This window comes from Sphingobium sp. LSP13-1-1.1 (assembly GCF_040676415.1).
GTDB lineage: Bacteria > Pseudomonadota > Alphaproteobacteria > Sphingomonadales > Sphingomonadaceae > Sphingobium.
Window position 1 is genome coordinate 281,484 of sequence record NZ_JBEGHU010000023.1, and the last position, 107,410, is coordinate 388,893.

123 protein-coding genes (2 of these 123 only partly in view) are annotated in these 107,410 nt (G+C 64.6%); 61 read left to right on the forward strand and 62 right to left on the reverse strand.

All coding sequences use genetic code 11. The features are described from left to right. Together MRBLSP13_RS13345 and MRBLSP13_RS13350 are read left to right on the forward strand one after the other, a co-directional pair. Positions 1–548: the end of a hybrid sensor histidine kinase/response regulator gene (locus MRBLSP13_RS13345; RefSeq protein ID WP_363754962.1), read on the forward strand. The gene continues 1,408 nt to the left of window position 1, outside the view; 548 of the gene's 1,956 nt are visible here — the last part of the coding sequence; the start codon falls outside the window, past its left edge; it ends in the stop codon at positions 546–548. 137 nt (positions 549–685) lie between these two features. Further along, on the forward strand, positions 686–1,558 hold the full coding sequence (locus tag MRBLSP13_RS13350) for an alpha/beta fold hydrolase (protein WP_363734554.1): 873 nt from the start codon (positions 686–688) through the stop codon (positions 1,556–1,558). A 71-nt stretch (positions 1,559–1,629) separates the two neighbouring features. Here the strand turns inward: MRBLSP13_RS13350 and MRBLSP13_RS13355 are convergent, their stop codons facing one another. From MRBLSP13_RS13355 to epsC, 3 genes are all read right to left on the reverse strand, one after another. After that, entirely contained in the window at positions 1,630–2,559 is a 930-nt protein-coding gene (locus MRBLSP13_RS13355) for an NAD(P)H-dependent flavin oxidoreductase (RefSeq protein WP_363754964.1), read from the reverse strand. 225 nt (positions 2,560–2,784) lie between these two features. Next, positions 2,785–3,144 (reverse strand): DUF2794 domain-containing protein, encoded by a 360-nt coding sequence (locus MRBLSP13_RS13360; RefSeq protein WP_363734552.1) that lies wholly within the window; start codon positions 3,142–3,144, stop codon positions 2,785–2,787. Next, positions 3,144–3,854 (reverse strand): serine O-acetyltransferase EpsC, encoded by a 711-nt coding sequence (gene epsC / locus MRBLSP13_RS13365; protein WP_363734551.1) that lies wholly within the window; start codon positions 3,852–3,854, stop codon positions 3,144–3,146. Before epsC ends, MRBLSP13_RS13360 begins: the two co-directional genes overlap by 1 nt. 160 nt (positions 3,855–4,014) lie before the next feature. Here epsC and MRBLSP13_RS13370 point away from each other — a divergent pair, with 160 nt between their 5' ends. Together MRBLSP13_RS13370 and MRBLSP13_RS13375 are read left to right on the forward strand one after the other, a co-directional pair. Continuing rightward, the gene (locus MRBLSP13_RS13370; RefSeq protein WP_363734550.1) at positions 4,015–4,788 is read left to right on the forward strand and encodes a sulfite exporter TauE/SafE family protein; all 774 of its coding nucleotides are present in this window, start codon (positions 4,015–4,017) and stop codon (positions 4,786–4,788) included. A gap of 39 nt (positions 4,789–4,827) precedes the next feature. After that, positions 4,828–5,754 (forward strand): hydrogen peroxide-inducible genes activator, encoded by a 927-nt coding sequence (locus tag MRBLSP13_RS13375; protein ID WP_133652258.1) that lies wholly within the window; start codon positions 4,828–4,830, stop codon positions 5,752–5,754. Between the two features lie 84 nt (positions 5,755–5,838). Here the strand turns inward: MRBLSP13_RS13375 and MRBLSP13_RS13380 are convergent, their stop codons facing one another. From MRBLSP13_RS13380 to pgsA, 3 genes are read right to left on the reverse strand one after another with little or no spacing between them, the layout of a single operon-like run. Beyond that, a complete protein-coding gene (locus MRBLSP13_RS13380) occupies positions 5,839–6,279 on the reverse strand; it encodes a molybdenum cofactor biosynthesis protein MoaE (RefSeq protein WP_363734549.1) in 441 nt (146 codons plus the stop codon). Continuing rightward, positions 6,276–6,536 carry a MoaD/ThiS family protein gene (locus tag MRBLSP13_RS13385; RefSeq protein WP_363754966.1) on the reverse strand — a complete coding sequence of 87 codons (261 nt, stop codon included), beginning with the start codon at positions 6,534–6,536 and terminating at the stop codon, positions 6,276–6,278. Before MRBLSP13_RS13385 ends, MRBLSP13_RS13380 begins: the two co-directional genes overlap by 4 nt. Positions 6,537–6,539: 3 nt before the next feature. Continuing rightward, on the reverse strand, positions 6,540–7,103 hold the full coding sequence (gene pgsA / locus MRBLSP13_RS13390; protein WP_133652261.1) for a CDP-diacylglycerol--glycerol-3-phosphate 3-phosphatidyltransferase: 564 nt from the start codon (positions 7,101–7,103) through the stop codon (positions 6,540–6,542). A 157-nt stretch (positions 7,104–7,260) separates the two neighbouring features. On the opposite strand from pgsA, the gene MRBLSP13_RS13395 reads away from it, so the two are divergent. Then, a complete protein-coding gene (locus tag MRBLSP13_RS13395; protein ID WP_363734547.1) occupies positions 7,261–8,556 on the forward strand; it encodes an MFS transporter in 1,296 nt (431 codons plus the stop codon). Positions 8,557–8,631: 75 nt separating this feature from the next. Here the strand turns inward: MRBLSP13_RS13395 and MRBLSP13_RS13400 are convergent, their stop codons facing one another. Beyond that, positions 8,632–8,826 carry a hypothetical protein gene (locus MRBLSP13_RS13400; RefSeq protein WP_363734546.1) on the reverse strand — a complete coding sequence of 65 codons (195 nt, stop codon included), beginning with the start codon at positions 8,824–8,826 and terminating at the stop codon, positions 8,632–8,634. Positions 8,827–8,935: 109 nt separating this feature from the next. Between MRBLSP13_RS13400 and MRBLSP13_RS13405 the strand changes: the two genes are divergently transcribed. The 8 genes from MRBLSP13_RS13405 to MRBLSP13_RS13440 all read left to right on the forward strand — a co-directional run bounded on the left by MRBLSP13_RS13405 (position 8,936) and on the right by MRBLSP13_RS13440 (position 17,041). Next, positions 8,936–11,014: a transglycosylase domain-containing protein gene (locus MRBLSP13_RS13405; protein ID WP_363754968.1), complete on the forward strand. Its 2,079-nt coding sequence runs from the start codon at positions 8,936–8,938 to the stop codon at positions 11,012–11,014. 121 nt (positions 11,015–11,135) lie between these two features. Beyond that, positions 11,136–11,558 carry an iron-sulfur cluster assembly scaffold protein gene (locus MRBLSP13_RS13410; RefSeq protein WP_363734544.1) on the forward strand — a complete coding sequence of 141 codons (423 nt, stop codon included), beginning with the start codon at positions 11,136–11,138 and terminating at the stop codon, positions 11,556–11,558. Beyond that, entirely contained in the window at positions 11,558–13,378 is a 1,821-nt protein-coding gene (locus MRBLSP13_RS13415; protein ID WP_363734543.1) for a monovalent cation:proton antiporter-2 (CPA2) family protein, read from the forward strand. Before MRBLSP13_RS13410 ends, MRBLSP13_RS13415 begins: the two co-directional genes overlap by 1 nt. Then, positions 13,375–13,701, forward strand: coding sequence for a DUF423 domain-containing protein (locus tag MRBLSP13_RS13420; protein WP_363734542.1), 327 nt, complete (start codon positions 13,375–13,377; stop codon positions 13,699–13,701). The genes MRBLSP13_RS13415 and MRBLSP13_RS13420 overlap by 4 nt, the downstream gene beginning before the upstream one ends. Positions 13,702–13,753: 52 nt before the next feature. Further along, a complete protein-coding gene (locus tag MRBLSP13_RS13425; RefSeq protein WP_363734541.1) occupies positions 13,754–14,224 on the forward strand; it encodes a Fur family transcriptional regulator in 471 nt (156 codons plus the stop codon). A gap of 46 nt (positions 14,225–14,270) precedes the next feature. Beyond that, positions 14,271–16,205 carry a 1-deoxy-D-xylulose-5-phosphate synthase gene (gene dxs / locus MRBLSP13_RS13430; protein WP_363734540.1) on the forward strand — a complete coding sequence of 645 codons (1,935 nt, stop codon included), beginning with the start codon at positions 14,271–14,273 and terminating at the stop codon, positions 16,203–16,205. Positions 16,206–16,269: 64 nt separating this feature from the next. Further along, a complete protein-coding gene (locus tag MRBLSP13_RS13435; RefSeq protein WP_363754970.1) occupies positions 16,270–16,725 on the forward strand; it encodes an SRPBCC family protein in 456 nt (151 codons plus the stop codon). Next, positions 16,712–17,041, forward strand: coding sequence for an ArsR/SmtB family transcription factor (locus MRBLSP13_RS13440; RefSeq protein WP_363754972.1), 330 nt, complete (start codon positions 16,712–16,714; stop codon positions 17,039–17,041). The genes MRBLSP13_RS13435 and MRBLSP13_RS13440 overlap by 14 nt, the downstream gene beginning before the upstream one ends. A gap of 14 nt (positions 17,042–17,055) precedes the next feature. On the opposite strand, the gene MRBLSP13_RS13445 is transcribed toward MRBLSP13_RS13440, so the two are convergent. The 8 genes from MRBLSP13_RS13445 to gpmA form a co-directional block, all read right to left on the reverse strand. Beyond that, positions 17,056–17,466, reverse strand: coding sequence for a DUF3035 domain-containing protein (locus tag MRBLSP13_RS13445; RefSeq protein ID WP_133652272.1), 411 nt, complete (start codon positions 17,464–17,466; stop codon positions 17,056–17,058). Then, positions 17,466–17,978 carry a signal peptidase II gene (gene lspA / locus MRBLSP13_RS13450; protein WP_363735363.1) on the reverse strand — a complete coding sequence of 171 codons (513 nt, stop codon included), beginning with the start codon at positions 17,976–17,978 and terminating at the stop codon, positions 17,466–17,468. The genes MRBLSP13_RS13445 and lspA overlap by 1 nt, the downstream gene beginning before the upstream one ends. Before the next feature lie 143 nt (positions 17,979–18,121). Then, a complete protein-coding gene (gene ileS, locus MRBLSP13_RS13455; RefSeq protein ID WP_363754974.1) occupies positions 18,122–21,073 on the reverse strand; it encodes an isoleucine--tRNA ligase in 2,952 nt (983 codons plus the stop codon). 34 nt (positions 21,074–21,107) lie between these two features. Next, on the reverse strand, positions 21,108–22,046 hold the full coding sequence (locus MRBLSP13_RS13460; protein ID WP_363754976.1) for a bifunctional riboflavin kinase/FAD synthetase: 939 nt from the start codon (positions 22,044–22,046) through the stop codon (positions 21,108–21,110). A gap of 8 nt (positions 22,047–22,054) precedes the next feature. Then, positions 22,055–22,588 carry a dihydrofolate reductase gene (locus MRBLSP13_RS13465; protein ID WP_363754978.1) on the reverse strand — a complete coding sequence of 178 codons (534 nt, stop codon included), beginning with the start codon at positions 22,586–22,588 and terminating at the stop codon, positions 22,055–22,057. 98 nt (positions 22,589–22,686) lie between these two features. Continuing rightward, positions 22,687–23,757: a 5-(carboxyamino)imidazole ribonucleotide synthase gene (locus MRBLSP13_RS13470; protein ID WP_363754980.1), complete on the reverse strand. Its 1,071-nt coding sequence runs from the start codon at positions 23,755–23,757 to the stop codon at positions 22,687–22,689. Position 23,758: 1 nt separating this feature from the next. After that, positions 23,759–24,253, reverse strand: coding sequence for a 5-(carboxyamino)imidazole ribonucleotide mutase (gene purE / locus MRBLSP13_RS13475; protein ID WP_363754982.1), 495 nt, complete (start codon positions 24,251–24,253; stop codon positions 23,759–23,761). A 125-nt stretch (positions 24,254–24,378) separates the two neighbouring features. Then, the gene (gene gpmA, locus MRBLSP13_RS13480) at positions 24,379–25,065 is read right to left on the reverse strand and encodes a 2,3-diphosphoglycerate-dependent phosphoglycerate mutase (protein WP_363734532.1); all 687 of its coding nucleotides are present in this window, start codon (positions 25,063–25,065) and stop codon (positions 24,379–24,381) included. 155 nt (positions 25,066–25,220) lie between these two features. On the opposite strand from gpmA, the gene sppA reads away from it, so the two are divergent. Both sppA and rnr read left to right on the forward strand, forming a co-directional pair. Continuing rightward, positions 25,221–27,119, forward strand: a complete 1,899-nt coding sequence (gene sppA / locus MRBLSP13_RS13485; protein WP_363754984.1) for a signal peptide peptidase SppA — start codon at positions 25,221–25,223, stop codon at positions 27,117–27,119. A gap of 274 nt (positions 27,120–27,393) precedes the next feature. Further along, entirely contained in the window at positions 27,394–29,703 is a 2,310-nt protein-coding gene (rnr, locus tag MRBLSP13_RS13490; protein ID WP_363755256.1) for a ribonuclease R, read from the forward strand. Between the two features lie 134 nt (positions 29,704–29,837). Here the strand turns inward: rnr and MRBLSP13_RS13495 are convergent, their stop codons facing one another. From MRBLSP13_RS13495 to MRBLSP13_RS13515, 5 genes are all read right to left on the reverse strand, one after another. Beyond that, positions 29,838–30,158, reverse strand: coding sequence for a hypothetical protein (locus MRBLSP13_RS13495; protein ID WP_133652280.1), 321 nt, complete (start codon positions 30,156–30,158; stop codon positions 29,838–29,840). 104 nt (positions 30,159–30,262) lie between these two features. Beyond that, the gene (locus MRBLSP13_RS13500) at positions 30,263–31,639 is read right to left on the reverse strand and encodes an MATE family efflux transporter (RefSeq protein WP_363734530.1); all 1,377 of its coding nucleotides are present in this window, start codon (positions 31,637–31,639) and stop codon (positions 30,263–30,265) included. Positions 31,640–31,642: 3 nt separating this feature from the next. After that, positions 31,643–32,572: a DUF808 domain-containing protein gene (locus MRBLSP13_RS13505; RefSeq protein WP_363734529.1), complete on the reverse strand. Its 930-nt coding sequence runs from the start codon at positions 32,570–32,572 to the stop codon at positions 31,643–31,645. Between the two features lie 144 nt (positions 32,573–32,716). Continuing rightward, positions 32,717–32,965, reverse strand: coding sequence for a hypothetical protein (locus MRBLSP13_RS13510; RefSeq protein WP_363734528.1), 249 nt, complete (start codon positions 32,963–32,965; stop codon positions 32,717–32,719). Next, positions 32,962–33,303 carry a hypothetical protein gene (locus MRBLSP13_RS13515; protein ID WP_363734527.1) on the reverse strand — a complete coding sequence of 114 codons (342 nt, stop codon included), beginning with the start codon at positions 33,301–33,303 and terminating at the stop codon, positions 32,962–32,964. Before MRBLSP13_RS13515 ends, MRBLSP13_RS13510 begins: the two co-directional genes overlap by 4 nt. Before the next feature lie 128 nt (positions 33,304–33,431). On the opposite strand from MRBLSP13_RS13515, the gene MRBLSP13_RS13520 reads away from it, so the two are divergent. After that, the gene (locus MRBLSP13_RS13520) at positions 33,432–33,737 is read left to right on the forward strand and encodes a plasmid stabilization protein (RefSeq protein ID WP_363754986.1); all 306 of its coding nucleotides are present in this window, start codon (positions 33,432–33,434) and stop codon (positions 33,735–33,737) included. 54 nt (positions 33,738–33,791) lie between these two features. Here MRBLSP13_RS13520 and MRBLSP13_RS13525 read toward each other — a convergent pair whose 3' ends face one another. The 4 genes from MRBLSP13_RS13525 to MRBLSP13_RS13540 form a co-directional block, all read right to left on the reverse strand. Further along, positions 33,792–34,424, reverse strand: a complete 633-nt coding sequence (locus tag MRBLSP13_RS13525; RefSeq protein ID WP_363734525.1) for a trimeric intracellular cation channel family protein — start codon at positions 34,422–34,424, stop codon at positions 33,792–33,794. A gap of 16 nt (positions 34,425–34,440) precedes the next feature. After that, positions 34,441–34,986 (reverse strand): glutathione peroxidase, encoded by a 546-nt coding sequence (locus MRBLSP13_RS13530; RefSeq protein WP_363734524.1) that lies wholly within the window; start codon positions 34,984–34,986, stop codon positions 34,441–34,443. 36 nt (positions 34,987–35,022) lie between these two features. Then, positions 35,023–35,748 (reverse strand): VIT1/CCC1 transporter family protein, encoded by a 726-nt coding sequence (locus MRBLSP13_RS13535; protein WP_363734523.1) that lies wholly within the window; start codon positions 35,746–35,748, stop codon positions 35,023–35,025. Between the two features lie 71 nt (positions 35,749–35,819). Continuing rightward, entirely contained in the window at positions 35,820–37,598 is a 1,779-nt protein-coding gene (locus tag MRBLSP13_RS13540) for an ABC-F family ATP-binding cassette domain-containing protein (protein ID WP_363754988.1), read from the reverse strand. Positions 37,599–37,736: 138 nt separating this feature from the next. Between MRBLSP13_RS13540 and MRBLSP13_RS13545 the strand changes: the two genes are divergently transcribed. The 5 genes from MRBLSP13_RS13545 to MRBLSP13_RS13565 all read left to right on the forward strand — a co-directional run bounded on the left by MRBLSP13_RS13545 (position 37,737) and on the right by MRBLSP13_RS13565 (position 41,493). After that, positions 37,737–38,477, forward strand: coding sequence for an SIMPL domain-containing protein (locus tag MRBLSP13_RS13545; protein WP_414714619.1), 741 nt, complete (start codon positions 37,737–37,739; stop codon positions 38,475–38,477). A 139-nt stretch (positions 38,478–38,616) separates the two neighbouring features. Beyond that, the gene (locus MRBLSP13_RS13550; protein ID WP_414714620.1) at positions 38,617–38,955 is read left to right on the forward strand and encodes a hypothetical protein; all 339 of its coding nucleotides are present in this window, start codon (positions 38,617–38,619) and stop codon (positions 38,953–38,955) included. Between the two features lie 51 nt (positions 38,956–39,006). Next, positions 39,007–39,672, forward strand: coding sequence for a response regulator transcription factor (locus MRBLSP13_RS13555; protein WP_044662519.1), 666 nt, complete (start codon positions 39,007–39,009; stop codon positions 39,670–39,672). A gap of 163 nt (positions 39,673–39,835) precedes the next feature. After that, positions 39,836–41,140, forward strand: coding sequence for a sensor histidine kinase (locus tag MRBLSP13_RS13560; protein ID WP_363755260.1), 1,305 nt, complete (start codon positions 39,836–39,838; stop codon positions 41,138–41,140). Next, the gene (locus MRBLSP13_RS13565; protein WP_363754990.1) at positions 41,140–41,493 is read left to right on the forward strand and encodes a YbaN family protein; all 354 of its coding nucleotides are present in this window, start codon (positions 41,140–41,142) and stop codon (positions 41,491–41,493) included. The genes MRBLSP13_RS13560 and MRBLSP13_RS13565 overlap by 1 nt, the downstream gene beginning before the upstream one ends. Positions 41,494–41,542: 49 nt before the next feature. Here the strand turns inward: MRBLSP13_RS13565 and MRBLSP13_RS13570 are convergent, their stop codons facing one another. Next, entirely contained in the window at positions 41,543–42,766 is a 1,224-nt protein-coding gene (locus MRBLSP13_RS13570) for a polyhydroxyalkanoate depolymerase (protein ID WP_363734520.1), read from the reverse strand. Between the two features lie 127 nt (positions 42,767–42,893). Between MRBLSP13_RS13570 and MRBLSP13_RS13575 the strand changes: the two genes are divergently transcribed. Beyond that, positions 42,894–43,550, forward strand: coding sequence for a glutathione S-transferase (locus MRBLSP13_RS13575; RefSeq protein ID WP_363734519.1), 657 nt, complete (start codon positions 42,894–42,896; stop codon positions 43,548–43,550). Between the two features lie 42 nt (positions 43,551–43,592). Here the strand turns inward: MRBLSP13_RS13575 and MRBLSP13_RS13580 are convergent, their stop codons facing one another. From MRBLSP13_RS13580 to acnA, 3 genes are all read right to left on the reverse strand, one after another. Then, positions 43,593–44,303 carry a glutamine amidotransferase gene (locus MRBLSP13_RS13580; protein ID WP_363734518.1) on the reverse strand — a complete coding sequence of 237 codons (711 nt, stop codon included), beginning with the start codon at positions 44,301–44,303 and terminating at the stop codon, positions 43,593–43,595. A gap of 173 nt (positions 44,304–44,476) precedes the next feature. Next, positions 44,477–44,728 (reverse strand): CBU_0592 family membrane protein, encoded by a 252-nt coding sequence (locus MRBLSP13_RS13585; RefSeq protein WP_363754992.1) that lies wholly within the window; start codon positions 44,726–44,728, stop codon positions 44,477–44,479. A gap of 114 nt (positions 44,729–44,842) precedes the next feature. Next, the gene (gene acnA / locus MRBLSP13_RS13590) at positions 44,843–47,512 is read right to left on the reverse strand and encodes an aconitate hydratase AcnA (RefSeq protein ID WP_363734516.1); all 2,670 of its coding nucleotides are present in this window, start codon (positions 47,510–47,512) and stop codon (positions 44,843–44,845) included. Positions 47,513–47,902: 390 nt separating this feature from the next. Between acnA and MRBLSP13_RS13595 the strand changes: the two genes are divergently transcribed. Next, complete coding sequence (locus MRBLSP13_RS13595) at positions 47,903–48,190, forward strand: hypothetical protein (protein WP_363754994.1); 288 nt, start codon at positions 47,903–47,905, stop codon at positions 48,188–48,190. 22 nt (positions 48,191–48,212) lie between these two features. On the opposite strand, the gene MRBLSP13_RS13600 is transcribed toward MRBLSP13_RS13595, so the two are convergent. From MRBLSP13_RS13600 to fabD, 13 genes are all read right to left on the reverse strand, one after another. Further along, the gene (locus MRBLSP13_RS13600; RefSeq protein ID WP_363754996.1) at positions 48,213–48,416 is read right to left on the reverse strand and encodes a DUF5818 domain-containing protein; all 204 of its coding nucleotides are present in this window, start codon (positions 48,414–48,416) and stop codon (positions 48,213–48,215) included. Positions 48,417–48,419: 3 nt separating this feature from the next. Next, positions 48,420–48,608: a DUF1328 domain-containing protein gene (locus MRBLSP13_RS13605; protein WP_007688211.1), complete on the reverse strand. Its 189-nt coding sequence runs from the start codon at positions 48,606–48,608 to the stop codon at positions 48,420–48,422. A gap of 81 nt (positions 48,609–48,689) precedes the next feature. Continuing rightward, the gene (locus tag MRBLSP13_RS13610; RefSeq protein WP_363754998.1) at positions 48,690–49,622 is read right to left on the reverse strand and encodes a copper resistance protein B; all 933 of its coding nucleotides are present in this window, start codon (positions 49,620–49,622) and stop codon (positions 48,690–48,692) included. Continuing rightward, positions 49,619–51,373: a copper resistance system multicopper oxidase gene (locus MRBLSP13_RS13615; protein WP_363755262.1), complete on the reverse strand. Its 1,755-nt coding sequence runs from the start codon at positions 51,371–51,373 to the stop codon at positions 49,619–49,621. Before MRBLSP13_RS13615 ends, MRBLSP13_RS13610 begins: the two co-directional genes overlap by 4 nt. Positions 51,374–51,404: 31 nt before the next feature. Next, positions 51,405–51,986: an RNA polymerase sigma factor gene (locus MRBLSP13_RS13620; RefSeq protein WP_363755000.1), complete on the reverse strand. Its 582-nt coding sequence runs from the start codon at positions 51,984–51,986 to the stop codon at positions 51,405–51,407. Next, positions 51,983–52,438, reverse strand: a complete 456-nt coding sequence (locus tag MRBLSP13_RS13625; RefSeq protein ID WP_363755002.1) for a periplasmic heavy metal sensor — start codon at positions 52,436–52,438, stop codon at positions 51,983–51,985. Before MRBLSP13_RS13625 ends, MRBLSP13_RS13620 begins: the two co-directional genes overlap by 4 nt. Positions 52,439–52,488: 50 nt before the next feature. Continuing rightward, a complete protein-coding gene (locus MRBLSP13_RS13630; RefSeq protein WP_363755004.1) occupies positions 52,489–52,767 on the reverse strand; it encodes a hypothetical protein in 279 nt (92 codons plus the stop codon). Positions 52,768–52,946: 179 nt separating this feature from the next. After that, positions 52,947–53,918: an endolytic transglycosylase MltG gene (gene mltG / locus MRBLSP13_RS13635; protein ID WP_363734510.1), complete on the reverse strand. Its 972-nt coding sequence runs from the start codon at positions 53,916–53,918 to the stop codon at positions 52,947–52,949. Positions 53,919–53,928: 10 nt separating this feature from the next. Next, positions 53,929–55,188, reverse strand: a complete 1,260-nt coding sequence (fabF, locus tag MRBLSP13_RS13640; RefSeq protein ID WP_363755006.1) for a beta-ketoacyl-ACP synthase II — start codon at positions 55,186–55,188, stop codon at positions 53,929–53,931. Positions 55,189–55,367: 179 nt separating this feature from the next. After that, positions 55,368–55,601, reverse strand: coding sequence for an acyl carrier protein (locus MRBLSP13_RS13645; RefSeq protein WP_007689016.1), 234 nt, complete (start codon positions 55,599–55,601; stop codon positions 55,368–55,370). 220 nt (positions 55,602–55,821) lie between these two features. Continuing rightward, positions 55,822–56,562, reverse strand: coding sequence for a 3-oxoacyl-[acyl-carrier-protein] reductase (gene fabG / locus MRBLSP13_RS13650; RefSeq protein WP_363734508.1), 741 nt, complete (start codon positions 56,560–56,562; stop codon positions 55,822–55,824). Between the two features lies 1 nt (position 56,563). Beyond that, positions 56,564–57,394: a crotonase/enoyl-CoA hydratase family protein gene (locus MRBLSP13_RS13655; protein WP_133652307.1), complete on the reverse strand. Its 831-nt coding sequence runs from the start codon at positions 57,392–57,394 to the stop codon at positions 56,564–56,566. Next, positions 57,391–58,326 (reverse strand): ACP S-malonyltransferase, encoded by a 936-nt coding sequence (fabD, locus tag MRBLSP13_RS13660; RefSeq protein ID WP_363755264.1) that lies wholly within the window; start codon positions 58,324–58,326, stop codon positions 57,391–57,393. Before fabD ends, MRBLSP13_RS13655 begins: the two co-directional genes overlap by 4 nt. A gap of 127 nt (positions 58,327–58,453) precedes the next feature. Between fabD and MRBLSP13_RS13665 the strand changes: the two genes are divergently transcribed. From MRBLSP13_RS13665 to MRBLSP13_RS13685, 5 genes are all read left to right on the forward strand, one after another. Continuing rightward, positions 58,454–59,923: an efflux transporter outer membrane subunit gene (locus tag MRBLSP13_RS13665; RefSeq protein ID WP_363755008.1), complete on the forward strand. Its 1,470-nt coding sequence runs from the start codon at positions 58,454–58,456 to the stop codon at positions 59,921–59,923. Then, the gene (locus MRBLSP13_RS13670; RefSeq protein ID WP_363755010.1) at positions 59,916–61,481 is read left to right on the forward strand and encodes an efflux RND transporter periplasmic adaptor subunit; all 1,566 of its coding nucleotides are present in this window, start codon (positions 59,916–59,918) and stop codon (positions 61,479–61,481) included. Before MRBLSP13_RS13665 ends, MRBLSP13_RS13670 begins: the two co-directional genes overlap by 8 nt. 5 nt (positions 61,482–61,486) lie before the next feature. Continuing rightward, on the forward strand, positions 61,487–62,188 hold the full coding sequence (locus tag MRBLSP13_RS13675) for an ABC transporter ATP-binding protein (protein WP_133652310.1): 702 nt from the start codon (positions 61,487–61,489) through the stop codon (positions 62,186–62,188). A gap of 64 nt (positions 62,189–62,252) precedes the next feature. Next, positions 62,253–63,458 (forward strand): ABC transporter permease, encoded by a 1,206-nt coding sequence (locus MRBLSP13_RS13680; RefSeq protein ID WP_363734504.1) that lies wholly within the window; start codon positions 62,253–62,255, stop codon positions 63,456–63,458. A 166-nt stretch (positions 63,459–63,624) separates the two neighbouring features. Further along, complete coding sequence (locus tag MRBLSP13_RS13685; RefSeq protein WP_363734503.1) at positions 63,625–63,984, forward strand: RcnB family protein; 360 nt, start codon at positions 63,625–63,627, stop codon at positions 63,982–63,984. Between the two features lie 73 nt (positions 63,985–64,057). On the opposite strand, the gene MRBLSP13_RS13690 is transcribed toward MRBLSP13_RS13685, so the two are convergent. Continuing rightward, a complete protein-coding gene (locus MRBLSP13_RS13690; protein ID WP_363734502.1) occupies positions 64,058–65,461 on the reverse strand; it encodes a GntP family permease in 1,404 nt (467 codons plus the stop codon). A gap of 326 nt (positions 65,462–65,787) precedes the next feature. Between MRBLSP13_RS13690 and rpsF the strand changes: the two genes are divergently transcribed. The 3 genes from rpsF to rplI are packed head-to-tail and all read left to right on the forward strand — an operon-like array spanning position 65,788 to position 67,046. After that, complete coding sequence (rpsF, locus tag MRBLSP13_RS13695; RefSeq protein ID WP_363734501.1) at positions 65,788–66,198, forward strand: 30S ribosomal protein S6; 411 nt, start codon at positions 65,788–65,790, stop codon at positions 66,196–66,198. 13 nt (positions 66,199–66,211) lie between these two features. Continuing rightward, positions 66,212–66,436 carry a 30S ribosomal protein S18 gene (gene rpsR, locus MRBLSP13_RS13700; protein WP_004212076.1) on the forward strand — a complete coding sequence of 75 codons (225 nt, stop codon included), beginning with the start codon at positions 66,212–66,214 and terminating at the stop codon, positions 66,434–66,436. A gap of 13 nt (positions 66,437–66,449) precedes the next feature. Beyond that, complete coding sequence (gene rplI, locus MRBLSP13_RS13705) at positions 66,450–67,046, forward strand: 50S ribosomal protein L9 (RefSeq protein ID WP_133652315.1); 597 nt, start codon at positions 66,450–66,452, stop codon at positions 67,044–67,046. 310 nt (positions 67,047–67,356) lie between these two features. Here the strand turns inward: rplI and MRBLSP13_RS13710 are convergent, their stop codons facing one another. The 5 genes from MRBLSP13_RS13710 to MRBLSP13_RS13730 all read right to left on the reverse strand — a co-directional run bounded on the left by MRBLSP13_RS13710 (position 67,357) and on the right by MRBLSP13_RS13730 (position 71,813). Next, positions 67,357–67,512, reverse strand: a complete 156-nt coding sequence (locus MRBLSP13_RS13710; RefSeq protein ID WP_166666310.1) for a hypothetical protein — start codon at positions 67,510–67,512, stop codon at positions 67,357–67,359. A gap of 554 nt (positions 67,513–68,066) precedes the next feature. Continuing rightward, positions 68,067–68,279 (reverse strand): DUF2093 domain-containing protein, encoded by a 213-nt coding sequence (locus MRBLSP13_RS13715; protein ID WP_133652316.1) that lies wholly within the window; start codon positions 68,277–68,279, stop codon positions 68,067–68,069. Next, the gene (locus tag MRBLSP13_RS13720; protein ID WP_363755266.1) at positions 68,279–69,682 is read right to left on the reverse strand and encodes an NAD(P)H-dependent flavin oxidoreductase; all 1,404 of its coding nucleotides are present in this window, start codon (positions 69,680–69,682) and stop codon (positions 68,279–68,281) included. The genes MRBLSP13_RS13715 and MRBLSP13_RS13720 overlap by 1 nt, the downstream gene beginning before the upstream one ends. 94 nt (positions 69,683–69,776) lie before the next feature. Beyond that, entirely contained in the window at positions 69,777–70,928 is a 1,152-nt protein-coding gene (locus tag MRBLSP13_RS13725) for a glycosyltransferase family 4 protein (RefSeq protein WP_363755012.1), read from the reverse strand. 15 nt (positions 70,929–70,943) lie between these two features. Beyond that, positions 70,944–71,813: an alpha/beta fold hydrolase gene (locus MRBLSP13_RS13730; RefSeq protein WP_363734499.1), complete on the reverse strand. Its 870-nt coding sequence runs from the start codon at positions 71,811–71,813 to the stop codon at positions 70,944–70,946. 40 nt (positions 71,814–71,853) lie between these two features. Here MRBLSP13_RS13730 and MRBLSP13_RS13735 point away from each other — a divergent pair, with 40 nt between their 5' ends. The 8 genes from MRBLSP13_RS13735 to MRBLSP13_RS13770 all read left to right on the forward strand — a co-directional run bounded on the left by MRBLSP13_RS13735 (position 71,854) and on the right by MRBLSP13_RS13770 (position 79,358). After that, entirely contained in the window at positions 71,854–73,248 is a 1,395-nt protein-coding gene (locus tag MRBLSP13_RS13735) for a protein adenylyltransferase SelO family protein (protein ID WP_363755014.1), read from the forward strand. 62 nt (positions 73,249–73,310) lie between these two features. Beyond that, entirely contained in the window at positions 73,311–74,744 is a 1,434-nt protein-coding gene (gene astD, locus MRBLSP13_RS13740; protein WP_133652320.1) for a succinylglutamate-semialdehyde dehydrogenase, read from the forward strand. A gap of 108 nt (positions 74,745–74,852) precedes the next feature. After that, positions 74,853–75,641, forward strand: a complete 789-nt coding sequence (gene cobA, locus MRBLSP13_RS13745; RefSeq protein WP_363755016.1) for a uroporphyrinogen-III C-methyltransferase — start codon at positions 74,853–74,855, stop codon at positions 75,639–75,641. Continuing rightward, entirely contained in the window at positions 75,638–75,934 is a 297-nt protein-coding gene (locus tag MRBLSP13_RS13750; RefSeq protein ID WP_133652322.1) for a DUF2849 domain-containing protein, read from the forward strand. Before cobA ends, MRBLSP13_RS13750 begins: the two co-directional genes overlap by 4 nt. Before the next feature lie 3 nt (positions 75,935–75,937). Beyond that, positions 75,938–77,569 carry a nitrite/sulfite reductase gene (locus tag MRBLSP13_RS13755; protein ID WP_363755018.1) on the forward strand — a complete coding sequence of 544 codons (1,632 nt, stop codon included), beginning with the start codon at positions 75,938–75,940 and terminating at the stop codon, positions 77,567–77,569. Further along, positions 77,562–78,002, forward strand: coding sequence for a DUF934 domain-containing protein (locus tag MRBLSP13_RS13760; RefSeq protein ID WP_363734494.1), 441 nt, complete (start codon positions 77,562–77,564; stop codon positions 78,000–78,002). The genes MRBLSP13_RS13755 and MRBLSP13_RS13760 overlap by 8 nt, the downstream gene beginning before the upstream one ends. After that, positions 77,995–78,786 (forward strand): phosphoadenylyl-sulfate reductase, encoded by a 792-nt coding sequence (locus MRBLSP13_RS13765; protein ID WP_133652325.1) that lies wholly within the window; start codon positions 77,995–77,997, stop codon positions 78,784–78,786. The genes MRBLSP13_RS13760 and MRBLSP13_RS13765 overlap by 8 nt, the downstream gene beginning before the upstream one ends. A gap of 176 nt (positions 78,787–78,962) precedes the next feature. After that, positions 78,963–79,358 (forward strand): MAPEG family protein, encoded by a 396-nt coding sequence (locus MRBLSP13_RS13770; RefSeq protein ID WP_133652326.1) that lies wholly within the window; start codon positions 78,963–78,965, stop codon positions 79,356–79,358. A gap of 38 nt (positions 79,359–79,396) precedes the next feature. Here the strand turns inward: MRBLSP13_RS13770 and MRBLSP13_RS13775 are convergent, their stop codons facing one another. Next, positions 79,397–80,878 carry a replicative DNA helicase gene (locus MRBLSP13_RS13775; RefSeq protein WP_363734492.1) on the reverse strand — a complete coding sequence of 494 codons (1,482 nt, stop codon included), beginning with the start codon at positions 80,876–80,878 and terminating at the stop codon, positions 79,397–79,399. A 135-nt stretch (positions 80,879–81,013) separates the two neighbouring features. Between MRBLSP13_RS13775 and MRBLSP13_RS13780 the strand changes: the two genes are divergently transcribed. The 5 genes from MRBLSP13_RS13780 to MRBLSP13_RS13800 are packed head-to-tail and all read left to right on the forward strand — an operon-like array spanning position 81,014 to position 84,018. After that, positions 81,014–81,496, forward strand: coding sequence for a UPF0262 family protein (locus MRBLSP13_RS13780; protein WP_025549400.1), 483 nt, complete (start codon positions 81,014–81,016; stop codon positions 81,494–81,496). A gap of 32 nt (positions 81,497–81,528) precedes the next feature. After that, a complete protein-coding gene (locus tag MRBLSP13_RS13785; protein WP_363755021.1) occupies positions 81,529–82,194 on the forward strand; it encodes a glycoside hydrolase family 25 protein in 666 nt (221 codons plus the stop codon). Further along, positions 82,191–82,649: a cytidine deaminase gene (locus MRBLSP13_RS13790; RefSeq protein ID WP_363755023.1), complete on the forward strand. Its 459-nt coding sequence runs from the start codon at positions 82,191–82,193 to the stop codon at positions 82,647–82,649. The genes MRBLSP13_RS13785 and MRBLSP13_RS13790 overlap by 4 nt, the downstream gene beginning before the upstream one ends. 6 nt (positions 82,650–82,655) lie before the next feature. Continuing rightward, positions 82,656–83,210 carry a dCTP deaminase gene (gene dcd, locus MRBLSP13_RS13795; RefSeq protein WP_133652330.1) on the forward strand — a complete coding sequence of 185 codons (555 nt, stop codon included), beginning with the start codon at positions 82,656–82,658 and terminating at the stop codon, positions 83,208–83,210. A gap of 43 nt (positions 83,211–83,253) precedes the next feature. After that, positions 83,254–84,018, forward strand: a complete 765-nt coding sequence (locus MRBLSP13_RS13800; RefSeq protein WP_363755025.1) for a metallophosphoesterase — start codon at positions 83,254–83,256, stop codon at positions 84,016–84,018. Between the two features lie 19 nt (positions 84,019–84,037). On the opposite strand, the gene MRBLSP13_RS13805 is transcribed toward MRBLSP13_RS13800, so the two are convergent. Continuing rightward, positions 84,038–84,736 carry an anti-sigma factor family protein gene (locus MRBLSP13_RS13805; protein ID WP_363755027.1) on the reverse strand — a complete coding sequence of 233 codons (699 nt, stop codon included), beginning with the start codon at positions 84,734–84,736 and terminating at the stop codon, positions 84,038–84,040. After that, positions 84,733–85,221, reverse strand: coding sequence for an RNA polymerase sigma factor (locus MRBLSP13_RS13810; RefSeq protein ID WP_363755029.1), 489 nt, complete (start codon positions 85,219–85,221; stop codon positions 84,733–84,735). The genes MRBLSP13_RS13805 and MRBLSP13_RS13810 overlap by 4 nt, the downstream gene beginning before the upstream one ends. Positions 85,222–85,384: 163 nt before the next feature. Here MRBLSP13_RS13810 and MRBLSP13_RS13815 point away from each other — a divergent pair, with 163 nt between their 5' ends. The 3 genes from MRBLSP13_RS13815 (at position 85,385) to MRBLSP13_RS13825 (ending at position 88,122) form a co-directional block, all read left to right on the forward strand. Continuing rightward, positions 85,385–86,635, forward strand: a complete 1,251-nt coding sequence (locus MRBLSP13_RS13815) for a S8 family serine peptidase (protein ID WP_363755031.1) — start codon at positions 85,385–85,387, stop codon at positions 86,633–86,635. A 100-nt stretch (positions 86,636–86,735) separates the two neighbouring features. Then, complete coding sequence (locus MRBLSP13_RS13820; protein WP_363755033.1) at positions 86,736–87,428, forward strand: hypothetical protein; 693 nt, start codon at positions 86,736–86,738, stop codon at positions 87,426–87,428. A 349-nt stretch (positions 87,429–87,777) separates the two neighbouring features. Beyond that, the gene (locus MRBLSP13_RS13825; RefSeq protein ID WP_363755035.1) at positions 87,778–88,122 is read left to right on the forward strand and encodes a hypothetical protein; all 345 of its coding nucleotides are present in this window, start codon (positions 87,778–87,780) and stop codon (positions 88,120–88,122) included. A 111-nt stretch (positions 88,123–88,233) separates the two neighbouring features. Here the strand turns inward: MRBLSP13_RS13825 and ctrA are convergent, their stop codons facing one another. Beyond that, complete coding sequence (gene ctrA / locus MRBLSP13_RS13830; protein ID WP_025549663.1) at positions 88,234–88,941, reverse strand: response regulator transcription factor CtrA; 708 nt, start codon at positions 88,939–88,941, stop codon at positions 88,234–88,236. Positions 88,942–89,150: 209 nt separating this feature from the next. Beyond that, the gene (locus MRBLSP13_RS13835) at positions 89,151–90,044 is read right to left on the reverse strand and encodes a LysR family transcriptional regulator (RefSeq protein ID WP_363755037.1); all 894 of its coding nucleotides are present in this window, start codon (positions 90,042–90,044) and stop codon (positions 89,151–89,153) included. Between the two features lie 108 nt (positions 90,045–90,152). Here MRBLSP13_RS13835 and MRBLSP13_RS13840 point away from each other — a divergent pair, with 108 nt between their 5' ends. From MRBLSP13_RS13840 to MRBLSP13_RS13855, 4 genes are all read left to right on the forward strand, one after another. Continuing rightward, entirely contained in the window at positions 90,153–90,872 is a 720-nt protein-coding gene (locus MRBLSP13_RS13840; protein WP_363755039.1) for a pirin family protein, read from the forward strand. Positions 90,873–90,997: 125 nt separating this feature from the next. After that, positions 90,998–91,597: an NAD(P)H:quinone oxidoreductase gene (gene wrbA / locus MRBLSP13_RS13845; RefSeq protein WP_363734482.1), complete on the forward strand. Its 600-nt coding sequence runs from the start codon at positions 90,998–91,000 to the stop codon at positions 91,595–91,597. Between the two features lie 228 nt (positions 91,598–91,825). Further along, positions 91,826–92,728: a prolipoprotein diacylglyceryl transferase gene (gene lgt, locus MRBLSP13_RS13850; RefSeq protein ID WP_363734481.1), complete on the forward strand. Its 903-nt coding sequence runs from the start codon at positions 91,826–91,828 to the stop codon at positions 92,726–92,728. Continuing rightward, a complete protein-coding gene (locus MRBLSP13_RS13855; RefSeq protein ID WP_363755041.1) occupies positions 92,718–93,785 on the forward strand; it encodes a class I SAM-dependent methyltransferase in 1,068 nt (355 codons plus the stop codon). Before lgt ends, MRBLSP13_RS13855 begins: the two co-directional genes overlap by 11 nt. Before the next feature lie 17 nt (positions 93,786–93,802). Here MRBLSP13_RS13855 and gmk read toward each other — a convergent pair whose 3' ends face one another. The 4 genes from gmk to MRBLSP13_RS13875 are packed head-to-tail and all read right to left on the reverse strand — an operon-like array spanning position 93,803 to position 96,842. Beyond that, entirely contained in the window at positions 93,803–94,468 is a 666-nt protein-coding gene (gene gmk, locus MRBLSP13_RS13860) for a guanylate kinase (RefSeq protein ID WP_363734479.1), read from the reverse strand. A gap of 53 nt (positions 94,469–94,521) precedes the next feature. Next, positions 94,522–94,863 (reverse strand): hypothetical protein, encoded by a 342-nt coding sequence (locus MRBLSP13_RS13865; protein ID WP_363734478.1) that lies wholly within the window; start codon positions 94,861–94,863, stop codon positions 94,522–94,524. A 49-nt stretch (positions 94,864–94,912) separates the two neighbouring features. Further along, positions 94,913–96,313 (reverse strand): class II fumarate hydratase, encoded by a 1,401-nt coding sequence (gene fumC, locus MRBLSP13_RS13870; RefSeq protein ID WP_414714715.1) that lies wholly within the window; start codon positions 96,311–96,313, stop codon positions 94,913–94,915. Between the two features lie 52 nt (positions 96,314–96,365). Then, positions 96,366–96,842, reverse strand: a complete 477-nt coding sequence (locus MRBLSP13_RS13875) for an SspB family protein (protein WP_133652345.1) — start codon at positions 96,840–96,842, stop codon at positions 96,366–96,368. Positions 96,843–96,941: 99 nt separating this feature from the next. Here MRBLSP13_RS13875 and hisB point away from each other — a divergent pair, with 99 nt between their 5' ends. The 7 genes from hisB (at position 96,942) to MRBLSP13_RS13910 (ending at position 101,073) form a co-directional block, all read left to right on the forward strand. Further along, a complete protein-coding gene (gene hisB / locus MRBLSP13_RS13880; protein ID WP_133652346.1) occupies positions 96,942–97,529 on the forward strand; it encodes an imidazoleglycerol-phosphate dehydratase HisB in 588 nt (195 codons plus the stop codon). Beyond that, on the forward strand, positions 97,526–98,143 hold the full coding sequence (hisH, locus tag MRBLSP13_RS13885) for an imidazole glycerol phosphate synthase subunit HisH (RefSeq protein ID WP_363755045.1): 618 nt from the start codon (positions 97,526–97,528) through the stop codon (positions 98,141–98,143). The genes hisB and hisH overlap by 4 nt, the downstream gene beginning before the upstream one ends. 16 nt (positions 98,144–98,159) lie before the next feature. Next, positions 98,160–98,897 (forward strand): 1-(5-phosphoribosyl)-5-[(5-phosphoribosylamino)methylideneamino]imidazole-4-carboxamide isomerase, encoded by a 738-nt coding sequence (gene hisA / locus MRBLSP13_RS13890; protein WP_363755047.1) that lies wholly within the window; start codon positions 98,160–98,162, stop codon positions 98,895–98,897. After that, positions 98,894–99,658: an imidazole glycerol phosphate synthase subunit HisF gene (gene hisF / locus MRBLSP13_RS13895; RefSeq protein WP_133652348.1), complete on the forward strand. Its 765-nt coding sequence runs from the start codon at positions 98,894–98,896 to the stop codon at positions 99,656–99,658. Before hisA ends, hisF begins: the two co-directional genes overlap by 4 nt. Positions 99,659–99,818: 160 nt before the next feature. Continuing rightward, positions 99,819–100,058 carry a PEP-CTERM sorting domain-containing protein gene (locus tag MRBLSP13_RS13900; protein WP_363735353.1) on the forward strand — a complete coding sequence of 80 codons (240 nt, stop codon included), beginning with the start codon at positions 99,819–99,821 and terminating at the stop codon, positions 100,056–100,058. Positions 100,059–100,100: 42 nt separating this feature from the next. Beyond that, the gene (locus MRBLSP13_RS13905) at positions 100,101–100,421 is read left to right on the forward strand and encodes a phosphoribosyl-ATP diphosphatase (protein ID WP_363755049.1); all 321 of its coding nucleotides are present in this window, start codon (positions 100,101–100,103) and stop codon (positions 100,419–100,421) included. Positions 100,422–100,497: 76 nt separating this feature from the next. Next, entirely contained in the window at positions 100,498–101,073 is a 576-nt protein-coding gene (locus MRBLSP13_RS13910; protein ID WP_363734475.1) for a hypothetical protein, read from the forward strand. Between the two features lie 98 nt (positions 101,074–101,171). On the opposite strand, the gene MRBLSP13_RS13915 is transcribed toward MRBLSP13_RS13910, so the two are convergent. After that, on the reverse strand, positions 101,172–102,095 hold the full coding sequence (locus MRBLSP13_RS13915; RefSeq protein ID WP_363735352.1) for a histone deacetylase family protein: 924 nt from the start codon (positions 102,093–102,095) through the stop codon (positions 101,172–101,174). A 58-nt stretch (positions 102,096–102,153) separates the two neighbouring features. Here MRBLSP13_RS13915 and MRBLSP13_RS13920 point away from each other — a divergent pair, with 58 nt between their 5' ends. The 3 genes from MRBLSP13_RS13920 to MRBLSP13_RS13930 all read left to right on the forward strand — a co-directional run bounded on the left by MRBLSP13_RS13920 (position 102,154) and on the right by MRBLSP13_RS13930 (position 104,733). Next, positions 102,154–103,623 carry a L,D-transpeptidase family protein gene (locus MRBLSP13_RS13920; protein ID WP_363734474.1) on the forward strand — a complete coding sequence of 490 codons (1,470 nt, stop codon included), beginning with the start codon at positions 102,154–102,156 and terminating at the stop codon, positions 103,621–103,623. Between the two features lie 5 nt (positions 103,624–103,628). After that, positions 103,629–103,913, forward strand: coding sequence for a hypothetical protein (locus MRBLSP13_RS13925; RefSeq protein ID WP_363734473.1), 285 nt, complete (start codon positions 103,629–103,631; stop codon positions 103,911–103,913). A 139-nt stretch (positions 103,914–104,052) separates the two neighbouring features. Then, complete coding sequence (locus MRBLSP13_RS13930; protein ID WP_363734472.1) at positions 104,053–104,733, forward strand: murein L,D-transpeptidase catalytic domain family protein; 681 nt, start codon at positions 104,053–104,055, stop codon at positions 104,731–104,733. A gap of 99 nt (positions 104,734–104,832) precedes the next feature. Here MRBLSP13_RS13930 and MRBLSP13_RS13935 read toward each other — a convergent pair whose 3' ends face one another. The 5 genes from MRBLSP13_RS13935 to MRBLSP13_RS13955 all read right to left on the reverse strand — a co-directional run. After that, the gene (locus MRBLSP13_RS13935; RefSeq protein ID WP_363755051.1) at positions 104,833–105,582 is read right to left on the reverse strand and encodes a hypothetical protein; all 750 of its coding nucleotides are present in this window, start codon (positions 105,580–105,582) and stop codon (positions 104,833–104,835) included. 73 nt (positions 105,583–105,655) lie between these two features. After that, on the reverse strand, positions 105,656–106,351 hold the full coding sequence (locus MRBLSP13_RS13940; RefSeq protein WP_363755053.1) for an ATP12 family chaperone protein: 696 nt from the start codon (positions 106,349–106,351) through the stop codon (positions 105,656–105,658). Beyond that, positions 106,348–106,614, reverse strand: coding sequence for a hypothetical protein (locus MRBLSP13_RS13945; RefSeq protein WP_363734469.1), 267 nt, complete (start codon positions 106,612–106,614; stop codon positions 106,348–106,350). The genes MRBLSP13_RS13940 and MRBLSP13_RS13945 overlap by 4 nt, the downstream gene beginning before the upstream one ends. After that, entirely contained in the window at positions 106,611–107,285 is a 675-nt protein-coding gene (locus MRBLSP13_RS13950) for an HAD-IA family hydrolase (protein WP_363734468.1), read from the reverse strand. The genes MRBLSP13_RS13945 and MRBLSP13_RS13950 overlap by 4 nt, the downstream gene beginning before the upstream one ends. Next, on the reverse strand, positions 107,282–107,410 hold the 3' end of the coding sequence (locus MRBLSP13_RS13955; protein WP_363755055.1) for an RluA family pseudouridine synthase. Its footprint extends 1,194 nt past the window's final position; the window shows 129 of its 1,323 coding nt (coding positions 1,195–1,323); its start codon lies beyond the right edge, outside the window; its stop codon occupies positions 107,282–107,284. The genes MRBLSP13_RS13950 and MRBLSP13_RS13955 overlap by 4 nt, the downstream gene beginning before the upstream one ends.

The following is a 107,410-nucleotide window of genomic DNA, read 5'->3' on the forward strand; positions in this document are numbered from 1 at the left end:
TGTCGATGGTGCATGGCTTTGCCGAACAATGCGGCGGTTTGCTGACCATCGCCAGCGAGCCGGGCAAGGGGACCACGGTATCGCTGTGGCTGCCCTGGGCGCCGGCCGACGAGGTCAGGGAGGATGTCGCGGACATACCCGACATGCTGGCGCTGGCCGAGCCGCTGGTGATCCTCGCGGTCGACGACGATGACCTGGTGCTGACGAACACCGCCGGCATGCTGGAGGAACTGGGGCATACCGTATTCCAGGCGACGTCGGGACGGGACGCGCTGCGCGTGCTGGAAAAAGGCAGCGTCGACCTGGTCATCACCGACTATGCCATGCCGGGCATGACGGGAACCCAGCTTGCCGATCAGATCGACGAACGATTCTCCGGCCTGCCCGTGGTGATCATCACCGGCTTTGCCGAATTGCCGCCCAACATGACGCGACGGCCCCGGCTGGACAAACCGTTCAAGCAGGCGGAGCTGGCGCGCATCGTGACAGCGGTGACGCAGGGCGGCCAGAAGCTCGTGCGGTTGGCCCCGCCGTCCGACAACCTGTAGGCGGCGATCTTTACCAAAGCTTGACGAAACAGGCGTAAAGCAAGGATTTCCTTGCCCTAGCCCCTTGCATGCGTCGGGAAGTTCGCCAAAGAGACATGAACGTCGTCCCTCCCCCGTACCCTCTTCCGCAGGATCGCATGAACAGGCAAGCCGCGCCGACTTCCCATTTCTACACGTCGCTGCGCATGCGCCTCCACTATCTGGATTGGGGCAACAGTGCAGCCCCGACGCTGATCCTGGTGCATGGCGGGTTCGACCACGCCCGCAGCTGGGACTGGACGGCGCGGGCGCTGGCGAAGGATTATCATGTCATCGCACCGGACCTGCGTGGCCATGGCGACAGCGCCTGGTCGGCCGAGGGTTCCTATATGACGGCGAACTATGTCTACGATCTGGCGCAATTGATCGAGCAACTGGGCCGGGAGCCGGTGATATTGGTCGGCCATTCGCTGGGCGGCTCGATCGCGCTCCGCTATGCCGGGCTTTTCCCGGAAAGGGTCGCCAAGGTCGTCGCCATTGAAGGGCTGGGCCTGTCGCCGGGCCGGATCGAGGAGCAGGCGCAAAAGGCCGAACCGGACCAGTGGCTGCAGTGGATCGAGAAGCGGCGAGGGCGCGCGCGCCAGACGCGGCGGCATTACCCGACCATCGAGGCCGCGGTCGCGCGCATGCGGGAACGCAACGACCATCTGTCGGTCGAGCAGGCGATGCATCTCACCATCCATGGCGTCAATCGCAACGAGGATGGCAGCTATCGCTGGAAATTCGACCCCTATCTCCATGACCCCGCGCCGCAGGCCTGGTCCGACATCAGCCTGCCGCAGTTCTGGGAACGGATCGCATGCCCCACGCTCCTGTGCCTGGGGCTGGATAGCTGGGCGTCCAATCCGGTGAAGGACGGACGCGCCGCGCATTTCCAGGATGCGCGGCTGGTCGAATTCGCGGATGCCGGCCATTGGCTGCATCATGACCAGTTCGACCGCTTCATCGCGGAACTGCGGGACTTCCTCTGATCCGGCCATAAGGCAGAAGGCTGGGTGGGACGTCCTGGGGCCTAGTTTTTCCTGCGAAGGGCCTGGCCCCGCTATGCTTTGAAGGCGGCGATGGCGGCCTGATATTCGGACCGGAGCTGGGCGATGAAGTCGGCGGCAGGCTGGACTCCGCGGATTGCGCCAATCCCCTGGCCCGCGCCCCAGACATCGCGCCACGCCTTTGCGCCACCTGAAGCGCTGGAAAAATCCATTTGCGAAGCCTTGGGCAGATTGTCGGCGTCCAGCCCGGCAGCGGTGATGCTGGGGCGCAGATAATTGCCGAGCACGCCAGTGAAATAGTCGGAATAGACAATGTCGGCCGACCCGCTGTCGACGATCATCTGCTTGTAGGCAAGTTCAGCATTGGCTTCCTCGGTCGCGATGAAGGATGACCCCATATAGGCGAAGTCCGCCCCCATCATCCGCGCCGCCGCGATCGAGCGGCCGGTCGCGATCGCGCCTGAGAGAGCGAGCGGCCCGTCGAACCAGGCGCGGATTTCCTCGACCAGCGCAAAGGGCGAGAGGGTGCCGGCATGGCCGCCTGCCCCCGCAGCCACGGCGATCAGGCCATCCGCGCCCTTTTCGATCGCCTTGCGCGCGAAGACATTGTTGATGACGTCATGAAGGACGATGCCGCCGTAGCTGTGTACGGCCTCGTTCACATCCTCCCGCGCGCCCAGCGAAGTGATCACGATCGGCACGCGATATTTGACGCAGAGAGCGAGATCCTCCTCCAGCCGGCTGTTGGTCTTGTGCACGATCAGGTTGACCGCGAAGGGCGCGTCCCTGTCCGTCAAGGCTTCCCCCAATTGCTGGAGCCATTGTTCGAACACGCCCGACGGACGGGCGTTGAGCGAAGGAAAGGCGCCCACGATCCCGGCGCGGCACTGGGCGATGACGAGCGCCGGCTGCGAGATGATGAACATCGGCGAGCCGATCAGCGGCAGGGACAAACGGCCCTCCAAAAATGCCGGCAAACTCATGGGCCAGGCCCCTCCTTCATGATTTACGGAAACGCGCTATCACCTCGCACAGCGCGACAAAAGATCGAATTTGGCGACCTTGCGGCGGCGGGCGCATGGCCGTCGAACGCCGTAGCGTCAACGATGCGCATGTTTCGATAAAGATGAAGGGGTCTGAGAGACGGGCCAGGGAAAAGCCGCATTTTTATAGGGAACGATCCATCCGCGCCTTCACGAGGCAGCGGATCAATCCCCCACGATCTTGAGCAGCCGGCGTTCCACGGGCGCGAGTATGCCCTGAAGCTCGGCGCCGCGCTTCAACACATGGCCTGCCTCCCCGATCAAGGCCCACATGCCCTGGCGATGACGCAGCGAGGGCCGCTTTTCGATGCGGAATTCCGGTCGCTCGGCGGACCGGCGGAATGCGGAGAAGATCGCCGCCTCTCGCCCCATGTCAATGGCGTAATCGCGCCAATGCCCGGCTGCGACCATGCGGCCGTAAAGATCCATGATACGCTGAAGTTCGAGGCGATCGAACCCGGTCTGACCGGCCGGGCCAGCCGCGCCCCGGGCCGCTTGCGACGGAAACGGCGTCACATTGCTCATCAGGCGCGGCCACGCTCCCTGAGCTCGGCAAGATGATCCGCAGGCGCATTGCTCCGTTCAGCCAGCAGGTCGGCGAGGCGCTTCTGCAACTGGTCGATTTCAAGCTGGAGCATTTCCAGCTTCTGCTTGTCCGGGTCGACGCAGTCGGAGCAAGGCGTGCCATAGGGCAGGAATTCCCGCTGATAGGCCGTCACGTCGACCAGCATGGGACGCGCGGGAATGCCGACCATGGTCGCGCCCTCCTTCACATCCTTGGTCACGACGGCGTTGGCGCCGACGCGGGCGCGGGCGCCCACGCGCACCGGACCCAGCACCTGGGCACCGGAACCGACGATCACGCCGTCTTCCAGCGTCGGATGGCGCTTCCCGGCGATGCCATTGGCGGGGTCCGTCCCCCCCAATGTCACATTCTGGTAGAGGGTGACGTCATTTCCGATCTCGGCCGTCTCCCCGATCACGGTGAAGCCATGATCGATGAAGAAGCGCTTGCCGATGCGGGCGCCGGGGTGAATGTCGTTGCCGGTCAGGAACCGGGAAAAATGGTTCACCGCGCGGGCCAGGAAATAGAGCCGCGCCCGGTAAAGCCGATGCGCGACCCGATGAAAGGCCAGCGACCAGACACCCGGATAGAGCAGAATTTCGGCGCGCGAACGCGGAGCAGGATCGCGAGCTTTGACCGAATCCAGATAGGCAATAAGATTGCGCAGCATGAAGCGCCCCTGATGAAAACCGACCAGGCGGTACATAAGCGCAAAAGGATGAATTTTCCAGATGGTGGGCTATTTCGGCTTCGTCCGATAAAACAGAAAGTTTCTTGGCGGCCCGTGATATACCAATCAAAGCGGTAGACAATGTAACAGGGACCAGTGAATGATCGACATATTGATCGCCCGTTTCGGCGAAGTCCTGCCCTTCATTCTCATCGGTTTCGGCGCCCAGATGATCGACGGCGCCCTAGGCATGGCCTATGGCGTCATTTCCAGCACGCTCCTCCTGGCGCTGGGCGTGCCGCCCAGCAGGGCGTCGGCGAGCGTCCATGCGGCCGAAACCTTCACGACGGGCGTGTCGGCCATCAGCCACATCCTTCACAGAAATGTCGACTGGCGCCTGTTCGCGCGCCTCATCATTCCGGGCGTGGTCGGGGGCGTGGCCGGGGCCTATCTGCTGTCCAATGTGGACGGGGCGGTGATCAAACCCTTTGTGCAGGCCTATCTGACGGCGATCGGCGTCTACCTGATATGGCGCGGTTTCCATTATCCGCCCCAGGCGCGCAATCCCAAATGGGTGGCACCGCTCGGCCTGGTCGGGGGCTTCATGGATGCCACGGGCGGCGGCGGATGGGGGCCTGTGGTGACGTCGAACCTGCTGATCCAGGGATCCAGCCCGCGCCATACCATCGGCACGGTGAACAGCGTCGAATTCATCCTGACGACCGCCATCAGCCTGACCTTCCTGCTGCATCTGGGCTGGGAAACCTTCACCACCTACACGGTCGGCCTTTTGATCGGTGGCGTGATCGCCGCACCTTTCGGCGCGATGCTGGCCCGGCATGTCGCGCCCAGAACCCTCTTCATCGCCGTGGGATCGATCCTGACCCTCACATCGCTGTTCGGCGTGGCCAAATGGCTTGGATATATTGGTTGAGTTAATTATATTGGGCTTTCCAATCGAGGAAAGCGATCAATGTCCAGTTACATGCCCACCCTCAAGCAGCTTCAATATCTTGTCGCGCTGAAGGAGCATGGCCATTTCGGCAAGGCCGCGGATAGCTGCTTCGTCACCCAGTCGACGCTGTCCGCCGGTATTCGCGAGCTGGAATCGCTGATCGGCATCACGCTGGTCGAGCGGACGCGGCGGGTCGTCCGCTTCACCGCTCTGGGCGATCGTATCGTTGAAAAGGCGCATCGGGTGCTACGCGAGGCCGAAGAACTGGCCGCCATCGCCGAGGCGTCGGGCAAGCCGTTGACGGGCGAACTGCGGATGAGCGTCATTCCCACCATCGCCCCCTTCCTGCTCCCCCGGCTGCTACCCCGGCTGCGTGGCGAGCGACCGGAACTGAAACTCTATCTGCGCGAGGAAACGACGCAGGCGGCCATCGAGTCCCTGCGGCACGGCAATGTGGATTGCGTGCTGCTCGCCCTGCCCTTTCCGACTGGGGAACTGGACAGCGAATTTCTGTTCCAGGACCGGCTTTATGTCGCCTTTCCCCGCGACGACCCGCGCGATCCGCCCGAATGGATCTCACCCGAGATGATCGACGAGACCAAGCTGTTGCTGCTGGAGGACGGGCACTGCCTGAAGGACCATGCGTTGGCGGCGTGCAACCGGCCGGAAATTCGCGCGAGCGCGATGATGATGGGAACGTCCCTGCATACGCTGGTCCAGATGGTCGACAACGGTCTGGGGATGACCATCATGCCCGAAATGGCGATAGCCAGCGGTTTGCTCAACCACACGCAGATTACCGCTCGCCCGCTTCGTTCGGAACGCGCGCATCGGGACATCGCGCTGGTTTGGCGGAAGAACAGCCCGCGCGACAAGGAGTTTCGGCTGTTGGCGGAACTGCTGCGCGACGCAGCGGACCTGCAGGAGATCAGCGCGGCTGCCTAGGACGGATCCCGGAGCGACTTCCAGGGGATCGGAACCGATCGCTGGTCGAGAAATAGCGGAAAACAAGACAGGTGCATGACAGGCTCAACGCTGCCAGCTCTCCGCCTTCTCATCATCCTCGGCGCGGGCATCCACCCAGGCGGTGCGCTCGGCAAAATGTTCCTTCTTCCAGAAGGGCGCACGGGATTTCAGCCAGTCGATGAGGAAGGCGCAAGCCTCCAGCGCCGCTGTTCGGTGACGGGATGCCGTGCCCACGAACACGATCCTCTCGCCCGGAACCAGCCGTCCGAAACGGTGGATCACTCGCACGCCAAGCAAAGGCCAGCGCTCGCATGCCTCCGCCACGATGCGTTCGACCTGCACCGTCGTCATCGCAGGATAATGTTCAAGTTCGAGCGCGACCAGATCGCCATCCCCCCGGACGATGCCGGTGAAGCTGGCCACGCCGCCACCACCAAAAGCCTCCAGCGCGGCGAGTTCCGCGCCGGGATCGAAATCGCCAAGCTGGATGGAGATGCGGCTCATCCGCCCGTTACCGGGGGGAAGATGGCCAGTTCCTCTGCTTCGCCAATCACGCTGTCCAGCGGCACGAAATGCTGGTCCAGCGCCGCGCGCAGCTTTTCCGGACGGGCAAAGGCTTCGGCATAGCCTGCCCCCCGCGTGGCCAGCGTAGCGATGAGCGCACCGATGGTGACATCGGCGGCAGGCCGTTCGACCTGTTCCTCATCGCGGCCAATGGCCTCACGAACCCAGGCGAAATAGACGAGCGTCAGGTCGGACACGGTTCAATCCATATGCTTGATGCCGACGCGCAGATAGTCCCAACCCGTAACGAGGGTCAAGATCGCCGCCGCCCAGAGCGTGGCGATGCCGACCAGTTGAACAAAGGGGAATTGCGGCACTGCGCCGGCTAGAATCAGGGCACCCAGCGCGATGAGCTGGCAGGTCGTCTTCCATTTGGCGAGGCGCGACACCGGCACGGAAACCTGGAGTCCGGCAAGAAACTCGCGCAGGCCCGACACCGCGATCTCCCGCAGCAGGATGATCATCGCCGCAGCGATATGGATGCCGGAAATATCGCGGGTGGCGGCCAGCATCAGGATCACCGCGCCGACCATGATCTTGTCCGCTATGGGATCAAGAAAAATGCCCAGTTTCGATACGGCGCCCTGCGCCCTTGCCAGATAGCCGTCGAAATAATCGGTAATCCCCATCAGGCAGTAAAGCGCGAAGGCCAGCATGTAGCCGGTCGTCCAGCGCGCACCGACCTCCGCCGGCCACAGCAGCGCGACCAGCAGCGGCACCGTCAATATGCGCGAAAGCGTCAGCAGATTGGGCAGCGTCAGCATGGCGGCGAACTGCCACAGTCGGGGCCGCCGCACAAGCAGGCGTGCAACATGGCGGGATGATTGGGCGTCGACATTCGGCGCGGAGGGCTTGTGCTTACCCGTCTTCTGTCGCTAGACCCCGCCACGCTCATCCACAGCGAAGAAGACCCCCTCGCCCATGCAAGCCTCTCTAAGGCTCCTCAACAAGCGACGTTTTCTGCCGCTTTTCATCACTCAGCTCCTCGGCGCGTTCAACGACAACCTGTTCAAGAATGCGATGGTGCTGTTCGTCGTCTATTCCGTCTACAATGACGAGAAGTCGGAAACCTGGTTCAGCGCGCTGGCGACCGGCGTGTTCATCCTCCCCTTCTTCCTGATGTCCGCCCTGTCCGGCCAGCTTGCCGACCAACGCGACAAGGCCGCGATCATCCGCATCGTCAAGGCGGCCGAAATCGTCATCATGACGGTCGGCGCGGTCGGGCTGGCGCTCATCTGGAGCGGGGTGGCCGTGCATCTGCTCGCCATCCCTCTCCTTCTGCTCGCGCTGTTCGCCATGGGGGTGCATTCGACCTTCTTCGGCCCGATCAAATATGCGATCCTTCCCCAGCATCTGCATGACGAGGAAGTGCTGGGCGGAACCGGACTGGTCGAGGCCGGAACTTACATCGCCATCCTTGCCGGGACGATATTGGCAGGGATCATCCCGGTGCAGGCGGCAGCGGCCTGCATCATCCTGACGGCCATTATCGGCTGGCTGACAGGGCGCAACGTGCCCGCGGCACCATCCCTGCTGGAGCGGCAGCCGATCGACTTCCACATCATCCGATCCTCGATCACGCTGGTGCGGGGAACGATGCACATCCGGCGGCTCTATCTCGCCATCATGGCTATCAGCTTCTTCTGGGCGGTAGGCACCGTGCTGTTCATCCAGTTTCCGCCGCTGGTCAAGAATGTGCTGAGCGCCGACAAATCGGTGGCCAGCCTGTTCCTGGGCATTTTTTCGATCGGCATCGCCATTGGATCGGTGGCGATCAATCGCTTGCTGAGCGGCCATGTCTCGGCCCGATATGCGCCTGCGTCCGTCATCGGCATGGGCATCAGCATCATCGCCTTCCACATCATATGCGACCTATGGATGGCCGGGTCGGACGGCAGGATGCTCAGCCTGTCCGGTTTCCTCCATCATCCGCTGGCGATCCCCTTGTCGCTCTGCCTGCTTTGCGTGGCGACGTTCGGCGGGATGTTCGTGGTGCCGCTCTACGCCTTCCTCACCACGACCGTCGAGAAGTGCGAGGCGGCACGGACCGTCGCGGCCAACAACATCGTCAATTCAGGGGCGATGGTGCTGGGGTCGCTGCTGACGATCAGCCTCAGCATCGCCGGCCTGTCGGTGGTGAACCAATTGCTGCTGGTGGCGGCGCTGTGCCTGCCCTGCGCGTGGATCGCATGGACATTGCACAAGGCGTGCGATTGAGACGGCGATACCGGCGAATCTCCTGCCTTCGGGCGGAAGCGCGGACGCTCTTCCCGGTGGCAGGTCGCCGAAAAACTAGAAAATGAAGCTGTAGAAAGCCGTGAAGAAGGCGCCGAAGCTCAGCATGAACAGCTTCCAGTCATTGTCGTCGGACGGCGGCGCGCGATCGCGGCTCGCCTCTGCAACGGCTGGGCGCAGCACATGGCGCGGCAACCGTTGGCGGAACGGGTGGCGGGTCGACTCGCTCGTCAGGACCAGAGTTCTTCTCATGGGCAGCAGGTTAACGGATTCTTTACCATCGGAAAGACCGCTGTTTACGGTTAATCCATGCCTGTCCCGCCACGGGACATGCTTGACCGTATCAAGCAAATAACACAGCATGGCCGAAGCAATGAACGACCCCCTGACGACTCCCGACCCGGATGCCCTGCCAGAGCGCGCCTTCGGCGTCGGCCCGCCCAGCGCCTTCGCGCCGCCCCGGCCGTGGAAGCGCCGGGTGCAGATAGCCGGGTGGGTCGTCGCGGCGCTGCTGGCGCTGCTGATGATCCTTGTCGCCTGGCTTGCGGTCACCGCGCCCATGTCGCGATCGCTCAAGCCGATCGCGCCGCCCAGCATCAGCCTGATGTCGGCGGACAGCCATCTGATTGCGCGGCGCGGCGCGATCATCGACAAGCCGGTTACCATCGCTGCCCTGCCCAAGCATGTGCCGCAGGCCTTCATGGCGATCGAGGACCGACGATTCTATAACCATTGGGGCGTCGACCCTCGCGGCATAGCGCGCGCGGCCTGGCACAATCTCTGGTCCAGCGGTTCCTCCCAGGGCGGCAGCACGATCACGCAGCAGCTTGCCAAGGGGGTGTTCCTTTCCAGCGACCGCACCTTCGGACGCAAGGCGCGCGAAGCGCTGATCGCCTTCTGGCTGGAGGCATGGCTGACCAAGGACCAGATATTGGAGCGATACCTGTCCAACGTCTATTTCGGGGACAATGTCTATGGCCTGCGCGCGGCATCGCTGCACTATTTCAACCGCCAGCCGGAACGGTTGACGATCCCCCAGGCCGCGATGCTGGCGGGATTGCTGAAGGCGCCGTCCCGGCTTGCCCCGACCACCAACCTGAAGGGCGCGCGCGATCGTGCCGCCCTGGTGACGCAGGCCATGGTCGAGGCGGGCTATATCAGCAAGGCGGAACGCGACGCCCTGCCCCCGGCGCGGCTCAATGTGCAAGATGCGCCCGATCCGACCAGCGGTACCTATTTCGCGGACTGGGTGCTGCCGCAGGCGCGGGACCGGGCCGGCGCGGTCTATGGTGCGCAGAATGTGACGACTACGCTGGACTGGCGCATACAGAGGCTGGCGGAGGCCGCGATCCGCCGCGCGCCGCTGGGCAAGGCGCAGGCCGCGTTGGTGGCGATGAAGCCGGACGGCAGCGTGGTGGCGATGGTCGGCGGCAGGAACTATGGCGAAAGCGCCTTCAACCGCGCCGTTCAGGCCAGGAGGCAGCCGGGTTCGACCTTCAAGCTGTTCGTTTATCTGGCCGCCTTCCGCGCCGGCATGACGCCCGATGACTTCATCGAGGACACGCCAATCACCACGGGCAGCTATCGCCCGGCCAATCATGGCGGCAAATATCGCGGGCGCATCACATTGCGGCAGGCCTTCGCCGCATCGAGCAATGTCGCGGCGGTCAGGCTGACGCAGAAGGTGGGCGTCGACAATGTCATCAAAGTGGCGCGCGATCTGGGCGTGACCGCTCCCTTGACGGAGGATCTGAGCCTGGCGCTCGGCACGTCGGAAATACCGCTCGTCGAATTGACGGAAGCCTATGCGGCGGTGGCGGCGGGCGCATATCCGGTGCCGGCCCATGGCCTGCCTCCGGAAGAACAGGGCTGGTTCGACCGGCTGCTGAGCCGCCAGAAGCATTTCAGCGACGACCAGCTGGAAATGATCCGCGACCTCCTGTCTTCCGCCGCCAATCGCGGCACCGGCAGCGCGGCCGCCCTTCGCACCAGCACTTTCGGCAAGACCGGCACGACCCAGGACAGCCGCGATGCGATCTTCGTCGGCTATGCAGGCGGGCTGGTGACGGCGGTGTGGATCGGCAATGACGATAACAGCCCCCTGCCCGGCGGCGCGGCGGGAGGCGGCGTGCCGGCCCGCATCTGGCGCAACTTCATGGCGGGAGCGATCAACGAGCCGGTCGAGGATGCGCCGGAGGAAAGCAAGGACAGCGACCTGGTCAACGCCATCGCCAATGTCGCTACGGAGGCGGGGCTGGGCAATATGAGCGTGGGCCTGGACACGCAGGGGGTGACGGTGAATGTCGGGAACGGCCAGATCCGCCTTCCGATCGACCAGCCGCAAGGGCCGCAGCCGACAACTCCCGGACCGCAGCCGAGCACGCCCCCGCCGCGCATCATCGTTCCGACCGCGCCCGCCGCCGCCGATCAACAACCTTGATGGCGGCGGGCGATGATGCGCTTCTGCCTGCGCCGGCGCGCGACACTATTTTCACCGTCCGCGCCATTCGCGGCCCCATCCGCCCTTTCTCCGGCGCGCTTCCTGCCCTACATGGATCGGCATGAGCGCCCCTCTCTACAACAAGGACATTTTGCGGCTGGCCGCGAACATACCCCATCACAGGCGGCTGCCCGACGCGCAGGCGAGCGTCGAGAAGCGGTCGCCCACCTGCGGGTCGCGGGTGACCGCTGACGTCAGGATGGAAAATGGCCGGATCGCCGACATCGGGCTGGACGTGAAGGCCTGCGCCCTGGGGCAGGCATCCGCGGCACTGATGGCTGCGCAGGCGATCGGCCTTACCGCCGATGAACTGGCGGACGCGCGCGACCGGCTCACCGCCTATCTGGCGGGGGAGAGCGATGAACTGGATTTCTGGCCGGGGCTGGCTGTCCTTGCCCCTGCCCGCGACTATCCGGCTCGCCACGCCTCCATCCGGCTGGGCTTCGAAGCCATTGCCGAAGCGGCGCGCATGGCCGACGCCTGATGCAGGATCAGCTTGCGTCGACCGCCGTGGTTCCCGTGTCCGCTACCGACATATTATTGTCCGAGGGCGTTATCCTGCTCGGCGCGGCGGTCCTGTTCGTCATCCTGTTCCGCCGCCTGGGATTGGGCGCCGTGCTCGGTTATCTGGTCGCGGGCGCGCTGGTGGGGCCGCAGGGACTGAGGCTCGTCGGCGGAGCGGAATCGAAGCTCGCCATAGCCGAGATCGGCATCGTGCTGCTGTTGTTCCTCGTCGGGCTCGAATTGCATCCGGCCCGCCTATGGCGGCTGAAGCGCGACATCTTTGCCCTGGGCGCGGCACAGGTGGTGCTGTGCGGCTGCGCGCTGACGGCGATCATCTTCTACACCACGGGCTTCACCTGGGGCGCGGCCATCGCGCTGGGACTGCCCCTGGCGCTGTCCTCCACGGCGCAGGTGCTGCCGGGCCTCAAAAGCAGCGGGCGGATCAATTCGCCCTTTGGTGAAAAGGTGTTCTCGATCCTGCTGTTCCAGGATCTCTCGATCGTCCCGCTGATCACGATCGTGGCGGCCCTGTCCCGCAATCCGGCCGATGTGGGCGGTCCGCCGGGATGGATGATGGCCGGCTATACAGTGGCCGCCATTGCCGGGCTGGTGCTGGCCGGCCGGTTCATCCTGCGTCCGCTGCTCCGCCTGGTGGGGCGCCTGGGCGAGCGGGAACTGTTCGTCGTGGTCGGCCTGTTCACCGTGCTGGCAGCGGCGGCGCTGATGCACGCGCTGCACCTTTCCACCGCGCTCGGCGCTTTCGTGGCCGGCGTGATGCTGGCGGATTCGCCCTACCGGCACGAGATAGAGGCGGATGTCGAACCCTTCCGTTCCATCCTGCTCGGCCTGTTCTTCCTGGCAGTCGGCATGGTGCTGGACCTGCATGCGGTGGCGGCCAATCCCCTGTTCGTCATCGGCATGGCGGTGATATTGGTGCTGACCAAGGCCGCGTTGATCACCGGCCTTGCCCGATTGTTCGGCATGGAATGGAACCAGGCCATCGGCTCGGGCCTGCTGTTGAGCCAGGGCGGCGAATTCGGCTTCGTGCTGTTCGCACAGGCGCAGGGCGCCCTGCTGATCGCGCCCCAGGCCGCCAGCCTGTTCAGTGCGATCGTCACCTTCTCCATGGCGACGACGCCCTTCCTGATGCTGTTCGCGCGCAAGCTGGAATTCGCCAAACCCAAGGTGAAGGGGGACTTTTCCGTTCCCGAAGACGCGCCGCGCGGCACCGCGATCATCGTGGGCTATGGCCGGTTCGGGCAGACGGTCGCCCAGATGCTGATGGGCCATGGCTTCGGCGTCGTGTTGATCGACAAGAAGCCGTCCCAGATCGAGGTGTCCAGCCGCTTCGACATGAAGGTCTATTATGGCGACGGCACGCGCATCGACCTGCTGCGCCGTTCGGGCGGGGAAGAGGCGCGACTGATCGCCTTCTGCATCGATGATCCTTCGCTCGACGCGCGGGTGCTGGAACCCATAGCCGAGGCCTTTCCCCAGGCGGCCTTGCTGGTACGCGCCTTCGACCGCCGGCAATTGCTGGCGCTCAGGGACATGGATCTGGCCGGGGTCGTGCGCGAGGTGTTCGAATCGGCTATCTGCATGGGCGTGCAGGCGATGGAAGCGCTCGGCGTTCCGGCCGGTGAGGTGGAGGAGGTGGAGCGGCAGTATCGCCGCAATGACGAGCAGCGCATGGAACTGCAGATCGAGCATGGCACTCTGATGGCTGCGAAGGAATTAATGTATCGACCAGGCAGGCGAATGCGCCTGCTGGCGCGCGGCGACGGGGAGGAAGAAGCATGATCGGTGTTCTGGCGGCATTGTCGGCAGCCGTGGCGATAGCGGCAGGCGCCTTTGGCGCGCATGGCGCGGCCAATCCGCAGGCAGCGGAATGGTTGCGCACCGGCGGGCTGTATCAACTGATCCATGCGGTCGGCGCGCTTGCCATCATGGGGGTGGCGCGGGGTCCGGCGGCGCTGCAACTGGGCGGAGCGGCGATCTTCGCGTTCTCTCTCTATGCCATGGCACTCGGCGCGCCGAAATGGCTGGGCGCGGTCACGCCCATCGGCGGAACGCTGATGATCGCAGGCTGGATATGGACTGCCTGGATCTACTGGCGGGGATGACAGATCCAGGCCGCCACTTGCCCCCGCACCAACCCAGGCTTAGATTGAACCCATGGCCGATCATCATCATCATGACCATCTTGAACCGTCAGGCGACAGCCTGGCGGATGCAGCCCGCGCCACGCTGGAGGCGAGCCAGGAGCAATGGACGCCGATGCGCGCAGCCATTTTCGACGCTCTGGCAGCGCAAAATACCCCGGCATCAGCCTATGACATCGCCGACAGCGTATCCAAGGCGCGTGGCAAGCGGGTCGCCCCCAACAGCGTCTATCGCATCCTCGACCTGTTCGTGAACAACAACATCGCGATGCGGGTGGAAAGCGCCAATGCCTATATCGCCAATGCGCATCCGGGCTGTCACCATGACTGCATCTTCCTCGTCTGCACCCGCTGCAAGCAGGCGGCGCATGTCGACGACGACAAGGTGACGGACAAGGTCCGCGCCGTCGCCCGCGGCGAGGGTTTTCACCCGGATCGACCCGTCATCGAGATATTGGGCCTCTGCGCCAGATGCGCCGCGTGATGGCGTTGCGCTTCGAATCGGAACGGCTTAGCGCGGCCGGGAGTCTATGTCTTATATGAACGATCGTCCTTCCACCCCGCTGCTCGACCAGGTCGTCTGGCCCGCGGACCTGCGAAAGCTGCAATCGGGTCAGCTTCGGCAACTGGCCGATGAATTGCGGCAGGAGATGATTTCCGCCGTCGGCGTGACGGGCGGTCATCTGGGCTCCGGCCTTGGCGTGGTGGAACTGACCACGGCGATTCATTATGTGTTCGACACGCCGAACGACAGGCTGGTGTGGGACGTCGGCCATCAATGCTATCCGCACAAGATCCTGACCGGGCGGCGCGACCGCATCCGCACGCTGCGGCAGGGCGGCGGCCTCAGCGGCTTCACCAAGCGGGCGGAGAGCGAGTTCGATCCGTTCGGCGCGGCGCACAGCTCCACCTCGATCAGCGCGGCCCTCGGCTTTGCGGTGGCGAACAGGATGAAGGGCCAGCCCGGCAAGGCGATCGCCGTCATTGGCGACGGCTCCATGTCGGCGGGCATGGCCTATGAGGCGATGAACAACGCCCGGGAGGCCGGCAACCGGCTGATCGTGATCCTCAACGACAATGACATGTCGATCGCACCGCCGGTCGGCGGCCTTTCCGCCTATCTGGCGCGGCTGGTGTCCAGCCGGGAGTTTCTGGGCCTGCGCGACCTTGCCAAGCGGCTCGCGCGGCGCCTTCCGCGCCCGCTTCACAACGCGGCGCGCAAGACCGACGAATTTGCGCGCGGCATGGCGATGGGCGGCACGCTGTTCGAGGAACTGGGATTCTATTATGTCGGGCCGATCGACGGGCATAATCTCGACCAGTTGATCCCGGTGCTGGAAAATGTCCGCGACGCGGCGGAGGGGCCGTGCCTCGTCCATGTCGTGACGCAGAAGGGCAAGGGCTATGCCCCGGCCGAAGCAGCGGCGGACAAATATCATGGCGTTCAGAAGTTCGACGTCGTCACCGGCACGCAGGACAAGGCTCCCCCCGGCCCGCCGAGCTATACCGGCGTCTTCGCCCAGGCGCTGATCGCTGAGGCACAACGCGACCCGACGATATGCGCGATCACGGCGGCCATGCCTTCGGGAACCGGGCTGGACAAGTTCGGCGCCGCCTTTCCCGACCGGACCTTCGACGTCGGCATTGCCGAACAGCATGCCGTAACCTTCGCAGCCGGGCTTGCCGCGCAGGGCATGCGGCCCTTCTGCGCCATTTATTCGACCTTCCTGCAGCGCGCCTATGATCAGGTCGTGCATGACGTGGCGATCCAGAATCTGCCGGTGCGCTTCGCCATCGACCGCGCCGGCCTGGTCGGCGCCGACGGATCGACCCATGCCGGCAGCTTTGACGTGACCTATCTCGCCAGCCTGCCCAATTTCGTCGTGATGGCGGCAGCGGACGAGGCGGAACTGGTCCATATGGTGCATAGCTGCGCTCTGTACGACGAGGGGCCGATTGCGGTGCGCTATCCGCGCGGCAACGGCACGGGCGTCGCCCTGCCCGCCACGCCGGAAAGGCTGGAAATCGGCAAGGGCAGGATCGTGCGGGAGGGGCGACAGGTGGCGATCCTGTCGCTCGGTACCCGGCTGGAGGAAGCGCTGAAGGCCGCGGAAACGCTGGAGGCCAAGGGGCTGTCGGCCACCGTTGCGGATCTGCGCTTTGCCAAGCCGCTGGACGAAGCGCTGATCCGCAGATTGTTGACCACGCATGAGGTCGCCGTGACCATCGAGGAAGGGTCTGTTGGCGGCCTTGGCGCCCATGTGCTGACGCTGGCCAGCGACCAGGGACTGATCGACAACGGCCTCAAATTGCGGACCATGCGGCTGCCTGACGTCTTCCAGGACCAGGACAAGCCGGAAAAGCAATATGCCGACGCGCGGCTGGACGCGAGTGCCATTGTCGACACCGTGCTGACCGCGCTGCGTCACAACAGCGCTGGCATAGGGAGCGAAGTTCGGGCGTAATAAGCAACCATAAAGTTGCATGATCTGCTTGAAAGTCTATATAGGCAATCTGGAGGTTGCCTATATGCCTGATTCCATCATCAAGACGATAGAGATCGCTGCGCCCGTCGAGAGGGTGTGGGATGCGCTGATCGATCATAAAAAGTTCGGGAGCTGGTTCCGGGTTGCGCTGGACCAGCCCTTTGTCGTGGGTCAGGCATCGACCGGGCACATGACCTATCCGGGATATGAGGATTATCGCTGGGAAGCGCGGGTCGTGGCGATCAAGCCGATGACGCGATTCGCCTATGAATGGCCGGCGACCGGAGGCGACAAGCAATTGATGGAAAGCGGCGTAGCCGTGGCCGAATGGACGCTGGTCGAGTTCATATTGGAGCCGGCCGCGGCGGGCACGCGGCTGACCGTCAGGGAAAGCGGGTTCGACGGGGTACCCGAACCACGCCGGAGCAATGTCATGCGGGACAATGACGGCGGCTGGGCCGAGCAGGTGAAGAATATTCGCGATTATGCCGAACGTTGACGCTGCGTCGGCCCGGCTGTTTGCGGCCCTGGGCGATGCGACGCGGCTGGACCTGATCGGCCGCCTTTCCGATGGGGGAGAGCGTTCGATCGGTCAGTTGGGCCACGGATTGCCGATCAGCCGTCAGGCGGTGGCAAAGCATCTGGACGTCCTGCTCGGCGCCGGGCTGGTCAACCGGACCAGGTCGGGACGGGAGGCGCTGTTCCGTTTGCGGCCCGAGGGCGTTGCAGAGGCCAGGGATTGGCTCGCGAAGGTCGAAAGCCAGTGGGACGGGACTTTGGGCCGGTTCAAGGATTTCGTCGAGAACCAGCCCTGAATCCCGCTGACCGATTATTGCGGCGTGGCCGCGCGCGCGTCCTGGCCGTCACCTTCGGGAGCGGCGATGATGTCGCGGGTAGTGGCGCCCTTGTCGACCACTTCGGTTGCAGGATCACCGACGGAAGAACGGATGCCGGCAGCCGCGTTGGCGCGCCCGGCGGCGTTCAACGTGGCGCTTTCGCCCGGGCTGCGGGCGGCGGGACCACCGAACATCGCCTCCATCGCAGCCTTGCTCGAATCGACGGAGGCCGCGGCAGGCGTGCCGGGCGCGGGCGGAACCAGCGCGAAGTCAGGCGGGATCACCAGCGGAGCCTGACGCGAAACGGCGAATTCGTCGGGACGTGAACGGTTGAAGAGGCCGCCGCCACCGCCGCAAGCGGACAGCATCGAAATAAGGCCAGCGGCGAGGATCAGTTTACGCATCAGTTCATTGACTCCGTCTTTGCGCCCTTCTCGCGCAGCAGAAGCGCCCGCGCAAGCAGGATCAGCACGCCGAAAGTGATGGCCGCGTCGGCCAGGTTGAAAATCAGGAAAGGTCGCCACTCGCCGAAATGCAGGTCGGCATAATCGACCACATAGCCAAGGCGCATGCGATCGACGATATTGCCGATGGCGCCGCCCAGCACCAGCCCAAGCGCGACAACGTCCTGACGCGCCTTTTCGCGCCACATCCACACGGCCACGAAGCCCGCGATCAGCATGGTCATGCCGACGAGTATCCAGCGCATCAGGTTGGTGTCGGCGTGGAAGAAGCCCATGGAAACGCCGCGATTTTCCAGCCAGCGCAGGCGGAAGATCGGCAGGATCTCTATGCCCTCGTCCATCCGGCTTTTCAGCGCCAGCGGATAGGTGACCGTATATTTGACCAACTGGTCCAGCACCAGCGTGACGATCGCGACGGCCAGGCCCAGGGGGCGGTGGTTGACGGCGGCCATCAGCGCTGAACCGGCACGGATTTGAGCGACATAGGTGACACGATAGAACCCCAGAAAAACGCCATTATTGTCTTGTTCACTCGCCACAGCCTGCGTCGTCAGGGCTATAGCCGAGGAATCCGGCTGTAGGACAGAAGGAAGTTTTATCCGGCGAGCACCTCGTCACAACGCTGACAAAGCGTGCCGTCTTCCTGGACTTCAGGCAGCAGGCGCCAGCAGCGGCCGCATTTGTGCCATTCGCTCGGCTGGACGATGATGCCGTCTCCCTTGCCCGTTTCGATACGGGCAACGATGGCGATTTCGGCGAAGTTCACACCGTCACTGGGAACCAGTTGGCCCATGGTGACATCGGCCTCCAAGCTGGAGCGGATGATCTTTTCGCGGCGCAGCGGCTCTATGGCTTCGTTGACCTGATCGCGCTGGTTGCGGATTTCGGCCCATTTGTCATCCAGACCCTGGTCGAGCCAGGCGGCATCGACCTCCGGCCATTCAAGGAAATGGACGCTTTCTTCGGGGTTTGGATAGCGACTTTGCCACACTTCCTCAGCCGTGAAGGGGATGATCGGCGCGGCGTAGCGGACCAGTGCGTGGAACAGCGTGTCGAGCACGGTGCGGTAGGCGCGGCGCTTCGGGTCCGCCTTCGCGTCGCAATAGAGGCAGTCCTTGCGGATATCGAAGAAGAAGGCCGAGAGGTCGCTGTTCGCGAAATCCATCAGCGCGCGGGTGTAGCGGCTGAATTCCAGCCAGTTCTCGCTGTCGGCCGCCTTGTCGACCACGCTGCGGAGATCGGCGTCGAGCTTTGCCAGCAGATGGAGCATGTAGCGCTCCAGTTCCGGCATCTGAGCGACGGGCAACCTCTCCTCTTCGGAGAAATCGGAAAGAGCGCCGAGCAGGTACCGGAAAGTATTGCGTAATTTCCGATAGGCGTCGGAGGAGCCGGCCAGCACTTCCTTGCCGATGCGGACGTCGTCGAAATAGTCGGTGCTGGCGACCCAGACGCGGAGAATGTCGGAGCCGCTTTCGGCGATGATCTTCAGCGGGTCGACCACATTGCCGAGGCTCTTCGACATCTTGCGGCCCTGCCCGTCAAGCGCGAAGCCGTGGGTGAGGACGGCGTCATAGGGCGCGCGGCCGCGGGTGCCGCTGCTCTCCAGCAGGGACGACTGGAACCAGCCGCGATGCTGGTCGGAGCCTTCGAGATAGAGGTCGGCGCGGGCATCGGGGCCATAGCGGCCTTCCACCACGAAGCTGTGGGTCGAGCCGCTGTCGAACCAGACGTCGAGAATGTCGTTCACCACCTCATAGTCGTTGAGGTCGTAATCGGGGCCGAGCAGTGCCTGATGGTCGGCGCCGAACCAGGCGTCGGCACCTGCGCCCTTGAATGCCTCTATGATGCGGGCATTGACCGCCTTATCAACAAGATATTCGCCGGTCTTGCGATGAACATAGAGCGCGATGGGCACGCCCCAGGCGCGCTGGCGGCTGATGACCCAGTCGGGGCGGCCCTCCACCATCGAGCGGATGCGGTTGGTCGAGCGTTCCGGCACCCAGCGGGTGTGTTCGATCGCGTCGAGCGCCAGTTCGCGCAGGGTCGGGTCGTTGGTGACGATCGGGGTGGGCAGGATGCCCTCGCCCGCTTCGACCACCGCGCCCGCCTGCCGCTGGTCCATCGGGATGAACCATTGGGGGGTGCAGCGGAAGATGATCTTCGCCTTGGAGCGCCAGCTATGGGGATAGCTGTGCTTGAAATCGTCGGACGCGGCCAGCAGCCCGCCGGCTTCGCGCAGGTCGGTGCAGATCGGGCCGTCCTTGCTGACGAATTTGGGGTTGATGACGGAGCCCTGGCCGCCGAGCCAGAGCCAGTCCTCGCGATATTTGCCGTCATTCTCGACGGCGAAGACCGGGTTGATGCCGTTCGCCTTGCAGAGCGCGAAGTCGTCCTCGCCATGGTCGGGCGCCATGTGGACTAGGCCAGTGCCCGCATCGGTGGTGACGAAATCGCCTGCGAGGAACGGGCGGGGCTTGGCGAAGAAGCCGCCTAGGGCGTGCATCGGGTGGCGGGCGACGGCTCCGGCGAGTTGGGAGCCTTTGCCCTTCCAAGTCGTGTTCGATACGTGAACGCTAACTTCGTGCGGTTGGTTTTCGTGAGAAAGCGCTTTGCCGACACGCTTGAGGAATTCGGCAATAAGTGCGGGGTCGTTGGCAACCACAAACTTCCGCATCGCCCATTTTTCGATCTTCGACAGATCATAGGCGTGCTCAGTCTTGAGGTGGTTTACTGTCGCCAACTCGAGCGCCACATACTCAACCTCCGGCCCATAGGCCAAGGCCTGATTGACCGGGATCGTCCATGGCGTCGTCGTCCAGATCACCGCATGGGCGCCGACCAGTTCCGGCGCGTTGGGCGCCTCGACAATCTCGAACGCCACGTCGATCTGGGTCGAGACGATGTCCTCATATTCGACCTCCGCCTCGGCCAGCGCGGTCTTTTCGACCGGGGACCACATGACGGGCTTGGCGCCGCGATAGAGCTGGCCGCTTTCCGCGAATTTCAGCAGTTCGCCGACGATCGTGGCTTCGGCGTCGAACTTCATGGTGAGATAGGGATCGTCCCAATCGCCCATGACGCCAAGACGCTTGAACTGTTCCTTCTGCACGCCCACCCACTTGTCCGCATAGGCGCGGCACTGGGCGCGGAATTCCTGTGCGGGAACCTCGTCCTTGTTCTGCTTCTTCTTGCGATATTCCTCCTCGATCTTCCATTCGATAGGAAGGCCGTGGCAGTCCCAGCCGGGGACATAGGGCGCGTCCTTGCCGAGCAAGGACTGGCTGCGGACGATGATGTCCTTGAGCACCTTGTTCATCGCATGGCCCATATGAATGTCGCCATTGGCATAGGGCGGGCCGTCGTGGAGGATGAAGCGCGTCCGGCCCTTCCGCCGATCGCGCAGCTTGCCGTAAAGGTCCATTTCCTCCCAGCGCGCGAGAATGGCCGGTTCCTTCTGCGCGAGACCCGCTTTCATCGGAAAGTCGGTGACGGGCAGGAAAACGGTGCTCTTATAATCTTTGGTTTCTTGGCTAGGCTGGTCGGTCATTTGGGTCCGCGCGCGTTAATTCAACCGCGCGGCATTAGGCGAGGTGTGGCGTTCCCGCAAGGATTTGCCGTGCGTCCTCGCAATCCTTCGCGATCGCCGCCATCAGCGGGTCGAGGCCGTCATATCTGGCTTCGGGTCGGAGGAAGTGGATGAGCTGGACCTCGATGACCTGATCATAGAGGTTTTCGGCGAAGTCGAAGAAATGCGGCTCCAGCAGTTCCTTGGGCGGATCGAAGCTGGGGCGGATGCCCAGATTGGCCGCGCCGTCCAGCACCCTGCCGTCGGGGAGAAGCCCGCGCACCGCGTAGATGCCGTAGCGGGGCCGCAGATAATGGCCGAGGTCAATATTGGCGGTGGGAAAGCCGATGGTGCGCCCGAGCTTGTCGCCATGCTGGACCATGCCTTCAATCGCGAAGGGGCGCGTCAGCAGGCGAGTGGCGGTCGCGCAGTCGCCGGACTGGAGCGCCTTGCGGATGCCGGTGGAGGAGATGATCCCGCCGTCCGTGCCGGTGACGGGCGGCACGGCCTGGGCGACGAGGCCAAGGGGGCCGCCCAGTTCCGCCAGTGTCTGGGTGGAACCGGCGCGATCCTTGCCGAAGGTGAAATCCTCCCCGGTGACGACGCCGGCCACGCCCCATTCGACCAGCAAGCGGACGAAGGACAGCGGGTCCAGCGCGGCCAGTTCGCGGGTAAAGTCGAACACCAGCATGGCGTCGGCGCCGGCCCGGGCGAAGAGGCGTTCGCGCTGGTTCAGGCTGGTCAGGCGGAACCAGGGTGTTTCCGGGCGAAAGAGCCGCATCGGATGCGGATCGAAGGTGGCGATGATCGCCGGGCGGCCCTGCGCGCGGGCAAGCTCCATGGCGCGGCGGGCCACGGCCTGGTGCCCAGCGTGAAATCCGTCGAAATTCCCCAGCGCCATGATGCTGCCCCGCAGATGGGCGGGCATCGGGGCGCTGCTGTGCAGCCGCTCCATGGGGGGCGCTATAGGGGCGCGTCCGGCCGCTGGCAATGCGCGGCGGTCCCTGCCCTACGATGGAAAGTGACGAAGCTGTAGGCGGGACGGCCATTTTCGGCCGGATGGTCCTGCCGCGCGCTTTCCCGCCATTCAGCGGGGTCGGGATAGGCGATGCGGGTGTCGCCGTCCGCATCGACATGAACCTCGGTAAGTTCGATGCGGTGCGCGAGCGGGAGGAAGAGACCGTAGATATCCGCGCCGCCGATGACGGCGGCGGTGGAGGCGCCGGCCATGGCGATGGCTTCGTGCGGGCCATGGGCGGTTTCCGCCCCCTCCCCCGTCCAGCTTTGGTCGCGGGTGAGAACGATATGGCGGCGGCCGGGAAGGAGGCCAGGCAGGCTGTCGAAGGTCTTGCGCCCCATGATCATCGGGTGACCGAGGGTGAGCGCCTTGAAATGCCGGAGGTCGGCGGGCAGACGCCAGGGCAGGTCGCCATCCTTGCCGATCACGCCATTGTCGGCGCGGGCAAGGATGAGGACGATTTCGGATGAGCTGGTCATGGGCCTTACCTAACGCCCTTCAGGAAGAAGAGAAGGGCCCTGACGGGGGACGGGACCGGGTATTTGCCCGCCAGACACGGGCGAGAGCGGCTGGTCGATCAGAGGGTCAGGCGCGTGACATGGCCCATTTTGCGGCCAGGGCGTGCCTCATGCTTGCCATAGAGGTGCAGGTGGTTGGCCGGGTCGGACAGGATCTGAAGCCAGTCATTGGCCTCGACCCCGATCAGGTTGCGCATCTCGACCCTTGCCGCGGCAAGGCCGGTGGCGCCCAGCGGCAGACCGCAGATCGCGCGGACGTGGTTTTCGAACTGGCTGGTCACCGCGCCTTCGATGGTCCAGTGGCCGCTATTGTGGACGCGCGGGGCCATTTCGTTGAAGACCGGGCCGTCGGCGCTGGCGAAGAATTCCAGCGTCAGGACGCCGACATAGTCGAGCGCTTCGGCGACCTTCGACGCCAGGGAGCGGGCTTCGGCAAGCTGTCCCTCGATCAGCGTACCGGCAGGAACCGTGGAGCTGTCCAAAATGCCGTCCTTGTGGACATTGGCGGCGCTGTCCCAGAAGCGGATGTCGCCATGGGCGCTGCGGACGAGGATGACGGAGAATTCCTCGGCAAAGGTGACGAAGCCCTCCAATATGGCGCTCTGGCGGCCGATGGCGTTCCATGCGCCGACCGCGTCGCCGGGATCGGAGAGGCGCGCCTGCCCCTTGCCGTCATAGCCCATGCGGTTGGTCTTGAGGATCGCGCGGCTGCCGATCTGGTCGAGCGCCTCTTCAAGGTCGTCGAGGCTGTCGACCGGGGCGAAGGGCGCCGTCAGGCCGCCCAGGCCGCAGACGAAGCGCTTTTCCGCCACGCGGTCCTGCGCGACGCGCAGCGCATGGGCGCCGGGGCGGACGAGGCCGTGGGTGGCGAGGACTTCGACCGCCGAGGGATCGATATTCTCGAACTCATAGGTGACGACGTCGACGCTGTCGGCGAAGGCCGCCAGCGCGGCGGCATCCTCATAGGCGCCCTGGGTCCAGCGCGGCGAGACATCGGCGGCCGGGCCGCTGCCTTCCGGCGCATAGATGTGCGTGCGATAGCCAAGCTGCGCGGCGGCGATGGCGATCATGCGGCCCAACTGGCCGCCGCCGAGGATGCCGATGGTGGAGCCGGGCGGGATGGTGGTCATCTTATTCGGGCGTGTCCGCTACGTCGTTGGTCTGCTTTTCGCGCCAGGCGTCGAGACGCTGCGCCAGCGCCGCATCCGTCGTGGCGAGGATGGAGGCGGCGAACAGCGCGGCGTTGATCGCGCCCGGCTTGCCGATGGCGAGCGTGCCGACGGGAACGCCGCCCGGCATCTGGACAATGGACAGCAGGCTGTCCATGCCCTTCAACGCCTTGGACTCCACGGGCACGCCCAGCACGGGCAGGCGCGTCATCGAGGCGGTCATGCCGGGGAGATGCGCCGCCCCGCCCGCGCCGGCGATGATGACCCTCAGCCCCCGGTCGACCGCGCCCGTGGCATAATCGTAGAGACGCTGGGGCGTGCGGTGGGCGGAGACGACCTTGCATTCATGGGTTACGCCGAGCGCATCGAGCGTTTCCGACGCGTGCCGCATCGTTTCCCAATCGGATCGGCTGCCCATGATGATACCGACTTGCACGGCTTCGACTGCCCCGGTCATTCGCTTCGCACTTCCCTGCCAATGCGGAAAGCAAAGCCCCTTAGCGGGACGACTGGCGGGGGGCAATGCGGGATTTTGGTTCGTTCCACCCCATCAGCCGCCCCGCGCGGAAGCAGGTCGGATTTTTACCGCTCCGAAAGATAATAGCGGTCCCTGGCCGCCAGGTCGTCGTCGAGGTCGTAGACGATGGGCTGGCCGGTGGGGATTTCCAGTTCGGTGATCTCATCGTCCGGAATGTTGGAGAGGTGCTTCACCAGAGCGCGGAGCGAATTGCCATGGGCAGAGATGACGACGCGCTTGCCGGCCTTGAGGTCGGGGGCGATGCGCTCCTCCCAATAGGGCAGGACGCGGGCGATGGTGTCCTTCAGCGATTCCGTGGACGGAATGGCGATGCCGGCATAGCGGCGGTCCTTCGACAGGTCGAATTCGCTGCCCGCCTCCAGCGGCGGCGGCGGCGTGTCGAAGCTGCGGCGCCAGATCTTCACCTGATCGTCACCATGCCTGGCCGCCGTCTCCGCCTTGTTGAGGCCGGTGAGGCCGCCATAATGACGCTCGTTGAGGCGCCAGTCCTTCTCGACCGGCAGCCACAGGCGGCCCATTTCCTCCAGCACCAGGTTCAGCGTCTTGATCGCGCGGGTCTGGACGGAGGTGTAGCACTGGTCGAAATCCAGCCCCTTTTCCCTGAGCAGGCGGCCCGCGGCGCGGGCTTCCTCCGCGCCCTTTTCGGTCACGTCCACGTCCCACCAGCCGGTGAAGCGGTTTTCAAGGTTCCAGGCCGACTGGCCATGACGGATGAGGACGAGCGTGGGCATGAAGCGTGTCTCCTGCACGAGAAGCGAAGAATTGCGCCCTCCCATAGCGCCGGAAATATCCGACGCAAGCTTGCGCGGCCCCCGCACGCCCCCACATTGCAGTCGGTCCGTCGATGGGATAGCCCAGGCAGGAGCTGAAGGAAGGAACCGGCAACTTGGCATTTGTGAAGGGCATGTGGCGCATATTGGTCGCCATCAAGGACGGGTTGGTGCTGCTGTTCCTGCTGATGTTCTTCGGGGCGCTCTATGCCGCCCTGTCCTGGTCGCCCAAGCCTGCGCAGAGCGTGGGCAGCGGCGCGCTGCTGCTGAAACTGGACGGGACCATCGTCGAGCAGCCGTCGGAAGTCGATCCGATGGCGCTGCTGACCGGCCGGAACGACCGGGCGAAGGAATATGGGCTGGCCGATATCGTCGCCGCGCTGGATGCGGCGCGGGACGACCGGAAGGTGAAGGCCGTCGTGCTGAACCTGGACGGCTTCATGGGCGGCGGCCAGGTCGCACTGGCGCGGGTCGGCAAGGCGCTGGACGCGGTGCGCGCGGCGAAGAAGCCGGTCTTCGCCTATGCGACCATCTACAGCGACGACAGCTATCAGCTGGCCGCGCATGCGAGCGAAAGCTGGGTGGACCCGCTGGGCGGCGTCGCCATCGTCGGGCGCGGCGGTTCCGGGCTCTATTACAAGGGGCTGATCGACAAGCTGGGCGTCAACACCCATGTCTATCGCGTCGGCACCTACAAGAGCTTCGTCGAGCCTTTCACGCGGACCGACCAGTCCCCCGAAGCGAAACAAGCCAACCAGGCGCTGGCGGACGCGCTTTGGGAAGATTGGCAACAGGAAGTCGCAAAGGTCCGGCCCAAGGCCAGGCTGGCGGCCTATGTGCGTAATCCTGCGAGCCTGGCCGAGGCCGCTGGCGGCAATCTGGCGAAGGCGGCGATGGGCGCCGGGCTGGTCGACAGGATGGGTGATGAAGCGGCGTTCGGCGCGCGGGTGGCCGAGATCGTGGGCGATGCACCGGACGACAAGGCGGGCGACTTCGCGGCCATCGACCTTGGCAACTACATGAAGGCGCACAAGCCCGCCAATGGCGGGGATATCGGCGTGCTGACCATTGCCGGCGACATCGTCGATGGCGAGGCCGGGCCGGGCACGGCGGCGGGCGACACGATTTCGGCGCTGCTGCGCAAGACGCTGGCGGAAAAGGATCTGAAGGCGCTGGTGGTCCGGGTCGATTCGCCCGGCGGATCGGTCATGGCGTCGGAGAAGATCCGCAGCGCCATCATGGAAGCGAAATCCGAGGGGCTGCCCGTCGTGGTATCGATGGGCAATGTGGCGGCGAGCGGCGGCTATTGGGTGTCGACGCCTGCCGATGTGATCTTTGCGGAGCCCGATACGATCACCGGATCGATCGGCGTGTTCGGCATCATACCCAGTTTCGAGGGAACGCTGGCGAAGATGGGCGTCACCACGGACGGGGTGAAAACAACGCCGCTGTCGGGCCAGCCGGACATTGCCGGCGGCACGACGCCGGAATTCGACCGGATCATGCAGATGGGGGTCGAGGATATTTACGGCCGCTTCGTCGGGCTGGTCGCGCAATCGCGGCGCAAGACCCCCCAGCAGATCGACGCCATCGCGCAGGGTCGCGTCTGGGACGGCGGCACGGCGCGGCAGATCGGGCTGGTGGATCGCTTCGGCGGGCTGGAGGAGGCGATTGCCGAGGCGGCGAAGCTGGCAAAGGTCGATCCGGCCAAGGCCAAGCCCTATCGCATCGCCAAGGAACCCGACAAGTTCGCCGAATTCGTCCAGTCGATCATCGATCGGGAGGATGAGGATGATGCTGGGACGTCGTCTGCCATGGTCGGAAGCGACCTGCTGGGGCGGCAGGCGATCGTGCAGCGGAACTGGGCATTGCAGGCCATTGCCGATGTGCGCGCGCTGGTGAGCGGCGCGGGCGTGCGGGCCGATTGCCTGGAGTGCCGGGGCTATGGCGCGCCGCGGGTCGCAAAACCCGACGAGCACGGACTGGCGGCGCTGTTGCTGGGGTTTTGGCGGTGATGGGCGTTATTGGCCATTGAGCGTCCTGTGCTCCTGCGCAGGCAGGAGTCCAGTTCAACTGTTGCGATGATTCACCAAGGGCAGGACTGGGCTCCTGCCTGCGCAGGAACACGGTGCGCGCTTGAGAGAAGGCAGCCCTTCAGGCCTTCCCTGTCCACCCGGTCGGATACTCCACGAAATCCGCTTCCCGATCTTGCCGCCCCGATTTGAAGCGGTCCACACTTTGAAGCGGTCCGCACTGGCGCGGCGGAACCGCTCTCCCTATAGCTGGTCCATGGCATCCACCGAAAAGAAGAAGAAATCCGACCCCGCCCGGACCAAGGTCCGGCCCGCCGGTTTCCCGACGCGCGAGCAGGTGATGGATTTCATCGCCACGTCCGACCAGCCGGCCGGAAAGCGGGAGATCGCAAAGGCGTTCGGTCTCAAGGGGCAGGAGAAGATCGCGCTCAAGGCGCTGCTGAAGGACATGGCGGACGAAGGGCTGATCGACATCGGTCCGGCGCGGGCCTTCCACAAAATGGGCGGCGTGCCGAAGGTCACCGTGCTGCGCATCGTCGATGTCGACGACACCACCCTGATCGCCACGCCGGAACGCTGGGAGGCGGAGGGGCAGCCCGCGCCCCGGCTGCGCATCGTGGAGCGGGGCAAGAGGGGCGCACTGACGATCGGCGACCGGATCCTGGCGCGAACCGAGGAAGCGGGGCGCGGCTGGGTCGCGCATCCGATGAAGAAGCTTGCCAAGGCGAGCGAGGAATTGCTGGGCGTGGTCGAGGAGGCGGACGGCGGCAAGCTGTGGCTGCGCCCGGTCGACAAGCGCATTCGGAGGGACACGCCGATATCGGACCCCGGCACGGCGAAGAAGGGCGATCTGGTGCTCGCCGAGCCGATGGGGCGCCCGCCCCGGATCACGGCGCGGGTGACGGACATATTGGGCGATCCCTTCGCGCCGCGCAGCTTCAGCCTGATCGCCATCCACAAGCACGGCATTCCCCACGTCTTTTCCGAGCGGGTCGAGGAAGAGGCGGTGGCGGCTTCCAGACTCCCCCTGCATGAGGAGAAGCGGGAGGATCTGCGGCACCTGCCCATCGTCGCCATAGACCCGGTCGACGCGCGGGACCATGATGATGCGGTCTGGGCCGCGCCGGACGATGATCCGGCCAATGAGGGCGGCTACAAGGCGATCGTCGCGATCGCGGACGTCAGCTATTATGTGCGGCCGGGCAGCGCGCTGGACCGGGAGGCGCGGAAGCGCGGCAACAGCGTCTATTTCCCCGATCTGGTGGTGCCCATGCTGCCGCACCAGCTTTCCTCCGACATGTGTTCGCTGCGCGCGGGAGAGGACCGGGCGGCGCTGGCCTGTCATTTTGTGCTGGATGCCGCGGGCAAGATGAAGAGCTGGCGCTTTTCCCGCGCGGTGATCCAGGTGGCGGCGGTGCTGGCCTATGAGGACGCGCAGGCGGCGATGGACGGCACGCGGGAGGAGCCGCTGCTGGAAACGGCGCTGAAGCCGCTCTGGGCCTGCTGGGCGCTGCTGCGCAAGGCGCGGGACAAGCGCGAGCCGCTGGCGCTGGACCTGCCGGAGCGGCGGGTGGTGCTGGACGAATATGGCAAGATCGTCAGCGTCGCGGTGCGCGAGCGGCTCGACGCGCATATGCTGATCGAGGATTATATGGTCGCCGCCAATGTCGCGGCGGCAAAGGCGCTGGAGGCGAAGAAGGCGCCGGTCATGTACCGCGTCCATGAACCGCCGAGCCGGGACAAGCTGGTGGCGCTGAAGGACTATCTTACGACCTTCGACATCGAATTCGCCCTGGGCCAGGTGGTGAAGCCCGCCACCTTCAACCGGCTGATCGCCCGGGTCGGCGAAGCGGAGGAGAAGCCCCAGATCATGGAGCAGATCCTGCGCACCCAGACGCAGGCCTATTATGCACCCGCCAATCAGGGGCATTTCGGGCTGGCGCTGGGGTCCTATGCGCATTTCACCTCGCCGATCCGGCGCTATGCGGACCTGCTGGTGCATCGGGCGCTGGTGGGCGCCTATGGGCTGGAGCTGCCCGCGCCCAAGGGGGATATACCCGACCGATCCTCGCTGAGCGGGGAGGATATGGAGAATATGGCCCGCGTCGGCGAGATGATCAGCCAGCATGAGCGCCGCGCCATGGAGGCGGAACGCGAGACGATCGACCGCTATGTCGCGGCATTCCTGGCGGCGCATGTCGGCGACCTGGTGGAGGCGCGGATCACCGGAGTGCAGAGCTTCGGCTTCTTCGCCACGGTCGAGGGGCTGGGCGGCGACGGGCTGGTGCCGGTATCGACCCTGGGCGACGAGCGCTTCTTCTTTGACGAGGCGGGGCGGGCGCTGGAGGGCGTGGAGAGCGGGGACCGATATACGATCGGCCAGCGGCTGCAATTGCGGCTGGCCGAAGCGGACCCGATCAACGGGGCCTTGCGCTTCGAACTGCCCGATGCCCTGCCCCAGCGTCCGAGCTTCAAGAAGGATCGCGTCCGGCCCGGCAGCGTCCGGCGCGGGCGGCCGGCCAACATACGGCACATGGGGGCGAAGCGGGGCAAGCACCGGCGGTGAAGGCCCCTATGCGCTGTAAACCTGTTACCGCATGCCAGTGAACGAAAATGGCCTGAACGAAAATGGGCCCGAACGGAAATGGGGCAGTCCCGCAGGACCGCCCCATTTTCCGTTTTCATGCCCGCGTCGCGGCTTCAGGCCGCTGCGCTCTCCGGCTCGACAGCGAACAGGGTCACGCCCTTATATTTGCTGTCGCCCTGATCATAGAGGCCGTGCATCGCCTCGAACTTTTCGTCGATCAGGCTGACGTCGTTCAATCCGGCGAGCTTGAACGTGCCCAGCTTCAGTTCCCTGGGGGGGCGGCCGTCACGCTCGATCGTGACCGCGTCGATGAACATCTCGTCATGGCGCGTGTAGAGGATATGCGGGGCCAGCTTCACGACCATCTTGTTGTAGGTCGCCATCAGACATTTCTGAAGCGCAATCGCCTCGAAGAACATGGTAGGAGCGGTCATAATCTGCTTTTCATTACCGATTTGACGCGCCGGTTCAATTGCTTTGTGCGTCGCACCATCACCTCGCCGTGCAACTTGCCATACAACTTGCACGCCAGGCGGGATCAGGCGTTTCGCCTGTGCGACACAAGGTGCAGCCTCTCCCGCAAGACCCAGCGCGCCACCAGCAACAGCGCGACCACGCCCAGCCCGCTTGCAAGGCCCAGCCAGATGCCAAGGCCCTGCAACCCCAGCGGAAAGGCCAGGACGACGCCGACTCCGATGCCGATCACCCAATAGCCGATCAGGGCAAAGATCATCGGCACGCGCGTATCCCGAATGCCCCTTAGCACCCCTGCCCCCACGGCCTGGGCCGCGTCCACCAGCTGGAACAGCGCCGCGACGCCCAGGAAGCTGACCGCAAGCGTCGCGGTCCGCCGGTTGGCGGGATCGGCAAGGTCCAGGAAAGCGGATATCAGAAGGCGCGGAAAGGCGATGAGCATCGCCGCCGCGATCAGGGCGAACCCCGTCCCGATCGCCAGCGCCAGCCAGCCCGCACGACCGACCCCCGCCAGGTCGCCCTTCCCATAAGCGAGGCCCACGCGCACGGTCGCCGCCTGGCCAATGCCCATGGGCACCATGAAGACCAGCGCGGCGATCTGGATCGCGACGGCATGCGCCGCCAGCGAGTCGCGGTCGATCAATCCCATCAGGAAGGCGGAGGCGTTGAACACCGTCGTCTCCAGCCCCAGGGTGATCGCGATCGGCAGGCCCAGCGCCCAGACGGCCCGGTGCCGTTCCCGGTCACGGGTCCAGAATCGCCCTAGCAGGCGGTAGCGACGGAACCGCCGGTCGATCAGTATGACCGCAAGCAGCCCGATGAACAGGAAGGAGGAGGACAGACTGCTGGCGATTCCCGCGCCGAAGATCCCTAGCGCGGGGAAACCGAAATGGCCGAAGATCAGCGTCCAGCCCACCAGCACATTGAACGGGATCGCGCAGACCATGATGATCAGGCCCCAGACGGGCCGTTCGAGCGCGGAGATGAAGTTGCGCAGCGTGGTGAATCCCAGAAAGGGCAGCAGCGCCCATTGCAGGCCGCGCATCAGTTCGCCCGCCTGGGCCGCCAGTTCCGCATCCTGCCCCATCAGCAGCAGGATGGATCGGCTTTCCCACAGCAGCGCCCAGGCGGGCAGCACGAACAGGGTGGCCGCGCGCAGCGTCTGATGCACGGTCCGCCGGACGTCCCGCACCGAATGCCGCCGACGCCCCCGCTCCGTGGCGATCAACGGCGCGGCGGCGGTCACCAGCCCCATGCCGAAGATCAGCAACGCATTGAACAGGTTGATCGCCAGCGCGCCAGACGCCACCGCGCCCGCACCCAGCCGGCCCAGCAGCAGCAGGTCGGTCGCGGCGATGCCGGCCCAGGCGATGTTGCCCGCGATCATCGGCAGTGCGAGCGCCGTCAGCGCCCCGGCCTCCAGGCGCCAGGGTGAACGCATCGGTCAGTGCTTTTTGAAGAGGTGCAACAGGGCGACGACGATGCCGCCAACGATCAGCCCGACAATGCCGGCGCCCACAGCGTTCACCACCCATTCCACCACCGGAGCGATGGCGGGCAGGCCGTGGGCCGCGCCTTGCGCGACATGGTGGATGGCGCCGGGAACGAGATCCCAATGAAATTCGTGAAGCCCATGGACGATCAGCCCGCCGCCGACCCAGAGCATGGCCGCGGTGCCGACAACGCCCAACATCCGCATCAGCACCGGCATGGCCTTCACCATCGCCCGCCCCAGCACCCGCGCGCCAGCCGAACGCCGCTCCGCCAGATGCAGGCCGATATCGTCCATCTTCACGATGAAGCCGACAACGCCATAGACGCCCGCGGTGATCAGGAAGGCGACGACGATCAGGATGATCGCCTGTTCCCAGATCGGTTCCGCCGCGACGGTGCCGAGGGCGATCGCCATGATTTCGCCCGACAGAATGAAGTCGGTGCGGATCGCGCCGGAAACCTTCTGCTCCTCCAGTTCGCTGGAGCTGTGCGTTTCCAGCGCTTCTTCGACCAGGTCATGACCGCCCTGCACCGCTTCGAGCAGCTTTTCCGCCGCTTCGAAACAGAGAAAGGCACCGCCCAGCATCAGCAGGGGAGGCAGCAACCAGGGCGCGAAGGCGCTCAGCACCAGGGCGGCGGGAAGCAGGAACAGCAGCTTGTTGCGCAGCGAACCCTTGGCGATCTTCCAGATGATGGGGAGTTCGCGGTCCGCCGTCAGGCCCATGACATAGCGCGGCGTGACTGCCGTATCGTCGATCACCACGCCCGCCGCCTTCGACCCGGCCTTGCCCGCGGCAGCGGCAACATCATCCAGCGAACTGGCCGCAAGCTTGGCAATCCCCGCTACGTCATCGAGCAGCGCGATCAGACCCGAAGGCATTGATGTTATTCCCCTGTTGGCCCCGGCGTGGGACCGGCAGCCGCCTCAATAGAGGCGGGGCATGCCTGGCGCAATGGATTGGCAAAGGGTCGGATCGATATAGGCGGACCGAACAGGGCGGCGGCCCTGCGCCTCAATCGCGCCTCAATGCAGCCCGCGATAATTGCCCGGCGGGTCGCTGGCAGGGAAGCTTTCATCCACCTGCTCGTCCACCATGTCCCAATCGCGCGCGTCGATATGCTGTTCGTGCGGGCCGGCGTCGCGCACCGGGCCGGAAGAGAAGCCCGTCCCGCGATGGTCATATGCGTTGCGGCCAGCCTGCCATTCCTTCCAACCCCGCCAGGCCACGGTGCCCAGCCCGGTGAGAAATGCCAGTTTCAACAACCCCTTCATTTCGGCTTCTCCTGTGGTTCATGCAGATGGACCCATTCGGCCCGATTGCCGCTGACGATGTCGGGCGTCAGCGGGATGTCGCCCTCCTCATCGGTGCCGCCCGGCGGCTCCGCGGCCGGGGCGGATGCGATCGCCCAGCGCTGCCGCAGTGCCGCATCGATCATCGCCCGCCAGACGTGGTCGTCGCCCGCCTGCAACATGACATCGTCGGGATCCTTGATGATGGCGAGCAGACCAGCGGCGGCCTCCACCTGCTCCTGCCAGTGATCGGGGCCGAGAGCGGGATTGGCGGCCGCCAGATGCCGCGCCAGCCGTTCCAGAAGATTGCGCTGCTCCATGTGCTGATGAACGCCGGCCGAACCGCTCTGTTCCCTTATCGTGACGCCTGTGCAGCGAAGTGAACGTCGCGCCGCATCGATCGTTGACGCCGCATGCAAGGAACAGTTGCAAGGAGAAGGAGAAGATCATGCCCCAGGGTGACAAGAGCAGCTATACCGGCAAGCAGAAGCGCAAGGCGGAGCATATCGAACAGGGTTATGAGGATCGCGGCGTATCCCGCAAGGAAGCGGAACGGCGCGCCTGGGCCACCGTCAACAAGGAATCGGGCGGCGGCAACAAATCCGGATCCGGCCGGGGGAAGCCCGACAGCCATGTCTCTTCGCGCAAGGGCGGGAAGAAGGGCGGCGCGGCATCGGCGCGGCGACCGGCGGCCGATCGCTCCGCAGCCGCCAGAAAGGGTTGGGAAACCCGGCGCAGGAAGGCGCATGGCTGACCTGGCCGGAGGATGGCTGTCCGGCGCGCGGCGGATGAACCCGCCGGCGCCGGTTCAGTCCTGAGACCGATAGTGCGGCAGCGCCAACCCCCTGCGCATCGCAACGGCCCGCAACAGGAAACCAAGGCAGGCGGCGATCAAACCGGCCACGGGAATGTCGAGTCCCAGCCAGCGCAGGAAGACGAACAGCCCCGATGCAAGCGCCGCGGCCGTCACATAAAGTTCCGGACGCAGCACTATGGACGGCTCCCCCGCCAGCAGGTCGCGCATGATGCCGCCGACGCAGCCGGTAACGACGCCCATCATCGCCGCCACCAGCGGCGGCACGCCGTAGCTCATCGCCTTGGCCGCGCCATAGACGGCGAAGGCGGCGAGCCCCACCGCGTCCAGCCAGTCGAGCGCGCTGTCGCTCCACCAGCGGCGCGGCGTGCACCAGACGAGCAGCGCGGCCAACATGCATGCGATCGCGGGCACGGCGTCGCGGACCCAGAAGACCGGCGCGCCGATCAACAGGTCGCGAACCGTTCCGCCCCCTACCCCCGTCACCAGTGCGAAGAAGGCGAAGGTGACCAGCGTCTGCCGCAGGCGCGCCGCCGCCAGCGCGCCGGATGCCGCGAAGACGAAAGTACCGACGATGCTGAGCGTCTCAAGCACCGGGCCGATCTGCGGCAGCAGCGTCTGGTTCATGAGGCGGCGCTGGGCGTTATTTCGCGAGTTCGGCCTCTACCGCCGCCACCAGATCCGCATCATCGGGCGCGGTCGTGGGTGCGAAACGGGCCGCCACGCTGCCGTCCTTCGCGATCAGGAATTTCTCGAAATTCCAGAGCACTTCAGGTTCGGGATTGGGCGTGATGCCATAGCCGACCAGCTTTTCGCGAAACTGGGCGCCTTCCCCCCGCGCCGCGGGCTGCGCGCCGGTCAGCGCCGCGTAGAGCGGGTGCTTTTCCGGTCCGGTGACGACGATCTTTTCGAACATCGGGAAATCGACGCCGAAATTGGTGGTGCAGAAGGTCGCGATCTCTTCGTTGCTGCCCGGTTCCTGGGCGCCGAAATCATTGGCGGGGAATCCGGCGACGACCAGCCCCTTGTCCTTATAGTCGCGATAAAGCTGTTCCAGCCCTTCATATTGCGGGGTCAGGCCGCATTTGGAGGCGACGTTGACCACCAGAACCACCTTCCCCGCATAGTCGGCCAGGCTGGCGTCGGCGCCCTTGATGGTCTTGAGCGGAATCTGCTGGATATCTGTCATGTCATATTCTCCTTCGGACCGGATGGCTTGCCCCCATCATATGGCCGCGCCGAAAAGCTTGCCTACCCCGGATGTCGCAAGCATCGCGAAAACACCCCAGAAGACGACGCGCGCCACTGCCCGCGCTATTCCGCCGCCGCCCAGGCGCGCGCCGACATAGCCCAGCACCGCCAGGCACAGCAGCGATACGAGGGCGACAGCGGCGATCGCGTGCCCCGGACTGGCGACGGCGGCCAGCACGGGGGCGATCGCGCCGACGGAGAAAGTCGCGGCAGAGGTCAGCGCCGCCTGAACCGGGCGCGCTGTGCTGATGTCGGAAATGCCCAGTTCGTCCCGCGCATGGGCGGCGAGCGCGTCGACATTCATCAACTGCGTCGCCACCTGGCCTGCAAGCTCCGCAGTCAGGCCGCGATCGACATAGATGTCGCGCAATTCCTGCCATTCCACATGGGGCTGCTGGGCCAGCGCCTTCTTCTCCTTGGCCAGGTCGGCGCGCTCCGTATCGGACTGGGCGCTGACGGACACATATTCGCCCGCCGCCATCGACATGGCGCCCGCAACCAGCGCGGCAATGCCCGACAGAAGGATGGTGTCCCGCGCCGCCCCCGACGCCGCGATGCCGGTGAGCAGGCTGGCGGTAGAGACGATGCCGTCATTGGCCCCCAGAACGGCGGCGCGCAGCCAGCCGACGCGATTGACATAATGGACCGCATGATGGCCGTCGATCACATCCTCGTCCTGCATCGTCGCGGATTGTTCCATGCGCCTTTCCCCTCTGGCTGCCCTTGGCTAACAGATGAGGCGATCGGCGCAAGGGCTTCCTGGAAATCGCTTCAGGCGCCCAGCCCTTCAGCCTTTTCCGCCAGTTCCAACCAGCGTTCCTCCGCCGCTTCCTTTTCGGCGCGGGCCTTTTCGATCGCCCTGGTGAGCAGGTCGAACCTGCCGGGGTCGCGGCCGTAGAGATTGGGATCGGCCAGCGCTTCCTCGTCCCGCGCAATGGCCGCCTCTATCTCCTCGATCCGCTTTGGCAGCAGGTCCAAGTCGCGCTGGTCCTTGTAGCTGAGCTTGGTCGATGCGCTTTTCGGCGGGGGGGGCGCGGCACTCTTCTTCTCCGTCCTCGGCGCGTTCTTCGGCTGGCGCTTGGCGACCCAGTCCGCATAACCGCCGACGATCACGTCGATGGTGCCGGAACCGTCCAGCCCGAGTGTGACCGTCACGGTGCGGTCGAGAAAGTCGCGATCGTGGCTGACGATCAGCACGGTGCCTTCATAATCGGCAATGACCTCCTGAAGCAGGTCGAGCGTCTCGAGGTCGAGGTCGTTGGTCGGCTCGTCCAGCACAAGCAGGTTCGATTCGCGGGCGAATTCGCGCGCGAACAGCAGGCGCGAGCGTTCGCCGCCCGACAAGGTGCCGACCCGCGCCTCCGCCAGGGAGGGGTCGAAGAGGAATTCCTTGAGATAGCCGTGGACATGCTTGCGCGTGCCGCGCACGTCGATCCAGTCGCCGCCTTCGGCCAGGACGTCGCGGACCCGCCGGTCGGGCTGCATCAGGCTGCGCTGCTGGTCGATGAAGATCATGTCGAGCGACCTGGCCTGGCGAATCTCGCCGCTGTCGGGCGCGAGTTCGCCGGTCAGCAGTTTCAGGAGCGTGGTCTTGCCCGCGCCGTTGCCGCCAACGATGCCGATGCGGTCGCCGCGCTGGATGCGCAGCGAGAAGTCCTTGATGACTGTGCGATCCCCGAATTGCTTGGTGACATGTTCGGCGGTGATGACGCTTTTCGTCTTGTTGTCGTCGCTGGCGACGGCAATTTTCGCGACGCCCTGCGGACCCACCATGGCGGCGCGCTGGGCGCGCATTTCCCATAATTTGGCGAGGCGGCCCTGGTTGCGCTTGCGCCGGGCGGTGACGCCGCGTTCCAGCCAGTGCGCCTCGATCTTCAGCTTGGCGTCCAGCTTTTCGGCGGCGCGGGCTTCCTCGGCATAGACGGCCTCCATCCACTCATCGAAACCGCCAAAGCCGATTTCATTGCGGCGGATGCCGCCCCTGTCGAGCCAGAGCGTCTGGCGCGTCAGGCGGGTGAGGAAGGCGCGGTCATGGCTGATGACGATGAAGGCGCCGTTATAGCGGCCGAGCCACCCTTCCAGCCAGTCGATGGCGTCGATGTCGAGATGGTTGGTCGGTTCGTCGAGCAGCAGCAGGTCCGGCTCGCTCGCCAGGGCGCGGGCAATGGCGGCGCGGCGGCGTTCGCCCCCCGATGCGGTGGCGGCTTCACGGTTGAGATCGGTGCCGAGCTGGCTGGCGATGGCGTCGACCTCATGGGCGGGCGGGGCGAACTGGCCGGCCAGCGCGAAGTCCCGCAGCGTGGCGAAGCCGGAAACATCCGGATCCTGCTCCAGCATGATGACGCGGGCGCCGGGCCGGAAGGATCGGGTGCCCTCGTCCGGTTCGATCTGACCGGCGATCAGCTTGAGCAGCGTGGTCTTTCCCGCGCCGTTGCGGCCGATCAGCGCCAGCCGATCCCGTTCCCCGACGAAAATGTCGAGATTGCGGAAAAGCCAATGGGTGCCCTGTGAGAGGCCAAGATTTTCGAAGGAGAGAATGGGAGCCGCCATGGCCGTGCAGCTAGGCGTTCTGGAAAGCTGGGGCAAGAGGGGGAACCGGAAGCTGTCTGACGGCTTTCAGCGCATGTCAGCGTCCATTCATCGCAGCCGTCACAATGTCGCTGCATCGCTTTTTGAGGAGAAGGCCCTGTGAAATCCATGTTCGCCCTGATGGCCTCTGCTGTCGTTGCCGCCGCTGCCCTGCCCGTCGCGGCCGCTGCGCAGACCAGCGTGACCATTGCAGAAACCGCGCCGGTGGTGACGTTGAACGTCACCGAAACCGTGGAGGCGGCGCCCGACATGGCGACGGTGGGCACCGGGGTCCAGACCCGCGCCCAGACCGCGGCGCAGGCGATGCGCGACAATGCGGCGCAGATGGACAAGCTGATCGCGGCGCTGGTGAAGGCGGGCATTCCGAAGAAGGACATCCAGACCAGCGGGATCAATCTGAGCGCCCAATATGACTATAGCAACCGCGACGGTCAGGCTTCCGCGCCGCGCTTCATCGGATATGAGGCGTCGAACCAGCTATCGGTGAAACTGCGCGACATCCGGAAGGTGGGCGGGCTGCTCGATACCATGGTCGATGCGGGCGCGACCAATGTGAGCGGGCCCAGCTTCTCGATCAGCGATCCGGCGCCGATGCTGGCGCAGGCACGCTCGGCCGCACTCAAGACCGCCAGGGCGCAGGCGGATTTCTACGCGCAGGCGGCCGGATACCGCTCGGCACGGCTGGTTTCGCTGACGGAGAGCAACAGCGGCGGGCAGCCGCCCGTGCCGATGATGGCGGCGGCGCGGTTCAAGGCGGATTCAGCGCCTGCCACGCCCGTGGAACCGGGACAGGTCGGGTCATCGGTGACGCTGACCGTGCAATATGCACTGGAGAAATAAGCGCGGGATAGCCTCATCGCCGAAGATCATCCTGGAAGATCATCGCTGATGTAGCGCCCGCCCCCTGCCCCCTCCCACCCTGCGGGAGGGGGCATATACCGGAACCCGACCCCCCTCATCGTCATTCACCACCTGTTCAATGGCTGCCCGCTATGCCAAGGTCATGGAAATGAAGCGGTTAAGACTGATAGCAGCCATGGGGGTCATGGCGGCGCTTTTCGCCGCCAATCCGCCTGCCCAGGCCAGCAGCCAGCGCGACGAGCAGGATGCCGCGCGCCGCGCGATGCTGGACGGGCAGGTCATGCCGTTTTCCGTCATCAAGCGCCGGGTGGATGCCGCCATGGGCGGCGCTACCTATCTGGGCAGCGAATTCAACCCGTCCACCAATCGATACCGCCTCAAATATGTGAAGGACGGTAAGGTGGTATGGGTTGATGCGGACGGTCGCACGGGCGATATAATCGGCTGGGCGCGCTGACAGGCGCGTGCCGCCTTGTCCTTTGGACATAAACAACAGAAACGGGGCCATATGCGTCTGCTGATCGTCGAAGATGAACCTAGCCTGGGGCAACAGCTCCGGAACACGCTGGAGGGCGCGGGCTATGCCGTGGATCTGGCCGACGATGGCGAGGACGGGCATTTCCTGGGCGCGACCGAAAGCTATGATGCGGTCGTCCTGGACCTGGGCCTGCCCACCATCGACGGCCTTACCGTGCTGGACCGCTGGCGCAAGGAAGGGCGCAGCTTTCCGGTACTGGTGCTGACGGCGCGGGACAGCTGGTCCGACAAGGTGGCCGGACTGGACGCAGGCGCCGACGATTATCTGGCCAAGCCGTTCCAGAGCGAGGAACTGATCGCCCGGCTGCGCGCGCTGATCCGTCGCGCATCGGGCAATGCGTCGAGCGAGCTGACGGCGGGCGACGTGCGGCTGGACACGCGATCGGGCAAGGTGACGCTGAAGGGCGAGCCGGTGAAGCTCACCGCGCAGGAATATAAGCTGCTGTCCTACCTCCTCCACCACAAGGGCAAGGTCGTGAGCCGCACCGAACTGATCGAGCATATCTACGACCAGGATTTCGACCGCGATTCCAACACGATCGAGGTATTCGTGACCCGCATCCGCAAGAAGCTGGGCGCGGATGTCATCACGACCATCCGGGGCCTGGGCTACAGCCTGGACGAGCCGGGACGATAAACCCCGCCCTTCCGTTTCGGCTGAGCTTGTCGAAGCCTGGTTCTTCAAGGAAAATGAAGCCCTTCGACAAGCGCGGGGCGAACGGAAACAAAGGTTTCGGCTTTTTTTGACCGATCCCCCCTCCCCTCCGCAGGTCCGTTCCACCGGATCGCTCAGCCGCCGCATGATCGGCATCGCGGCGCTGTGGATCAGCCTGCTGCTGCTGGGCGGCGGACTGGCGCTCGACCGCGTGCTGTCCGATGCGATCACGCGCAATTTCGACGACGGGATGAACTATGTCCTGACCGCCATGATCGCATCGGCGGAGATCGGGCCGGACGGCGAGGTGCTGTTCAACCGCGAGCCCGCCGATCAGCGGTTCCTGGAGCCCAATAGCGGCATTTACTACCAGATCAGCGGCAAGGGGCATGAGGACTGGCGGTCGCGTTCGCTGTGGGACCGGGCGCTGAAGGTCAATCCGGAGCATCATGACGACGCGCCGCATATCTATGACAGCAACCAGTTTCCGGGCGAAGACCTGCGCGTCATGGAACGCAGCATCATCCTGCCCGGGTCAAACACGCGATGGATGTTCATGGTGGCGCAGGCGCGCGAGGGGCTGGACGCGCAGATAAAGACGCTGCGTTCGACCCTGTTCGAGAGCTTTGCCCTGCTGGCGCTGGGGCTGATCGTGCTGGCGACCCTGCAGACGATCTACGGGCTGCGCCCGCTGCGCAAGGTTCGCCACGAGATCGTGCGGATGCGCGCGGGTGAGAAGAACCGCGTGACCGAGCCGATGCCCGCCGAGGTGCTGCCGATGGTGGAGGAGCTCAACGCGCTGCTCGCCCATAATGAACGGCAGGCGGAGGAAGCGCGGACCCATGCGGGCAACCTTGCCCATGCGCTGAAGACGCCATTGACCGTAATCATGAACGCGGCGACCGCGCAATCGCCCGACCTGGGCGACACCGTGATCCGGGAAGCGACGACGATGCGCCGCCAGGTCGACCATCATCTGGCGCGGGCGCGAGCGGTCGGCCGGCGCGGCGCGGCGCATAGCCGGGCGGAAGTATGGGCCAGCCTGGACGCGGTAGAACGCGCCGTCCAGCGGCTTTATCCCGAAGTGCGCATCGACATGGACGGCGACAAGGAGGCCGCCGTGCGGGTCGAAAGGCAGGATCTGGACGAAATGCTGGGCAATCTGATCGAGAATGCCGCAAAATATGGCGGTGGCAGCGTGTTTGCGACGGTCGGACGCAAGGGATCCATGGTCGAAATCCTGGTCGAGGATGACGGCACGGGCATTCCCCAGGCAGACCGCACGCGCATTTTCGACCGGGGCGTCAGGCTGGATTCGGGGAAGCCGGGGACGGGCCTTGGCCTTGCCATCGTGCGGGACGTCGCGGAAATCTATGACGGGTCGGTCGCGCTGGAGGAGAGCGAGGATCTGGGCGGCCTGCTGGTCCGGCTGCGGCTGCCCGCTGCCTGATGCGGCGGCACTTCTACCTTGCCTGCGGTTTCCTGTCCCTGGGGCTGGGCGCGATCGGCGCCTTCCTGCCTCTCCTGCCGACCGTGCCGTTCATGATCCTGGCGGCATTCTGCTTTGCGCGATCCAGCCCGGCGCTGGAGGCCCGATTGCTGGAGCATCGCCATTTTGGCCCGCATATCCGGCGCTGGCGGGAAAAGGGAGCGATCAGCCGGCGGGGAAAGAAGGCGGCATTGGCCGCCTTTGCGTTCAGCACGGTGCTGGCGCTGCTGCTATCGCCCTTTCCCTGGTTTCTGATCCCGCTGGCCGCGGCCCTGATGGGCGGCACATGGATCTGGACCCGGCCCGAGGGCTGAGGCCCTTGATGCTCCCTCAAAAGGGGACGCAGACGGCGTCCGACAGCCCTCAGTTCATGGCCAGGATCATGTTCCGCACCTGAGGATAAACCTGCTTTTCCCATTTGCTGCCGGAAAAGACGCCATAATGGCCGACGCCGGGTTGAAGATGATGGCGTTTCATATGCGGGCGCAGGCCGGTGCAGAGCACATGGGCGGCAGCGGTCTGGCCCACGGCGCAGACATCATCCTTTTCACCCTCGACCGTCAGCAGCGCGGTCTTGTGGATCGCGCCGGGATTGACCTTCCGCCCGCGATAGGTGAGTTCACCCTTGGCCAGCAATGTCCGCTGGAACACCTTGTCGACCGTTTCCAGATAGAATTCCGCCGTCATGTCGAGCACGGCGAAATATTCCTCGTAAAAGGTCTTGATCTTGTTCGCTTCGACCTGCTTGCCATCGGCCAGCAGTTGGTAAAGTTCCCGATGGGCCGAGCCATGCCGGTCCATGTTCATCGACATGAAGGCCGAAAGCTGAAGGAAACCGGGGTAGACGCGCCGGCCGCGTCCGGCATAGCGCATCGGCACCAGACTGATCAGATTATCCTCGAACCATTCGATCGACTGTTCATTGGCTAGTTCGTTGACCACGGTCGGAGCGGCGCGGGTATCGATCGGCCCGCCCATCAGTGTCATGGATCGCGGCGTCGCCGCATCCTTGTCCTCCGACATGATCGACACCGCCACCATGGCCGGCACGCAGGGCTGGCAGACCGAAACCAGATGCGATCCCGGCCCGATTTCCCGCATGAACATCATTATGTAGTCGACATAGTCGTCGAAGCCGAACCTTCCGGCGCTGAGCGGTACGTCGCGGGCGTTCTTCCAATCGGTGATGTACACGTCATGATCACGCAGAAGCGTCTGCACCGTGTTGCGCAGCAGGGTCGCGAAGTGGCCCGACATGGGCGCGACCACCAGCACCTTGGGCTGGGGCGCCTCCACATCGTCCTTCACGAAATGCAGCAGGTTCCCGAAAGGCAGGTCCAGCGCCACCTCTTCCCTCACGGCCACGACGGCATTGCCGCTGTGCACCTGCGTTATGCCATAGGCAGGCCGATGATGGGTCAGCTTCGCACCCTGGAACACGTCCATCAACGCGAACATGCGGCGCGGCATGGCCCAATCTGCCACCGGACCCATCTTGTCCCTGAAGGAAAGTGCGATCTGAGCACCCAAGCGCGCAGGGGCCATCATGTCGTTCCAGGCCTGATAGCCGCTATATAGCATCATCATCTTGCTCAAACGCGTCCTAAGCTCTTCCGGTGCCGATTCGGTCCCATGCAAAAACCGTTATACAGGTTTTCCATATTGCACCGCATCATGATTGATGGGAACATAGGGATGAAGCGGGAGGAATGCCATGGCCGACGCCGAACTGACCATTTCCAGCAAGACTTATTCATCCTGGTCCCTGCGCGGATGGTTGTTGTGCCGCATGGCGGGCCTGAAAGTCGTCGAGAAGACGATCGCGCTCGATGATCCTGAAAACCGGGCGGAATTGCTGCTTTTGTCGCCGTCGGTTCTGGTTCCCCGCCTGACCCATGAAGGGGCGAGTGTCTGGGACACGCTCGCAATTGCGGAATATCTGCATGAACTTTACCCGCATGCCGGGCTTTATCCCGAAGAGCGGATCGCGCGGGCGCATTGCCGATCGGTTTCGGGCGAGATTCACTCCGGCTTCATCAACCTGCGATCGGCGCTGCCGATGAACCTCAAGGTACGGCACGACAAATTTCCGGTCTTTTCAGGGGCCAAGCAGGACATCGAACGGATCGAGGAAATCTGGACCGAATGCCTGAACACCTATGGCGGCCCCTGGCTGTTCGGGGAAAGGGCGAGCGTGGCCGACGCGATGTTCGCGCCGGTGGCGCAGCGCTTCCTGACCTACGCGGTGGCGCTGTCGGCGCAATCGGCGGCCTATTGCAACTGGAGCAACGATTGGGAACTGATGCGCGAATGGATCGACGCCGCCCGCCGGGAGAAGGATGAGGTCGAGGAACTGGAGGTCGAGTTTTAGGACGATTTCCCAGGCGATCAAAGCCGATCGCTGGTCAGGAAATCACGACGTCCGGCTCTCGATCCCGCTCAGCCATTCGGCGATCATTGCGCGACCGGCTGCGACGGCCGCCGGGCCATGGTCGGCATGGTCCTGCCGCAGGGCGATGCCGCATTGCTTCGCTATGTCGAGATCAGCCCAGAAATGGGTGAGCCAATCCTCGAAACGCGGATCTTCGCCCATTTCCGCGTGGAATTGCAGCGCCAGCAGCTTGGATCCGCGGCGAAAGGCCTGATGCGCGTAATTTTCGGTGGAGGCCAGCAGTTCGACGCCGGCCGGCAGGTCGAACGTGTCGCTATGCCAATGAAGAACGGGAACCCCGTCCAGATGGCGCAGCGGCGATTCGGCTCCCGCCCGGTTCAACATGACCGGCGCGAAACCCAGTTCCATCCGCCCGCCGGAATAGACGGACGCGCCGAGCGCCGCGGCGATCATCTGGCTGCCCAGGCACACGCCCAGGGTCGGCAGATCCTGTTCCAGCCGGGCGGCGAGCTTTGCGATCTGGAGCGGAATCCAGGGGTGCAGATCATGTTCGTAAACGCCCATCGGGCCGCCCATCATGATGAGCAGGTCAGGGGTGCAGAGATCGACATCGGCAAAGTCGGCGCTGGCGACGTCGATCCGCTCGATCCGATAGCCGGCAGCTTCGATCGGCTGGAGATAGCCTGCCGCACCCTCTCGCGGCACATGTCGGACAATCAGCGCTGTTTTCATTTCCGCCATGCTGCCAGAGCGGATTTCGATCTGATTGAAGCAGATCGCCGCTCTGGTTTCCTTGTTTTCCGCGATTTCTTGACCAGCGATCGGTTCCGATCGCTTGGAAATCGCTCTAGCCAAAGACGGCATGGCCGGCCACCCCAGCCTTTCTTGGGTTTTTGAAATGAAGGCTATCGGCGGGCGATGCGGACCAATGTGCTGGTCCCGATCGCGAACCAGATGATGTTGACGACCGTCGACGGGATGGCGCCGTGCCACCAGGTGTTGATGACGAACAGCCCGGAACCCAGCGTGTTCATCCCCTGGAAGAGGGTGGACCTGCCCGAGGCATGGCCGCTCGATACGAGCAGATAGGCGCCCAGGATCAACAGCGCACCCGCCCAGCCGGCGATTTCAATCAGGATCGGCAATCCATCCCCCATGGATAATGATGGTCTGGCTCGGTCGCTTGGAAACCGCTCCAGGCCCCTCTCCCAAGGAAAGAGGCTCCCCCCTTGCGGAGAGAGCCTCTTTTCCTTCAATCATGCGTGCGCCGGTCAGGCGGCCAGCTTGCGCAGCACATATTGCAGGATGCCGCCGTTCAGGAAATAATCCAGTTCGTTGACGGTATCGATGCGGCACAGCGCGGTGAAGGTGAAGGTGGAACCGTCGGCGCGCTTCACGATCACTTCCACATCCTGGCGCGGCTTCAGGCCGGCGACATTCTGGATGGTGAAGGTTTCGTCGCCGGTGAGGCCGAACGTGTCCTTGTTCTGACCGTCCTTGAACTGGAGCGGCAGGACGCCCATGCCGACCAGGTTCGAACGGTGGATGCGCTCGAAGCTTTCCACGATGACCGCGCGCACGCCCAGCAGGTTGGTGCCCTTCGCCGCCCAGTCGCGCGACGACCCGGTGCCATATTCCTTGCCGCCGATGACGACCAGCGGAGTGCCGTCGGCCTTGTGCTTCATCGCCGCGTCGTAGATCGGCATGACTTCGCCTTCATAACGGGTCATGCCGCCCTCGACGCCGTCCAGCATCAGGTTCTTGATGCGGATATTGGCGAAGGTGCCGCGCATCATGACTTCGTGATGGCCGCGGCGGGCGCCGTAGCTGTTGAAGTCGGCCTGCGCCACCTGACGCTCCTGCAGCCACTTGCCCGCGGGGCTGGTCGCCTTGATCGAGCCGGCCGGCGAAATATGATCGGTGGTGATCGAGTCCCCGAAAATGGCCAGCGGCTTGGCCTCGACAATGTCGGTGACCGGCTTCGGGGTCATGGTCAGACCCTCGAAATAGGGCGGGTTGGCGACATAGGTCGAACCAGCGCGCCAGCTATAGGTAGCCGAACCCGTGACGTTGATCGCCTGCCAGTGGGCGTCGCCCTTGTACACATTGGCGTAGCGCGCCTGGAACATCTGGCGGTCCATGCAGCCCGCCATGGTCGAGGCGACTTCGTCATTGGTCGGCCAGATGTCCTTCAGGAACACCTGCTGGCCGTCCTTGCCCGTGCCGATCGGCGTGGTGATGAAGTCTTCGACCACCGTACCCTTCAGCGCATAGGCGACGACCAGCGGCGGCGAGGCCAGGAAGTTGGCGCGCACGTCGGGAGACACGCGGCCTTCGAAATTGCGGTTACCGGAGATGACGGCGGCGGCGACCAGGCCGTTTTCGTTGATCGCCTTGCTGATCGGCTCGGCCAGCGGACCGGAGTTGCCGATGCAGGTGGTGCAGCCATAGCCGACCAGGTTGAAGCCTATGGCGTCGAGATGCGACTGAAGCCCGGCCTTTTCCAGATAGTCGGTAACCACCTGCGATCCCGGCGCCAGCGAGGTCTTTACCCAGGGCTTGGGCTTCAGGCCCAGTTCGTTCGCCTTCTTGGCAACGAGGCCGGCCGCGACGAGGACGCCGGGGTTCGAGGTGTTGGTGCAGCTGGTGATCGCGGCGATGGTGACGTCGCCGTCGCCAATGTCGAAATCCTTGCCTTCCACCGGAACGCGAGCCTGGGCCTTCTTGTACACCTTTTCCATGTCGGCGTTGAAGACATCGTCCACGTCCGGCAGCGCAACGCGATCCTGCGGGCGCTTCGGCCCTGCAAGGCTGGGAACGACGGTCGAGAGGTCCAGCTCCAGCGTGTCGGTGAAAACCGGTTCGACCGCCGGATCGATCCAGAAGCCCTGCTCCTTCGCATAGGCTTCGACCAGCGCGATATTCTCTTCGGTGCGACCGGTGAGACGCATATAGTCCAGCGTCTTGTCGTCAATGCCGAAGAAGCCGCAGGTCGCGCCATATTCCGGCGCCATATTGGCCAGCGTCGCGCGATCGGCGAGCGACAGGGTGGCAAGGCCGGGGCCGAAATATTCGACGAAGCGGCCGACCACGCCACGGGCACGCAGCATCTGGGTGCAGGTGAGGACGAGGTCCGTGGCGGTGACGCCTTCCTTCAATTCACCGGTGAAGCGGAAGCCGACCACTTCGGGAATGAGCATGGAGACGGGCTGGCCCAGCATCGCGGCCTCAGCCTCGATACCGCCGACGCCCCAGCCCAGCACGCCCAGGCCGTTGATCATGGTGGTGTGGCTGTCCGTGCCGACGCAGGTGTCGGGATAGGCGACGGTGACGCCGTCAGGGCCTTCGCTCGACCAGACGGCCTGCGCGATATTTTCCAGGTTCACCTGATGGCAGATGCCGGTGCCCGGGGGCACGGCATAGAAATTGGCGAGCGACTTGGAACCCCATTTCAGGAAGTCATAGCGCTCCATATTGCGCTGATATTCGATTTCCACATTCTGCTCGAACGCCTTGGGCGTACCGAATTCGTCGACCATGACCGAGTGGTCGATGACGAGGTGGACCGGCACCTGCGGGTTGATCTTGCTGGCGTCGGCGCCCAGCGCGGTCATCGCATCGCGCATCGCGGCGAGGTCGACGACGCAGGGAACGCCGGTAAAGTCCTGCATCAGCACGCGGGCGGGGCGATACTGAATCTCCCGTTCGGCCTTGCCCTTGTCATTCTGCCAGTCGACGATCGCCTGGATGTCGGCGGTGGTGACGGTGACGCCGTCCTCGAAGCGGAGCAGGTTTTCCAGCAGCACCTTCATCGAGAAGGGCAGGCGCGAGACGTCGCCCAGCTTGGCCGCGGCCTTCTTCAGCGAATAATAGGCAATGTCCTTGCCGCCCACCTTCAAGGTGTCGCGCGTGCCAAGTGTATCCTGTCCGATGGCGGTCATGAGTCGTGCGTCTCCTCGCAGTTGCCGGGCCAGGAGCAGGCAGGATGACGCTATTCCACCAGAAGCTCGCCGGACGGCGAAAATACCGGACGGCAAGGTGGCGGGATGCGCCCCCACTCATGGCCGAAGCGAATATGTCCCGATGCGCGCCGCCATAGCGCCTGCGCGCCTCAAGTCAAATGCGAAGGCGCGAAATGGCACAGGCCGGGCGAATCTTTCTTGTAGACGGCGCGATCAAGCGCGGGATACATTGGGCTGCGGTCGCGTTCTGGTGCAAGGAGCGGGCCTGGCAGAGATGATAAAGGGTCGCTCGCTCTGACGTTCGTCGTTGCATCAATGCTGGTGTGAAGCTCGGGGGCAATTCCGGATTTCATATCGATGCCGAGATATATGTCTGAGGAGGAAGAGACGATGCGCCCAGTTTCCACCCTCGCCACCGGCAGGTCTTTCGACCCGGCCTTAAGGGGTTACATCATTCATTATCATCCGGGGGAAGCCAATCACTGCCCCAGTTGCGGTCGCAGCCAGTGGATGGTCGGACGCCTGATGGCGGAGTGCGCCTATTGCGAAACCGCACTGCCGCTGGAGAATAACCGAGGTGTCGGGGCGTGCGCCCGTTTCGTCAGCACGCATGACGTCATGACGTCGCCCGACCCCCGCGAGTCGTTTACTCCGTAAACGGATGGAGGGCTGCGCGCCGTCAGGCCGCAGCCACTCCCTCCACCTCCACTATGCCGTCGCCGGCATAATAGCCCTGCACCCGCACGCGTTTTTCCACATGGTCGACGGGGACGCGCAGCAGGACAAGGCGGAAGCTGCCGCCCAGATCGCGCTGGAGCAGAAACCCTGCCTCGTCGCGGATCAACCGCCCGGTTTCGTCCACTCCAGCACCGATCTGCGTCATGGGTTATCGATCTATCGCATTCTTGATGCCCTTGCCAGCCATCAGGCCAAGGACAAGGAAGATGACGAACAGCGCGATCGCCAGCACGAACAGGAACTTCGCGATACCCACGAACGTGCCCGCCGCGCCGCCAAAGCCCAATATGGCGAGCACGGCGGCGATCACGAGCGAAATGATGGCCAGACGGATCATGCGGCACTCCTTTCCGTTGAAAGACCTGCCCTTTCCAACGGATGGCGAGACCGCCGGTTCCTGTTGTCGATCAGGGAGCGATCAGAACCAGAATCGCACGCCCATCACGAGGCTGGTGGCCGAAGCCCGCTCTCCATCAGCACGGGCAAAGCGGGCGGTGTCGCCCAGCTTTCGTTCCCAGTTGACGCCGACATAGGGCGCGAATTCGCGGGCGAATTCATAGCGCAGCCGCAGTCCCAGCTCGACATCGGACACGCCCGAGCCGATGCCGAGTTCGGGCACGTCCTGGGCCGCGACGTTGATCTCCGCGGCGGGTTGCAGGATCAGCCGCTGGCTAATGCGCTGGTCATAGCTGCCCTCCAGCCGCAGATGGGCGTCGCCCCTGTTCGACAGGAAGGCCTGGGCCGACACCTCGAACCAATAGGGGGCAAGGCCCTCGATCCCAACCACCGCATAGGTTCGCCGGGGATCGGGGCGGATATCGTGGCGGACGCCTGCTTCCAGGTTGAACCAGGGGTCGATGGCGCGGCTGTAGAGCGCCTGCACTTCCGCGCGTTCCAGCGGACCGCCGAACGCGCCCTCCCCCTCCGTCTTGAAGGCGAAGCGGTTGATGTCGCCGCCGATCCAGCCTTCCCCCTCCCAATGATAGCCGTCCGCGCCCTTGCCCATCCGATATTCCAGCCGGTCGAGCATGATCTGGGAAAAGGCCATGCCGCCGCTTTCCTTCAGCATGGCGGCGCGGGCACGTGCCATTTCGGCGGAGTTGTAAAAGGCATCGGCGGCATGATCAGCCGGGACGGAGGGCACAGTACCGGTGGGAATGTCGCCACCGGACGCGGGCCCGTCATGACCGGCATGGGCGTCCGCAGCCGGCGCCTGATGGGCCGAATGATCCTCCTGCTCCATCGCGCCATGGTCCATCTGCCCATGATCCATCTGACCGTGGTCCTGTGCCCGGGCGGGAAAGGCGGCGGCGGCAAGCAGCAGCGCCGTGGCAGCAAGCAGCGGCTTCATGCTGCTTCCTCCGCATGCCGGACGGTCACGACCCGCATCATCCCTGCGTGCATGTGCATCAACATGTGGCAGTGAAAGGCCCAATCCCCAAGCGCGTCCGCCGTAAGATCGAAACTCACCTTTCCTCCCGGCAGCACATTCACCGTATGCTTGAGCGGATCATGGTCGCCCGCCCCGGTCACCAGCTGGAAGAAATGGCCGTGCAGATGGATCGGGTGCGGCATCATCGTGTCGTTGATGAGGTTGACCCGCACCCGTTCCATGTGACGGAAGGGAATGGGGGCTGCCCCGTCGGACAGTTTCACCCCGTCGAAGGACCACATATAGCGTTCCATGTTCGCGGTCAGGTGGATGTCCAGCGTTCGCGTCGGCGGGCGCGTGTCCGCATGGGGCGTCAGCGATTTCAGATCAGCATAGGTCAGCACCCGATGATCGACGCTCTCCAGCCCGGTAGGACGATCGGCGGTCCGGTCCGCAGGCATGGGCGAGAGCGTCGCGACGCCAGGCCCCATCTTCACCTGCGGCGCCACCGATTTGTCGCGCATCTTCATCGAATGGCCGGCCATGCTCTCATTGGCGGGCTGGCTGAGGTCGATGACGCCGCCCTGCCCCATGTCCATTCCCGACATGTCCATGCCCATGTCCTTCATGCCCAGCAGCGGCCGGTCGCGCAGCGGCGGCACATCCGCCGCAAGGCCCATGCGGGGCGCCAGCGTCGCCCGCACCAGGCCCGAACGGTCTATCGCCTCCGCAACGAGGGCATAGGGTTTCGCTTCCGGGGGCTGCACCACCACGTCATAGGTTTCGGCAATGCCGATCTGCAGCTCGTCGGTTTCGACCGGCTGCACATGCTGGCCGTCGCACTGCACGACCGTCATTGGCAGGCCCGGCAGGCGCAGGTTGAAATTGGTCATCGCCGCCGCGTTGATGATGCGAAGCCGCACTCGCTCGCCCGGCGTGAACAGGCCCGTCCAGTTCTCCGCCGTGCCATGGCCGTTCACCAGAAAGCTGTAGGTCGATCCGGTGACGTCGGATATGTCGGTCGGGTCCATGCGCATGGCACCCCATTCAAGGCGATCCTTGGTGCCCTGGTCCTTTCCGGCGAGCAGTCCCGACAATGTCTGCTTCTGCATGTTGAAATAGCCGCCCGCCTGTTTGAGGCGCTTCAACAGGACATGCGGGTGGATCGGGCTCCAGTCGGACAGGACGATGACATGCTCGCGCGTGAATTCCACCGGGTCGGCCCCGGCCGGATCGATCACGATCGGACCATAGTGACCGACCGCCTCCTGCATGCCGGAATGGCTGTGATACCAATAGGTGCCTGACTGACGGACCGGAAATTCATAGGTGAAGGTCTCGCCGGGGCGAATGCCGGGGAAGCTGACCCCCGGCACTCCGTCCATCTGAAAGGGCACGATCAGGCCGTGCCAGTGGATCGAGGTATCCTCCCGCAGCCGGTTGGTGACCGAGAGCCGGACATTCTGCCCTTCCCGAAGGCGGATGAGGGGAGCAGGCAGCGTGCCGTTGATCAGCACGGCATGGGTCGAACGGCCGCCAACCGAAAAATGCCCCTCCGCCACGGTGAGGGCGATCGTCTCGCCCTGCAACATGCCCGGCGCCGGGGACAGGCCCGCCGTTCCGCTCTGCGCCCAGGCGGGGAAAACCCGGCCCAGGGCGAGCGCGCCACCCAGGCCCGAGAGGCTGCGGACAAGGGTGCGGCGATCGACGTCGGGAAGAGAGAAGGACATGGAAAGCTCTGCAATAAGGGCGGTTTCCCCCTTATACGCGGTCAGCCGCTCCATCCCTCAACCCTTCGGCCAATTTGTTGCGTGCGCGGTAGAGGCGCGTTTCGACCGCCTTCTCGCTGATGCCCAATATCTGCGCGGCCTCCGCCTGGCTCACCCCCTCTAATGTGCGCAGCACCAGCACATCCTTGAGATTGCCTGGGAGGGCGGCGATGGCTGCATGGATATGCGCCAGTTCCGCTTGCGATCCGACCGCCTCCTCGGGCGTCGGCAGGTTGTCCGCGACGGCGGTCGCTTCCTCGATCGGCCGCGCGAAGGTGAAGAAGCGCCGCACCGCCCTGCGCCGCGCCCAATCACGGCATTTGTTGACGGCAATCCGCGCTATCCACAGTCGAAAGGGTCGCGTGCCGTCATAGCGGGCAAGGGCGGTGAAGGCGGAGATGAACGTCTCCTGCGTGATGTCGAGCGCCTCTGTCGCATCACCGACATGCCCCCGCGCCACCCGGAACACAGCTTCCCGATGGCGGCGCATCAATTCGCCATAGGCGCTTTGCTGCCCGGCGAGCGCCAGCGCGGCCAGTTCCGCATCGCTGCATCGGGCCAGCGAAGCGTTCACCGATCCGGCGGAACCGCGGCTGGCCGGGTCAGCGCATTGACGACAGCGGCATCAAACTGCGCCGCCTGATCCGGTCGCAGCAAAGCACGCATGGCGAAGATATGCTTCAGCGTCTCCTTCTGCAGCATTCCCATGACATGGTGCGAGCGATCGACGGCTTCCGCCACCTTCGGGCCATAGCCATGTTCGGCCGCGATCGCCTGCGCCAGTCGCGCATTGTCGGCGCGCATCTCCGCCTCCAACGACGCGCGGCGTTGGGCAAAATCGCTCTCCAACGCGTGAATGCGCTGCTCCTGCGCCGGATCGAGCCTGAGCTTTTCGTGGATCAGGGCGTGGACCTCGCTCTCCACGCGCGGTTCCGGTGCTATCCAGACCCTTGCCACCAGCACCGCCGCCAGCGCCGCTGCAAAGGCGACAAGCGCCACCAGCCCGTAGCGGGCGATTCCCTTCATGCCCCAACCCCTCTTATGGCCCACCCCCTCATGTGCCGCCCGCGCATGGCTCACTGCCCCAGCAGGCGCGATGGCGCGTAATCCGACATACCGATGATCGCGGGCCGTGATGCGGCCTGCGCGGGACTGCCCGGTACCAGGCTGCCCGCCCATCCGATGCCGATCGCGACTATCCCGGCCAGGGCGAGGCTGCGGCGCGCCACGGCCCGTTCGCGGCGCCGGGCGACACCGGCCATCACCGCATCCTCCAGCGCTTCCAGACGGGGGTCGGCGGGGATATGCCGCATGCGGGCGGCCACCTGGCCCAGCAGCTGATCGAGGTCGCTCATCACTTGCACTCCACAGGGCGATTTCCGGCCGGCCTCATCCGGCAGTGGGGAAAATCTCGATGCACAACAAAATAGTCTCGCCGACAATACGCAGGCCGGGCAAAGACCCCTCATGCAAATTCGCATGCGGCGGCCCGCAATTTAATGAAGGAGGACGCCGGAACATCAGGCGACCCGTCCTAGAGTTCCCCCCTCGCCCGGCGGATCTCAAACCATTTGCGGACATTCTCATTATGCTCCTGCAGCGTATCCGCGAAGATATGTCCGCCCTTCCCATCCGCGACGAAGTAGAGCGCCTTCGTCTCCGCCGGGTGCAGGACCGCCAGGATGGACAGGCGTCCGGGATTGGCGATCGGTCCCTTGGGCAGGCCGATCATCGCATATGTATTATAATCGTTGACCGCCGCGATTTCCGACTTTCTGATCCGCCGGCCAAGCGGCTTGCCCCTGGTGATCGGATAGATGATCGTCGGATCGGCCTGCAACATCATGCGCGCCTTCAGCCGATTGCCGTATACACCGGCGACGGTCGGCCGCTCCGCGGGCACCGCCGTTTCCTTCTCGACGATGCTGGCCAGGACAATGGCTTCCTTCGGTGTCCTGGCGGCGGTGTTCGGCGCCCTTTCGGCCCACATTTTGGCCAGGGTCCTGTTCATCGCATCCTGCATCCGCTTCAGAACCACCGCCCGGCTTTCGCCCTTGTCGAAGGCATAGCTGTCAGGCAGCACACTGCCTTCCGCCGGCACGGATATGTCGCCGGTCAGTTCCTCATTCGCCATCAGCCGTTCGTGCACCAATATGGAGGGCATCCCCTCCGGTATGGTCACGAGCCGGGTCAGCGTCTTGCCGCCGCCCAGGATACGGAAGATGTCGGAGTTGCTGGCACCCTGGGGGATCAGGAATTCCCCGGCCTTGATCGACTTGCCCCGACCGAAGACCTTGGCCCGCGTCAGGAACGCGTCGGCCGAGCGCACCGCGCCCTTCTGTTTCAGGAGAATGGCCGCGTCCGCGATGGTCGCACCTTCGGGCACGACGATGGTGATGTCCTTCGTCGCCGGCCCTGCCTCGGTCCAGCCATAGACAAATCGGAAAGCGATGAAAGCGGCGACGGCCAGGCCGATCAGCACCATGCCAAAGCCAAGCCGCCGCATCCCGGGTGCCTCAGACCGCCTTCATGATGAGCGAGGCATTGGTGCCGCCGAAGCCGAACGAATTGTTCAGCACCGCGCGCACCTTGCGCTCCTTGGCGACATGCGGAACCAGGTCGACGCCCTTGCAGCTTTCGCTCGGCTCGTCGAGGTTCAGCGTCGGCGGGACGATCTGGTCACGGAGCGCCAGGATGCAGAAGATGCTCTCCACCGCGCCCGCGCCGCCCAGCAGGTGGCCGATCGCCGACTTGGTCGAACTCATCGACATGGTGCCCAGATGTTCGCCGAACAGCCGCTTCACCGCGCCCAGTTCCAGCTCGTCGCCCAGCGGGGTCGAGGTGCCGTGCGCGTTTACATAGTCGATGTCGGCAAGGCTGAGGCCCGACTTTTTGAGGGCCATTTCCATCGAGCGATAGCCGCCACTGCCTTCGGGATGGGGCGCCGTGACGTGATAGGCGTCGCCCGACAGGCCATAACCGATCACCTCCGCATAGATTTTCGCGCCGCGCGCCTTGGCCCGCTCATATTCTTCCAGAACGACGACGCCGGCGCCCTCGCCCATGACAAAGCCGTCGCGGTTGACGTCATAGGGCCGCGAGGCCTTTTCCGGCGCGTCGTTGAAGGCGGTCGACAGCGCGCGGGCCTGCGCGAAGCCGGCGATGCCGATCGGGCAGATCGCGCTTTCCGCGCCGCCCGCCAGCATCACGTCGGCATCATCCATCGCGATCATGCGCGCGGCATCGCCAATGGAATGGGCGCCGGTGGAGCAGGCCGTCACGACGGCATGATTGGGGCCCATCAGGCCATATTTGATCGACACCTGCCCAGAGATCAGGTTGATGAGCCGTCCATGGACGAAATGCGGGCTGACCCTGCCCGGTCCCTTGTTCGCCAGCACCAGCGATTCGCTTTCAATGCCCGGCAGGCCTCCAATGCCAGAACCGATGGAGCAGCCGGCGCGCAGCCGCTCCTCCTCGCTCATATTGTCAAGGCCGGCGTCGCGCAGCGCCTGGCTGGCGGCGGAAATGCCGAAGACGATGAACGGGTCGACCTGCCGCTGGATCTTGTGATCGACATCAAGGCCGGCGTCATAGCCATATTCATGATCGGCCGGCTTCACCTCACAGGCGATGCGGCACTTATATTCGCTGGCGTCGAAGCGGGTGATCGTCGCCGCGCCGGATTTGGAAGCGATGATATTCTTCCAGGTCGTTTCCACATCCCCGCCAAGCGGGCTGACCATGCCAAGGCCGGTGACGACAACACGACGCATATGCTTGCTCCGAAAATTCTTCTTTGGCTCAACGCCGTTCATCTAGCCATTCAAGACGGTCTTGTGAACGGGGAGCAGATACGAAAAGGCTCCCCAAGACCCGGTTTTGCCGGACAGGAGGAGCCATTTCCTTTTAAAACGCTGCGCCCGCCCGATGTCGGGCAGGCCGCCAGACGTTCTTACTGCTTGCTGTCGATATAATCGATGGCGTCCTTGACGGTGGCGATCTTCTCCGCCGCATCGTCAGGGATTTCGACGCCGAACTCTTCCTCGAACGCCATCACCAGCTCAACGATGTCCAGGCTGTCAGCGCCCAGATCGTCGATGAAGCTTGCATCCTCGGTCACCTTTTCGGCTTCGACGCCCAGATGCTCGACGACGATTTTCTTTACGCGATCCGCGGTCTCACTCATGAGTGGTCCTTCTTACTGGGTATCGTTGATGGTTCTGAATATTTGTTAAGGCATGCCCTAGAGGCAAGCCCAACGAGAGGCAAGAGGCAAGAAACAATCGGATGGCATCGCCCCACCTGCATTCGACTCGCCGGTCCCGATGGCACAAGGCCGCCATTTTGCAAATGCCGAAAATTTCCGGGCGATGGACATGAGCCCGCGTCTTGCGCTTCCGTGCCCTTCAGATCATCGCCATGCCGCCGTTCACGTGCAGCGTCTGGCCGGTGACATAGCCCGCTTCCTTGCTGGCGAGATAGACGACGGCCGCGCCGATATCCTCGCCCGTGCCCAGATCGCCGGCCGGGATCCTGGCCAGGATCGCGCCCTTCTGCGCATCGTTCAGCGCGTCGGTCATGGCGGATCGGATGAAGCCGGGCGCGACGCAGTTCACGGTGATCCCGCGGCTCGCCAGTTCCTGGCCCAGCGACTTGGACATGCCGATGATGCCCGCCTTGGACGCGGCATAGTTGGCCTGCCCCGGATTGCCGGTGACCCCCACGACCGAAGTGATCGAGATGATGCGGCCGAAACGCGCCTTCATCATCGGCTTGGCGGCGGCGCGGGCCAGACGGAAGGCAGCCTCCAGATTGACGGCGATCACGTCGGACCATTCATCGTCCTTCATGCGCAGGATCAGGTTGTCGCGGGTGATGCCGGCATTGTTGACGAGAATGTCGATCTTGCCGCCCAGCGCCTCCACTGCCTGGCCGACCAGTCCGTCGACCGCCGCGGGATCGCCGAGGTTGCAGACCAGCGTCCTGTGATCGCCGCCCAGTTCCGCGGCAAAGGCCTTCAGCTTCTCCTCATTGCTGCCCGAAAGGGCGAGCGTGGCGCCCTGCGCCGCGAGGGCCCTTGCAATGGCGGAGCCGATGCCCCCCGAAGCGCCAGTCACCAGCGCGGTCATGCCTGTCAGATCGAACATGTCAGTCTCCCTTGAAGTTCGGCGCCCGGCGTTCGAAAAAGGCGTCGATCGCCTCATCATGATCCGCCGTCGCATGGGCCAGCGCCTGCATCGCGCCCGCCATTTCCATGATCTGGTTCAATTCCGCCGTCTGCGCCGCGCGCAGCAGCCGCTTGGTCATCCGCGTCGCATGGGGCGGATTGGCCGCGATCCTGTCGGCGACCTTGCGGGCGGCGGCGAGCAGATCGCCATCCGGCACCACCTCGCTCACCAACCCGATCCGCAGCGCCTCTTCGGCATCGATGGTCTCGCCGGTCAGCGCCAGTTCCGAAGCCTTGGAAAAGCCGATGATGCGCGGCAGCAGCCACGCGCCGCCATCGCCGGAGATTATGCCCAGCTTGACGAAGGACTCGGCGAATCTGGCCGACTGCGCCGCGATCCTGACATCGCACATCAGGGCCAGGTCGCAGCCCGCGCCCATGGCCGGGCCGTTGACCGCCGCGATCACCGGCAGTTCGAGCGCCTGGAACAGCAGCGGCAGCCGCTGGATTCCCGCCCGGTAATTGCGCCGCGTCTGCGCCGGCAGTGATGCGCGCAGGCCGCCGGCGTCGGGGCGCATCGCATTGAGGTCCCCGCCCGAGGAAAAGGCGCTTCCCGCGCCTGTCAGTATCGCCACATGCACCGACAGGTCGCGCTCCGCCTCCTCGAACAAGGCGCAAAGGGCATCGACCATCGCCGGATCGGAGATCGGATTGCGCCGATCGGGCATGTTCAGCGTGACCGTCAACACGGCCCCATCGCGGCTGGTCAGGATGGGAGCGGCGTTCGCATCGCTTCCCTTGTCGTTGCTCACAATGCCCCCAATGCCGCCTCTACATCGTCCATCGTCACGATGCTGCGGACCGTGGCGTCGGGCGCTATCCGCTTGACCATCGGACCCAGCACCTTGCCGCCCAGCTCGACGAATTCGGTGACGCCCGCATCCCACATGGCGGCGACGGATTCGCGCCAGCGCACGCGGCCCGTCACCTGCTCGACAAGGCGCAGCTTGATTTCCTCCGGATCGGCGATCGCGCTTGCGAGCACATTGGCATAGACCGGCAGCAGCGGCGTGTTGATCGGGGCATTGCCCAGCGCCTGCGCCATCACATCGGCGGCCGGCTGCATCAGCGGGCAGTGGAAGGGCGCCGACACGGGCAGCAGCACGCCGCGCTTGATGCCATGCTCCTTCACCAGGGCGACGGCGCGCTCGATCGCGCCGCGATGGCCGGAAATCACCACCTGCGTCGGATCATTGTCATTAGCGACGGTGCAGACCTCGCCCTCGGCGGCGGCCTCCGCCAGCGCCTGCGCCTTTTCGATGTCGGCGCCCAGCAGCGCCGCCATGGCGCCCTCGCCAACCGGCACAGCGGCCTGCATCGCCTGCCCGCGCAGCTTCAGCAGCCTGGCAGTGGTGCCGATATCGAACGCTTCGGCGGCACAGAGGGCGCTATATTCGCCCAGCGAGTGGCCGGCGACGAAATCGCCCTTTTCGGCCAGGGAGAAACCGCCTTCCTTCTGCATCACCCGCAGCGTCGCCAATGCATTGGCCATGATCGCGGGCTGCGCATTTTCCGTGAGCGTCAGGTCGCTTTCCGGACCTTCCACCATGATGCGGAACAAATGCTGCGACAGAGCGTCGTCGACCTCCTGAAACAGCTCCTTCGCGGCCGGGCTCGCGTCTGCCAGCGCCTTGCCCATGCCGACCGACTGACTGCCCTGCCCCGGAAAAAGAAATGCCCTCATCATCCACCTTCTACATGCGCGCGCCTGCAAAAGCGCAATTTTTCAAAGTCGTTACACTTTGAGACACAAACACCGTTGAGGCACCCGGCCCAATTCGGCAGTTCTATTTGGTGGACCGCCTTTAACGATGACGGAGTTTAAGGAAAAGGTGCGATATCGCATTGCATGGATCGCGGGAACCGCGCTGGTCCTGTCGGGCTGCGCGGCCGGTCCCGATTATCGCGCCCCCGCTCCCGCGTCGCTTGGCGTGCCGGCCACCTATATGGAGGGCGCCGCCGCTCCGGTCGACGAGGCGGAGCTTGCCACCTGGTGGAGGCGCCTCGACGATCCGGCGCTCAGTGCCCTTATCGACCAGGCGATCGCCGGCAACCTGGATATCGTGCAGGCGCAGGCGCGCCTTCGCCAGGCGCGGGAGTCGTTGCGGCAGGCGCGCGCCGCCTTCCTGCCGCAGGTGAACGGTTCGGCCAGCGGCGGACGCAATTACAGCAGCCGCGACGCGGGCGGGCGGCTGGACCCCAGCGGCAATCCCATCGGCGGCGGCGGGTCAAACTGGTCGAGCAGCTATTCGGTCAGCGCCAGTGCAAGCTGGCAGGTCGACCTGTTCGGCGAGCTTTCCCGGTCGGCCGAAGCGGCGCGGGCCGATCTCGCCGCCTCCGGCTACGACCTCGCCAATGTGCGGGCGACGATCATTTCCGAACTCGTCACCAACTATGTGCAGGCGCGCCTGGCGCAGGCGCAGTTGCGCGTCGCGCGCGAGACGCAGGCGATCCAGCGCGACAATTACGACATCGCCAACTGGCGGCTCCAGGCAGGCCTCGTCTCCTCGCTCGACGCGGAGCAGGCGCGGGCGCAACTGGCGCAGACCAACGCGACCGTGCCCCAGCTTGAGGCCAGCCTCCGAGGCAGCCTCAACCGCATTGCCGTGCTCACGGGCCAGGCTCCTGGCGAGGCGACCCGGAGCCTTGAAACCCCCGCCCCGATCCCCGCTGCCTCCACGCAGATCACAACCGGCATTCCAGCGGACACGCTGCGCCAGCGCCCCGACGTGCGTTCCGCCGAGCGGGCGCTGGCAGCCGCGACCGCGCGCATCGGCGTGGCGCAGGCGCGGCTTTACCCTTCGCTGGGGTTGAGCGGCAATATCGGCACCACTTCGAACAGTTTCAAAGACCTGTTCAGCCTGATCACCGGCGGCGTCTTTGCCAATGTGGCGCAGGTCATCTTCGATGGCGGCCGCCTGGCGTCGCAGGTGCGTTCGCAGCGGGCCGCCACCGACGCTGCCTTCGCCGCCTACAAGCAGACGGTGCTGACCGCGCTGGAGGATGTGGAGAATGCCATGGCATCGCTGTCGAGCGCCCGCGCCCGCAAGGCGGAGTTCTCGACCGCCTATGAAGCGTCGAACAACGCCGCGATCCTGGCGCGCAGCCAGTATCAGGCGGGCCTGATCGACTTCCAGACGCTGTCCCAGAGCGAGAACAGCCTTTTGAACGCGCGCAACAGCCTTGCCAGCGCGCAATCCGACGAGGTCCTTGGCCTTGCCCAGCTCTACAATGCGCTGGGCGGCGGCTGGCAGAACATGGAAAATCGCCCCAATGAGTAACGATGTGACCAGCGATCAGGACCTCAACGACTTTCTGGGGGCGCGCCCCCAGAAGCCGTGGCGCAAATGGGCGGTGCGCGGCGCCGTCGGCGTCGCCCTGCTGATCCTCGTCCTGCTGCTTGCGCGATGCTTTTCGGGGGACGACAAGCCGAGCTATGCGACGCGCGAGGTGCGGAAGGGCGACCTTACCGTCTCCGTTTCCGCAACCGGCAATCTGAAGCCCATCAACCAGGTCGATGTCGGTTCCGAACAATCGGGCAAGATCACGGCGGTCTATGTCGACGTGAACGATCGCGTGACCAAGGGACAGAAGCTGGCCGAACTTGACACCCGGCGGCTGGTCGACGCGATCAACCAGAACCGCGCGCAGCTTTCTTCCTCGCAGGCCAGCGTGGCGCAGGCGGAAGCGCAGGCGGCGCTGGCCAAGGCGACGCTGGACCGCCAGCTCAACGTCTTCAGGCTCTCGGGCGGACGCGTTCCCGCCAAGACGGAACTGGACGCCGCCCGCGCGGACTACAGTTCCGCGCTCGCCAATCTGCGCTCGGCGCAGGCGCAGGTGCACGTTTCGCAGGCCCAGCTTTCCACGGCCCAGACCAATCTTTCCATCGCGCAGATCGTATCGCCGGTGACCGGCGTCGTGCTGTCCCGCGATATAGAGCCGGGCCAGACCGTCGCCGCCTCGCTCAACGCGCCGGTGCTCTTCACCATTGCGGAAGACCTGACACAGATGGAGGTCGAGGTTTCGGTGGACGAGGCGGATGTCGGACAGGTGAAGGATGGCCAGAGCGCCAATTTCTCCGTCGACGCCTTCCCCGGCCGCACCTTTCCGGCAAGGGTGACGCGGGTCAATGTCGGCTCCAACAGCGCCAGCAGCAGTTCGTCCTCCTCGTCGGGCAGCAGCACGGCCAGCAGCACGGCGGGAGCGGTGGTGGCCTATACGGCTGTGCTGTCAGTGGACAACAAGGACGAGATATTGCGCCCCGGCATGACCGCGACCGCCGACATCGTGACGCAGGAACTGCATGACGTGCTGCTCGTCCCCAACAGCGCGCTCCGCTTCAAGCCCAGCGCGGGCAAGAATGACGGCGGCATCACCAGCCAGATCATCCCCGGTCCCCGCCGTTTCCGCCGGGGCGGGGCGAGCCGGCAGGTCAGCTTCGGAATGGGCAGCAGCCAGACCGTCTACGTCATCGGCGAGGACGGCAACCCCAAGGCGGCGCAGGTGACCGTCGGCGCGAGCGATGGCGCGCGTACCGTCATCACCGGCGGCGACCTCAAGCCCGGCATGCGCGTCATCACGGGCCAGCTTGCCAGCGGCCAGCAAGCCCCGGCAGAGGATCAGGCCAATGGCGGCCCGCAGGGTGGATCGCAGGCCGGGGGGCCGCGTGACCGCAACCGCAGGTCAGACGGTGGCACGTCCACCGACGGCAGCCCCGCCACCGTCAGCAAGCTCGGCAATTCGGGCGACGGGAAGCCGGAAACCGCCCCCGTCGCGCCGGCTGCGCCCCAGGGCCCGACCCGCGAACCGCGTGGCTCCGGCCGCCAGAGCGGAACCTGACGCCCATGGCGACAGACCCGATCATCTCCCTTCGCGGCGTCACCAAGATCTACGGATCCGGACCCACGGCGTTTCAGGCGCTGAAGGGCATCGACCTCGACATCACGCAGGGCGATTTCGTGGCGGTCATGGGGCCGTCCGGTTCCGGCAAGTCGACGACGATGAACATATTGGGCTGCCTCGACGTGCCTTCCGGCGGATCGTTCCTGTTCAAGGGCCGCCATGTCGAAACGCTGGACCGCGATCAACGCGCCCTGCTGCGCCGCCGTTATCTCGGCTTCGTGTTCCAGGGGTTCAACCTTCTTTCCCGCACTACCGCGCTGGAGAATGTAGAGCTGCCGCTGCTCTATCGCGGCGAGGACAAGAAGACCCGTTATGAGGCGGGCATGGCCGCGCTGGACAAGGTAGGCCTCAAGGACTGGTGGGACCACACGCCCGCCGAACTGTCCGGCGGCCAGCAGCAGCGCGTCGCCATTGCCCGCGCCATCGTGACCCAGCCCGACGTGCTGCTGGCCGACGAACCGACCGGTAATCTGGATTCCGAACGATCGGTGGAGATCATGGAACTGCTGACCGATCTCAACCGCAATGGCGGCATCACCGTGCTGATGGTCACGCATGAACCGGACATGGCCGCCTTTGCGCGGACCATCGTCCATTTCAAGGACGGGCTGGTGGAACGCGTCGAGCAGGGGGTCACGGCGTGACCGGCTTCGCTCTATCTGTCGTTCCCGCAAGGGTGACGAAACTGCGCAAGGGCGCGCGCTGAAGATGCTGGGCACCACCGTCATCCTCGCCTTCCGCGCGATCAACCGGCACAAGCTGCGCAGCTTCCTCACCACGCTGGGCATCATCATCGGGGTGGCGGCGGTCGTCACCATGGTGACGCTGGGCAATGGCGCGACCGCCGCCGTACGCGAGCAGATCAGTTCGCTGGGCGCCAATGTGCTGCAGCTTCGCCCGGGACAGGGTTTCGGCCGGGGCGGCGGCGGCCCGCGCCCGCCCGACTTCAAGCCGGCCGACCTCACCGCCATCGAAAATCAGCTGACCGGCGTCCGCGCGGTCGCGCCGATGGTGCAGTCGAGCGGCACGGCAATCTATGAAGGCAGCAACTGGTCCACCACCGTCTATGGCACCACCGCCGCCTATTTCGAGGTGCAAAGCTGGAAGGCCGATACGGGCCGCCTCTTCATGCCGGAGGAGGAAGAGGCGGGAAAGCCCGTCTGCATCATCGGCAACACGGTGCGCACCAACCTGTTCCAGGGCAATGATCCCGTCGGCAAGCGCATGCGGATCAAGGGCGTTTCCTGCCAGGTGATCGGCGCGCTCGCCACGCGTGGCCAGGGCGGCTTCGGTGATCAGGACGACGTCGTCGTCATGCCGATCAAGTTCGTCCAGCGCCGTTTCACCGGCGACCGCGACATCAGCCAGATCATGGTCGCCGTGGACGACGCCTATGACACCAGTGTCGTCCAGACGAGCCTGGAGGAGCTCATGCGCGAGCGGCGCAAGATCAAGCCAGGGGCGGAGGACAATTTCAACGTCTTCGATACCAAGCAGATCAGCGACACGCTGACCGGCACCACCACCATATTGACGCAGATCGTGGCGGCGGTGGCGGCGATTTCCCTGCTGGTCGGCGGCATCGGCATCATGAACATCATGCTGGTGTCCGTCACCGAACGTACCCGCGAGATCGGCATCCGCCTTGCCATCGGCGCGGTCGCGCGCGAAGTGCTGATGCAGTTTCTGGTGGAGGCGATCGTGCTGTCCTGCCTGGGCGGGTTGATCGGCCTGTTCCTTGCGCTTGTCGCCTCCGTCGCCATAGCACCGCTGATGCAGGTGCCCTTCATCTTCGACGTGAAGGTGAATGCGATCGCCTTCCTCTTTTCTGCGGCGATCGGGGTTGTATTCGGCTATTTCCCGGCGCGCCGTGCCGCCGCGCTCAATCCCATAGACGCGCTGCGCCATGAATAGGTCGAGGCCAACAGAATAATCCTGAATGGAAGTTCAGCCCTATTCCCTTTCTGTTACAATTTCCGACACTCCTTGCTGGTCGATGGCACAAGCGTGCGACAAATAAATCCTACTTCTGCTTCAACGCCGGGACAGCCGGCGGCAAGATAGAAGAAGGAGCAAGTCCATGTTCAGGAAGTTTCTGGCGGCCCTGACCGCCACCACCATGATCGCAAGCCCCATGGTCGCCAGCCAGGCGCAGGCAGCACCCCAGAGAGAAGTGCATCAGGTGGTGAAGCATGGCCCCCACGGCCGCACCGTCACCAAGACCACGGTGGTCCGCAAGGACAATCATCGCCGCTGGGCGAAGGGCCAGCGCTTCGACCGCCGTTATGCGAGCAACTATCGCGTGATCGACAATTATCGCGGTTATCGCCTGCGCACGCCGCCGCGCGGTTATCACTGGGTCCGGTCGGGCAATGACGCCCTTCTGGTCGCGGTCACCAGCGGCATCATCGCCTCGGTCATCACCGGCGCGATCCGCTAGAGCGATTTCAAGGCGATCGGAACCGATCGCCGGTCGATAAGATCGGACCCCGGAGCCATGCTCCGGGGTCCGTCTAAACCCACCCTGTCAGATAATAGACCGCGATCACCATGAACACGGTGAAGGTCTTGATCAGGGTCAAGGCGAAAATGTCCTTATAGGCCTGCCGGTGGGTCAGGCCGGTCACGGCGAGCAAGGTTATGATGGCGCCATTATGCGGCAGGCTGTCCATGCCGCCGCTGGCCATCGATGCCACCCTGTGCAGCACCTCGCGCGGGATGCCCGCCGCATCGCCCACCGCGGCGAACTGTTCCGCCATGGCCGCCAGAGCGATGGACAGCCCACCCGAAGCCGAGCCGGTGATCCCGGCAAGCGAGGTCACGGTGATCGCCTCATTGATCAGCGGGTCGGGCACCGCCTTCAACGCTTCCTTCACGATCAGAAAGCCCGGCAGCGCGGCGATCACCGCGCCGAAGCCATATTCGACCGCCGTGTTCATCCCCGCCAGCAGCGCGCCGCCCACTGCTGCCTTTGCCCCATCGGCAAATCGCCGCGCCACCTGCGCGAAGGCGAAGAGCAGGATCGTTGCGATGCCCAGCAGCAATGCGCCCTCCACGGCCCAGAGGGCGGCGACCTGCGCCACCTTCACGGTGACGGGATCGGTCAAGCCGGCCAGCGACACGCTGACATCCGCCCCTGGCACCAGGCGCGGGATCAGCATGGTCAACGTCAGATTGCCCAATCCCACCACCAGCAGCGGCAGAAGGGCAATCAGCGGATGCGCGGCTCTCTCGCCCATGTCCGCTGCTTCGGGTTCGTTCAACAGCGTCTCGGGCGCGCCATAGCCCTCCCCCGCCGCGCGCATCGTCCGCCGACGCCAGCCCAGATAGGCGAGGCCCAGCCCCATGATGCAGGCAGATCCGATCAGCCCCAGCACCGGCGCGGCCCAGGCGGTCGTGCCGAAGAAGCTGGTGGGAATGATGTTCTGGATCTGCGGCGTTCCCGGCATCGCATCCATGGTGAAGGTGATGGCGCCAAGGCCGATGGTCGCGGGCACGAGCCGCTTGGGAATGTCGCCCTGCCGGAACATCTCCGCGGCGAAGGGATAGACGGCGAACACCGCGACAAAGACCGACACGCCGCCATAGGTCAGCAGCGCCGTCACCAGCATGATCGCCGGGATCGCGCGGTCGGCGCCCACCAGCCGGATCACGGCCGTCACGATCACCCGCGAGAAGCCCGAAATCTCGATCAGCTTCCCGAACAATGCGCCCAGCAGGAAAACGGGAAAGTAGAGCTTCAGGAAACTGCCGACCTTGTCCATGAACAGGCCGGAAAAGACCGCGGGCACGGCAGCAGGATCGGTCAGGAACACGGCCAGCATCGCCAGCAGCGGCGCCATCACGATGACGCTCATCCCCCGATAGGCCGCGATCATCAGCAAAATCAGCGAAAGCGCCGCGATCCCGACCGCCATCTACATTCCCCCCTTGCCAACCCGCATCCGTTCCTATCGCTCGATCGGGCCACCGCCTCGACGGAACGCCGAAGTGCTTTCTGTTTCTTGCCGACAAGGATAAGGGGAAGTAGACGGCTTCGACAAGCTCAAGGCCAACGGCGTATTTGCCGCATCCTTCTGCGCCAATCCATCCTTGCCTTTCCACCGCATTTCCGTCATAGGCGCCGCTTCGCACGGCTTGGGGTGACTCGCGGCCGCGCGGATGAATGCATTTGGACGACAGCCGGAGGGGCGTTCCACATGGGGTGGGCGTCAGCGATCGGCCAACAGATGAGGCAATACCCATGGCTCTTTACGAGCATGTGTTCCTTGCGCGCCAGGATCTGGCACAGGCGCAGGTGGACGCTCTGGCGGAAACCGCCACCAAGATCGTCGAGGAAAATGCTGGCAAGGTGACCAAGGTGGAAACCTGGGGCCTGCGCAGCCTCGCCTACAAGATCGCCAAGAACCGCAAGGCGCATTATGTGATGCTGAACATCGATGCCCCCGCCGGCGTCGTGGCGGAACTGGAGCGCCAGACCCAGATCAACGAAGACATCATCCGCTACATGACCATCAAGGTCGATGAGCTGGAAACCGGCCCGTCGGTCATGATGCGCAAGCAGGAACGCGCCGAGCGCGGTCCGCGCGGCGATCGTGGTGACCGCGGCGATCGTGGCCCGCGCCGCGAGCGCGAAGAAGCCGCCGGCGAATAAGGAGATCTGAATCATGGCACGCCCGTTTTTCCGCCGCCGCAAGAGCTGCCCCTTCGCCGCCAAGGATGCGCCGAAGATCGATTACAAGGACGTCCGTCTGCTGCAGGGCTTCGTGTCCGAGCGCGGCAAGATCGTCCCCAGCCGCATCACCGCGGTTTCCGCCAAGAAGCAGCGCGAGCTGGCCCAGGCCATCAAGCGCGCCCGTCACCTGGGCCTGCTGCCCTACATCGTGAAGTGAGGGAGTAAGACTCATGGAAATCATTCTCCTCGAACGGATCGAGAAGCTGGGCGCCATTGGTGACGTCGTCACCGTGAAGGACGGTTACGCCCGTAACTACCTGCTGCCCAACAAGAAGGCGCTGCGCTCCAACAACGCCAACAAGAAGGTCTTCGAAGCCAACCGCGCGAAGATCGAGGCCGACAACGCCGCCCGCCGCACGGACGCCGAAAAGGCTGCCGAAGGCGTGAACGGCAAGCAGATCGTCCTGATCCGCCAGTCGTCGAACGCCGGCCACCTCTACGGCTCGGTCGCCGTCCGTGACGTCGTCGAAGCGCTGCATGCCGAAGGCATCACCAACGTCACCAAGGCGATGGTCGTGCTGGAACGCCCGATCAAGACGCTGGGCGTGTTCGACGTCAAGGTCGCGCTGCACCCCGAAGTCGCCGTGACCATCACGGTGAACGTCGCCCGCTCGCCCGAAGAAGCCGAACTGCAGTCGCAGGGCGTCGACGTGATGGCCGATCTGTTCGAAAAGGACGAGAGCGGCTTTACCGAAGATTATGATCCGAATGCGGAACCCGGCGAAATCGCCGTGGAAGCCGAAGAAGCGCCGGCCGAAGAAGCCTGAGTTTCCCTTTCCGGACCAAAACAGAGAAGCCGCCCCTCACCGGGCGGCTTTTTTGTTGGGTCGTCGGCATCGACATGGAATAGCGAAAGGGATTTTCGAACGTCGACGGATCGACAGGGCGCATACATGAACCCTATTCTGACAAGGCGGCCGGGGGTGTAGCGGGACAGCCAGCCTTCCCTTCCGGCAGGCAACGCAGCAGGACGCCGGGAAGAGGACAGGCATTGCCCGACGGCAAATGAGGACGGGAGCGCAAGCATGAATGCCCGCGCTCCCGAAAGCTGATCCGCGGGAAAATCCCACTCGCCGTTCAAAGGCCGAGCCGACTCCAGAATTCGTCCGGCTTGAACGGAGCCGCGCCTTCGGCTGAACGATTGGCGCGGTTCCAGGAGGAATGCGGGATATGGATCTGCGGGCTGGCGCCGAACGGGCGCTGTCGGCGGGTGCGAATGGCATTCTGGGTCATCGTCTTCTCCTGTCGAGGAGGAACACGAAACCTGGCGTCGTCGCTTCGGTACCGTGCGCTTTAGCCGTTGGTGACGCGGAGCAAGCTGACATCCTTCAAAAGCCGCGGAGCACTGCGCTCGCGATTATCTCTACTTCTATTGTAGATATATGAAAGATAGTTTTGCTTAGGGGCAGTCAGGCGGCAGGTTTCACCGATACCAAGTCCGGCATCCGCCGACGAGTCAGGGCAATATGTTCGAGGATGAGGGTGAAACGCCGATCAGAATGCAACGTTGTAGATGAACCAGCCCACGATCAGCAGGCTCGTCACGACACAAATGCGATCACCAAAAATGTCGATCCGCGACATCATTACCATCCTTCCTTGTTCGAGCGATCTTTGCCGCTTCGTTCACAGAGGATAAACCATCAGCGCGGATAAAGGAACAGGATAAGTGCGGCAAGCTGCGCCATTAGCGCGCCAAAAGGAAAAAACACGGCCTTGAATAGCCGGAGCTCAACCGGAATGAGGCCGCGCGGCAGGATTTACGGCAATCAGGCTGATTATGGCGCCTAGCGAAAATCCGCGCCGCGATGCTTCAGGAAGGAGCGGGTTGCTTCCTCCGGCCCGCGATAGGCCTCCTGAAACTCCGCGCTCCAATATTTGAGGTCTTCCAGATCGATCCGCGCGCCCGAAACCGCGCAAAGGACGAACTGTCCCGGACGCACGACATCAAAATGCGGCGTGTCGTAATGCAGCACCGCCAATCCCTGAATGTCCGCCATCAGTCGCCCGTCAGGATGCGATCGACAAGCTGCTTCACGGTCGGCACGAACCCGTTGGAATAGAAGGGATCCTGCTTGAACTTATAGGCACCATGGCCGGCGAAGAGCAGGTTCTTGTCAAGGTCGCCGCCATGCACCGCCTCCTGCAGCGACTTCTGGATGCAGAAGCTGCGCGGATCGGCCAGGCGGCCGGTCGAGTTGGTCTCGCTATCCATCCAGCTCGAAAAGGCGCACTGGCTGAGGCAGCCCATGCAATCGGTCTGGTCCTTGCGGATTTCGGTCCTTTCGTCCTCGGTGACGAAGACCAGCGTGTTGTCCGGCGTCTTGAGCGCGGAGGTGAAACCACGCCCCACCCATTCGCGAGCGCGCAGCAGGTCGCCACGCGTCACCCAGAAATTCTTGCCCTTCACGCCTGCATCAAGCTGATGCGTATGGTCGCCCGCCTGTTCGGTGCTGAACGGAATCTGCCGTTCGGAACGGGCTTCAAGCTGGCGCAGAAAGGGGTTGCGCACAGCTGAGCTGTAGAAGCCGGTGGGAGAGAAGCGATGGAGCAGCACGTCGCCGGGTTCGAGCTGCATCAGCCTTTCCTTCCACGCCTGCGGGATCGGGCTTTCCTGCGTCAGCAGCGGCCGGGTGCCGAACTGGAAGGCGATCGCGCCCAGTTCCGGATTGTCGATCCAGTCGTTCCAATCCTTGAGCGCCCACACACCGCCGGCCATCACGATGGGCACATCGTCGGAAATGCCCCCCTCCCGCATGGTGGCGCGCAGGTCGCGGACGCGAGGATAGGGATCCTGTGGCACCTTGGGATCTTCGGCGTTGGACAGGCCGTTATGGCCGCCCGCCAGCCACGGGTCTTCATAGACCACCGCCGCCAGCCATTCCGACGCCTTCGAATAGGCGCGCTTCCAGAGCGCGCGGAAGGCGCGGCCGGAACTGACGATGGGCAGATAGTTGACGCCGTAGGAGGCGGCGATCTCCGACAGCTTGTAGGGCATGCCCGCGCCGCAGGTCACGCCCGCGACCATTCCCCTGGTCTTTTCCAGCACACCGTGGAGGACGCGCTGCGCGCCGCCCATCTCCCACAGCACGTTGATGTTGATCGCGCCCTTGCCGCCCGCGATTTCGAAGGCCCGCTTCACCTGTTCGACCGCGCCGTCTATGGCATAGGCGATCAGTTCTTCATGGCGGTCGCGACGGGTGCGGCCGTGATAGATCTGGGGAATGACGTTGCCGAAGCTGTCATAGCTGTCCGCGTTGACGGCCGACACCGTGCCGATGCCGCCGGCGGCCGCCCAGGCGCCGGAACTGGCATGGTTGGAAACGGCCACCCCCTTGCCGCCTTCTACCAAGGGCCAGACTTCCCGGCCGCCGTAAACGATGGGCTTCAACCCCTTGAACAACGCAATCTCCCGCGCAAAAATCCCGTGGCCCCCGACCACATGAACGCCGCCCTATAGCAGCTTTACGGTCGGATGACGAATAGTTGGGCGCGCCCTACCGCAAAATATGGGGGCTGGATAGTGCCTGGCCATAAAGGGCGGCATAGGCATCCACCATCGCCGTTTCGGCGAAATCGCGCCGGGCGCGGTGGCAATTCGCCTCGCCAAGCCGTTGCCGCAGGTCGGCATCGTCGGCGAGGGTGCCGAGCGCGGAGGACAGGGCCGTTTCGTTCGGAACGACGAACGGGCGGTTTTCGGGCGCGACCATGGTCGCGACGTCGCCCACATCGGTAGATGCGACCGGGAGGCCCGCCGCCATCGCCTCCACCAGCGAGATCGGAAATTGCTCGCTGTCGGAAGACAAGGCGAAGATGTCAAACAGACCCATGAAGCGCCAGGGTTCCGGCAGGAACCCGGCCATGCAGATGTCGGCCAGGCCATGATTTCTCGCTTCCGCCAATATGGCCTCGCGCTCTGGCCCCTCCCCCACCACAACCAGTTGAAGCCGGTCGCGATGCGGCGCGACGGCGCGGACGAGGCGACGGATATTCTTGACCGGGCGCAGGCCGGCCACCGTCCCCACCAGCAGCTTGCCGGCCGTCCGGTCGAGGGCTGGAATGGCGTTCGGCAGGGGCGGCAGGGCATAGCGTGCCGTATCTATGCCGTTGCGGATCAGATGGACCTTGCGAGGCGGCTGACGCCACACATCGCGCGCAATGCCGTCGAGCCGGACGGACGGGACGACCAGCGCATGGGCCCGCTGAAGCGCCAGGCGGCGATAGAGGTTGCGCTGAGGCTTGAGCCCGCCCGCCTCATCCGCGTTGAAGCCGTCCTCATGGTGAACCAGCGGCGGGCCGCCATGGATACGCTGCGCCATCACCGCATCCATCGCGCCCCAATTATAGCTGAGGACAAGGTCATAATCCGCAAGGAAAGCCGCAATGGCCCTGAACCGCGCCATGCTCGGCCTGCCGGCCAGCGGTGGCGCCTCCGGGAAATCGACGGGCGTTGCGGGATCGATGGCGTCGCGCGCGCTCATCAATCGGGGCGCGGCGCTGACGATGCTGTGACGGGCGCGATCACCCCAAAGGTTCATCAGGCGCACGGCGCGCGCCTCCTTGCCGCCAAGAGAGAAGCTGCCGTGGACATGCAGCAACCGGGGCGGGCCGTCGATCTGCCGAGACTGCCGCGCGGAGAAGCGCTCCATCCAGCTCAAGCCGCTTCAGCCATTCAGGACCCGCTCCAGCAGCCGATCGATGGCGGCAACGGATTCAGGCTCGTCGAGGACCGGGGCATGACCGACATTGGAGATGACCGCGCACTCCGCGCCGGGGCCGATCTCCTCCACCATTCGGGCGGCAGTGGCGGCGGAAAGCAGGTCGGAGCGCTCGCCGCGCAGCACCAGCGTCGGGATTCCGCGGAAGGCCTGCATGACCGGCCACATGTCGACGCTCGCCTCGCTGCCGGCGACCCGCAGCGGCTCGGCTATGCGCATGTCATAGTCAAGGACGATCCGGCCCGAGCTGTTCAGGCGGTAGAGCCGCTTGGCCATGGCCAGCCATTGATCGAGGCCATAGCCGGGATAGATGTCGCGATTGGATTCCGCCAATGCGCGGGCGGCGTGAACCCAGCTTGGATGGGACTGGCCGATGCCGACATGGGTGCGGATACGCGCAAGCCCCGCCTCCTCCAGCGTTGGCCCGACATCGTTGAGCAGCGCGCCCGCCAGCCACTCGCGGTGGGTAGCCGCGATCAGCATGGTGATGATGCCGCCCAGCGACGTGCCGATGGCGACGAAGCGGGTGATCCCCAGATCCGCCAGCAGGCGGCTGATGTCCTGCAGATAGGTGAGCGGGACATAGGTCATCGGATCCTTCGCCTGCGCGCTTTCGGCGCGGCCGCGCATGTCGGGGCAGATGAGACGCCATTGTCCGGCAAGGCGCGCGGCGAGAGGCTCGAAATCGCGGGCGTTGCGCGTCAGGCCGGGCAGGCAGAGCAAGGGCGGACGACCGTCATCCCCGCCAGCATAATCGCGATAATGGAGCCTCAGCCCATCGGGGGACCACCAGTATCCGTCGCCATAGCTGCTCAAGCTGCTTGATCCTTCCACCCTGCATCCCCCATATCGCCGCATGCGCCCTGCCCTGCAACCCGCCAAATTCAGCCCCGCGAATGAAATCGCCGCGCTGCAGCCCGACTTCGCCGACCCCGTCGCGGCCGCCGACTTTCCCCAGGCCATCCTGCGTTTCCGCAACGATCGCTGGGCAGATGCGGTGGGCCTGGGCGAGCTGGGCGAGGAGGAATGGCTGGCGCATTTCGGGCGATTCCGGCCTTTGGAGGGATCGCTGCCCCAGCCCTTGGCGCTGCGCTATCATGGGCATCAGTTCCGCGTGTACAATCCCGATATCGGGGACGGCCGCGGCTTCCTGTTCGCGCAACTGCGCGACGGGGCGGGTCGGCTGCTGGACCTGGGCACAAAGGGTTCGGGCCGGACGCCCTACAGCCGCTTCGGCGACGGACGGCTGACGCTGAAGGGCGGCATGCGGGAAATATTGGCGACGGAGATGCTCGAAGCGCTGGGCGTCAACACCTCCAAGACATTTTCCATCATAGAGACGGGCGAGGCGCTGGAGCGCCATGACGAACCCTCCCCCACCCGCGCCGCGGTGATGGTGCGGCTCAGCCACTCGCATATCCGCATCGGGTCATTCCAGCGCGCCGCCTATTTCGACGACAGGGCGCTGCTGGAGCGGCTGGTCGACTATGCGCTGACGAAGCTGTATGGCGAAGTGCCAGGGGACAATCCGCCGGCGCAATTGCTGGGCCGGGTCGTGGAGCGCACGGCCGATCTGGCGGCAAGCTATATGGTGGCGGGCTTCGTCCATGGCGTGCTGAACAGCGACAATATCAATGTGACGGGCGAAAGCTTCGACTATGGCCCGTGGCGGTTCACGCCGCTATGGGAGCCGGGATTCACAGCCGCCTATTTCGACCATGCCGGCCTCTATGCCTTCGGACGGCAGGCGGAGGCGATCCATTGGGACGCGGCACAGCTTGCCGTGTCGCTGCGTCCGCTGGTGGAGGCGGAACCGCTGGTCGAGCAGTTGGAGCGTTTTCCGGCACTCTATGCCGAGGCGATGGCGCGCCGCTTCTGCTGGCGGCTGGGCGTGGAGCCGACGGATGACGCCTCCACCATGATCGAGGCGGCCGTGCGAGGCATGATCGCCAGCCAAAGGCCCATCGACATCTTCTTCCATGACTGGCGTGGCGGCGATCCGCGCGACGGCGCACCCTATGCCGGGGAAGAATGGGCCGCTTTTCGCGAGGCCATTGCCGGTTTTGAGGCAAAGGGGCTGAAGAATCATGGCTATTGGGCCGATCCGCTGCCCTGCTCCATGCATATCGATGAGGTGGAGGCGATCTGGAGCGCCATCGACAGGGATGATGACTGGACGCCGCTGCATGCCAAGGTGGCTGCGATCCGGCGCATGGGCGATGCTTTGGGGGAGGCGCCAGACGTGCCCTGAGCGGAGCTTCTATCGGGAGCCAGGCTCTTCCCTAAAGCGGAATTAATTGCCATATCGGCAGCATGTCCGCCGCGCTGACTTCGTTCGAACCCGCCACTGGCGAACTTCTGTGGCAGGGGACTGCCAGCGATGTGGCGACGGAGGTTGCCCGCGCCTGTGCCGCTTGGCCCAGATGGGCCGCCCAGCCCATCGCCTATCGCATCGAAACGCTGCGCCGCTTCGTCAATGTCGTGCGCGCCAATGAAGAGGCGCTGGCAGACCTGATCGCGCGCGAGACCGGCAAGCCCCTGTGGGATGCGCGGACCGAAGTGACGGCGGTGATGAACAAGGTCGATATCTCCGTCGCCGCCTTTTCCGAACGCACCGGACAAAGGCGGCTGGAGGCGGCAATGGGCGCTCGCCAGTCCGTGCGGCACAAGCCCCATGGCGTCATGGCGGTGCTGGGCCCCTATAATTTCCCGGCGCATCTGCCCAACGGTCACATCGTACCTGCCCTGCTGGCAGGCAATGCCGTCGTCTTCAAGCCATCGGAAAAGACGCCTGCGGTAGGTGAAATGCTGGTGCGCCTCTACCATGAGGCCGGCGTGCCGGAGGATGCCGTCCGGCTGGTGCTGGGTGGCCCGGATGAGGGCAAGGCGCTGGCCGCCCATCCCGATGTGGGTGGTATCCTCTTCACCGGGTCGGCCCAGACGGGCATTGCGATCAACCGGCAGTTCGCCGCCAATCCGGGCAAGATATTGGCGCTGGAAATGGGCGGGAACAACCCGATCGTCGCCTGGGATACGGCAGACGTCCCCAGCGCCGCGACGCTGATCGTGCAGTCGGCCTTCCTGTCGAGCGGGCAGCGCTGCACCGCGGCGAGCCGGCTGATCGTCAAGGACGAGTTGGCAGACACGCTGGTCGGAGAGGTCAAGAAGCTGGCCGACCGGCTGATCGTCGATCATCCCCATGCCGACCCCGCGCCCTATATGGGCCCGGTGATCGACAATCAGGCGGCCGATCAGCTGACGGAGAGCTTCCTCTACCTGATGAGCAACGGCGGCAAGCCGATCAAGCATATGGTCCGCACGACCAAGGGGCTGCCCTTCGTCACGCCAGCGATCATCGACGTGACCGCCATGGCCGAACGGCCCGACATCGAACTGTTCGGCCCCTTGTTGCAGGTCGTCCGCGTCCCGGATTTCGAATCCGCGATCCGGGAGGCGAACAACACCCGCTACGGCCTGTCCGCGGCTTTGATCGGGGGATCGCCGGAACAATATAACCAGTTCTGGGCCAATATCCGGGCGGGCATCGTCAACTGGAACCGCCCCACCAACGGAGCATCCTCCTCCGCGCCCTTTGGCGGGGTGGGCATTTCCGGGAACCATCGGCCCAGCGCCTATTATGCGGCGGATTATTGCGCCTATCCGGTCGTGTCGGTGGAAATCGAGCAGCCGCGCGCGTCCATCGGCGTCGGCCTGAAGGACATCGACACCAGCACGATGGGCGATTGAGCGTCGGGTCGGGGCGACGGCGTCAGATCGACCCCTCCCAAATTTTCCTTCGCCCTGGCCAATGCATTCTGAATTGAAACCACGGGCCGATTTCGCCATCTGCCCAGCATGGCTGAAACTCCCACTGCCACTGTCACCCTTGTCGGTGCTGGTCCGGGCGATCCGGAACTGTTGACGCTGCGCGCGGCGCGGTTGATCGGCGAGGCCGAGGTGATCGTGCATGACGGGCTGGTTTCCGCCGAGATACTGGCGCTTGCCTCCCCGCAAGCCGAACTGATCTCGGTCGCCAAGCAGCGCAGCCGTCATTCGGTGCCGCAGGACGGGATCAATGCCCTGCTGGTCGAACTGGCGCTCGCCGGGCGCCGGGTCGTCCGGCTGAAGGGCGGCGACCCCTTCATCTTCGGCCGCGGCGGCGAGGAGATGGAGGCATGCCGCGCCGCCGGGGTGCCGGTGGAGATCGTGCCGGGCATCAGCGCCGCCGTCGGCTGTGCCGCGCAGGCGCAGCTGCCCCTCACCCACCGCGCGGCGGCGAGCGCGGTCAGCTTCGTTGCGGGGCAATGCAAGGGGCTGACCGATCAGGATTGGTCGGGCCTGGCCGGCGCTGGGCGCACGCTCGTCATCTATATGGGCGTGGCGACGGCGGCGGACATTGCCGACAAGCTGATCGCCGACGGCGTGTCCCCGGCTATTCCCGTGGCCGTTCTGGAAAACGGCACGCGCGCCGACATGCGGACGCTGCGCACCTTGCTTGCCGATCTGGGCGAGATGGTGGCGCGGGAAAAGGTGAAAAGTCCCGCCCTGATTGTGGTGGGAGAGGTTGCGGCCTATGCGCTGGCGCAAGATGTGCTGGCCGGCTGGGTCGCGCAGGAGACATTTGGGGCGGAGACTGACAAGTGAAGATTTTGACCGGCAATGACCTCGGCACCGGGGACGTGATCTGGTGGGCGGGCGACGGCTGGTCGCGGCAGGTCGGCGATTCCGTCGACGTGAGCGACAAGGGCGAGGATCTGGCCCGCGCGGAGGAAGCCGCGTTGCGGGTCGTGGGCGCCTATGTGATCGATGCGACCGTGACCGGAGAGGGCGTGCGCCCCGCGCATATCAAGGACCGCATCCGCGCCCTGGGGCCGACGGTGCGCCCCGACCTGACGCTGAAACCGAATGACGCCGATGCCGGCAACTGGGTGATCTGAACCATGTATCGTTACGACAGCTACGACCAGTCCATCGTCGACGCCCGCGTCGAGGAATTTCGCGACCAGACCCAGCGCCGTCTGGCCGGGCAACTGACGGAGGACCAGTTCAAGCCGCTGCGGCTGATGAACGGCCTCTATCTCCAGCTTCACGCCTATATGCTGCGCGTTGCCATTCCCTATGGCACGCTGAGCGCCCGCCAGATGCGCAAGCTGGGAGAGATCGCGGCGAAATATGACCGGGGCTACGGCCACTTCACGACGCGGCAGAACCTGCAATATAACTGGATCAAGCTGGCCGACGCGCCGGACATCCTTGCCGAACTGGCGACGGTCGAGATGCATGCCATCCAGACCAGCGGCAATTGCATCCGCAACATCTCTTCCGACCAATATGCCGGGGTGTCGGCGGACGAGGTGGCCGATCCGCGCCCCTGGGCGGAACTGCTGCGCCAATGGTCGACCTTCCATCCCGAATTCACCTACCTGCCGCGCAAGTTCAAGATCGCGGTGATCGCAAGCGAGGAAGACCGTTCCGCCATGCGGCTGCACGACATCGGCCTGAAGCTGGTGTCGCGCGACGGCCGGATCGGTGCGGAGGTCTATGCCGGCGGCGGCATGGGCCGCACCCCGATGGTTGCCCCGCTCATCAGGGATTTCGTGCCCGAGGAGGAGATCGTCTCCTATCTGGAGGCGTGCCTGCGCGTCTATAACCGCTATGGCCGGCGCGACAACAAGTACAAGGCGCGGATCAAGATCCTGGTCCACGAGCTGGGTGTCGAGGAATATAAGCGGCAGGTCGAGGAAGAATTCGCCCATATGCGGACGCTGGGCCTCAACCCGCCGACCGAGGAACTGGACCGCATCCGCGCCTATTTCGCTGGTCCCGCCTATGAAACGGGCCTGGACGACAGCGTCGATCGCAACGATCCGGCCTTTGCCCTGTGGGTGGACCGGCAGGTCGCGGCGCACAAGCAGCCGGGCTATGCCATCGTCAACATCAGCCTGAAGCCGCGCGGCGGCATTCCGGGCGATGCCTCGGCAGAGCAGATCGCCCTGGTGGCGGACCTGGCCGAGCAATATTCGCTCGACGAACTGCGCGTCACCCATGCGCAGAACCTGGTCCTGCCGCATGTGAAGAAGGCGGACCTCCACGCCGTCTGGCAGAAGCTGGACGAGGCCGGGCTGGCGGAGGCCAATCTGGACCTGATCACCGACATCATCGCCTGCCCTGGCCTGGATTATTGCAGCCTTGCCAATGCCCGCTCCATCCCACTGGCGCAGAAGCTGTCGGAACGGTTCGCCGCGGCGGACCGGCAGAAGGAACTGGGCGAGCTGAAGGTCAAGATTTCCGGCTGCATCAATGCCTGCGGCCATCATCATGCCGGCCATATCGGCGTGCTGGGCGTGGACCGGAAGGGCGTGGAGAATTTCCAGCTCTCGCTCGGCGGATCGGGTGCGGAGGATGCAAGCGTCGGGCAGATCACCGGACCCGGCTTTTCGGAGGACGGCGTGGTCGACGCGATCGAGAAGGTCACCAACATCTATCTTGCGCAGCGGGAGGAAGGTGAACGCTTCCTCGACACCTATCGCCGTCTTGGCATGAAGCCCTTCAAGGAGGCGATCTATGGTTGAGTTCCTCTCCTTCCGCGAAGGCGAAGTCGGCCAGGAACCGGCCGTCACGGTCGAATCCTTCACCGGCCAGTCCAATTCGACCGCCGTCCGGATCGAAGCTGGCGAGGATGCCCGCGAATTGCTGCCCCATCTGGACAGGCTGTCGCTGGTGGAGGTGAATTTCCCGGCGTTCGGCGACGGGCGCGGCTATTCGGCGGCGCGGATATTGCGCGAGGCCGGCTATATCGGCGAGCTGCGCGCCGTGGGCGATGTGCTGGTGGACCAGATTGTCGCGATGCGCCGCTGCGGCTTCGACAGCTTCCGGCCCGACAAGGCGCTGGACGATGCCGCCGTGGAGCGCGCGCTCCGCCGTTATGACGATGTCTATCAGAAGACGATCGACGGCCGCCGCCCAGTCTGGGCGAAGCGGCACCCGGAGACTGCAAATGGCTGAACCTGCCCGCAAGCTTGACGTGATCGATGCCCGCCCCGCCTTTACCCAGGCGGATGCGGATGCGCTCAATGCGCGCTTCAGTGGCGTCGACACGCTTTCGATGCTCAGGACCGTCTTTGCCGAGGGGCTGGCGGGGAATGTCGCCGTCGTCTCCTCCTTCGGCACGGAAAGCGCGGTTCTGCTGTCGCTGGTGGCGAAGGCGGACAGGACCGTGCCGGTGATCTTCGTCGACACGCTCAAGATGTTTCGCGAGACGCTGGATTATCGCGAAACGCTGATCAGCACGCTGGGCTTTACCGACAGCCGGACGGTCGTGCCGGATGCGGACGTGCTGGCGAAGAAGGACGAGACGGGCCTGCGCTGGTCCTACGACCCCGATGGCTGCTGCGAGATCCGCAAGGTCGAACCGATGAGCCGCGCGAAAAATGGCCTGGATGCCTGGATTTCCGGACGGAAGGCGTTTCAGTCGGTGACGCGGCAGAACCTGCCCCGTTTCGAGATCGAAGACGGCCGTCTGAAGATCAATCCGCTGGGCGACTGGACGAAGGACGATCTGGAGGCCTATTTCGAGGCGGAAAAGCTGCCGCGCCACCCGCTGGAGGCGCAAGGCTATCTGTCCATCGGTTGCGAACCGTGCACGTCCAAGGTGCTGCCGGGCGAAGACCCGCGCGCTGGCCGCTGGCGTGGTTGGGACAAGGTGGAGTGCGGCATTCACACGCCGGTGACGCCAATCCCCTCCCCCATCGCCGATCCGGACGATCCGGCCAACCAGCCGGTGTTCTGACCGAAAAGGACATCCTGCCCGCGACGCGCATGCCCGGTTGACCTGACAGCCGGGCAGCAACCCCGGAGCCGGCCCCGGAGCGAGCCATCGTCTTATGCCGGAACGGAGACTGATGGCGCGAGCCCTTCAGGCGCGATATGGTCGCCGTTCATGACAGACCGAGCGGAGGACAGGATATGGCCGTCGAGCTGAAGATATTGGCGTGGAGTTGCGTGCTGCTGCTGGTCCACATCTTCGCGGCGGCGCATATCAAGACGCGGCAATATGGCACCAAGTGGAATATGGGTGCGCGGGATGAGGAATTGCCGCCGCTCGATCCCGTCGGTGGGCGGCTGGTGCGGGCGCAGGCGAATTTCCTGGAAACCTATCCCATCGCGATCATCACCCTGATCGGCGTGGTGATCGCGGGGAAAACCAGCGGGATGACGGCGATCGGCGGCTGGCTCTGGCTGGGTGCGCGGGCCGTGTATCTCCCGCTCTACGGCATGGGCGTGCCCGTGGTGCGGACGATCGCCTATCTGGTCAGCATGATCGGGCTCGCGCTGGTCTTTCAGGCCTTCGTTTCGGGCTGAACCATTTTCCTGCGCCCATTTTCCTGCACATCGCGCCGCTATTCATAATCGTCCATGTAGCTGCCCTCCGCCAGATCGGAGAAGCGGGTGATCTTCGCATCGAACTTCATGCGGATGCGCCCGGTCGAGCCATGGCGCTGCTTGGCGATGATCACTTCGGCAAGGCCGTAGATGCGCTCCATCTCCTGCGCCCATTCCAGATGCTCGGAACTCTCCTTGTTCCCCGGCTCCTTCGCGGCGACATAATAATCCTCGCGGAACACGAACCAGACCATGTCCGCGTCCTGTTCGATGGAGCCTGATTCGCGAAGGTCGGACAATTGGGGCCGTTTGTCCTCGCGCTGTTCGACGGCGCGGCTGAGCTGGGACAGCGCCAGAACCGGGCAGTTGAGTTCCTTGGCCAAGGTTTTGAGGCCGCGGGAAATTTCCGAAATTTCGTTGACGCGATTGTCGCCCTTACCCGTGCCCTGGAGCAGTTGGAGATAGTCGACCACGACGAAACCAATGTCATGCCGCCGCTTCAAACGGCGGGCGCGCGTGCGCAGCGCGGCGATGGTCAGGCCAGGCGTGTCGTCGATGAACAGCGGCAATTCCTGCAACTCGCGCGCTGCCCGCGAAAGATTCTGGAAGTCTGACCGGCTGATCTTGCCCATGCGCAGCGCTTCGCCGCTGATCCCCGACTGTTCCGCCAGCACGCGCGTGGCGAGCTGGTCGGCGGACATTTCCAGGCTGAAAAAGGCGGTCTTCGCGCCCATATTCTTTTCCGGCGAAATGCCGTCCGCATTGTCGCGCAGCCAGCGCGAGGCGGCATTATAGGCGATATTGGTCGCCAGCGATGTCTTGCCCATGCCCGGACGACCCGCAAGGATCATGAGATCCGAATTGTGCATGCCGCCGATCTTTTCGTTCAGGCTGTTGATGCCGGTGGTGATGCCGGACACATGCCCGCCACTGTTGAGCGCCCGCTCCGCGATCTGGACCGCCATGGTCGTGGCGGTGGCGAAGCTCTTGACCGAGCCGGTTTCCCCCTCCCCTTCGGAAACCTTGTAAAGGGCGACCTCAGCCTGCTCGATCTGTTCGCGTGGATTCACGTCCTCGCTGGTGTCGAGAGCGCTTTCAACCAGTTCGCGCCCGACATGGACAAGTTGGCGCAGCAGGGCGAGGTCATAGATCTGCGCCGCGAAGTCGCGCGCACCCAGCAACGCGGCGCCATTGCCCGTCAATTGCGCCAGATAGCCGACACCGCCCAGTTCCTTGAGCGCCGGATCCTGCTCCAGCATCGGTTTCAGCGTCACGGGGTTGGCGACCATGTCGCGTTCGACCAGCCGCATCACCGCTTCGTAGATGCGGCCGTGCAAGGGCTCGAAAAAATGCTCTGGCTTCAGCTTGAGCTGCACATCCTCGGCAATGCGGTTGTCGATCATGAGCGCGCCCAGCAGCGCGGCCTCCGCCTCGACGTTGCGCGGGAGTTCGGTGATGCCGGTTTCTGCGGCGGGGTTGATTTGCACGAGTTCGACCATTGCCCCCTCATCGCTTCGCTGACGGCGGCGCGCAAGGTCCGACATTGAAACGATTGGGAAAAGCTGTGGACAACCCGGCGCCCTGCTTTTCCCGGTTGCATTTCCCTGTGCTCCGCCGCACTGACCATAGCGTTCATGGCCGATCCGCGCATCATCGATATCACGCTCGACGAGCGGACGATCCTCTGGCGCAATGCCGATGTGGAGCAGGAGCGGCGCATCGCCATCTTCGACCTGCTGGAGGATAATTATTTCGAGCCGCAGCGCAGCCATGAGGACGGCTATGCCGGCCCCTACAAGGTGCATCTGCGCGTCGAGGAAGGCCGGCTGGTCATAGAGATACGCCGTGAAAATGGCGACCCGCTGGAGGCGATCATCCTGAGCCTTGGGCGGTTCCGCCGCCCGATCCGCGATTATTTCGCGATCTGCGACAGCTATTACCAGGCGATCAGCAATGCTTCACCGCAACAGATCGAAACGGTGGACATGGCACGCCGGGGCATCCACAATGCCGCCGCCGAGACGCTGATCGAGCGGCTGGACGGCAAGATCAAGGTCGACTTCGACACGGCCCGTCGCCTGTTCACGCTGATCTGCGTCCTGCATATCAAGGGGTAAGGGGCATCCGTATCATCAGCGCCGGCCATTTCATGGCTCGTTTCTGCCTGCTTCTTGCCGTCCTGGGCCTGATGGCGCTGGGCGGATGGCTCTACGCGCGCGAATGGGCCCCCGATCGGGAGGCGTTCCCGACGCAGGGCGTGTCGGTATCATCGGACAATGGCTCGATCGACTGGGGCACGCTGGCGGCGCAGGGAACCGATTTCGCCTATATCCGCGCCTCGCGCGGCGGGCGCTTTCGCGATCCGGCGTTCGAGGCGAACTGGGCCGCCGCGCGCGCGGCAGGGATGCGCTATGGCGCTGCGCTCGATTTCAGCCTCTGCGCCAGTGCCTCGGAACAGGCCACCGGCTTCATGGCCATGGTGCCGCGCGACAATGCCGCCCTGCCGCCGGTCATCAGGCTGGCGTTCGAGCCAGGCTGCCGCGCCCGGCCGGGGCAGGATGCGGTGCTTTCTGAACTGAACACGCTCATCAACCTGATCGAAAGTCATGCGGGCACGCCGGTCCTGCTGAATGTCAGCGACGATTTCGATGCCCGATATGCCATTGCATCGGGGATCAACCGGACTTTGTGGCTGGACCGCAATTTCTTCGCGCCCGATAGCGGGAAGCGCAGATGGGTGATGTGGACAGCCAATGATATGCGGCATATCGACGGCGTCGACGGTCCGGTGCGATGGGATGTGATGGCACGATGAATGCGACGGAAAAGCTGATCGAGGCGGCAAGGGAAGCGATGCGCCATGCGCATGCGCCCTATAGCCGTTTCGCAGTCGGCGCGGCGGTGCGACTGACCGACGGGCAGGTCGTGACCGGCTGCAATTTCGAGAATGCGAGCTACGGCCTGTCGCTCTGCGCCGAAACGGTGGCGCTGGCGGCGGCGAATGCCCAGGGCCGCCTTGCCGATGTCGAGGCGATCGCGGTCGTGGGCGGCACCATGGGCGCGGACGGCGTCACATCGGGCGAGGCCATCGTCACCCCCTGCGGCCGATGCCGCCAGGTCATGAACGAAGCCGAGCAGATGGCCGGGCGGACGCTCGCCATCTATTGCGCTGCACCGGAAGGAGACGCGCTGGTCGAACATCGCGTCGCCGAACTCCTGCCCCTTGCCTTCGGTCCTGCCGATTTGGGCATCACCCCCGGAAAGAGCTGAACAGCCATGTCGATATTGTCGGATAAGTGGATTCGCGAACAGGCGCAAAACAACGCCATGATCGAGCCGTTCGTGGAGAGCCAGCGGCGCGACGGCTGCATCAGCTATGGCCTTTCCTCCTACGGCTATGATGCGCGGGTGGCGGACGAGTTCAAGATCTTCACCAATGTCGACAGCGCCGTGGTCGATCCCAAGGATTTCGCCGCCAACAGCTTCGTCGACCGCAAGACCGATGTCTGCATCATCCCTCCGAACAGCTTCGCGCTGGCCCGCACGGTCGAATATTTTCGCGTGCCCCGCGACGTGCTGGTGATCTGCCTTGGCAAATCCACCTATGCGCGGTGCGGCATCATCGTGAACGTGACACCGCTGGAACCCGGCTGGGAAGGGCATGTCACGCTGGAATTTTCCAACACGACGCCGCTTCCCGCCAAGATCTACGCCAATGAGGGCGCGTGCCAGTTCCTGTTCCTCAAGGGCAACGAACCGTGCGAGACCAGCTATGCCGACCGGGCGGGCAAATATATGGGGCAGCAGGGCGTGACATTGCCGCGCCTGTAACGCTGTGCGACATTGGCGGCATGATGTGTGAGGCAAGCCTGCCATGCTGATCCCGTTCCGCAGGCGGAAGGCGCCGGACGACGCGCCCTCCCCCAGCGTGGGCCCGGACAGGCGCATCTATGCCATAGGTGACGTTCACGGCCGCGACGACCTTTTTGCCCAATTGCTCGACAGGATCGCGCTGGACGAGGCGGACAGACGCCCTTTGCCCCGGCTGCTGATCCTGCTGGGCGATCTGGTCGACCGGGGACCGCAGTCGCGGCAAGTGGTCGAACGGGCGATGAACCTGGCGCATGCGGGCGAGGACGTCCATTTCCTCAAGGGCAATCATGAGGAAATGTTCGTGGCGGCGGCACGCGGAAATGTGCGGGCCGCCGCCCCCTTCCGTCGTTATGGCGGGGTGGAGACGCTGGCAAGCTACGGCCTGGAGCCGGGGCAGAGCGCCGGGATGGACGACGAGGCGATCGCGCAATGGATGCTGGCGCATGTCCCCCGCGATCATGTCGATTTTCTCGACGCTTTCCCCGATATGCTGCCGCTTGGCGACTATCTCTTCGTACATGCCGGGGTTCGGCCGCGGATCGCCCTCGACGCGCAGATTGCCGCCGATCTGCGATGGATCAGGGGCGATTTCCTGAACCATCGCCACCATTTCGGCAAGATGATCGTTCATGGTCACAGCATCAGCGACGATGTGGACGTGCAGCCCAACCGGATCGGCATCGACACCGGCGCCTTCCGCAGCGGCCTGTTGACCGCCATCGGGCTGGAAGAGGACAGACGCTGGTTTCTGCAGACCGGGGCCTGACCAGCTTTCCCGGCCTGTCCTATTGCCAGCGCCTGGCCTTGGCCGCTTTCTCCTGCGCGGCATCGAGGGGGGAGCCATCCATCAGGGCATCGACAGTCGCCATGAGGCGCGCATCGCCCGAAGACGCTTGCCGATAGGCAGTCTCCTGCCCCGAACCCGGCACAAGCTGTTGCACTTGCCAGCCCTGCTCCTGGCGACAGGCGACGCCCGAAATGGCCTGCCCTTCGAAGCTGCGGCACCAGCCGCCGCCCTTGCGCCGGAAGCTGAGGCCGATGCGAATCAGCGCGCCGTCCTGAGCGGAGGCCAGTTGGGTTTCAAGCGCTGACGCCAGTTCGCCCTGCGCGACCATGGTGCCCTGCTCCACCGCGACCGGACTGTCGCCGCCGCCGCCAGAAAAATGTCCGATGCCAAGACCCAGCAACAGGCTCGCGGCAATCGCGCCGCCCGTCATCCAGGCGTGCCGCCGCGCCGCCACCGGACGAGCGAGGGGGACGACCTTCGCCTCCGCCTGCAACAAGGCCCGCATCGCAGCCGGCACAGGCTCGGCCTCGATCGGCGCATAATGATCCGCCAACCGCTCCCGCAGGCGGACATGCATATCCAGCCGGGCCGCCAAAGCCGGGTCTTCCGCCACCGCACGCTCGATGCGCCGCCGGCTCACCTCGTCCAGTTCGCCATCCACCAGGGCGATCAGCATGGTTTCGTCGATATCCGTCATGCCGCTTCCCCCAGCAGTTCGATGAGCGCGCCGCGCCCGCGCACAAGCCGCGACGTCAACGTGCCCATCGGAATGTCCAGCACCTCCGCCGCCTCCTTGTAGGACAGCCCCTCCACCAGTACGAGCGCGATCGCCTCCCGCTGTTCGTCGGGGAGGCTGCGCATGGCGCGGTCGACGTCGGACAGCATGACATGCGCCTCCACATCCCGGTCGCCCGCATGGCCGACATGCTCGCCGGCCTCCTCCGGCGCGAAGGTGCGGGCGGCGCGCTGCCGGGAGCGGCCCTCGTCGATCCAGAGATTGCGCATGATCCGATACATCCAGCTATCCAGTCTTGTCCCCGGCTGCCATTGATCGCGTGCCCGGAGCGCCTTTTCCAACGCCGCCTGGCAAAGATCGTCCGCATCGGCGCGGTCCCGCGACAGGCTGGCGGCAAAGCGGCGCAGCCGGGGCAGGATCGCCAACAGATCGCTTTCGAACGACATCCGGTCTCCATTCAGCTTCCTGAAGGATGAAACGACCATCGCCGCACGTTTCATCCCTGAGCACGGAACTTGTATCGGAAATTTTTTCGCAATGAATCATTTTGAGAGCGAAAGGACCGTAAAGCAGTCCGATTGTGAAAAGGTCGGTGGTAGAGAGGTCGAGATGAAATTCACGCGTCCATGGATCGTCGCAGGCCTGCTGCTGACCGCACCGGGCGCGCAGGCGCAGTTGTTACCCGCGACCGGCGGCACCCTGGGTCAGGTCAGCGGACCAGTGGGCGGCATCGTGCCGCAAGTGCTGGACCGGGTGGACGGCGCGCTGGATCAGGCTGGGCTCGACCAATTGTCGCCCGCGCGGCTGGCCGACCGGCTGGTAGCGGCGCGGGCGGCGCGAATCGACGATCTGCTGCGGCGGCATGGGGATGAGGTGGAACTGGACGACCGGCGCCAGCCGGCGCGGCGCGGGGTGATATTGCTGACCGGAGCGCGGACGGAAAGCGTCGAGGCGCTGCGTTCAGCCGGCTATGGCGTGGAAAATGCGGCCATAGAAGGGCTGGACCTCAGCATCGCGCGTCTGACCGTGCCGCAGGGCCGAAGCCTGTCGCGCGCGTTGAAACAGGTCCGATCACTCGCGCCGGAGGCACAGGCCAGCGCCGACAATCTCTATTTCCCCAGCGGGCCTTCGATCGGCATTTCCGCAGCCGCACTGGCTGAGGGCGGGACGGCGCGTGGCAAGGTGGCAGGCCTGATCGACGGCGGCGTCGCCCGCCACCCGGCGCTGAGCGGCGTGATCGAGCAGCGGGGCTTCGCCCGCGGCGCTCCTCGCGCCAGCGCACATGGGACAGCGGTAGCCTCCCTGATCAGCGGGACAGGCAGCATCAGGGGTGCGGCGCCTGGCGCGCCGCTGCTGGTGGCGGATGTCTATGGCGATGATCCGGCGGGCGGCAGCGCCTTCGCGATCGCGCGGGCGCTGGGCTGGATGGTGGCGCGCGGGACCGAAGTGGTGACAGTCAGCCTGGTGGGGCCGGACAATCCACTGCTTGCCGGCGCGATCCGACTGGCACGGGAACACGGCCTGTCCATTGTGGCGGCGGTAGGCAATGACGGTCCGGCCGCCCCTCCGGCCTATCCCGCCTCCTATGCCGGGGTAGTCGCCGTCACCGGCATAGACGGGCGCGGCCGGGTCCTGCCCGAGGCCGGGCGAGCGCGTCACGTCGACTTCGCAGCGCCGGGGGCCGACATGAATGCAGCGCGGGTCGATGGCGGCAAGGGCAAGGTTCGCGGCACGTCCTTCGCGGCGCCGCTGGTGGCGGGGCGGCTGTTCGCTGCTGGCAGCGTGCAAGCCTTGCGCGCGGAAGCAAAGCGCAATGCCGGGCTCAGCGTCATTTGCGGCAATTGCAGAAATAATGATTGATTTTCAAATATTTGAAAAATTTTTATGACATTCGGGGATTAAAGCGGATCGCCCTTCCGTTGTCCTGTCATCGGATCGACAACGAACAAGGAGACGATCGATGAAAGTCCAATTCCTGATTGCTACCGCCGCTCTCGCTGCTCTCACCGCCGCGCCCGCCTCTGCCCAGTTGCTGGGTGGCGGTGGCGGCGGCATGCTCGGCGGCGGCCTGGGTGGCGCGCTGGGCGGCATGGGCGGCGTGGGCGGATCGCTGGGCGGTACGCTGAGCGGTTCGGGCGGCGTTGGCCTCGACCGCAGCATCGACCTGGAGAATGGCCGCGTCGGCGCCAGCGGTTCCGGCCATGGCAGCGGCAACGGTTCTGCCTCCGGATCGGTCAGCCGCCACGGCAAGAGCCACAGCGGCAACGCTTCGGGTTCTGCCAGCGGATCGGCAAGCGGCAGCCTGACGGCCGACACGCTTGGCACCGGCGACGTGCGCAACGCCGTGGGTGGCCTGCGCGACCAGGCCGGCAGCACCGTCGGCGCAGCGCGGGATCGCGCCGCCACAACCGCAGGCGAGGCCAGGGACCGCGCCAGCGCCACCGCAGGGGCAGCGCGTGACCACGCTGCCAATGCCGCGAATGACACCCGTACTGTAGCCGGCAATGCCGCGGGTAGCGTTGCGGGCGCCGCCAGCGGCGCGGCGAACAGCGCAAACGGCCTGGCATCCGTTGATGCTTCTGGGCAGCTGTCGGGCAGCGGACAGGCGTCCGGTTCAGGCAGTTCGACAAACTCGGATCAGGCGGCCAACTGACCTCGCCCGGAGGCGGCATGTCCCCGCCCGGCTTTCAGCCCTATTGCCGCCTCCCCGCCTGATCGAAGGCTGGCGATCCTCACCGGATCGCCAGCCTTCACGCTTTCTGAACCGGGCATCAAAAGCCTTTGATATAAATGGTTTAAGATGATCGCGCTTTTCATGGCGCGCCTAAAGGTCTAGATTGCACATCATAGGGTTCCTTCGGCCATGTCGAACGGAACCGAAGGTCGCCAAAGGTGCGTCGCGGCACCATATTGAAGAGATACGGTACGGAATGTCCGTTTCGGATTCCGATTTTGCTTCCAAGCGGCTTCATGATCGCCAGCGCAGACTGCTGAAGGCGCGCATGCGTCATCCAGATCATGGTGAGATCGACATATTGGTCCGCGACGTTTCGGAAATGGGCCTGGGCGGGCGGTGCGACCGCGAACTCGCCGTGGGAGAGAGCGTGGTCATCCTCCTGCCCGACTGCCGGCCTGCCCATGGTCGGATCGCGTGGCGCAAGCGGCAGAGCTTTGGCGTGCAACTGACGGCCGAGATCAATCCGGAGGCGGTCAGAAACCGCGTCACTATCGATCGGCCGACCGAAGGATATCATGTGCCTGACGCATTCCGTCCCTCGATCGAAACGAAACGGCCTGGCTTTCGGACGCGTGCACAGGGGCCGGACACCGATAATAAGTGGCGATGATTTCGCATCTTTCCGGAGCCGTCAGGTTCTGCCCGTCGCAGAACACATGAATGAAGAAGGCCGCCGATCCCACTGGAACCGGCAGCCTTTTCTTCCGTCGCTATGGTACGGTCAGGCGACCTTGGTCGCGAATTCCTCGGCTTCGTCGGGATCGCGCAGCACATAGCCGCGGCCCCATACGGTCTCGATGTAATTTTCCCCGCCGCAGGCCAGCGCCAGTTTCTTGCGCAGCTTGCAGATGAAGACGTCGATGATCTTGAGTTCGGGTTCGTCCATGCCGCCATAAAGGTGGTTCAGGAACATTTCCTTGGTCAGCGTCGTGCCCTTGCGGAGCGAGAGCAGCTCCAGCATCGCATATTCCTTGCCGGTCAGGTGGACGCGGTTACCGTCCACTTCCACGGTCTTGGCGTCCAGGTTCACCGCCAGCTTGCCGGTGCGGATAACCGACTGCGAATGCCCCTTGGACCGACGGACCACCGCATGGATGCGGGCGATCAGTTCCTCGCGATGGAAGGGCTTCGTCACATAATCGTCGGCGCCGAAGCCGAAGGAGCGAACCTTGCTGTCCATTTCCGCCACGCCGGACAGGATCAGCACGGGCGTCTGCACCTTCGCCGCACGGAGCTTCTTGAGCACGTCATAGCCGTGCATGTCCGGCAGGTTCAGGTCGAGGCAGATGATGTCGTAGTCGTAGAGCTTGCCGAGGTCGAGACCTTCTTCGCCCAGGTCGGTCGTGTAGACGTTGAACCCCTCGGTGGTGAGCATCAGCTCGATCGCCTTGGCCGTCGTCGGTTCGTCTTCGATTAGCAGCACGCGCATGTGAAGCCCCTTTGCGTAGCGGTTCCGTTCACCCCCAGAGAACGACGACCGCTCCAATTCATTAACCAAAAAACTTCTGAAGGACAAAGGTTAATTTTTCGCTAACCGGCAGAATTCCACGAGTCGTGCTATTTTGAATCTGTTTTCAACGTTTTGAACACGAAATGATTCAGATGGAGTCAATATGGATTCGTCTTTGAAACGAGAACTCAGCAGCCATGATGGCGGGTGAGGAAATCCAGCACCGCATCGACCCGCGCGGGCCGCAACCGCGACGGCGGCGTCACCAGATGGATGCCGATCGGCGGCGGCCGCCAGTCCACCAACAGTTCTTCCAGTTCACCAGCGGCCAGCGCTTGCCCGACGATGAAGTCGGGCAGACGGGCAATGCCGACCCCGGCACGCAGGGCCGGCAGCATCGCCTCGCCGCTGTTGACAGTCAGGCGGGCGCGTACCTGCACCACGACATTCTGCTGGCCCGGCCCCGAAAAGCGCCAGACCTCAGGCGTCGGCGTGTTGGAATAGCAGAGGCAATCATGGCTGCCCAGGTCGGACGGATGGGCGGGGCGTCCCCGTTCCGCCAGATAGGCGGGCGACGCCACCACATGCAGTTCGACATCGGCCAGGCGTCGGGCCCGAAGCGAACTGTCGGGCATGTCGGCGATGCGGATGGTGGCGTCCAGGCCCATTTCCACCAGGTCGATGCGTGCGTCGGAGAGGTGGAGGTCGATGTCGACCAGCGGGTTCTGCTTCGTGAACTCGGCAACCAGCGGTGCGATGCGGAGCAAGCCGAAGGTCATCGGCGCGCCGAGCCTGACAACGCCGGAAAGCTCGGCCGTTTCATCTCTGGCCGCTTCCTCCGCCGCCTGCCCCTCGGACAGGATGCGCGCCGCATGATCGGCCAGCCGCCTGCCGCTCTCAGTCAGCGCGAGGCGACGGCTGGTGCGGCTGAACAGGCTGGTGTCCAGATGCTGCTCCAGGCGCGTCACGGCCTTGGACACGGTGGCCTTGGACACGCTCAGTGCCTTGGCGGCGTCGGTGAAGCTGCGATGTTCGACCACGGCGGCAAACATCGCCCATGCCTCGAAATCCGGAAGACGCATAAGGAAACAATCCGTTTCAATGCTGCTTATTCAAGAAACGATCCTGATCGCTAGATGGGGATTAAGCAAGCCGGAACCGTCCGGCATCGCAATCGAAAGGCATTGATCATGAGTATGACAGTAGGGAGCCTGATAGAGCGTCGCCCCTTCGCGTCCCTCGGTCATGCCGATCATGGCTGGCTGAATGCGCGTCACCATTTTTCCTTTGGCGACTATCATGATCCAGGCCGCATGAACTGGGGCGCGATCCGCGTCTGGAACGATGATGAAATACGCCCCCGTTCGGGCTTCCCGCCGCATCCGCATGCGGACATGGAGATCATCACCTATGTCCGCAAGGGCGCGATCACCCATCAGGACAGCCTGGGCAACAGAGGTCGTACCGAGGCCGGCGACGTCCAGGTGATGAGCGCGGGCACCGGCATCCGCCATGCCGAATATAATCTGGAAGACGAGACGACGACCCTCTTTCAGATCTGGGTCATGCCGCGCTCCAAGGGCGGTCAGCCATGCTGGGGCGCCAAGCCTTTTCCGAAGGGCGACCGATCGGGCGGGCTGGTCGTTCTGGCAAGCGGCCACGCCGAGGATGGCGAGGCGTTGCGCGTCCGCGCCGACGTCAGGCTGCTCGGCGGAACCGTCAAGGCGGGCGAGAGCGTGACCTACGACAGTGCCGAGGGGCGCCACCTCTATCTGGTTCCGGCAACCGGCCGGATCGAGATTGACGGCCAGATTTTCGAGGCGCGGGACGGCGCTGCGATCATCGGCGGCGCGCCCATCGTCATCACCGCCATCGAGGACGCCGAAATCGTCCTGGTGGACAGCGAATAAGGCCCGCCCTTCCTCCCTCTGGGCAGGCCGAAAGGCCGCCTGCGCTCTTCCCCTCCCCCGGCGCAGGCGGCCAACTGTTTTGAAACCTTTTTATTAACAATGCATTAGATGAAATGGAGACGCACATGGCTAAAGTTCTGGTTCTCTACTACTCCTCCTACGGCCACATCGAGACGATGGCGAAGGCCGTGGCGGAAGGCGCCGCCGCCGCAGGGGCGCAGGTCGACATCAAGCGCGTGCCCGAAACGGCGCCGCTGGAAGTCGCGCAGGCTGCTCATTTCAAGCTCGATCAGGAAGCCCCGATTGCGAGCGTCGCCGATCTGGCCGACTATGACGCGATCATCGTCGGCACCGGCACCCGTTTCGGCCGCATGTCGAGCCAGATGGCGGCGTTTCTGGACCAGGCCGGCGGCCTTTGGGCACGCGGCGCGCTGAACGGCAAGGTGGGCGGCGCCTTCACCTCTACGGCAAGCCAGCATGGCGGACAGGAAACCACGCTGTTCTCGATCATCACCAACCTGCTGCATTTCGGCATGGTCATCGTCGGCCTCGACTATGGCTTTGCCGCGCAGATGGGCGTCGACAAGGTACGCGGGGGTGCGCCCTATGGCGCGACCACGCTGACCGGTGGCGACGGTAGCCGCCAGCCGGGCGAAGAAGAACTGGAAGGCGCGCGCTACCAGGGCCGCCGCATAGCGGAAACGGCGCTGAAGCTGCACGGGTAACACATCGCTGCGCCGTCTTGGCGGTGCAGTCGTTGAGAGCCTTGGGTCGCAGGGCATCAACGCAGAGGGAGCCGGCGCATTGGACTGCGCGTCGGCTCCCTTTCTGCATCCGGGATGCGACGGGACATGTCATTGCGGGTGCGCCCCATCATGGCTGCGGTCGACATGCAGCCTTCCTGAAGCAGGTCGATCAACTTCCTCCCTTCCCTCAGTCCCCCACCTTGCTCTATGGCGGGGACCGAATTTCCCAAGGGGAACGCCAACTTGATCCTTGACCTTGCCGCCGCCGCTTCGGGGGCCATCCGCTTCGACCAGCTCGGCCTCAGCCCGGTTGCCCTCGACCTCGGCTTCTTCACGCTGAAATGGTACAGCCTCGCCTATCTGGCGGGCATATTGATCGGCTACTGGTATCTGCTGAAGCTGATTGCCCAGCCCGGTTCCCCCATGGCGCGCCGCCATGCGGACGACATGATCTTCTATGCGACGCTGGGCATCATCATCGGCGGGCGGCTGGCCTATGTGTTCTTCTACCAGCCCGAAATCCTTCGCCATCCGCTCGACATCTTCAAGCTGTGGAACGGCGGCATGTCCTTTCACGGCGGCGCGGTCGGCGTGTCGCTCGGCATTCTCTACATGGCGCGCAAGGAAAAGCTCTCCTGGCTGCGCATCCATGATTTCGTTGCCTGCTGCGTACCGTTCGGCCTGTTCTTCGGCCGGCTCGCCAATTTCGTGAACGGGGAGCTGTGGGGCAAGGAAACCGATGTGCCCTGGGCGATCGTCTTCCCGACCGGCGGCCCCTTCCCCCGCCATCCCAGCCAGCTTTACGAGGCTTTCCTGGAGGGCATCGTGCTGTTCCTGATCCTTGCCTTTGCCTTCTGGAAAACCCGCGCGCGCTACAAGCCCGGCATGTTGGTGGGCATCTTCCTGCTCTGCTATGGCATCTTCCGCTTCGGGGTCGAATATTTCCGTGAAGCCGACGCGCAGCTCATGGAATTCGCGGCCCGCACCGGCCTGCACATGGGCCAGTGGCTGTGCGTGCCGATGATCCTGGGCGGCCTGTACCTGATCTTCACCGCCCGGAGCCGCCGCATACGCGTGGAACCGATAGCGGGCAGCGCGAGTGTCAGTTGAGCTGAGCCTGTCGGAACGCCTGGCGCGCCAGATCGCGTCAGGCGGACCGATTTCCATCGCCCATTATATGGCGGAGGCGAACCAGCATTATTACGGCACGCGGGACCCGCTGGGCGCCGCTGGCGACTTCACCACCGCGCCGGAAATCAGCCAGATGTTCGGAGAACTGGTGGGGCTGTGCCTGGCGGACGTCTGGATGCGGTCGGGCAGCCGGCCGGATATCGGCTATGTCGAACTCGGCCCCGGTCGCGCTACGCTCGCCTCCGACGCGCTACGGGCGATGGCCAGCATATCCTTCGTCCCCCGGGTCCATTTCGTGGAGACCAGCCCCAGCCTGCGTGAACGGCAAAGGACGCTGATCCCCAATGTCCTGCATCACGATGCCGTCTCCGGCCTGCCAGAACAGGGTCCGTTGCTGGTCGTCGCGAACGAATTTTTCGACGCCTTGCCCGTGCGGCAGATCGTGCGCAGCGGCGGGGAATGGCGCGAACGGGTGGTGATCTGCCCCGATCCGGACCAGCCCGATCGCTTCGCGCCCGTCACCGGCTATCGCCGCGTCGAATCGGGCATCCCGCCCCTTGCCACCGAAGCGCCGGAAGGTGCGATACTGGAGATGCCGCTGGCGGGCACGGCGATCGCGCTGGAACTCGCACACAGGATCGCGCGGCAGGGCGGCGCAGCTATCATCATAGACTATGGCTATGAGGGGCCGGCTCTGGGGGATACGTTGCAGGCGGTGCGCGCGCACCGTTTCGCGGACCCTTTCATCGAGCCGGGCGAAAGCGACCTCACCACCCATGTCGACTTCACCATGATCGGCAACATGGCGCGACAGGCAGGGCTGCGGGTGCTGGGACCGGTCGGTCAGGGCGCCTTCCTGCGTCAGCTCGGCATCGACGCCCGCGCCGATCAACTGGCCCGCACGACGCCGGCCCGCGCGGAAGAGGTGGAGGCAGCGCGCCTGCGGCTGACCGCCGACGATGCAATGGGAACGCTGTTCAAGGCGATGGCCTGGGTCCATCCCGATTGGGCTGAACCAGTGGGTTTTGAGGGATAGGCCTGGCCTGGCTTCCCTCAATCTTCCTGGTGATAGCGGCTCAGCCTGCGGATGAAGCCGATGAGGCCCGTCTGCCGGCTGCGCTTCATGCGCTCGGCATGCAGGATGGTCTGGACGCGCTGGAAACAATCGTCCGCATCCACATTGCACAGGACATAATCATAGCCGTCCCAATGCGCGATCTCTCCAGCGGCGCGGGACATGCGACCCTCGATCACCTCATTGCTGTCGGTCGCCCGTCCGCGCAGGCGACGCTCCAGTTCCTCCATCGACGGCGGCAGGATGAACACCCGCACCACGTCCCCGCCCGCAATCTGGTGGAGCTGCTGCGCGCCCTGCCAATCGATATCGAACAGAACGTCGCGGCCCGACTTCAACATCGCCTCCACCGCAGCGCGGGGCGTGCCATAGCGCTGGCCGAAGACATGCGCCCATTCCAGGAACTCATGATCGGCGGTCATGCGCCGGAATTCCTCCAGATCGACGAAATGATAATCCTTGCCGTCGACCTCTCCCGGCCGCATCGGGCGGGTCGTCGCCGACACGGACATGGCAAGATCCGGCTCGGCGGCCAGCAACTTGCGCGCAATGGTCGATTTACCGGCGCCGGACGGGGAGGAAAGAACGAACAGGACGCCGCGGCGCTTGAAATCGGGCGTCTCTATGGAGCTGCTGTCGGCCATGGCCGCTCTTGGCGCCATGGACGGGATTTGGCAAGGGGGACTCTGTCGCGCCGTCAGCCCTTGCGAGCCTTGCGCGCCTCCTCGATCAGGATGGGCGGCGGGCTGGCGTCCGGCAGGGCCTTGGCCATGCGCTTGCGATCCGCCTCGCGCTTCGCCTCATAGACCTTGCCGGCCATATAGGCGCCGGTCACGAACAGCGTGCCCATGGGATGGCGCATGATGAGCCGTTTTGCGCCCATGCCCGCCAACAGGCCGATCACGCCCTTCTTGCCGGTATCGGCGGCCACACGCGCAGCAACGACGGTCGCGCCGACGCGGGCTACCTTTCTCAGCAGCCCGTCCTTGCGGGGCGAGCGGACGGCGATGACGGGCTTGTCAGACGATTTTTTCCTCATGGGACATGAATGTACCGCAGCGCGTCGGGTTCCACCATGGTGATGTGGATCAAACCATATTTTCCGGTCGAACAAGCCGGTCGAAGCTTGCCTCGTCGACCAGCCCCAGTTGCAGGCCCGCCTCCTTCAGCGTCAGCCCTTCGGCATGCGCATGTTTCGCGATCCTGGCGGCATTGTCATAGCCAATCTCCGGCGCCAGCGCAGTGACCAGCATGAGCGAGCGGTCGACCAGCTCGGCAATCCGCCTCTCATTCGCCTCCAGCCCATCGATGCAGCGTTCGGCAAAGCTCTTCATCCCCACGCTCAGCAGATGGATCGACCGCAGCACCGCAGCGCCGATCATCGGCTTGAAGACATTGAGTTCCAGATGCCCCTGCAGGCCGCCTACCGTCGCCGCCTGGTGATTGCCGATCACCTGTGCGGCGACCATGGTCAGCATCTCGCACTGGGTGGGATTGACCTTGCCCGGCATGATAGAGCTGCCCGGCTCATTGGCCGGCAGGTCGAGTTCGCCAAGGCCGGAGCGCGGCCCGCTGCCGAGCAGGCGGATGTCATTGGCGATCTTGGTCAGCGCCACCGCCAGCGTCGCGAGGGTAGAGGACAGATGGACCAGCGGGTCATTGGAGGCGAGTGCCTCGAACTTGTTGTCGGCGGCCCGGAACGGCAGGCCGGTCAGCGCAGCGATCTCCTTCGCCACCGCCACGTCGAAGCCCTTGGGCGCATTGAGGCCGGTGCCGACCGCCGTACCGCCCTGCGCCAGCGCCATCATGCCGTGCATGGCCGCCGGCTCGATCCGCTTACGGCCGCGGTAGAGTTGATGGACATAGCCGGAAAATTCCTGACCCAGCGTGAGCGGCGTCGCGTCCTGCAAATGCGTGCGGCCGATCTTGACGATGCCGTCCCAGGCCTTCGCCTTGGCGTCGAGCGCGGCGTGGAGCCGGTCGAGCGCCGGAAACAGTTCCGCCGTTACGGCCCGCGCCGCCGCGATGTGCAGGGCGGTCGGAAAGCTGTCATTGGACGACTGGCCCATGTTCACATGGTCGTTGGGGTGGACGGGGCTCTTGCCGCCGCGCCTGCCCGTCATGCCCTCGTTGGCGATGCCGGCGATCACCTCATTGACGTTCATGTTGGATTGGGTACCGCTGCCGGTCTGCCAGATGACGAGCGGGAACTGGTCGTCATGCCTGCCTGCGACGACCTCGGCCGCGGCAGCCTCTATGGCATCGGCCAAGCCCGACTCAAGCCCGTGGCCGCGATTCACCCGCGCCGCCGCCTGTTTCACGATGGCCAGCGCATGGATGATGCCGATCGGCATGCGTTCGCCCGCGCCGAAGGGAAAATTCTCGATGCTTCGCTGGGTCTGCGCGCCCCAATAGGCGCTGGCCGGCACGTCAATGGCGCCGATGCTGTCGGTTTCGATGCGGCTGTCGTTCAAGTCGGGCACTCCCATGAAATCGCCGGAGTGCCGTCAATCTGGGGAGGCTCGACCCGTTATTCCAGCCTTATTTCTTCTTGCCGAAGTCAACCGTCACGACGTTGGAGCCGTCCTCCGTCGTCACCTGCGGCGCGTCATTTTCCGCCTCTTCATGCGGTTCTGGGGCAATGTCGGCCTGCGCCTGGAACTGAAGCGCGAAATTCACCGCCGGATCGACGAAGGCGGTGATCGCGGCGAACGGAATCGTCAGGTGCGCCGCCACCTGGTTGAAGGTCAGGCTGACCCCGAATTCGTCGTCACTGACCTTCAGATCCCAGAATTTGTTCTGGAGCACGATGGTCATTTCGTCGGGAAAGCGCTCGACCAGATGGCGGGGAATATCCACTCCGGCCGCCTGAGTCTTGAAGGTGATGTAGAAATGATGCGTCCCCGGCAGGCCACCGGACCGCTCGATCTCACCAAGCACGCGGCCAACCACTGCGCGCAGGGCCTCCTGCACGATTTCATCATAGGGAATCAGGCTGTCGGGCAGGTCGTCGCTCATGCGCCAATGTCCTAACGGCGCAGCGGCGCGGGTCAAGTCCGCGCCAAAGATTGCCCGAGCACATTGCAAGACGGGCACAGTGCGCTATAGGGCGCAGCCATGCGCACGGCCGACATTCACCGCAATACTGCGGAAACGCAGATCGACGTGACCGTCAACCTGGACGGCACCGGCATCTATACCGTTTCGACGGGCATTGGCTTCCTGGATCACATGATCGAGCAGCTGTCTCGTCATTCGCTGATCGACATGGACGTGAAGACGGTCGGCGACCTGCATGTGGACCAGCATCACACTACCGAGGACACGGCGATCGCCATTGGCGAGGCGGTGGCGAAGGCGCTTGGCGACAAACGCGGCATTTCCCGCTACGGCAGCGTCTATTCCCCGATGGACGAGACGCTGACCCGCGTGTCGCTGGACATTTCCGGCCGCCCCTGGCTGGTGTTCAAGGTGGGCCTCACCGTCCAGAGCATCGGGGAATGGGACAGCGAGATGGTGGAGCATTTCTTCCACAGCTTCGCCCAGGCCGCCGGGATCACGCTGCACATCGAAAATCTCTACGGCAGCAACAATCATCATATCGTCGAAAGCTGCTTCAAGGGCCTCGCCCGCGCGTTGCGGCAGGCGGTGGAGATCGACCCGCGCAAGGCAGACGCCATTCCCTCGACCAAGGGGATGCTGTGACCGCGCTTGCCCTGATCGACTATGGCGCGGGCAACCTTCATTCGGTGCATAACGCCCTGCGCAAGGCGGGGGCGGATCACGCCGTCATCACCGCCGATCCGGAAGTCGTAACCAGGGCGGATCGCATCGTCCTGCCCGGCGTCGGCGCCTTCCGCGCCTGCCGCGACGCGCTGGTCGCGATCCCCGGCATGGTGGAGGCGATGAACGAAGCCGTCCACAAGCGCGGCGTGCCTTTCCTGGGCGTGTGCGTGGGCATGCAGTTGCTGGCCGATGCCGGGGAAGAGTTCGGCTGCCATGAAGGCCTGGGCTGGATAGCCGGCACCGTCAGGCTGATCGAGCCGAGCGCCCCCGCGATCAAGGTGCCGCACATGGGCTGGAACGACGTGATGCTGCGCGGCACGCCGCCGCTGCTACATGCGGGCGAGGCCTATTTCCTGCACAGCTATCATTTCGAAGCGGCCGACCAGGCGGATGTCGCCGCCGTCACCGATCATGGCGGGCCGCTGGTCGCCGCGGTGGCGCGCGACACGATCATCGGCTGCCAGTTTCACCCGGAAAAGAGCCAGAGCTATGGCCTTTCCTTCCTGTCCCGTTTTCTGGATTGGCGTCCCTGAAACCGCCGAGGATAATATGAGCCTGATCGTCTTCCCCGCCATCGACCTCAAGGGCGGCCAGGTCGTCCGCCTGGCCGAGGGCGACATGAACCGCGCCACCGTCTATGGCGACGATCCAGCCGCCCAGGCGGTGCTGTTCGCGCAAGCGGGCGCGCAGCATCTGCATGTGGTGGACCTGGACGGCAGCTTTGCGGGCCGCGCGGTCAATGCCGAGGCTGTCGAGGCGATCGTCGCGGCCTTTCCCGGCCATGTGCAACTGGGCGGCGGCATCCGCAATCGGGAGGCGGTGGAACGCTGGTTCGACCTCGGCGTATCGCGCATCGTCATCGGCACGGCGGCGCTCAAGGATCCGGACTTCGTCAAGGCGGCCGCGCGGGACTTCCCCGGCGGGATCGTGGTGGCGGTGGATGCGCGCGACGGCTTCGTCGCGACCGATGGCTGGGCGGAGAAGTCCGACATGCCGGTGGTCGACCTTGCCCGCCGGTTCGAGGATGCGGGCGTGGCCAGCCTGCTGTTCACCGATGTCGGCCGCGACGGCCTGCTCAAGGGCTGCAATATCGACGCGACCGTCGATCTGGCCCGCGCCACCGACATTCCGGTGATCGCCAGCGGCGGCGTCGCCGGGATCGCGGACATTCGCGTGCTGAGCCTGCATGCCGACGAGGGCATTGAGGGCGTGATCACGGGCCGCGCGCTCTATGACGGGCGGCTGGACCTGAAGGCCGCGCTGGCGGTGGCGCAGGCGGCGGCATGACTGTCCGCACCCGCGTCATCCCCTGCCTGGACGTCGCCAATGGCCGCGTGGTCAAGGGCGTGAACTTCATCGATCTGCGCGATGCGGGCGATCCGGTCGAGCAGGCAAAGATCTATGACGCGGCGGGTGCGGACGAGCTCTGCTTCCTCGACATCACCGCCACGCATGAGGCGCGCGGCACGATCATCGACGTGGTCCGGCGCACGGCGGAGGTCTGCTTCATGCCGGTGACCGTGGGTGGCGGCGTGCGCAGCCCGGAGGATGCCCGCGCCTTGCTGCTGGCCGGCGCGGACAAGGTCGCGGTGAACAGTGCGGCGGTCGCCCGGCCGGAGGTGGTGGCCGACATTGCCGACCGCTTCGGCAGCCAGTGCATCGTCGGCTCGGTCGATGCGCGACGGGTGGGCGACGGCCGTTGGGAAATCTTCACCCATGGCGGCCGCAAGCCCACCGGCATCGATGCGCTGGAGCATGCGGTGCGTCTTGCCGAACTGGGCGCCGGCGAACTGCTGGTCACGTCCATGGATGGGGACGGCACCAAGGCGGGCTATGACCTTGCCCTTACCCGTACCATCGCCGACGCGGTGTCGGTACCCGTGATCGCCAGCGGCGGCGTGGGCACCCTGCATCATCTGGTCGAAGGCGTTGTCGAGGGGCATGCCAGCGCGGTGCTCGCGGCCTCCATATTTCACTTCGGTCAACATAGCATTGCTGAAGCGCATCAGGCGCTGGCTGCCGCGGGCATCGCCGTTCGGGCCACCTGATCGACCCGGTTGCTCCGAAAATGTCGGTTGCCTTTACATTAACCAATGAAGGCAGATCGGTATTAACCATGACGGCCCCGCGAGGCCTGCAATTCGCTCGAATGGCACGATGCCTGCATCTCTTCGCCCACCTGACCTAATCAACAGCGGGGTGAAGATGATGAATGTGAACAAGCTGCTTCTGGCCGCCGGCGTGGTCGCTCTGATGGGTGCGGCGGCTCCGGCGGAAGCGACGTGGTGCTGGGGCAAGAAGTGCGGCGGTTCCAGCAGCTCCGGCGGCGGTTCGTCGTCCGGCGGCGCGCCGACGCCAGTGCCCGAACCGGAGCAGATGGCGCTGTTCGGCCTTGGCGCCGCAGCGCTCGGCGCACGGGTTTTCGTTGCCCGGCGCAAGCGCAAGTAAATTTTCGTTTGACGGCTCGCGCGCGTGGCGCTTCATGGCGCCATGCGCGCGACCCTTTTCGACCTTGAACGAACCATCCGTCAAAGGCGGAAGGCCGATCCCGACCAGTCCTATGTGGCGAGGCTGACCGCACGCGGCCGGGCCAAGATCGCGCAGAAGGTCGGCGAGGAGGCCGTGGAGACGGTGATCGCCGCCATGGCGTCGGATCGCGACGGAGCGATAGGCGAAAGCGCAGACCTGCTGTTCCACCTGCTGGTGCTGCTGGCCGATCTCGACATTTCCCTGGACGATGTGCTGGACGAACTCGACCGGAGAGAGGGCGTGTCGGGCATCGCCGAAAAGGCTTCCCGCACGGCCGACTGATCGCCCGTCGGGAAAGATATTGCGGCTTTGGCGTTTGTCCGTCAGCCTCTCAGCCATTGAGAGGACAGGAGGGCATATGTTCAAGACCCTGTTGGGCGGCCTGATCGGCGGCGTCACACTCTATATTGTCGGTTTCATCTTCTGGGGGACGCCGCTCAGCGCCCTCGCCTTTCACCGTGCGGAGGCCGCCGCGGGCAGCAACCTGCAGGCCGCCCTCGCGCAGGCGCTGACGCCATCCGGCACCGGCGTCTATGTGATTCCCGATCCGTCCACCGCCCAGGGCACCATCCTCTATGGCAAGGGTCCGGTCGCAACGATCTTCTACAATAATGGCGGATTTCCCGTGACTGACGCCAGCGCGCTGATCGGCGGCCTGATCCTGGCGCTGGTCGTCGGCGTCATCATCGCGCTGATGCTGCGGTTCGTGGACGCAGACAGCAGGATGAGAGCAACGGTCCTGTTCGCGCTGGCGGCGGTGCTGTGGCTGCATATCGGCCAGGCCGTGTTCAACCATGCGCCGTGGGGCTACATTCTTTATCTGGCCTTCAGCGATTTCGTCGCCCTGGTCGCGGCGGGACTGGTTGCCGCGAAAATCATGGAAAGCCGGCATGCGCCCGAAGCCCAATCTGTGAACCCCGATACGGTGCATTAGAGCGATTTCCAAGCGATCGGAACCGATCGCTGGTTAAGAAATCGCGGAAAACAAGGAAACCAGAGCGGGGATCTGATTCAATCAGATCGAAATCCGCTCTAAAGGGTCGGGCTATAGCCCCCGGCCCCCATCGCCTCTTCCGCCAGGCGGATCATGCATTCCGCATGTCGGCGGGCAACGGCCATTCGATCCTCGCCATAGCCGCCGCCCATGGTGCTGGCCAGCGGAATAGCGCGACTGCGCGCGCAGCGCATCACGGCGCGGTCCCGGCGGTCCAGCCCTGCGTCGCTGAGCGCCAGCCGCCCCAGCCGGTCATCCACATGCGGGTCGACGCCGGCCTGATAGAGGATCAGGTCAGGCTGGAAATCGTCGAGCGTTCGCGGGAAAACCTTCATCAACGCATCCATATAGGCCTCATCGCCCGTTCCATCGGGAAGGCCGATATCAAGTGTCGAGCGAGCCTTGCGCACGGGGAAATTCCGTTCCGCATGGATGGAGAGGGTGAAGATTTCGCTCCGTCCCCCAGTCATCACCGCCGTACCGTCGCCCTGATGGACGTCGAGGTCGAGGATCAATATGCGGTTCACCCCCCGCTCCTCGATCAGCCGGTGGGCGGCGATGGCAAGGTCGTTGAACACGCAATATCCCGCCCCACTGTCGGGCAGCGCGTGATGGCTGCCGCCCGCCGCATTGGCAGCATAGCCATGCTGCATGGCGAGCCGCGCCGCCAGCCACGTGCCGCCGGGCGACAGCATGGAGCGGCGCGACACCCGCTCCGTCACGGAAAAGCCGATGCGCCTTTCCTTTTCCCGAGGAACAGTCTGCGTCGCCACCTCTTCGACATAGGCCGGATCGTGAACCGCCTCTATCCACGCGCGCGGCATCGGGGCGGGTTCATGCACGGTAAAGGCTGTCGCCGCCATGCTCAGCGCTTCCATCACAAGCCCATATTTGTCGAAGCGAAAGGAACTGCCCTCTGTTGCCGGAGAGACATAAGCCGGATGGTGAACGACATGCAGCATCATCTTATCCGCTATCTTCGAGTTTGAACGATGCGGGCTTTGCGCTATCTGGTCCAGCATGAACCGTCCCGAATTGATCCGTTTTTCCATTATTTCCCTCCTGAGCGCTGTCGCGAGCCCGACAGTGGCGCAGCCGCCGACGGTCGCGCCGACCATCCCGGCGCCCTCGTCTCAACCGCCGGCGCCTCAGGTGATACTGCCGCCCGCGATGGTGACGCCGCCGCCCGTGCCACTACCGCAACCGACGGCAGCGCAGGAAAAATGGCTGAACGACTGGCTCAGGGGTGGCGCGGTTCAGGGGCTGATGGCGCGAGCCAGAGCGACCGAGACGCTCAAGGGCGATGCCCTTCTGTCCGCCGTGCTGGATCGAGCGAAGGCGTTGAGCACGGGCCGCGTGGACACCGCCGATTTCCTGGAGATCTGGGCTTTGCGGCCGGCGCGCTTCGATCCTCGCCCCGGCCTTGCCAAGGCGATCAGCGAGGACAGGCTGCCGCAATGGGCGCTCAGCCTGACGCCGCCCTATGCCGGCTATGACGGACTTCGCAAGGGCCTGGCCAATTACGAGCGGATTCGCGACGCGGGAGGCTGGCCGACCCTGACGGCGCACTCCTCCCCCGACGTCGTGCGCGCGCGCATCGCGATCGAGGACAAGAGCGTCACGCCCACCGAGAAGCTGGTTGATGTTCTGCAGCGGGCGCAGCGGCGCTATGGTCTCAATCCCACCGGCCTGCTCGACGCGCGGACGCTCAAGGAATTGAACGTGCCGGTGGACGACCGCATCGCCGCGATCATGGCGAATATGGAACGCTGGCGCTGGATGCCCCGCGAGTTGCCGGTTAACCGGGTGCAGGTGAACATCGCCGCGGCGGTGCTGACAGTGTTCGAGGGTGATGAACCCGTGACGTCGATGCGCGCCGTCACCGGCGCGCCGGACAATGCGACGCCGATGCTGTCGTCCAGCATCCATTCGATCGTCGTCAATCCGCCCTGGAACGTCCCCGCCTCCATCGCGAAGCGCGAATTGTGGCCCAAGGGGCGCGCCACGCTGATCCGGCAAGGCTACAAGATTGTCGGCACGCCGGAGACTGGCGAGCGGATAGTGCAGCCGGCGGGCCCCAACAGCGCGCTCGGCCGGTTGAAGTTCGACTTCAACAACCCGTTCGCCGTCTATCTGCACGATACGCCGTCACGGGCGAAGTTTTCGAGCTATGACCGATTGGCGAGCCATGGCTGCATCCGCCTGGAAAAGCCCGTTCCGTTGGCGGAACTGATGGTGGCCGGCAATCCCGATCTGGCGGGCAAGATCCAGTCGCTGATCGATACCGGCAAGACCCAGAGGGTGTCGCTGCCCAAGGAAGTGGCCGTGTACCTGCTCTACTGGACAGCCTTTGCCGGCAATAATGGCACGATGAGCTTCCGTTCCGATCCCTATGGCTGGGACAAGCTGCTGGCCGAGAAGATCGAAGCGTCCAGCCGCCGCGTGGATCCGACCGCCGCGCCCGCCACCTCCATCGCATCCAAGGATTGATCTTCATGCGCAAATTCGCCCTTGTCGCCCTCGCCGGCACGCTCGTCCTCGCCGCCTGCGGCAAGAAGGAGGAAGAGGCGCCAGTGACCAATAATCTGGTCGAGCCGCCTGCGGAGAACGTCATCCAGGAAGAACCCGTCGCGCCGGCGCCCGAGCCGAGCAACAATGCCGCGCCGGAACCCGCGCCGCCGCCCAGCATTTCCGAACAGCAGCAAATCGAGGACGATGCCGCCGCGACCGGCATGACCGCGCGCCTCGGCGGAGACGAAGGCGCCAACGCCACGGAATAGGACCCGGCGTCCCCTTCGCGATCGCCCCGCCCCGAAAAGGAGGCGGGACGGCGGTTTTACGGTCATTGCCGGGACTGACGGCGGGGACGACACTGCCCCGCCCTTGGACTGGCGCTGCTCCTTTGCTATATTGCGATTCATGGATCGTCGCAGTTTTACCAAGCTCGCTTTGAGCGGGCTGGCTTTTTCGTTTCTGGCCGACAGTGCGGGGCGCGCCGCTCCGCTGGGCGAAATGCAGCCGCAACCGGCTGTTCCCCCTGCGCCACGCCCGGCATCGACCGGACCGCTCGCTACCCAGCCCTATGCACAACTGCTGGAGCGCGCAAAGGCTGCTCTGGATCAGCACGGTCACATGTTCACCCTGCGCGACCGGGTCGCACTGGCCGATTTCAACGCGCCGTCACGCGAATTGCGCTTCCATGTCGTCGATCTGATCGGCGGCCAGACAAGCTCCTATCTCGTCGCCCATGGCCGCGGTTCCGACCCGGAACATTCGGGCTGGCTCCAGAGCTTTTCCAATGAGCCCAATTCGATGGCGAGCAGTTCCGGTGCCTTCAAGACCAGCGAAATCTATGAGGGCCAACATGGCCGGGCAATGCGCCTGGCGGGCCTGGATCCCCAGAACAACAATGCGGAAATGCGCGCCATCGTTGTACATGGCGCCGATTATGTCAGCGAAAACCATATCGCCACCTGGGGCAAGATTGGCCGCAGCGAGGGCTGTTTCGCGCTTGCCCGCCATATGCTGCCGCAATTTATCGGCCTGATGGGTCCCGGTCGCCTGCTCTATGCCGACAAGATCGTGGGCATAGCGGCTTGAAGCGGGACTGACCTGGTTGAAATACGGCCTGCTCCCGCGACCCGCGCTACGGCGCAAGCCGATGCGGGAGCACGACTGAACCAAAGTACGAAAGCGGCGTCAGCCCGCTTTCGTACCCGTCATCGCCTCGATCGAGGGCTTGTTCATCGCATCGATGGTGCCGTCGCTCAGCATGGCCTTGCCCATGGTCAGCGCCTCGGCGGACAGGGCCGGGTCGTTTGCGGTCTGGCTGGCACCGATCAGCGCGGACAGCAGGATGTTCCGGGACACCGCATCCTTGCCATTTTCCGCGACTGACTTGCGCGCGAGGGCAAGGGCCTCCTCATAGAGCGGGTCCGCAGCCGTCTTGTCACCGCCGACCAGCTTCTGATTGCCCATCTGGATCAATATGCCAGCGAAGATATTGCGGCTGGCGGCGTCGGTCGGCTTCGCTTCCGCCAGCTTGCGCCAATAGGGCGCGGATTCGGTGTAAAGCGCGATCACCTTGTCCATCCGACCAAGCGCGCCCTGCGCCGCCGCATCTGCATAAAGCGCATTGGCGAGGAAATTCACATTGTCGATCCTGGCGGGATCGGCCTGCACCGCCGTGCGGATGGCGGGCAGTGCGGCTTCATATTTCGCGGCGGCGGCGGCATTGTCGCCAGCCTGCTGCGCGGTCTGTCCGGCGGTGAAATCAGTTACGGCCTGGTTGAAGGCGGCGATCTGTGCCGAGCTCATCTGCCCCGCGGCGGGAGCGGCCTGGGCCGCCTGCTGGGCCAGCGCAGGGGCCGATAGCGCAAGCGGCGCGGACAGGGTGATCAGGGCAAAGAGGGAAAAACGGGACAGCAAGATGGCGCACTCCTCGGTCATGCAACGAATGCGGGCGCGAGGGGATGGCCCGCCTGTTGATATTGAACGAAGACGCCGCGTCATTCCCACCCGGTCAGGCGCGAGTCGTCTCACAAAAGGCTCGTGCCATGGCAAATTCGTGCCTGCGCTGCGCTGACCGGGCCGCCGCCTCCTTGTCCTCGCCCCATTGTTCGACTTCCCATGCTTCGTCGATCTCGGCAGCCGTCCAGATCAGGTCGGCATCGTGGCCGCCCTCCACCACCGCCAGACCACAGACCAGCGAGCCGGACAGCGTCACCAGCGTCGAAAGGCCTGCAAGGGTGAAAGGATCAAAGGCCGTCACGACCCCCGTCAGCCGTGCCAGCGTCTCGTCGGGCTGAGCGACCGGAATGATACCCTGCGTCACCCGAAAGGCGACGTCGTAGCGCGCCATGGCCCATTCCAGCAGCGGGTCCCAGGCCGCCGACTCCCGGACGACAAGCTCCGTCGGACCTTCCGCGCGATAGCAGAGCAGGTCGCTCTCGGCATAGCGGGCAATCCCAGCGGCAAAGCTCTCCCGATTGGGCGCGATCTGGTCGATGGCCCCGTTGGCGAGGCCGGTGAACGGCATGGACCGGGGGTCGACCACATCGCCCTGCGCGCGCCATTCTTCCGCAACCGCTTCGGCAAGCCTATGGGTGGGCAACGCCAGCGGCTCACGAGCCGGCGTACGGACCGGGCGGCCGTCTAGGCGGATTTCAAAACCGGATTCGCCCGCAACGACGGCAGCATCCTGGTAGAAGCGTTTCATGATTGCGGCGGTTTCCTGAACAATGCGAGCAGCAGGCGCGGAACTATGACGAACTGGAACAGGCCGACGATGACGAAGATCGCGCCCATGGCCTTCGCCCTGTTTCCCTGCACCCAATGAAAGCGCTGCATCAGCACGAGAAAGCCGAACATCACCAGCAGCGCGCCCGACAGCCGGAACAGGCCAAGCGCGAAGAAGCGCTGGCGGGCGACCCGGTCCGGGTCCACGGGCGGAACGGGCGGAACGGGCGGCGTGCCTGTCATCGGGCATCCATATGGCAAGCGTGGATATGGCCGCGCAGTTCGGCGCTGTCCATGGCAACGCTGTGCGCCCCTGCGCTGACCAGTTCCTGCGGCGTGTGATAGCCCCAGCCGACGCCCAGAGCGCGCGTACCGGCAGACAGCGCCATGTCTATGTCGAAGCTGGTATCGCCGATCATCACCGTGCTTTGGGGCGTTGCCCCCGCCTCTGCCATGGCGGTAAGCAGCATGGAGGGATGCGGCTTGGAGGGATGGCGATCGGCGGTCTGCAACGTCACGAAATGGGCGTGGATGCCATGATGCCCAAGGCAGAGTTGCAATCCGCGGTCCGATTTGCCGGTAGCCACGCCCAGCAGCCAGCCATCGGCATCCAGTTCGCGGATCAGTTCCGCAATGCCGGGATAAAGGGGTTCCGACACCGCATTTTCGTGGCGAAGCTGCTGGAATGCCAGCTTGTAGCGGTCCGACAGATGATCATGATAATCGACCTCCGCATCGGGAAGCAGGCGCGCCATGGCTAGCGGAAGCGAAAGGCCGACCACCGACAGGATCGTCGCGCGATCCGGCGCGACCAGATTTTCGCCCTCGAATGCGCGGATCATGGCCGCGCAGATGCTGTGCTGGCTGTCGACCAGCGTGCCATCGCAATCGAATACGGCGAGCTTGTTGGTCATGACTTCCTGCGCGGCGCTCCGCCAGAACCACGCGCCCGCCGTTCGCCCTTGCGGTCCTTGCGGATCTGCTTGGCGTGGGCGCGGGCCGCCTTCTTCTCATCCTCCCGCGTGGGCGCGCGGGCGAT

Bases quoted from the DNA above. Each gene is read 5' to 3' on its own strand.
- MRBLSP13_RS13930 (WP_363734472.1), top strand. From the start codon at position 104,053: ATGGATCGTCGCAGTTTTACCAAGCTCGCTTTGAGCGGGCTGGCTTTT.
- gpmA (WP_363734532.1), bottom strand. From the start codon at position 25,065: ATGCCCACGCTCGTCCTCATCCGTCATGGCCAGTCGGCCTGGAACCTT.
- MRBLSP13_RS13905 (WP_363755049.1), top strand. From the start codon at position 100,101: ATGCGCGCGACCCTTTTCGACCTTGAACGAACCATCCGTCAAAGGCGG.
- MRBLSP13_RS13875 (WP_133652345.1), bottom strand. From the start codon at position 96,842: ATGAGCGACGACCTGCCCGACAGCCTGATTCCCTATGATGAAATCGTG.
- MRBLSP13_RS13555 (WP_044662519.1), top strand. From the start codon at position 39,007: ATGCGTCTGCTGATCGTCGAAGATGAACCTAGCCTGGGGCAACAGCTC.
- MRBLSP13_RS13520 (WP_363754986.1), top strand. From the start codon at position 33,432: ATGCCCCAGGGTGACAAGAGCAGCTATACCGGCAAGCAGAAGCGCAAG.
- MRBLSP13_RS13940 (WP_363755053.1), bottom strand. From the start codon at position 106,351: ATGAAACGCTTCTACCAGGATGCTGCCGTCGTTGCGGGCGAATCCGGT.
- purE (WP_363754982.1), bottom strand. From the start codon at position 24,253: ATGACCGGGGCAGTCGAAGCCGTGCAAGTCGGTATCATCATGGGCAGC.
- acnA (WP_363734516.1), bottom strand. From the start codon at position 47,512: ATGACCGCCATCGGACAGGATACACTTGGCACGCGCGACACCTTGAAG.
- ctrA (WP_025549663.1), bottom strand. From the start codon at position 88,941: ATGCGCGTGCTGCTAATCGAAGACGAACCGACGACGGCCAAGGCGATC.
- MRBLSP13_RS13415 (WP_363734543.1), top strand. From the start codon at position 11,558: ATGCAGGATCAGCTTGCGTCGACCGCCGTGGTTCCCGTGTCCGCTACC.
- MRBLSP13_RS13950 (WP_363734468.1), bottom strand. From the start codon at position 107,285: ATGACCAACAAGCTCGCCGTATTCGATTGCGATGGCACGCTGGTCGAC.
- MRBLSP13_RS13535 (WP_363734523.1), bottom strand. From the start codon at position 35,748: ATGGAACAATCCGCGACGATGCAGGACGAGGATGTGATCGACGGCCAT.
- lgt (WP_363734481.1), top strand. From the start codon at position 91,826: ATGGCGGGGACCGAATTTCCCAAGGGGAACGCCAACTTGATCCTTGAC.
- MRBLSP13_RS13935 (WP_363755051.1), bottom strand. From the start codon at position 105,582: ATGACCGAGGAGTGCGCCATCTTGCTGTCCCGTTTTTCCCTCTTTGCC.
- MRBLSP13_RS13630 (WP_363755004.1), bottom strand. From the start codon at position 52,767: ATGAGCGACCTCGATCAGCTGCTGGGCCAGGTGGCCGCCCGCATGCGG.
- MRBLSP13_RS13360 (WP_363734552.1), bottom strand. From the start codon at position 3,144: ATGAGCAATGTGACGCCGTTTCCGTCGCAAGCGGCCCGGGGCGCGGCT.
- MRBLSP13_RS13540 (WP_363754988.1), bottom strand. From the start codon at position 37,598: ATGGCGGCTCCCATTCTCTCCTTCGAAAATCTTGGCCTCTCACAGGGC.
- MRBLSP13_RS13370 (WP_363734550.1), top strand. From the start codon at position 4,015: ATGATCGACATATTGATCGCCCGTTTCGGCGAAGTCCTGCCCTTCATT.
- MRBLSP13_RS13915 (WP_363735352.1), bottom strand. From the start codon at position 102,095: ATGCTGCATGTCGTTCACCATCCGGCTTATGTCTCTCCGGCAACAGAG.
- MRBLSP13_RS13925 (WP_363734473.1), top strand. From the start codon at position 103,629: ATGCGCAAATTCGCCCTTGTCGCCCTCGCCGGCACGCTCGTCCTCGCC.
- MRBLSP13_RS13865 (WP_363734478.1), bottom strand. From the start codon at position 94,863: ATGAGGAAAAAATCGTCTGACAAGCCCGTCATCGCCGTCCGCTCGCCC.
- astD (WP_133652320.1), top strand. From the start codon at position 73,311: ATGTCCGCCGCGCTGACTTCGTTCGAACCCGCCACTGGCGAACTTCTG.
- MRBLSP13_RS13690 (WP_363734502.1), bottom strand. From the start codon at position 65,461: ATGGCGGTCGGGATCGCGGCGCTTTCGCTGATTTTGCTGATGATCGCG.
- MRBLSP13_RS13760 (WP_363734494.1), top strand. From the start codon at position 77,562: ATGGTTGAGTTCCTCTCCTTCCGCGAAGGCGAAGTCGGCCAGGAACCG.
- fabG (WP_363734508.1), bottom strand. From the start codon at position 56,562: ATGTTCGATCTGACAGGCATGACCGCGCTGGTGACTGGCGCTTCGGGG.
- MRBLSP13_RS13570 (WP_363734520.1), bottom strand. From the start codon at position 42,766: ATGATGATGCTATATAGCGGCTATCAGGCCTGGAACGACATGATGGCC.
- MRBLSP13_RS13900 (WP_363735353.1), top strand. From the start codon at position 99,819: ATGAATGTGAACAAGCTGCTTCTGGCCGCCGGCGTGGTCGCTCTGATG.
- MRBLSP13_RS13500 (WP_363734530.1), bottom strand. From the start codon at position 31,639: ATGCGTTCACCCTGGCGCCTGGAGGCCGGGGCGCTGACGGCGCTCGCA.
- MRBLSP13_RS13710 (WP_166666310.1), bottom strand. From the start codon at position 67,512: ATGACCCAGAATGCCATTCGCACCCGCCGACAGCGCCCGTTCGGCGCC.
- MRBLSP13_RS13470 (WP_363754980.1), bottom strand. From the start codon at position 23,757: ATGACCACCATCCCGCCCGGCTCCACCATCGGCATCCTCGGCGGCGGC.
- mltG (WP_363734510.1), bottom strand. From the start codon at position 53,918: ATGCGGCGGCTTGGCTTTGGCATGGTGCTGATCGGCCTGGCCGTCGCC.
- MRBLSP13_RS13380 (WP_363734549.1), bottom strand. From the start codon at position 6,279: ATGAGCCGCATCTCCATCCAGCTTGGCGATTTCGATCCCGGCGCGGAA.
- MRBLSP13_RS13815 (WP_363755031.1), top strand. From the start codon at position 85,385: ATGAAATTCACGCGTCCATGGATCGTCGCAGGCCTGCTGCTGACCGCA.
- MRBLSP13_RS13780 (WP_025549400.1), top strand. From the start codon at position 81,014: ATGGCCGATCCGCGCATCATCGATATCACGCTCGACGAGCGGACGATC.
- cobA (WP_363755016.1), top strand. From the start codon at position 74,853: ATGGCTGAAACTCCCACTGCCACTGTCACCCTTGTCGGTGCTGGTCCG.
- hisF (WP_133652348.1), top strand. From the start codon at position 98,894: ATGACTGTCCGCACCCGCGTCATCCCCTGCCTGGACGTCGCCAATGGC.
- fabD (WP_363755264.1), bottom strand. From the start codon at position 58,326: ATGAGGGCATTTCTTTTTCCGGGGCAGGGCAGTCAGTCGGTCGGCATG.
- MRBLSP13_RS13755 (WP_363755018.1), top strand. From the start codon at position 75,938: ATGTATCGTTACGACAGCTACGACCAGTCCATCGTCGACGCCCGCGTC.
- MRBLSP13_RS13595 (WP_363754994.1), top strand. From the start codon at position 47,903: ATGTCTGAGGAGGAAGAGACGATGCGCCCAGTTTCCACCCTCGCCACC.
- MRBLSP13_RS13775 (WP_363734492.1), bottom strand. From the start codon at position 80,878: ATGGTCGAACTCGTGCAAATCAACCCCGCCGCAGAAACCGGCATCACC.
- MRBLSP13_RS13840 (WP_363755039.1), top strand. From the start codon at position 90,153: ATGAGTATGACAGTAGGGAGCCTGATAGAGCGTCGCCCCTTCGCGTCC.
- MRBLSP13_RS13405 (WP_363754968.1), top strand. From the start codon at position 8,936: ATGGCCGAAGCAATGAACGACCCCCTGACGACTCCCGACCCGGATGCC.
- MRBLSP13_RS13765 (WP_133652325.1), top strand. From the start codon at position 77,995: ATGGCTGAACCTGCCCGCAAGCTTGACGTGATCGATGCCCGCCCCGCC.
- MRBLSP13_RS13685 (WP_363734503.1), top strand. From the start codon at position 63,625: ATGTTCAGGAAGTTTCTGGCGGCCCTGACCGCCACCACCATGATCGCA.
- rpsR (WP_004212076.1), top strand. From the start codon at position 66,212: ATGGCACGCCCGTTTTTCCGCCGCCGCAAGAGCTGCCCCTTCGCCGCC.
- MRBLSP13_RS13550 (WP_414714620.1), top strand. From the start codon at position 38,617: ATGGCTGCCCGCTATGCCAAGGTCATGGAAATGAAGCGGTTAAGACTG.
- MRBLSP13_RS13510 (WP_363734528.1), bottom strand. From the start codon at position 32,965: ATGAAGGGGTTGTTGAAACTGGCATTTCTCACCGGGCTGGGCACCGTG.
- MRBLSP13_RS13770 (WP_133652326.1), top strand. From the start codon at position 78,963: ATGGCCGTCGAGCTGAAGATATTGGCGTGGAGTTGCGTGCTGCTGCTG.
- MRBLSP13_RS13675 (WP_133652310.1), top strand. From the start codon at position 61,487: ATGGCGACAGACCCGATCATCTCCCTTCGCGGCGTCACCAAGATCTAC.
- rpsF (WP_363734501.1), top strand. From the start codon at position 65,788: ATGGCTCTTTACGAGCATGTGTTCCTTGCGCGCCAGGATCTGGCACAG.
- MRBLSP13_RS13785 (WP_363755021.1), top strand. From the start codon at position 81,529: ATGGCTCGTTTCTGCCTGCTTCTTGCCGTCCTGGGCCTGATGGCGCTG.
- dcd (WP_133652330.1), top strand. From the start codon at position 82,656: ATGTCGATATTGTCGGATAAGTGGATTCGCGAACAGGCGCAAAACAAC.
- rplI (WP_133652315.1), top strand. From the start codon at position 66,450: ATGGAAATCATTCTCCTCGAACGGATCGAGAAGCTGGGCGCCATTGGT.
- MRBLSP13_RS13355 (WP_363754964.1), bottom strand. From the start codon at position 2,559: ATGAGTTTGCCGGCATTTTTGGAGGGCCGTTTGTCCCTGCCGCTGATC.
- MRBLSP13_RS13515 (WP_363734527.1), bottom strand. From the start codon at position 33,303: ATGGAGCAGCGCAATCTTCTGGAACGGCTGGCGCGGCATCTGGCGGCC.
- MRBLSP13_RS13825 (WP_363755035.1), top strand. From the start codon at position 87,778: ATGCGTCATCCAGATCATGGTGAGATCGACATATTGGTCCGCGACGTT.
- MRBLSP13_RS13615 (WP_363755262.1), bottom strand. From the start codon at position 51,373: ATGTCCTTCTCTCTTCCCGACGTCGATCGCCGCACCCTTGTCCGCAGC.
- fabF (WP_363755006.1), bottom strand. From the start codon at position 55,188: ATGCGTCGTGTTGTCGTCACCGGCCTTGGCATGGTCAGCCCGCTTGGC.
- MRBLSP13_RS13525 (WP_363734525.1), bottom strand. From the start codon at position 34,424: ATGAACCAGACGCTGCTGCCGCAGATCGGCCCGGTGCTTGAGACGCTC.
- gmk (WP_363734479.1), bottom strand. From the start codon at position 94,468: ATGGCCGACAGCAGCTCCATAGAGACGCCCGATTTCAAGCGCCGCGGC.
- MRBLSP13_RS13665 (WP_363755008.1), top strand. From the start codon at position 58,454: ATGACGGAGTTTAAGGAAAAGGTGCGATATCGCATTGCATGGATCGCG.
- MRBLSP13_RS13505 (WP_363734529.1), bottom strand. From the start codon at position 32,572: ATGCCTTCGGGTCTGATCGCGCTGCTCGATGACGTAGCGGGGATTGCC.
- MRBLSP13_RS13820 (WP_363755033.1), top strand. From the start codon at position 86,736: ATGAAAGTCCAATTCCTGATTGCTACCGCCGCTCTCGCTGCTCTCACC.
- MRBLSP13_RS13605 (WP_007688211.1), bottom strand. From the start codon at position 48,608: ATGATCCGTCTGGCCATCATTTCGCTCGTGATCGCCGCCGTGCTCGCC.
- MRBLSP13_RS13790 (WP_363755023.1), top strand. From the start codon at position 82,191: ATGAATGCGACGGAAAAGCTGATCGAGGCGGCAAGGGAAGCGATGCGC.
- dxs (WP_363734540.1), top strand. From the start codon at position 14,271: ATGTCTTATATGAACGATCGTCCTTCCACCCCGCTGCTCGACCAGGTC.
- MRBLSP13_RS13920 (WP_363734474.1), top strand. From the start codon at position 102,154: ATGAACCGTCCCGAATTGATCCGTTTTTCCATTATTTCCCTCCTGAGC.
- MRBLSP13_RS13910 (WP_363734475.1), top strand. From the start codon at position 100,498: ATGTTCAAGACCCTGTTGGGCGGCCTGATCGGCGGCGTCACACTCTAT.
- MRBLSP13_RS13805 (WP_363755027.1), bottom strand. From the start codon at position 84,736: ATGACGGATATCGACGAAACCATGCTGATCGCCCTGGTGGATGGCGAA.
- MRBLSP13_RS13440 (WP_363754972.1), top strand. From the start codon at position 16,712: ATGCCGAACGTTGACGCTGCGTCGGCCCGGCTGTTTGCGGCCCTGGGC.
- MRBLSP13_RS13585 (WP_363754992.1), bottom strand. From the start codon at position 44,728: ATGGGGGATGGATTGCCGATCCTGATTGAAATCGCCGGCTGGGCGGGT.
- MRBLSP13_RS13530 (WP_363734524.1), bottom strand. From the start codon at position 34,986: ATGACAGATATCCAGCAGATTCCGCTCAAGACCATCAAGGGCGCCGAC.
- hisA (WP_363755047.1), top strand. From the start codon at position 98,160: ATGAGCCTGATCGTCTTCCCCGCCATCGACCTCAAGGGCGGCCAGGTC.
- rnr (WP_363755256.1), top strand. From the start codon at position 27,394: ATGGCATCCACCGAAAAGAAGAAGAAATCCGACCCCGCCCGGACCAAG.
- MRBLSP13_RS13645 (WP_007689016.1), bottom strand. From the start codon at position 55,601: ATGAGTGAGACCGCGGATCGCGTAAAGAAAATCGTCGTCGAGCATCTG.
- MRBLSP13_RS13600 (WP_363754996.1), bottom strand. From the start codon at position 48,416: ATGACGCAGATCGGTGCTGGAGTGGACGAAACCGGGCGGTTGATCCGC.
- MRBLSP13_RS13420 (WP_363734542.1), top strand. From the start codon at position 13,375: ATGATCGGTGTTCTGGCGGCATTGTCGGCAGCCGTGGCGATAGCGGCA.
- MRBLSP13_RS13680 (WP_363734504.1), top strand. From the start codon at position 62,253: ATGCTGGGCACCACCGTCATCCTCGCCTTCCGCGCGATCAACCGGCAC.
- MRBLSP13_RS13495 (WP_133652280.1), bottom strand. From the start codon at position 30,158: ATGACCGCTCCTACCATGTTCTTCGAGGCGATTGCGCTTCAGAAATGT.
- fumC (WP_414714715.1), bottom strand. From the start codon at position 96,313: ATGGGAGTGCCCGACTTGAACGACAGCCGCATCGAAACCGACAGCATC.
- MRBLSP13_RS13575 (WP_363734519.1), top strand. From the start codon at position 42,894: ATGGCCGACGCCGAACTGACCATTTCCAGCAAGACTTATTCATCCTGG.
- MRBLSP13_RS13610 (WP_363754998.1), bottom strand. From the start codon at position 49,622: ATGAAGCCGCTGCTTGCTGCCACGGCGCTGCTGCTTGCCGCCGCCGCC.
- MRBLSP13_RS13800 (WP_363755025.1), top strand. From the start codon at position 83,254: ATGCTGATCCCGTTCCGCAGGCGGAAGGCGCCGGACGACGCGCCCTCC.
- MRBLSP13_RS13425 (WP_363734541.1), top strand. From the start codon at position 13,754: ATGGCCGATCATCATCATCATGACCATCTTGAACCGTCAGGCGACAGC.
- wrbA (WP_363734482.1), top strand. From the start codon at position 90,998: ATGGCTAAAGTTCTGGTTCTCTACTACTCCTCCTACGGCCACATCGAG.
- ileS (WP_363754974.1), bottom strand. From the start codon at position 21,073: ATGACCGACCAGCCTAGCCAAGAAACCAAAGATTATAAGAGCACCGTT.
- MRBLSP13_RS13445 (WP_133652272.1), bottom strand. From the start codon at position 17,466: ATGCGTAAACTGATCCTCGCCGCTGGCCTTATTTCGATGCTGTCCGCT.
- MRBLSP13_RS13565 (WP_363754990.1), top strand. From the start codon at position 41,140: ATGCGGCGGCACTTCTACCTTGCCTGCGGTTTCCTGTCCCTGGGGCTG.
- MRBLSP13_RS13410 (WP_363734544.1), top strand. From the start codon at position 11,136: ATGAGCGCCCCTCTCTACAACAAGGACATTTTGCGGCTGGCCGCGAAC.
- MRBLSP13_RS13375 (WP_133652258.1), top strand. From the start codon at position 4,828: ATGTCCAGTTACATGCCCACCCTCAAGCAGCTTCAATATCTTGTCGCG.
- lspA (WP_363735363.1), bottom strand. From the start codon at position 17,978: ATGGCCGCCGTCAACCACCGCCCCCTGGGCCTGGCCGTCGCGATCGTC.
- epsC (WP_363734551.1), bottom strand. From the start codon at position 3,854: ATGCTGCGCAATCTTATTGCCTATCTGGATTCGGTCAAAGCTCGCGAT.
- MRBLSP13_RS13725 (WP_363755012.1), bottom strand. From the start codon at position 70,928: ATGGAGCGCTTCTCCGCGCGGCAGTCTCGGCAGATCGACGGCCCGCCC.
- MRBLSP13_RS13715 (WP_133652316.1), bottom strand. From the start codon at position 68,279: ATGGCGGACATTCAGGGATTGGCGGTGCTGCATTACGACACGCCGCAT.
- MRBLSP13_RS13400 (WP_363734546.1), bottom strand. From the start codon at position 8,826: ATGAGAAGAACTCTGGTCCTGACGAGCGAGTCGACCCGCCACCCGTTC.
- MRBLSP13_RS13810 (WP_363755029.1), bottom strand. From the start codon at position 85,221: ATGTCGTTCGAAAGCGATCTGTTGGCGATCCTGCCCCGGCTGCGCCGC.
- MRBLSP13_RS13560 (WP_363755260.1), top strand. From the start codon at position 39,836: ATGATCGGCATCGCGGCGCTGTGGATCAGCCTGCTGCTGCTGGGCGGC.
- MRBLSP13_RS13735 (WP_363755014.1), top strand. From the start codon at position 71,854: ATGCGCCCTGCCCTGCAACCCGCCAAATTCAGCCCCGCGAATGAAATC.
- hisB (WP_133652346.1), top strand. From the start codon at position 96,942: ATGCGCACGGCCGACATTCACCGCAATACTGCGGAAACGCAGATCGAC.
- MRBLSP13_RS13435 (WP_363754970.1), top strand. From the start codon at position 16,270: ATGCCTGATTCCATCATCAAGACGATAGAGATCGCTGCGCCCGTCGAG.
- MRBLSP13_RS13670 (WP_363755010.1), top strand. From the start codon at position 59,916: ATGAGTAACGATGTGACCAGCGATCAGGACCTCAACGACTTTCTGGGG.
- MRBLSP13_RS13465 (WP_363754978.1), bottom strand. From the start codon at position 22,588: ATGACCAGCTCATCCGAAATCGTCCTCATCCTTGCCCGCGCCGACAAT.
- MRBLSP13_RS13945 (WP_363734469.1), bottom strand. From the start codon at position 106,614: ATGACAGGCACGCCGCCCGTTCCGCCCGTTCCGCCCGTGGACCCGGAC.
- MRBLSP13_RS13835 (WP_363755037.1), bottom strand. From the start codon at position 90,044: ATGCGTCTTCCGGATTTCGAGGCATGGGCGATGTTTGCCGCCGTGGTC.
- MRBLSP13_RS13625 (WP_363755002.1), bottom strand. From the start codon at position 52,438: ATGAAGGGAATCGCCCGCTACGGGCTGGTGGCGCTTGTCGCCTTTGCA.
- MRBLSP13_RS13395 (WP_363734547.1), top strand. From the start codon at position 7,261: ATGCAAGCCTCTCTAAGGCTCCTCAACAAGCGACGTTTTCTGCCGCTT.
- MRBLSP13_RS13580 (WP_363734518.1), bottom strand. From the start codon at position 44,303: ATGAAAACAGCGCTGATTGTCCGACATGTGCCGCGAGAGGGTGCGGCA.
- pgsA (WP_133652261.1), bottom strand. From the start codon at position 7,103: ATGCTGACGCTGCCCAATCTGCTGACGCTTTCGCGCATATTGACGGTG.
- MRBLSP13_RS13460 (WP_363754976.1), bottom strand. From the start codon at position 22,046: ATGGAGCGGCTGCACAGCAGCGCCCCGATGCCCGCCCATCTGCGGGGC.
- MRBLSP13_RS13350 (WP_363734554.1), top strand. From the start codon at position 686: ATGAACAGGCAAGCCGCGCCGACTTCCCATTTCTACACGTCGCTGCGC.